113 protein-coding genes (2 of these 113 cut by a window edge) are annotated in these 111,077 nt (G+C 62.6%); 71 read left to right on the plus strand and 42 right to left on the minus strand.

The window, feature by feature from the left end:
* The 8 genes in view from gshB to CK501_RS16805 are tightly spaced (at most 41 nt apart) and all read left to right on the plus strand, a layout consistent with a single transcriptional unit that may run on beyond the window.
* Positions 1 to 152, plus strand: the 3' end of a protein-coding gene (gene gshB / locus CK501_RS02760; protein WP_095616185.1) for a glutathione synthase. It extends 808 nt beyond the left edge of the window; 152 of the gene's 960 nt are visible here — the last part of the coding sequence; its start codon lies off the left edge, out of view; its stop codon occupies positions 150 to 152.
* 8 nt (positions 153 to 160) lie between these two features.
* The gene (locus tag CK501_RS02765) at positions 161 to 1,030 is read left to right on the plus strand and encodes an energy transducer TonB (RefSeq protein ID WP_095616186.1); all 870 of its coding nucleotides are present in this window, start codon (positions 161 to 163) and stop codon (positions 1,028 to 1,030) included.
* 41 nt (positions 1,031 to 1,071) lie between these two features.
* Complete coding sequence (locus CK501_RS02770) at positions 1,072 to 1,629, plus strand: YqgE/AlgH family protein (protein WP_198949359.1); 558 nt, start codon at positions 1,072 to 1,074, stop codon at positions 1,627 to 1,629.
* The gene (gene ruvX / locus CK501_RS02775) at positions 1,622 to 2,047 is read left to right on the plus strand and encodes a Holliday junction resolvase RuvX (RefSeq protein ID WP_095616187.1); all 426 of its coding nucleotides are present in this window, start codon (positions 1,622 to 1,624) and stop codon (positions 2,045 to 2,047) included. The genes CK501_RS02770 and ruvX overlap by 8 nt, the downstream gene beginning before the upstream one ends.
* Before the next feature lie 14 nt (positions 2,048 to 2,061).
* A complete protein-coding gene (pyrR, locus tag CK501_RS02780; RefSeq protein ID WP_269844178.1) occupies positions 2,062 to 2,565 on the plus strand; it encodes a bifunctional pyr operon transcriptional regulator/uracil phosphoribosyltransferase PyrR in 504 nt (167 codons plus the stop codon).
* Positions 2,558 to 3,565, plus strand: a complete 1,008-nt coding sequence (locus CK501_RS02785; RefSeq protein WP_095616188.1) for an aspartate carbamoyltransferase catalytic subunit — start codon at positions 2,558 to 2,560, stop codon at positions 3,563 to 3,565. The genes pyrR and CK501_RS02785 overlap by 8 nt, the downstream gene beginning before the upstream one ends.
* Entirely contained in the window at positions 3,562 to 4,851 is a 1,290-nt protein-coding gene (locus tag CK501_RS02790) for a dihydroorotase (protein ID WP_095616189.1), read from the plus strand. The genes CK501_RS02785 and CK501_RS02790 overlap by 4 nt, the downstream gene beginning before the upstream one ends.
* Complete coding sequence (locus tag CK501_RS16805; protein WP_158223021.1) at positions 4,848 to 5,018, plus strand: hypothetical protein; 171 nt, start codon at positions 4,848 to 4,850, stop codon at positions 5,016 to 5,018. The genes CK501_RS02790 and CK501_RS16805 overlap by 4 nt, the downstream gene beginning before the upstream one ends.
* Before the next feature lie 18 nt (positions 5,019 to 5,036).
* On the opposite strand, the gene CK501_RS02795 is transcribed toward CK501_RS16805, so the two are convergent.
* On the minus strand, positions 5,037 to 5,309 hold the full coding sequence (locus tag CK501_RS02795) for an HU family DNA-binding protein (protein WP_077529998.1): 273 nt from the start codon (positions 5,307 to 5,309) through the stop codon (positions 5,037 to 5,039).
* A 250-nt stretch (positions 5,310 to 5,559) separates the two neighbouring features.
* Between CK501_RS02795 and CK501_RS02800 the strand changes: the two genes are divergently transcribed.
* From CK501_RS02800 to CK501_RS02810, 3 genes are read left to right on the plus strand one after another with little or no spacing between them, the layout of a single operon-like run.
* On the plus strand, positions 5,560 to 6,618 hold the full coding sequence (locus tag CK501_RS02800; RefSeq protein WP_095616190.1) for a hypothetical protein: 1,059 nt from the start codon (positions 5,560 to 5,562) through the stop codon (positions 6,616 to 6,618).
* 20 nt (positions 6,619 to 6,638) lie between these two features.
* Entirely contained in the window at positions 6,639 to 7,661 is a 1,023-nt protein-coding gene (locus CK501_RS02805) for a putative solute-binding protein (RefSeq protein WP_095616191.1), read from the plus strand.
* Positions 7,662 to 7,687: 26 nt separating this feature from the next.
* Complete coding sequence (locus CK501_RS02810) at positions 7,688 to 9,751, plus strand: TRAP transporter large permease subunit (protein ID WP_095616192.1); 2,064 nt, start codon at positions 7,688 to 7,690, stop codon at positions 9,749 to 9,751.
* 88 nt (positions 9,752 to 9,839) lie between these two features.
* Here CK501_RS02810 and CK501_RS02815 read toward each other — a convergent pair whose 3' ends face one another.
* Positions 9,840 to 11,378, minus strand: coding sequence for a phosphoenolpyruvate carboxykinase (locus CK501_RS02815; protein ID WP_095616193.1), 1,539 nt, complete (start codon positions 11,376 to 11,378; stop codon positions 9,840 to 9,842).
* Between the two features lie 602 nt (positions 11,379 to 11,980).
* On the opposite strand from CK501_RS02815, the gene CK501_RS02820 reads away from it, so the two are divergent.
* The 8 genes from CK501_RS02820 (at position 11,981) to CK501_RS02850 (ending at position 15,630) form a co-directional block, all read left to right on the plus strand.
* Complete coding sequence (locus tag CK501_RS02820) at positions 11,981 to 12,223, plus strand: type II toxin-antitoxin system Phd/YefM family antitoxin (protein ID WP_095616194.1); 243 nt, start codon at positions 11,981 to 11,983, stop codon at positions 12,221 to 12,223.
* Positions 12,220 to 12,483: a Txe/YoeB family addiction module toxin gene (locus CK501_RS02825; protein WP_095616195.1), complete on the plus strand. Its 264-nt coding sequence runs from the start codon at positions 12,220 to 12,222 to the stop codon at positions 12,481 to 12,483. Before CK501_RS02820 ends, CK501_RS02825 begins: the two co-directional genes overlap by 4 nt.
* A gap of 142 nt (positions 12,484 to 12,625) precedes the next feature.
* On the plus strand, positions 12,626 to 12,883 hold the full coding sequence (locus CK501_RS02830; protein ID WP_095616196.1) for a type II toxin-antitoxin system Phd/YefM family antitoxin: 258 nt from the start codon (positions 12,626 to 12,628) through the stop codon (positions 12,881 to 12,883).
* Positions 12,871 to 13,173 carry a type II toxin-antitoxin system RelE/ParE family toxin gene (locus CK501_RS02835; RefSeq protein WP_095616197.1) on the plus strand — a complete coding sequence of 101 codons (303 nt, stop codon included), beginning with the start codon at positions 12,871 to 12,873 and terminating at the stop codon, positions 13,171 to 13,173. The genes CK501_RS02830 and CK501_RS02835 overlap by 13 nt, the downstream gene beginning before the upstream one ends.
* Positions 13,174 to 13,250: 77 nt before the next feature.
* Positions 13,251 to 13,415, plus strand: coding sequence for a hypothetical protein (locus CK501_RS16810; RefSeq protein WP_158223022.1), 165 nt, complete (start codon positions 13,251 to 13,253; stop codon positions 13,413 to 13,415).
* A 69-nt stretch (positions 13,416 to 13,484) separates the two neighbouring features.
* Positions 13,485 to 14,492 (plus strand): NAD(P)H-dependent flavin oxidoreductase, encoded by a 1,008-nt coding sequence (locus tag CK501_RS02840; protein ID WP_143421372.1) that lies wholly within the window; start codon positions 13,485 to 13,487, stop codon positions 14,490 to 14,492.
* Positions 14,489 to 15,169, plus strand: a complete 681-nt coding sequence (locus CK501_RS02845; RefSeq protein WP_095616198.1) for an HAD family hydrolase — start codon at positions 14,489 to 14,491, stop codon at positions 15,167 to 15,169. Before CK501_RS02840 ends, CK501_RS02845 begins: the two co-directional genes overlap by 4 nt.
* Positions 15,166 to 15,630, plus strand: coding sequence for an HIT family protein (locus CK501_RS02850; RefSeq protein WP_095616199.1), 465 nt, complete (start codon positions 15,166 to 15,168; stop codon positions 15,628 to 15,630). Before CK501_RS02845 ends, CK501_RS02850 begins: the two co-directional genes overlap by 4 nt.
* A 27-nt stretch (positions 15,631 to 15,657) precedes the next feature.
* Here CK501_RS02850 and CK501_RS02855 read toward each other — a convergent pair whose 3' ends face one another.
* The gene (locus CK501_RS02855) at positions 15,658 to 16,587 is read right to left on the minus strand and encodes a LysR family transcriptional regulator (protein ID WP_095616200.1); all 930 of its coding nucleotides are present in this window, start codon (positions 16,585 to 16,587) and stop codon (positions 15,658 to 15,660) included.
* Between the two features lie 178 nt (positions 16,588 to 16,765).
* Here CK501_RS02855 and CK501_RS02860 point away from each other — a divergent pair, with 178 nt between their 5' ends.
* Both CK501_RS02860 and CK501_RS02865 read left to right on the plus strand, forming a co-directional pair.
* Complete coding sequence (locus CK501_RS02860) at positions 16,766 to 17,146, plus strand: carboxymuconolactone decarboxylase family protein (protein WP_095616201.1); 381 nt, start codon at positions 16,766 to 16,768, stop codon at positions 17,144 to 17,146.
* Between the two features lie 210 nt (positions 17,147 to 17,356).
* Positions 17,357 to 17,833, plus strand: a complete 477-nt coding sequence (locus CK501_RS02865; protein WP_143421373.1) for a DUF5615 family PIN-like protein — start codon at positions 17,357 to 17,359, stop codon at positions 17,831 to 17,833.
* A 120-nt stretch (positions 17,834 to 17,953) separates the two neighbouring features.
* Here CK501_RS02865 and CK501_RS02870 read toward each other — a convergent pair whose 3' ends face one another.
* Both CK501_RS02870 and CK501_RS02875 read right to left on the minus strand, forming a co-directional pair.
* Positions 17,954 to 18,382: an organic hydroperoxide resistance protein gene (locus CK501_RS02870; protein ID WP_095616203.1), complete on the minus strand. Its 429-nt coding sequence runs from the start codon at positions 18,380 to 18,382 to the stop codon at positions 17,954 to 17,956.
* 69 nt (positions 18,383 to 18,451) lie between these two features.
* Positions 18,452 to 18,901 carry a MarR family winged helix-turn-helix transcriptional regulator gene (locus CK501_RS02875; protein ID WP_095616204.1) on the minus strand — a complete coding sequence of 150 codons (450 nt, stop codon included), beginning with the start codon at positions 18,899 to 18,901 and terminating at the stop codon, positions 18,452 to 18,454.
* A gap of 120 nt (positions 18,902 to 19,021) precedes the next feature.
* Between CK501_RS02875 and CK501_RS02880 the strand changes: the two genes are divergently transcribed.
* A complete protein-coding gene (locus CK501_RS02880; protein ID WP_095616205.1) occupies positions 19,022 to 19,666 on the plus strand; it encodes a class I SAM-dependent DNA methyltransferase in 645 nt (214 codons plus the stop codon).
* Positions 19,667 to 19,735: 69 nt separating this feature from the next.
* Here the strand turns inward: CK501_RS02880 and exaC are convergent, their stop codons facing one another.
* The 4 genes from exaC to CK501_RS02900 all read right to left on the minus strand — a co-directional run bounded on the left by exaC (position 19,736) and on the right by CK501_RS02900 (position 25,087).
* Positions 19,736 to 21,256 (minus strand): acetaldehyde dehydrogenase ExaC, encoded by a 1,521-nt coding sequence (gene exaC / locus CK501_RS02885; protein ID WP_095616206.1) that lies wholly within the window; start codon positions 21,254 to 21,256, stop codon positions 19,736 to 19,738.
* Between the two features lie 134 nt (positions 21,257 to 21,390).
* Entirely contained in the window at positions 21,391 to 22,818 is a 1,428-nt protein-coding gene (eat, locus tag CK501_RS02890) for an ethanolamine permease (RefSeq protein ID WP_095616207.1), read from the minus strand.
* Between the two features lie 33 nt (positions 22,819 to 22,851).
* Positions 22,852 to 23,682, minus strand: a complete 831-nt coding sequence (gene eutC / locus CK501_RS02895) for an ethanolamine ammonia-lyase subunit EutC (protein WP_095616208.1) — start codon at positions 23,680 to 23,682, stop codon at positions 22,852 to 22,854.
* Positions 23,675 to 25,087, minus strand: a complete 1,413-nt coding sequence (locus CK501_RS02900) for an ethanolamine ammonia-lyase subunit EutB (protein WP_095616209.1) — start codon at positions 25,085 to 25,087, stop codon at positions 23,675 to 23,677. Before CK501_RS02900 ends, eutC begins: the two co-directional genes overlap by 8 nt.
* Before the next feature lie 204 nt (positions 25,088 to 25,291).
* On the opposite strand from CK501_RS02900, the gene CK501_RS02905 reads away from it, so the two are divergent.
* Positions 25,292 to 26,251, plus strand: coding sequence for a helix-turn-helix domain-containing protein (locus CK501_RS02905; protein ID WP_095616210.1), 960 nt, complete (start codon positions 25,292 to 25,294; stop codon positions 26,249 to 26,251).
* 12 nt (positions 26,252 to 26,263) lie between these two features.
* Here the strand turns inward: CK501_RS02905 and CK501_RS02910 are convergent, their stop codons facing one another.
* The 9 genes from CK501_RS02910 to rsmD all read right to left on the minus strand — a co-directional run bounded on the left by CK501_RS02910 (position 26,264) and on the right by rsmD (position 35,009).
* Positions 26,264 to 29,299: an efflux RND transporter permease subunit gene (locus CK501_RS02910; RefSeq protein WP_095616211.1), complete on the minus strand. Its 3,036-nt coding sequence runs from the start codon at positions 29,297 to 29,299 to the stop codon at positions 26,264 to 26,266.
* Positions 29,299 to 30,426, minus strand: a complete 1,128-nt coding sequence (locus CK501_RS02915) for an efflux RND transporter periplasmic adaptor subunit (RefSeq protein WP_095616212.1) — start codon at positions 30,424 to 30,426, stop codon at positions 29,299 to 29,301. The genes CK501_RS02910 and CK501_RS02915 overlap by 1 nt, the downstream gene beginning before the upstream one ends.
* A gap of 108 nt (positions 30,427 to 30,534) precedes the next feature.
* A complete protein-coding gene (locus CK501_RS02920) occupies positions 30,535 to 31,191 on the minus strand; it encodes an alpha/beta hydrolase (RefSeq protein ID WP_095616213.1) in 657 nt (218 codons plus the stop codon).
* Positions 31,192 to 31,253: 62 nt separating this feature from the next.
* Positions 31,254 to 32,102, minus strand: coding sequence for an Hsp33 family molecular chaperone HslO (gene hslO / locus CK501_RS02925; RefSeq protein ID WP_095616214.1), 849 nt, complete (start codon positions 32,100 to 32,102; stop codon positions 31,254 to 31,256).
* Positions 32,103 to 32,111: 9 nt separating this feature from the next.
* A complete protein-coding gene (locus tag CK501_RS02930; RefSeq protein ID WP_095616215.1) occupies positions 32,112 to 32,531 on the minus strand; it encodes an RNA-binding S4 domain-containing protein in 420 nt (139 codons plus the stop codon).
* A gap of 4 nt (positions 32,532 to 32,535) precedes the next feature.
* Positions 32,536 to 33,210 carry a GMP/IMP nucleotidase gene (gene yrfG / locus CK501_RS02935; RefSeq protein WP_095616216.1) on the minus strand — a complete coding sequence of 225 codons (675 nt, stop codon included), beginning with the start codon at positions 33,208 to 33,210 and terminating at the stop codon, positions 32,536 to 32,538.
* Complete coding sequence (locus tag CK501_RS02940) at positions 33,203 to 33,535, minus strand: hypothetical protein (RefSeq protein WP_095616217.1); 333 nt, start codon at positions 33,533 to 33,535, stop codon at positions 33,203 to 33,205. Before CK501_RS02940 ends, yrfG begins: the two co-directional genes overlap by 8 nt.
* Before the next feature lie 70 nt (positions 33,536 to 33,605).
* Positions 33,606 to 34,415 (minus strand): bifunctional DNA-formamidopyrimidine glycosylase/DNA-(apurinic or apyrimidinic site) lyase, encoded by an 810-nt coding sequence (mutM, locus tag CK501_RS02945; protein WP_095616218.1) that lies wholly within the window; start codon positions 34,413 to 34,415, stop codon positions 33,606 to 33,608.
* Between the two features lie 3 nt (positions 34,416 to 34,418).
* A complete protein-coding gene (gene rsmD, locus CK501_RS02950; protein ID WP_095616219.1) occupies positions 34,419 to 35,009 on the minus strand; it encodes a 16S rRNA (guanine(966)-N(2))-methyltransferase RsmD in 591 nt (196 codons plus the stop codon).
* A gap of 124 nt (positions 35,010 to 35,133) precedes the next feature.
* Between rsmD and ftsY the strand changes: the two genes are divergently transcribed.
* The 6 genes from ftsY (at position 35,134) to CK501_RS02980 (ending at position 41,205) form a co-directional block, all read left to right on the plus strand.
* On the plus strand, positions 35,134 to 36,291 hold the full coding sequence (ftsY, locus tag CK501_RS02955) for a signal recognition particle-docking protein FtsY (protein ID WP_095616220.1): 1,158 nt from the start codon (positions 35,134 to 35,136) through the stop codon (positions 36,289 to 36,291).
* A gap of 25 nt (positions 36,292 to 36,316) precedes the next feature.
* Complete coding sequence (gene ftsE, locus CK501_RS02960; RefSeq protein ID WP_095616221.1) at positions 36,317 to 37,006, plus strand: cell division ATP-binding protein FtsE; 690 nt, start codon at positions 36,317 to 36,319, stop codon at positions 37,004 to 37,006.
* The gene (gene ftsX, locus CK501_RS02965; protein WP_095616222.1) at positions 36,999 to 37,979 is read left to right on the plus strand and encodes a permease-like cell division protein FtsX; all 981 of its coding nucleotides are present in this window, start codon (positions 36,999 to 37,001) and stop codon (positions 37,977 to 37,979) included. Before ftsE ends, ftsX begins: the two co-directional genes overlap by 8 nt.
* Positions 37,980 to 38,090: 111 nt before the next feature.
* The gene (gene rpoH, locus CK501_RS02970) at positions 38,091 to 38,945 is read left to right on the plus strand and encodes an RNA polymerase sigma factor RpoH (RefSeq protein ID WP_095616223.1); all 855 of its coding nucleotides are present in this window, start codon (positions 38,091 to 38,093) and stop codon (positions 38,943 to 38,945) included.
* 174 nt (positions 38,946 to 39,119) lie between these two features.
* The gene (locus CK501_RS02975) at positions 39,120 to 39,800 is read left to right on the plus strand and encodes a response regulator (protein WP_095616224.1); all 681 of its coding nucleotides are present in this window, start codon (positions 39,120 to 39,122) and stop codon (positions 39,798 to 39,800) included.
* Positions 39,787 to 41,205: a HAMP domain-containing sensor histidine kinase gene (locus CK501_RS02980; RefSeq protein ID WP_095616225.1), complete on the plus strand. Its 1,419-nt coding sequence runs from the start codon at positions 39,787 to 39,789 to the stop codon at positions 41,203 to 41,205. The genes CK501_RS02975 and CK501_RS02980 overlap by 14 nt, the downstream gene beginning before the upstream one ends.
* Before the next feature lie 17 nt (positions 41,206 to 41,222).
* Here CK501_RS02980 and CK501_RS02985 read toward each other — a convergent pair whose 3' ends face one another.
* Positions 41,223 to 41,498 (minus strand): hypothetical protein, encoded by a 276-nt coding sequence (locus CK501_RS02985; protein ID WP_095616226.1) that lies wholly within the window; start codon positions 41,496 to 41,498, stop codon positions 41,223 to 41,225.
* Between the two features lie 113 nt (positions 41,499 to 41,611).
* Between CK501_RS02985 and greB the strand changes: the two genes are divergently transcribed.
* From greB to CK501_RS03000, 3 genes are all read left to right on the plus strand, one after another.
* The gene (greB, locus tag CK501_RS02990; RefSeq protein ID WP_095616227.1) at positions 41,612 to 42,112 is read left to right on the plus strand and encodes a transcription elongation factor GreB; all 501 of its coding nucleotides are present in this window, start codon (positions 41,612 to 41,614) and stop codon (positions 42,110 to 42,112) included.
* An 88-nt stretch (positions 42,113 to 42,200) separates the two neighbouring features.
* Positions 42,201 to 42,614, plus strand: a complete 414-nt coding sequence (locus CK501_RS02995; RefSeq protein ID WP_095616228.1) for a hypothetical protein — start codon at positions 42,201 to 42,203, stop codon at positions 42,612 to 42,614.
* A 68-nt stretch (positions 42,615 to 42,682) separates the two neighbouring features.
* Positions 42,683 to 42,955, plus strand: coding sequence for an acyl-CoA-binding protein (locus tag CK501_RS03000; RefSeq protein ID WP_095616229.1), 273 nt, complete (start codon positions 42,683 to 42,685; stop codon positions 42,953 to 42,955).
* A 10-nt stretch (positions 42,956 to 42,965) separates the two neighbouring features.
* Here CK501_RS03000 and CK501_RS03005 read toward each other — a convergent pair whose 3' ends face one another.
* On the minus strand, positions 42,966 to 44,870 hold the full coding sequence (locus tag CK501_RS03005; RefSeq protein WP_095616230.1) for a serine/threonine-protein kinase: 1,905 nt from the start codon (positions 44,868 to 44,870) through the stop codon (positions 42,966 to 42,968).
* A gap of 201 nt (positions 44,871 to 45,071) precedes the next feature.
* On the opposite strand from CK501_RS03005, the gene tagH reads away from it, so the two are divergent.
* From tagH to CK501_RS03125, 24 genes are all read left to right on the plus strand, one after another.
* Positions 45,072 to 46,202 carry a type VI secretion system-associated FHA domain protein TagH gene (gene tagH / locus CK501_RS03010; protein WP_095616231.1) on the plus strand — a complete coding sequence of 377 codons (1,131 nt, stop codon included), beginning with the start codon at positions 45,072 to 45,074 and terminating at the stop codon, positions 46,200 to 46,202.
* A complete protein-coding gene (tssJ, locus tag CK501_RS03015) occupies positions 46,199 to 46,645 on the plus strand; it encodes a type VI secretion system lipoprotein TssJ (RefSeq protein WP_095616232.1) in 447 nt (148 codons plus the stop codon). The genes tagH and tssJ overlap by 4 nt, the downstream gene beginning before the upstream one ends.
* 10 nt (positions 46,646 to 46,655) lie before the next feature.
* Positions 46,656 to 47,981, plus strand: a complete 1,326-nt coding sequence (tssK, locus tag CK501_RS03020; protein WP_158223023.1) for a type VI secretion system baseplate subunit TssK — start codon at positions 46,656 to 46,658, stop codon at positions 47,979 to 47,981.
* A 23-nt stretch (positions 47,982 to 48,004) separates the two neighbouring features.
* Positions 48,005 to 49,279, plus strand: a complete 1,275-nt coding sequence (gene icmH, locus CK501_RS03025) for a type IVB secretion system protein IcmH/DotU (protein ID WP_095616234.1) — start codon at positions 48,005 to 48,007, stop codon at positions 49,277 to 49,279.
* A gap of 15 nt (positions 49,280 to 49,294) precedes the next feature.
* Positions 49,295 to 52,792, plus strand: coding sequence for a type VI secretion system membrane subunit TssM (gene tssM, locus CK501_RS03030; RefSeq protein WP_158223024.1), 3,498 nt, complete (start codon positions 49,295 to 49,297; stop codon positions 52,790 to 52,792).
* Positions 52,793 to 52,804: 12 nt separating this feature from the next.
* Entirely contained in the window at positions 52,805 to 53,476 is a 672-nt protein-coding gene (gene tagF, locus CK501_RS03035; protein WP_095616236.1) for a type VI secretion system-associated protein TagF, read from the plus strand.
* A gap of 3 nt (positions 53,477 to 53,479) precedes the next feature.
* Entirely contained in the window at positions 53,480 to 54,286 is an 807-nt protein-coding gene (locus tag CK501_RS03040; protein ID WP_095616237.1) for a PP2C family protein-serine/threonine phosphatase, read from the plus strand.
* Positions 54,287 to 54,300: 14 nt separating this feature from the next.
* Positions 54,301 to 55,434: a type VI secretion system protein TssA gene (gene tssA, locus CK501_RS03045; RefSeq protein WP_095616238.1), complete on the plus strand. Its 1,134-nt coding sequence runs from the start codon at positions 54,301 to 54,303 to the stop codon at positions 55,432 to 55,434.
* Between the two features lie 66 nt (positions 55,435 to 55,500).
* Positions 55,501 to 56,013, plus strand: a complete 513-nt coding sequence (tssB, locus tag CK501_RS03050) for a type VI secretion system contractile sheath small subunit (protein ID WP_095616239.1) — start codon at positions 55,501 to 55,503, stop codon at positions 56,011 to 56,013.
* A complete protein-coding gene (gene tssC, locus CK501_RS03055; RefSeq protein ID WP_095616240.1) occupies positions 56,010 to 57,500 on the plus strand; it encodes a type VI secretion system contractile sheath large subunit in 1,491 nt (496 codons plus the stop codon). The genes tssB and tssC (CK501_RS03055) overlap by 4 nt, the downstream gene beginning before the upstream one ends.
* Positions 57,501 to 57,536: 36 nt before the next feature.
* On the plus strand, positions 57,537 to 58,991 hold the full coding sequence (gene tssC / locus CK501_RS03060) for a type VI secretion system contractile sheath large subunit (RefSeq protein WP_095616241.1): 1,455 nt from the start codon (positions 57,537 to 57,539) through the stop codon (positions 58,989 to 58,991).
* A 49-nt stretch (positions 58,992 to 59,040) separates the two neighbouring features.
* Positions 59,041 to 59,850 carry a type VI secretion system accessory protein TagJ gene (locus CK501_RS03065; protein WP_095616242.1) on the plus strand — a complete coding sequence of 270 codons (810 nt, stop codon included), beginning with the start codon at positions 59,041 to 59,043 and terminating at the stop codon, positions 59,848 to 59,850.
* On the plus strand, positions 59,837 to 60,301 hold the full coding sequence (tssE, locus tag CK501_RS03070) for a type VI secretion system baseplate subunit TssE (RefSeq protein ID WP_158223025.1): 465 nt from the start codon (positions 59,837 to 59,839) through the stop codon (positions 60,299 to 60,301). The genes CK501_RS03065 and tssE overlap by 14 nt, the downstream gene beginning before the upstream one ends.
* Positions 60,301 to 62,115: a type VI secretion system baseplate subunit TssF gene (gene tssF / locus CK501_RS03075; protein WP_095616243.1), complete on the plus strand. Its 1,815-nt coding sequence runs from the start codon at positions 60,301 to 60,303 to the stop codon at positions 62,113 to 62,115. The genes tssE and tssF overlap by 1 nt, the downstream gene beginning before the upstream one ends.
* The gene (gene tssG, locus CK501_RS03080) at positions 62,112 to 63,086 is read left to right on the plus strand and encodes a type VI secretion system baseplate subunit TssG (RefSeq protein WP_095616244.1); all 975 of its coding nucleotides are present in this window, start codon (positions 62,112 to 62,114) and stop codon (positions 63,084 to 63,086) included. Before tssF ends, tssG begins: the two co-directional genes overlap by 4 nt.
* A gap of 6 nt (positions 63,087 to 63,092) precedes the next feature.
* Complete coding sequence (gene tssH, locus CK501_RS03085; protein WP_095616245.1) at positions 63,093 to 65,732, plus strand: type VI secretion system ATPase TssH; 2,640 nt, start codon at positions 63,093 to 63,095, stop codon at positions 65,730 to 65,732.
* A 113-nt stretch (positions 65,733 to 65,845) separates the two neighbouring features.
* On the plus strand, positions 65,846 to 66,325 hold the full coding sequence (locus tag CK501_RS03090) for an Hcp family type VI secretion system effector (protein WP_095616246.1): 480 nt from the start codon (positions 65,846 to 65,848) through the stop codon (positions 66,323 to 66,325).
* Between the two features lie 81 nt (positions 66,326 to 66,406).
* Positions 66,407 to 68,257 (plus strand): type VI secretion system Vgr family protein, encoded by a 1,851-nt coding sequence (locus CK501_RS03095; protein WP_095616247.1) that lies wholly within the window; start codon positions 66,407 to 66,409, stop codon positions 68,255 to 68,257.
* A gap of 100 nt (positions 68,258 to 68,357) precedes the next feature.
* Positions 68,358 to 69,116 carry a hypothetical protein gene (locus CK501_RS03100; RefSeq protein WP_143421374.1) on the plus strand — a complete coding sequence of 253 codons (759 nt, stop codon included), beginning with the start codon at positions 68,358 to 68,360 and terminating at the stop codon, positions 69,114 to 69,116.
* 148 nt (positions 69,117 to 69,264) lie between these two features.
* Positions 69,265 to 69,798, plus strand: a complete 534-nt coding sequence (locus CK501_RS03105) for a hypothetical protein (RefSeq protein ID WP_095616249.1) — start codon at positions 69,265 to 69,267, stop codon at positions 69,796 to 69,798.
* Complete coding sequence (locus tag CK501_RS03110; RefSeq protein WP_143421375.1) at positions 69,799 to 70,494, plus strand: hypothetical protein; 696 nt, start codon at positions 69,799 to 69,801, stop codon at positions 70,492 to 70,494.
* 229 nt (positions 70,495 to 70,723) lie between these two features.
* Positions 70,724 to 71,002 (plus strand): hypothetical protein, encoded by a 279-nt coding sequence (locus CK501_RS03115; RefSeq protein ID WP_095616251.1) that lies wholly within the window; start codon positions 70,724 to 70,726, stop codon positions 71,000 to 71,002.
* Positions 71,003 to 71,020: 18 nt separating this feature from the next.
* Complete coding sequence (locus CK501_RS03120; RefSeq protein WP_095616252.1) at positions 71,021 to 71,923, plus strand: hypothetical protein; 903 nt, start codon at positions 71,021 to 71,023, stop codon at positions 71,921 to 71,923.
* Positions 71,908 to 72,699 (plus strand): hypothetical protein, encoded by a 792-nt coding sequence (locus CK501_RS03125; protein WP_095616253.1) that lies wholly within the window; start codon positions 71,908 to 71,910, stop codon positions 72,697 to 72,699. The genes CK501_RS03120 and CK501_RS03125 overlap by 16 nt, the downstream gene beginning before the upstream one ends.
* Position 72,700: 1 nt before the next feature.
* On the opposite strand, the gene CK501_RS03130 is transcribed toward CK501_RS03125, so the two are convergent.
* Together CK501_RS03130 and CK501_RS03135 are read right to left on the minus strand one after the other, a co-directional pair.
* A complete protein-coding gene (locus CK501_RS03130; protein WP_095616254.1) occupies positions 72,701 to 74,344 on the minus strand; it encodes an FMN-binding glutamate synthase family protein in 1,644 nt (547 codons plus the stop codon).
* Positions 74,345 to 74,395: 51 nt separating this feature from the next.
* Positions 74,396 to 75,406 carry a lipid A deacylase LpxR family protein gene (locus CK501_RS03135; RefSeq protein ID WP_095616255.1) on the minus strand — a complete coding sequence of 337 codons (1,011 nt, stop codon included), beginning with the start codon at positions 75,404 to 75,406 and terminating at the stop codon, positions 74,396 to 74,398.
* Between the two features lie 98 nt (positions 75,407 to 75,504).
* Between CK501_RS03135 and CK501_RS03140 the strand changes: the two genes are divergently transcribed.
* Positions 75,505 to 75,648, plus strand: coding sequence for a DUF3096 domain-containing protein (locus CK501_RS03140; protein ID WP_095616256.1), 144 nt, complete (start codon positions 75,505 to 75,507; stop codon positions 75,646 to 75,648).
* 19 nt (positions 75,649 to 75,667) lie between these two features.
* On the opposite strand, the gene CK501_RS03145 is transcribed toward CK501_RS03140, so the two are convergent.
* The 5 genes from CK501_RS03145 to cynS form a co-directional block, all read right to left on the minus strand.
* Positions 75,668 to 76,702: a DUF5924 family protein gene (locus tag CK501_RS03145; RefSeq protein ID WP_095616257.1), complete on the minus strand. Its 1,035-nt coding sequence runs from the start codon at positions 76,700 to 76,702 to the stop codon at positions 75,668 to 75,670.
* 44 nt (positions 76,703 to 76,746) lie between these two features.
* Positions 76,747 to 77,166, minus strand: a complete 420-nt coding sequence (locus tag CK501_RS03150; protein WP_095616258.1) for a DUF4399 domain-containing protein — start codon at positions 77,164 to 77,166, stop codon at positions 76,747 to 76,749.
* Between the two features lie 124 nt (positions 77,167 to 77,290).
* Entirely contained in the window at positions 77,291 to 78,103 is an 813-nt protein-coding gene (locus CK501_RS03155) for a formate/nitrite transporter family protein (protein ID WP_095616259.1), read from the minus strand.
* Positions 78,104 to 78,136: 33 nt separating this feature from the next.
* On the minus strand, positions 78,137 to 79,384 hold the full coding sequence (locus CK501_RS03160; protein WP_198949362.1) for an alginate export family protein: 1,248 nt from the start codon (positions 79,382 to 79,384) through the stop codon (positions 78,137 to 78,139).
* An 86-nt stretch (positions 79,385 to 79,470) separates the two neighbouring features.
* A complete protein-coding gene (gene cynS, locus CK501_RS03165; protein ID WP_198949401.1) occupies positions 79,471 to 79,911 on the minus strand; it encodes a cyanase in 441 nt (146 codons plus the stop codon).
* Between the two features lie 299 nt (positions 79,912 to 80,210).
* Between cynS and CK501_RS03170 the strand changes: the two genes are divergently transcribed.
* Genes CK501_RS03170 through CK501_RS03180 form a run of 3 tightly spaced genes read left to right on the plus strand, consistent with a single transcriptional unit; the run spans position 80,211 to position 84,168 of the window.
* Positions 80,211 to 82,157 (plus strand): sigma 54-interacting transcriptional regulator, encoded by a 1,947-nt coding sequence (locus CK501_RS03170; protein WP_198949363.1) that lies wholly within the window; start codon positions 80,211 to 80,213, stop codon positions 82,155 to 82,157.
* Between the two features lie 47 nt (positions 82,158 to 82,204).
* Positions 82,205 to 83,797: a BCCT family transporter gene (locus CK501_RS03175; protein ID WP_095616261.1), complete on the plus strand. Its 1,593-nt coding sequence runs from the start codon at positions 82,205 to 82,207 to the stop codon at positions 83,795 to 83,797.
* Complete coding sequence (locus tag CK501_RS03180; RefSeq protein ID WP_095616262.1) at positions 83,794 to 84,168, plus strand: gamma-glutamylcyclotransferase family protein; 375 nt, start codon at positions 83,794 to 83,796, stop codon at positions 84,166 to 84,168. Before CK501_RS03175 ends, CK501_RS03180 begins: the two co-directional genes overlap by 4 nt.
* Before the next feature lie 3 nt (positions 84,169 to 84,171).
* Here the strand turns inward: CK501_RS03180 and CK501_RS03185 are convergent, their stop codons facing one another.
* Entirely contained in the window at positions 84,172 to 84,576 is a 405-nt protein-coding gene (locus CK501_RS03185) for an HIT family protein (protein ID WP_095616263.1), read from the minus strand.
* Between the two features lie 49 nt (positions 84,577 to 84,625).
* On the opposite strand from CK501_RS03185, the gene trhP reads away from it, so the two are divergent.
* Positions 84,626 to 85,972, plus strand: coding sequence for a prephenate-dependent tRNA uridine(34) hydroxylase TrhP (gene trhP / locus CK501_RS03190; RefSeq protein ID WP_233128831.1), 1,347 nt, complete (start codon positions 84,626 to 84,628; stop codon positions 85,970 to 85,972).
* On the opposite strand, the gene CK501_RS03195 is transcribed toward trhP, so the two are convergent.
* Both CK501_RS03195 and gdhA read right to left on the minus strand, forming a co-directional pair.
* Positions 85,961 to 86,731, minus strand: a complete 771-nt coding sequence (locus tag CK501_RS03195) for a substrate-binding periplasmic protein (RefSeq protein ID WP_095616264.1) — start codon at positions 86,729 to 86,731, stop codon at positions 85,961 to 85,963. The genes trhP and CK501_RS03195 overlap by 12 nt on opposite strands.
* A 95-nt stretch (positions 86,732 to 86,826) precedes the next feature.
* Entirely contained in the window at positions 86,827 to 88,176 is a 1,350-nt protein-coding gene (gene gdhA / locus CK501_RS03200) for an NADP-specific glutamate dehydrogenase (RefSeq protein ID WP_095616265.1), read from the minus strand.
* Positions 88,177 to 88,499: 323 nt separating this feature from the next.
* Between gdhA and CK501_RS03205 the strand changes: the two genes are divergently transcribed.
* A complete protein-coding gene (locus tag CK501_RS03205; protein WP_095616266.1) occupies positions 88,500 to 89,018 on the plus strand; it encodes an SRPBCC family protein in 519 nt (172 codons plus the stop codon).
* Between the two features lie 146 nt (positions 89,019 to 89,164).
* Positions 89,165 to 90,007 (plus strand): iron-sulfur cluster assembly protein, encoded by an 843-nt coding sequence (locus CK501_RS03210; RefSeq protein WP_095616267.1) that lies wholly within the window; start codon positions 89,165 to 89,167, stop codon positions 90,005 to 90,007.
* A 52-nt stretch (positions 90,008 to 90,059) separates the two neighbouring features.
* Here the strand turns inward: CK501_RS03210 and CK501_RS03215 are convergent, their stop codons facing one another.
* Complete coding sequence (locus tag CK501_RS03215) at positions 90,060 to 91,226, minus strand: cytochrome P450 (RefSeq protein ID WP_095616268.1); 1,167 nt, start codon at positions 91,224 to 91,226, stop codon at positions 90,060 to 90,062.
* 245 nt (positions 91,227 to 91,471) lie between these two features.
* Between CK501_RS03215 and metE the strand changes: the two genes are divergently transcribed.
* On the plus strand, positions 91,472 to 93,748 hold the full coding sequence (metE, locus tag CK501_RS03220) for a 5-methyltetrahydropteroyltriglutamate--homocysteine S-methyltransferase (protein WP_095616269.1): 2,277 nt from the start codon (positions 91,472 to 91,474) through the stop codon (positions 93,746 to 93,748).
* Here metE and CK501_RS03225 read toward each other — a convergent pair.
* Genes CK501_RS03225 through CK501_RS03245 form a run of 5 tightly spaced genes read right to left on the minus strand, consistent with a single transcriptional unit; the run spans position 93,745 to position 98,821 of the window.
* On the minus strand, positions 93,745 to 94,230 hold the full coding sequence (locus CK501_RS03225; RefSeq protein WP_095616270.1) for a nitrous oxide reductase accessory protein NosL: 486 nt from the start codon (positions 94,228 to 94,230) through the stop codon (positions 93,745 to 93,747). The two genes, metE and CK501_RS03225, sit on opposite strands and share 4 nt — an antisense overlap.
* A gap of 2 nt (positions 94,231 to 94,232) precedes the next feature.
* Positions 94,233 to 96,170: a nitric oxide reductase activation protein NorD gene (locus tag CK501_RS03230; protein ID WP_095616271.1), complete on the minus strand. Its 1,938-nt coding sequence runs from the start codon at positions 96,168 to 96,170 to the stop codon at positions 94,233 to 94,235.
* Between the two features lie 12 nt (positions 96,171 to 96,182).
* Complete coding sequence (locus tag CK501_RS03235; protein ID WP_095616272.1) at positions 96,183 to 96,971, minus strand: CbbQ/NirQ/NorQ/GpvN family protein; 789 nt, start codon at positions 96,969 to 96,971, stop codon at positions 96,183 to 96,185.
* The gene (locus tag CK501_RS03240; RefSeq protein WP_095616273.1) at positions 96,968 to 98,323 is read right to left on the minus strand and encodes a cbb3-type cytochrome c oxidase subunit I; all 1,356 of its coding nucleotides are present in this window, start codon (positions 98,321 to 98,323) and stop codon (positions 96,968 to 96,970) included. The genes CK501_RS03235 and CK501_RS03240 overlap by 4 nt, the downstream gene beginning before the upstream one ends.
* A 45-nt stretch (positions 98,324 to 98,368) precedes the next feature.
* The gene (locus CK501_RS03245) at positions 98,369 to 98,821 is read right to left on the minus strand and encodes a c-type cytochrome (RefSeq protein WP_095616274.1); all 453 of its coding nucleotides are present in this window, start codon (positions 98,819 to 98,821) and stop codon (positions 98,369 to 98,371) included.
* 363 nt (positions 98,822 to 99,184) lie between these two features.
* Between CK501_RS03245 and CK501_RS03250 the strand changes: the two genes are divergently transcribed.
* Positions 99,185 to 99,937 carry a Crp/Fnr family transcriptional regulator gene (locus tag CK501_RS03250; RefSeq protein ID WP_158223026.1) on the plus strand — a complete coding sequence of 251 codons (753 nt, stop codon included), beginning with the start codon at positions 99,185 to 99,187 and terminating at the stop codon, positions 99,935 to 99,937.
* 39 nt (positions 99,938 to 99,976) lie between these two features.
* Positions 99,977 to 100,711 carry a Crp/Fnr family transcriptional regulator gene (locus tag CK501_RS03255; RefSeq protein ID WP_095616276.1) on the plus strand — a complete coding sequence of 245 codons (735 nt, stop codon included), beginning with the start codon at positions 99,977 to 99,979 and terminating at the stop codon, positions 100,709 to 100,711.
* Positions 100,712 to 100,724: 13 nt separating this feature from the next.
* Here the strand turns inward: CK501_RS03255 and CK501_RS03260 are convergent, their stop codons facing one another.
* Genes CK501_RS03260 through CK501_RS03270 form a run of 3 tightly spaced genes read right to left on the minus strand, consistent with a single transcriptional unit; the run spans position 100,725 to position 102,749 of the window.
* Positions 100,725 to 101,204, minus strand: a complete 480-nt coding sequence (locus tag CK501_RS03260) for an RrF2 family transcriptional regulator (protein WP_095616277.1) — start codon at positions 101,202 to 101,204, stop codon at positions 100,725 to 100,727.
* The gene (locus CK501_RS03265) at positions 101,204 to 102,382 is read right to left on the minus strand and encodes an NnrS family protein (protein WP_095616278.1); all 1,179 of its coding nucleotides are present in this window, start codon (positions 102,380 to 102,382) and stop codon (positions 101,204 to 101,206) included. The genes CK501_RS03260 and CK501_RS03265 overlap by 1 nt, the downstream gene beginning before the upstream one ends.
* Complete coding sequence (locus CK501_RS03270) at positions 102,375 to 102,749, minus strand: YbaN family protein (protein WP_233128832.1); 375 nt, start codon at positions 102,747 to 102,749, stop codon at positions 102,375 to 102,377. Before CK501_RS03270 ends, CK501_RS03265 begins: the two co-directional genes overlap by 8 nt.
* An 84-nt stretch (positions 102,750 to 102,833) precedes the next feature.
* Here CK501_RS03270 and CK501_RS03275 point away from each other — a divergent pair, with 84 nt between their 5' ends.
* The 5 genes from CK501_RS03275 (at position 102,834) to CK501_RS03295 (ending at position 109,012) form a co-directional block, all read left to right on the plus strand.
* Positions 102,834 to 103,205, plus strand: coding sequence for a SirB2 family protein (locus tag CK501_RS03275; RefSeq protein ID WP_095616279.1), 372 nt, complete (start codon positions 102,834 to 102,836; stop codon positions 103,203 to 103,205).
* Between the two features lie 149 nt (positions 103,206 to 103,354).
* On the plus strand, positions 103,355 to 104,695 hold the full coding sequence (locus tag CK501_RS03280; protein WP_095616280.1) for an MFS transporter: 1,341 nt from the start codon (positions 103,355 to 103,357) through the stop codon (positions 104,693 to 104,695).
* A 65-nt stretch (positions 104,696 to 104,760) separates the two neighbouring features.
* Positions 104,761 to 106,365, plus strand: coding sequence for an MFS transporter (locus tag CK501_RS03285; protein WP_095616281.1), 1,605 nt, complete (start codon positions 104,761 to 104,763; stop codon positions 106,363 to 106,365).
* Positions 106,366 to 106,489: 124 nt separating this feature from the next.
* Entirely contained in the window at positions 106,490 to 107,452 is a 963-nt protein-coding gene (locus CK501_RS03290) for an NAD(P)-dependent alcohol dehydrogenase (protein WP_095616282.1), read from the plus strand.
* Positions 107,453 to 107,458: 6 nt separating this feature from the next.
* A complete protein-coding gene (locus tag CK501_RS03295) occupies positions 107,459 to 109,012 on the plus strand; it encodes an MBL fold metallo-hydrolase (RefSeq protein ID WP_095616601.1) in 1,554 nt (517 codons plus the stop codon).
* A 4-nt stretch (positions 109,013 to 109,016) separates the two neighbouring features.
* Here the strand turns inward: CK501_RS03295 and CK501_RS03300 are convergent, their stop codons facing one another.
* The 3 genes in view from CK501_RS03300 to CK501_RS03310 are tightly spaced (at most 26 nt apart) and all read right to left on the minus strand, a layout consistent with a single transcriptional unit that may run on beyond the window.
* Complete coding sequence (locus tag CK501_RS03300; RefSeq protein WP_095616283.1) at positions 109,017 to 110,078, minus strand: GGDEF domain-containing protein; 1,062 nt, start codon at positions 110,076 to 110,078, stop codon at positions 109,017 to 109,019.
* 12 nt (positions 110,079 to 110,090) lie between these two features.
* Positions 110,091 to 110,705 carry a gamma-glutamylcyclotransferase gene (locus CK501_RS03305; protein ID WP_095616284.1) on the minus strand — a complete coding sequence of 205 codons (615 nt, stop codon included), beginning with the start codon at positions 110,703 to 110,705 and terminating at the stop codon, positions 110,091 to 110,093.
* Positions 110,706 to 110,731: 26 nt separating this feature from the next.
* Positions 110,732 to 111,077: the final stretch of a DUF2846 domain-containing protein gene (locus CK501_RS03310; protein ID WP_095616285.1), read on the minus strand. The gene runs 491 nt beyond the window's last position; only the last 346 of its 837 coding nucleotides appear in the window; its start codon lies beyond the right edge, outside the window; it ends in the stop codon at positions 110,732 to 110,734.

A 111,077-nucleotide genomic window follows, 5' to 3' on the forward strand; every position in this document is an offset into this window, starting at 1 on the left:
TCGTGGGCATCGATGTGATTGGCGACTACCTGACGGAAGTGAATGTGACCAGCCCCACCTGTGTGCGCGAGCTTGACCGGGCCTTTGACGACGACATCGGCGGACGCCTGATGGAGGCTATCGCGACCCGCCTGGACAATCGGGCCGGCTGAGGGCTGTTGTGGCGGAGGTAACGCATACGGATCGCCTGGGGCTGACGCTCTTTGCAGCCCTGGTGTTTCACGGTGTACTGATCCTGGGGGTGGGGTTCGCGCCGGAAGACCCCTCGACCACGGATCACAGCATGGACGTGACCCTGGCCACCCGGCCAAGCGCGGAGGCGCCCGAGGACGCGGACTTCCTGGCGGAGGCGGCCCAGAAGGGCAGTGGCGATGCGGACGCCGTCCAGGAGGTTACGGCCACCGAGCCGGCGCCGCTGTCCGCCCCTGAAACCCGGCAGGCCACGCCGCCGCGGCCCGAACCCCGCCCTGAGAGTGGCGGGGCCACCAGCCGTGTCACCACGCAGGCCGAATCCCGCCGCGAGGTGCCGGAGGACAGCGAGGAGGACCGGGAGGCCCCGGAACGGGACAATCCCCATGAAACCCTCCGGGAACGCAGCCGGGATATCGCCAGCCTGGAGGCCCGGCTCAGCCAGCAGCAGAACCAGTACGCCAAACGCCCCAGGGTGAACCGGGTAACCTCCGTCTCCACCATGCAGGATGCTGGCGCGGCCTATGTGCGGAACTGGCAGCAGACCATTGAGCGCACGGGCAACCTCAACTATCCCGAGGAGGCGCGCCGGCGGGGTCTGCATGGTGAGGTCCGGATGCTGGTTGCCATCAACAAAGACGGCAGTCTGCGCGAGCTGGAGGTCCTGCAGTCCTCGGGGTACGCGGTCCTGGACGACGCGGCCCGGCGCATCGTGCGCCAGGCCAGCCCGTTTGAGGCCTTCAGCGGACGCATGGCCGAAGAACAGGATGTGCTCGAGATCATCCGCACCTGGTCGTTCCAGCCCCGTGGTCTCAGCGGCAGCGCCCCGGATAGGGGATAACCCCTCTTGTACGTGCGCCGCAGGCAAGGAATACTGCGGCCATGAGCACGCAGCCCGAATTCCTGACCAACCAGTTCCTCATCGCCACCCCTTACCTGGCGGATCCGCGCTTCGAGGGGTCGCTCACCTACATCTGTGAGCACAGTGATGAGGGGGCCATGGGCCTGACCATCAACCACCCGCTGGATCTCGACCTGGGGGATCTTCTGTCGCAGCTGTCGATGGAAGGCGAGCCTCCCCATGCGCCCGTCTACCAGGGCGGACCGGTCCAGCCCGAGCGCGGCTTTGTCCTGCACCGGCCAGTGGGGCACTGGCAGAGCTCACTGGCGCTGACCGACACACTGGCGCTGTCTACCTCACGTGACATCCTCAGTGCCATCGCCGTAGGCGAAGGGCCGACAGACTTCCTGATGCTGCTGGGGTATGCCGGCTGGTCGCCGGGGCAGCTGGAGGAAGAACTGGCGGGGGATGCCTGGCTCACCTGCCCGGCGGACGAGACCATCCTGTTCGAGCGTGAACCGGCCCAGCGCCTCAACGCCGCCCTGGAGAAACTGGGCGTCAGTCCCGGCCACCTCAGCGGGGGCGTGGGGCATGCCTGAGAGCCGGAGCCTGATGGCCTTCGATTTCGGCGAGAAGTGGATCGGTGTGGCGGTGGGGCAGGAGATGCTCGGGTACGGTTCCGGCAAGGCGCGGCTGAAGGCGCGGGACGGGATCCCCGACTGGAACCAGGTGGCGGAGCTGGTCGAGGACTGGCAGCCGGACCTGTTCCTGGTGGGGCTGCCCCTGAACATGGACGGCACCGAGACCTGGCTGTGCCACCTGGCCCGCAAGTTCGCACGACGGCTCGAAGGGCGCTATCATCGCCCCGCAACCATGGTGGACGAACGCCTGACCACCCATGAGGCCAAGCAGGAATCGCTGGCACAGGGCCGGGTGCCGGATTACGCGGATGAGGGCGTGGACCGGCGCGCGGCGGAGCTGATCCTCGAGACCTGGTGCGCCTCGGCCAGTGACTGACTACAGGAGCCTCCGTGCAGGATATTGAACAGCTTCTGGACCGGATGACCGACGACCTGCGCGCGCACATCAATGCGCGGGGTCTTTCCAGCCTGTGTCCCGTGGGCATCCGCACCGGCGGTGTCTGGGTCGCGCAGGCGCTGCGCGAACGCCTTGGCATTCAGACCGAATGCGGCGAACTGGACATCACCTTCTACCGGGACGACTTCAGCCGCATCGGGCTCCACCCCCGGGTCAGCCCCTCGCGGCTGCCGTTCGAGACCGAAGGCCAGCACCTGCTGCTGGTGGACGACGTCATCATGAGCGGCCGCACCATCCGCGCCGCCATGAACGAACTCTTCGACTATGGGCGTCCCGAGTCCATTACCCTGGCGGCGCTGGTCGACCTGGGCCGGCGTGAGCTGCCGATCCAGCCCGACGTGACCGGCACCCATGAGACTCTGGGCCCGCGCCAGCGCATCAAGCTCCGCGGGCCGGAGACTCTGGAACTGGCGGTGGAGGAGGTGCCCGATGCCTGAGACCAGCCGCGACCTCCAGCTGACCGCCGACGGCGAGCTGCGCCACTTTCTCGCGATTGAAGGACTGGGCCAGGCCCTGCTCACACGCATCCTGGACACCGCCGACTCCTTCATCGAAGTGGGTGAGCGCACCATCAAGAAGGTACCGCTTCTGCGCGGTCGCACCGTGGTGAATCTCTTTTTCGAGCCCAGTACCCGCACCCGCAGCACTTTCGAACTGGCCGCCAAGCGTCTCTCGGCGGATGTGCTCAACCTGGACATCGGTACTTCCGCGACCTCCAAGGGCGAATCCCTCTCGGACACCCTGCTCAACCTGCGCGCCATGGCCAGCGACATGTTCGTGATGCGCCACTCCCAGAGCGGCGCACCGCATTTCGTGGCCCAGTCCGTGACGCCGGATGTGGCCATCATCAACGCTGGCGACGGGCGCCATGAACACCCCACCCAGGCCATGCTCGATATGCTGACCATCCGCCAGCACATGAAGACCTTCAGCGGCCTGCGGGTGGCCATCGTGGGCGACGTCCAGCACTCGCGGGTGGCGCGCTCCCAGATCCGGGCACTGAATACCCTGGGCGTGGACGAGGTCCGGCTGATCGCGCCGGACACACTGCTGCCCCATGAGCCCGAAGCGCTGGGTGCGCGGGTCTTCCACCGCATGGAGGAGGGGCTGCGCAACGTGGACGTGATCATCATGCTGCGGCTCCAGCACGAGCGCATGGAGGGGGCCCTGCTGCCGAGCGAGAGCGAGTTCTACCGCATGTACGGCCTGACCCGTGAGAAGCTGGCCTATGCCAACCCGGGCGCCCTGGTGATGCACCCGGGGCCGATCAACCGGGGCGTGGAGATTGAATCCGCCGTCGCGGACGGCCCCCAGTCCGTGATCCTGGGGCAGGTAACCAACGGCATCGCCGTACGCATGGCCGTGATGTCCATGTCCATGGGCGGCCAGCTCAATGAACGCCAGTCTGGAACCGGAGAGGGAGTGGCTTCAACGTGAAATGGCGCGTCGATAATGTTCATCCGGTCATTGATGGCGAGCCGGCGGCGGAGGCCACCTCGGTACTGGTGGTCGATGGCCGCATCACTGCACTCGGGGCGGATCTATCGGGCGAACGGGTGGAACGTGAGGTGGATGGGGCCGGCCAGTGGCTGCTGCCGGGGCTGATCGACCTCAACTGCCACCTGCCGGAGCCGGGCAGCGACCGTGGCGGCAGCATCGAGAGTGAAACCCGTGCCGCTGCCCGTGGCGGCTTCACCACCGTCTGCACCACGCCGGATACCAGCCCGGTCAACGATTCCGGCGCTGTGACCCACCTGATCCGGGACGTGGCCGCGCGCAACGGGCATACGCGGGTTCTGCCGGTGGGAGCGCTGACCCGGGGCCTGGAAGGCGAGCGGTTGAGCGACATGGTCGGGCTGACCCGGGCCGGCTGCGTGGCGCTGGGTAATGGCGGGCACGCCACCGCCAGCTCACGGGTGCTGCGGCGCTGCATGGCCTATGCCCATACCTTTGACATCCGGCTGTTCCTGCAGCCGGAGAACGCCTCGCTGGCCTCGGATGGCTGTGCCCATGATGGCCTTGTGGCCGCCCGCCTGGGGCTGCCGGGCATCCCCGAGGTGGCGGAGACCACCGCCGTGAATGAGCTGCTGATGCTGGCGGAGGAGACCGGGGCGAACCTGCATCTCGGGCCGCTCAGCTGTGCCCGCTCGGTGGCACTGGTGCGCGCCGCCAAGGAGGCCGGGCACAGTGTCACCGCCGAGGTGGGCATCGCCCACCTGGTGGCGACGGAGGCGGCCATTGAGGGTTACAACGGCACATTCCACAGCCGTCCGCCGCTGCGGACGGAGGCGGACCGGCGTGCGCTGCTCGAGGGCGTGGAAAGTGGCGTGATTGACGCCATCGTCAGCCAGCACCGTCCTTCGGACAAAGCCGCCAAACTCGCCCCCTTCCCGGAGACACAGCCCGGGCTCTCCACGGTGGAATCCACGCTCTCGCTGGGACTGGAGCGGGTGGCTGCCGGGGAACTCTCCCGCGGCGCCCTGCTGCGGTCGCTGACCAGTGGGCCGGCGCGGGTGCTGGGCCTGGAGGCGCCGGCCATTGCCGAGGATGCCGTTGCGGACCTGACCCTGGTGGCGCCGGAGCAGCACTGGACGCCGGCCGTCCGGAGTCTGTATTCCGCCGGCCCGCATCTGCCGGTCATGGAGCGGGAACTGCCCGGGGTGGTCATGCTGACCGCCGTGGATGGTCGCATCCGGCACGAGCATGGAGGGGACGGATCATGAGCTGGGTCGCAACACTGTTGCTTGCCGTTACCGTCTGGCTGCTGTGGCGGATTGCCCGTAATACCGGGGATGCGCTGGATCGCCAGGCTGCGATGCAGACGGAGCTGACGTCCATTGAGCGGCGGCTGGCACGGCTTGAGGCGGGGAAGGAGGAGAACCCCGGGTGAGACCCCGGGGTCCGCGTCTTACTTGATGGCCTCGCGCAGAGGCTTGCCCGCCTTGAAGCCCACCGACTTGCTCGCCGGAATCTGGATGGAAGCGCCCGTCTGCGGGTTGCGCCCGGTGCGCGCGCTGCGCTCTCGCACGTTGAAGCTGCCAAAGCCCGGCAGGGTCACGCCTTCGTTCTTCGCCAGGGCCGCACTGATCTGATCCGTGAAGGCATTCAGGACTTCCTGGGCCTTGCTTTTTGATAGGCCCGTTTCCTCGGCAACGGCTGCTGCCAGTTCCGGTTTGCGCATAGCTGGTTCTCCTTTGGATGGTCGCGGTCGACACTGTTCAGGTATAGCCCACCAGTCTCCACTGTCAAACCCCGTAATGAATCCGCTCCCCGCATCAGGCAGCCGCATCCCAGGCTTTGTGGTACTCATCTCACAAATTGGCCGAAGGGTCGCACATAATGCCGCCCTGGATTTGACACGCTTTCAGGGGGCGGCGAGGATTCGCTGCACACAACGGAACAACAACCACAACAAAGGTTGAGGACCAACCATGACCGTAATCCTCTCTGCCGTGGCCCGGCCCCGGTTCTGGGGGCGGGCCATTGTGCTTCTGGTACTGGTGGCCATGCTCGGCGGCTGCTCCATGATCCGCCATCACATGTACGCCACCAGCGGCAGCGTGATGAAGGGGCTTTCGAAGGAGCACACCACCCCCTACGTGCTGCAGCAGTCCGATGTGGGCATGTCCTGTGCCATGAGCGAGGCGACCACGCCGCTGATGATGTCCTTCGGGCGCGTGACGGATGATCCCAACCAGCTCGGCATCATGATGCACCTCTCCGCCGCCGGCTGCTCCGAAGCCCGGGCCCGCGAGCTTGACCTCGAGTACGAGCGCCTGATGCGCGATCGCGATCCGGATGCTGCACAGGATGCCCGCTATGCCGCAAGCCGCCACTATCGTGAAGCCGCAATGCGTTTTCACGAGGCCTGGAAGAACATGAATGAACACTACGGCCGGGTGGGCAATGGCGAATGCCCCACGGAGCGGCTGGAAACGGAAACCGACCAGTTCATGTTCCTCGCCGGGCTGGTCTCCGGCCTGCAGGCCATGCACACCCAGGTGCGTGCCGGGGAACAGCTGGGCATTCCCAACAATATCGGCTCGCGGGTAGCCCGTGCCTCCGAGTGCCTGGATGACGACCGCTGGTGGGGGGCACCGGGCGCTATGCAGGCGGCCGTCTGGGCCATGCTGCCCTCTGCCGCACCGGAAGATGCAGAACCGTTCAAACAGCTGAGGGAAGCCAGCCGGAAGGGTGAGGAAGCCGGTGTGCGGCTGGCCCATGTTTTCCATGCCGTGGCCGCCGAGAACGCGGACGACCAGGCCGTGGTGCGGGACGTCATCCGTCGCCATGCCGAGGCCAAAGACGCCAAACCCGCCGCCGAGGACTGGGTCATGATCGATGAAACGGCCACGCGGCACATCCAGGCCCTGTCGGACCGGCTCTGGACCCGGGCTGAAGGCCACCGTACCCCCACGGGGCGGTTGGGCGAGTTCTGGGATGACCCGGAACCCGAATCCGAGACCATTGACCTGAATGAACTGATGTAACGGGCGCCGGAGGAATGGACATGAAGACCCTGAAACGCACACTGATAAGCGCGCTGGCCGCCCTGACCCTTGGAACCGCGGCCAATGCCACGGCCCAGGAAGAAGAGGTGATCAAGCGCAGTTTCTGCGTGTTCGACCCCGTGGGCGCCAACGGCCCACTGTTCGAGCTGATGCAGTCAGCCCGCCCCATGGCGCTGAAGCGCGGTGTGGAGCTGGACATGCGCGCCTACACCAGCGAGAAGATCGCCGCCGAGGAATTCCGCAATGGTCAGTGCGACTCGGTGCTGCTGACCGGCACCATGGCCCGGGACTTCAACCGCTTCACCGGCTCGCTGGAGGCCATGGGCGCCATCCCCGGCGAGGAAGAGATGCGCATGCTGATGCAGGTGCTCAGCCAGGACAACGCGCGCCAGTACCTCCAGACCGAGAAGTATGAGGTGGTCGGCGTGCTGCCGGCGGGTGCGGTCTATCTCTTCCTGGATGACCGCTCGATCGACACCGTGGAGGATCTCCAGGGCAAGCGCATCGCCACCCTGGACCACGACAAGGCCTCCATCACCATGGTCCGGCACGTGGGAGCCTCCGTGGTGGGCTCCAGTACCTCCAACTTTTCCGGGCGCTTCAACAACGGCAGCGTGGACGCGGCCTACGCTCCCGCTGTGGCCTATGAGCCGCTGGAGCTCTACAAGGGCCTGGGCGAGGACGGCGCCATCCTTGACTACACCCTGGCGCAGATGAACTTCCAGATCATTGTGCGGCGCGATCGTTTTCCGGATGAGTACGTGAACCAGGTTCGCGACTACGCCTTCAGCCGCGTGGATCAGGCGTACGGGATCATCGAGGATGCCGAATCCAAGGTGAAGGAAAAGTACTGGATGCGGCCCACGGAACAGGAGCGCCAGGAATACAACGCGATGCTGCGCGAGGTGCGCCAGCAGCTGCGCGAGGAAGGCGAGTTCGACGAGACGGCCCTGAAGCTGATGCGCGGCATCCGCTGCCGGGTGGATCCCTCACGTGCGGAATGCGCCCGCGCTGAGGGCTGAAGCCACCATCTGACCAGGGTTGTTGTATGGGTCTGCCACGCCGTACCGGCATCGAATGGTTCTCCTCGCTGCCGGCCTGCCTGATTCTGCTGCTGTTCGTGTTCTTCGCCACGACCACGGACTTCCACAACAAGGCGCTCCAGCTCGGGGAGTACTTCTGGTCCGGCTACTACCAGCTGCGGGAGGACCCGGAGCGCCCGGACTGCAATCCCATGGTGGACATCGAGTCCGAAGTGGATCGCGTGGCAGAGCGCCGGATGGACGACGAGATCGCGGGCCTGCTCGGGGAGTCCGAGGTGGATCGCAAGGCCGTCCGCCGATCGGTGATCGCGGCCCAGCGGGCCTGTGAAGCGGCGCATCTCCAGTACCAGGCCACGAAGGAGCGGATCACGACCCCGGTGCGCCTGTACCGCAGCATGGAACAGGGCCTGGCGGAGCTGACGGCGGTCGGGCTCAACTGGCAGCGGCCGCTGCTGATCCTGCTGGTCGCCATCTGCGCGGCCACGGCCACCCTGGGCCGGCACCAGATCGCCATCCGGGGCATCGAGACCCGTACGGACTACCGGGTCTCCTACAGTGCCCAGACCATCGCCAACCTGATGCTGCTGGCCTCCAGCTGGATCTACCGCAACCACGTGCATCAGGCCATGGATGTGGTGCCGCCGGCGCGGGACATGCTCAACCTGCTCTGGGTGCTGTGTTTTGCGGTGCTGAGTGCGGCGAGTGTCTACCGGCTTCTGCGCGAACCGACGGACCTGCGCACCGGTGGCAGCATCCCGCAGGCGTTGACCACCATTCCGCTGTATTCGGTGATGTGTTTCATCTCCGGGGCCTACTTCCTGAGTTTCGGCTACATGCAGGGCATCGGTGTCTACCTGGGCGCACTGATGGAGCACGCTGAGATCTTCGTGAACGTGGCGCTCTACGTCTGGGCGGGTATGATGCTCAAGCAGACACGGGTGGCTACCCTGGTGTTCGACGTTTTCCGGCCCCTGCGCATGCCGCCGGAGCTGCTGGCGACTGTGGCCGTTGTGGTTGCCGCCATCCCAACCGCCTATACCGGTGCCTCCGGTATCTTCGTGATCGCCGCCGGTGCCGTGATCTACCACGAACTGCGTTCCGCTGGTGCCCGCCGTCAGCTGGCCCTGGCCGCCACCGCAATGTCCGGCTCCATGGGCGTTGTGCTGCGGCCCTGCCTGCTGGTTGTGGTCATCGCGATGCTCAACCGCGAAGTCACAACGGATGAACTCTTCAGCTGGGGGGCAATTGTCTTCGCGCTCTCAGCGGTGCTGTTCTTCCTGGTGACCATGCTGGTCAACCGCCAGAGCGAGATGAGGCTGGCGCCCATGGGTGAGGCCATCCCGGAGATGCTCCAGGCCCTGCGGCCGCTGATTCCCTATGCGCTGGTGGTCGCCGCGGTGGTTCTGGCCTACAGCTGGGGGCTGGGCGTGGGCCTGGATGAATTCTCCGCGCCACGGATCCTGCCCGTGATGCTGCTCAGTATCCTGGTGTTCGAGGCCATCCGCTTCCGAGGCCGGGCCCTACCGCAGACCGCCGGCGGCCAGGCGCACAGCGGTTTCGAACCAAGCCTGCGCCATGCCACCAGTGATACCACCGCCGAGATCGGGGCACTGCTGCTGCTGTTCGGGCTTTCCATCAGCCTGGGCGGCGTGATTGAGCGTGCCGAACTCATGGGGCTGTTCCCGGACAGCGTGGCGAGCCCGTGGCTGGCCATGGGCCTGATGGTGTTGCTGCTCGTGGGGCTGGGCATGATCATGGATGCTTTCGGCGCCGTCATCCTGGTGAGCGCCACTGTGGCGAGTTTCGCCTACCAGAGCGGAATCGACCCGGTGCACTTCTGGATGGTGACGCTGGTGGCGTTTGAGCTGGGCTACCTCACGCCGCCCGTTTCCCTCAACCACCTGTTGACACGGCAGGTGGTGGGCGACGAGGAGGTGCGCCTGGCGCGCACGGAGGCCAGTGGTGGCAGTTTCTACCAGCGTCATGAGCGCATCGTCATGCCCATGGTGGTCATGGGGACAGCGCTGGTGCTGGTGGCGTTCGTGCCCCTGCTTCTCTACGCCCTGTGACAGGTTCGCCTGAATGAAAAAGGCCCCGGCGTGATCAACACGACCGGGGCCTTTCTGTTTGAGCGCCCGACAGGGCGCGGAACCGGGCTTACTGGCGCAGCTTCGGGCCGGCGTTGACGATCGAATCCGGCACGTCGAACTTGCTGAAGTTCTCAACGAACTGGCTGATCAGCTCCTGGGCCTTTTTGTCGTACTCGGCCGGGTCATCCCAGGTGTTGCGCGGGTTGAGCAGCTTGGTCTCAACGCCCGGTACCGACGTCGGCACGTCCAGGTTCAGGTCTTCCAGATGCTCGGTCTCGACGTCGTCCAGCTCACCATCCTGGATGCCATTGATGATGGCCCGCGTGGTGGGAATGGAGAAGCGCTTGCCCACACCGTAGGGACCGCCGGTCCAGCCGGTGTTCACCAGGAATACCTTGCTGTCGAACGCGTCCATCCGCTTCATCAGCAGCTCGGCGTAGACGCCGGCCGGGCGCGGGAAGAAGGGCGCTCCGAAGCAGGTGGAGAAGGTGGACTTCAGCCCTTCGCCGGACCCCATTTCCGTGGAGCCCACCAGTGCGGTGTAGCCACTGAGGAAGTGGTAGGCCGCGGACTCGCGCGAAAGGATGGACACGGGCGGCAGCACGCCGGTCATGTCGCAGGTCAGGAAGATGATGTGCTTGGGCTCGCCGGCACGGTTCTCCACCACCCGTTTTTCAACATGATCCAGCGGGTAGGCGCAGCGGCCGTTCTCGGTGAGAGAAGTGTCCGTGTAGTCCGGCTCACGGGTCGCCTCATCCACCACCACGTTCTCGACCAGGGCACCGAACTTGATGGCGTCCCAGATGATGGGCTCGTTCTTGCGCGAGAGATCGATGGTCTTGGCGTAGCAGCCACCCTCCAGGTTGAAGACGGTGCCTTCACCCCAGCCGTGCTCGTCGTCACCGATCAGGTGGCGGCTCTGGTCGGCGGAGAGGGTGGTCTTGCCGGTACCGGAAAGACCGAAGAACAGGCAGACGTCGCCGTCATCGCCCACGTTGGCAGAGCAGTGCATGGGCAGCACGTCATGGTCCGGCAGCAGGAAGTTCTGCACCGAGAACATGGCCTTCTTCATCTCGCCGGCGTAGTGCATGCCCGCGATCAGCACGCGCTTGCGCGCGAAGTTGATGATGACCGTGGCGTTACTGTTGGTGCCGTCGCGCTCGGGTACGCACTCGAAGTTCGCCGCGTTCAGGATTTCCCATTCCGGGTTGTCGATGGGGTTGTACTGATCAGGGCGGATGAAGAGGTTCAGGCCGAACAGATTCTGCCAGGCCGTCTCGGTGGTCATCTTCACCGGCAGGTAGTAGTTCGGGTCCGAGCCCACGTGCACGTGCGAGGTGAAGTGCTCATGCTCACCCAGGTATGTCTTCACACGCTCCCAGAGCGCATCGAACCTGTCCGCGTCGAAGGGGTGATTGATCTTGCCCCAGTCGATCTGGTTAACGGTGCTGGGCTCTTCAACAATGAAGCGGTCCACCGGGGAGCGACCGGTGCGTTCGCCGGTGGTCACCACCAGTGAGCCATTGGAGGCGAGTTTGCCCTCATTCCTTTCCAGCGCCAGCTCAACAAGCCGGGCCGGGCACAGATCCGTGTAGGTTTTACTCACGATGACCTCACTTTCAGATGTTTCAAATCGGTTGCGGCGCGCGGCTGCCGGGATGAAAGGGCAGCGCGGCGGCCCGGGGGTGCGGATGGTTGTTCGGGGCGCACCCCTCTAAGCGGTAGCACCCCGCCACGCTTGCGGCGTGCCGGGGCGCGGGAAAGCATTCCTGTCGTCTACAGGCGCGACAGTATGCCAGAAGGTTTCGGTAATTACGACCATTGGGGCGGCTGTGGGGTGGTGTCGATCAGGTTTAGCGGGGCTTTACCGGGGCATGTGACCGGCCCGGGTTGCAGGGCGAGTGGCTGCTCACAGAAATGAGAGGAGGGACTTTTTTCCGTCCGAGGGAGGGGCTACCTTTGGGAGCATATGGGAGCGCTAAGGGTGAAGTCGTGCGATTCCGGAAGCGTAGAGGGCAGGCGGCTACGAGGTTGAATCGGCGGCTTTTATTGGGGGTGCAGCCGTGCCTGGCCTGAAGTTATTGACCTGGCAACGATATTGGATATCGGTGCCGGCACACTAATCTCTGTTATGCAGGACGTTCGTCTTGACGTACGTACCCAAAGGCGTACACTTGGTGGAAATTTGAACAACGCAAGAGGTGCGTCATGACCGGAATCACAGCAACTGAGGCGCGCAGCAACCTTTATCGGTTGATTGACGAGACTGCCGAGTCCCACCAACCAATCGTCATCACGGGTAAGCGGAACAAAGCCGTCCTGGTTTCCGAAGAAGACTGGTCTGCAATTCAGGAAACACTTTACCTTCTCTCCGTACCGGGTATGAGGGAGTCTATTCGTGAGGGGATGGATACCCCCGTGGATGAATGCGATGAGGAGCTGGACTGGTGACATGGAAGTTGGTTTACACCAAGCAGGCCCAGAAAGATGCAAAGAAACTAGCCTCCAGCGGCCTCAAACCAAAAGCCCAGGAATTGTTGGCGCTGATTTCAGAGGACCCTTACCGCAAGCCGCCTCCGTTCGAGAAACTCATTGGGGATCTCGCGGGGGCCTATTCGCGCCGCATCAATATTCAGCATCGTCTGGTCTACCAAGTACTGGAAGAGGAGCGGGTGGTGAAAGTTCTGAGGCTCTGGAGCCACTACGAATAATGCATAATCAGCCGCTGTTGCCGGACAATTTCTCCACCGCTGCGCGGCTCCGAAATTGCCGCAAAGCTCCGCGTTAGCAGTGATTGCCTCACATGAAAAGTGATACTATAGTATCATTATTGGTCTGATTCAGGGTGAGCCCATGAAAGTTGAGCTTGTTACAAACCTCAAGCGCCAAGCCACAAAGATTCTGGCAGATCTGCATCTGTCCAAAGAGCCGATACTGATCACGGAACATGGTCAGCCATCCGCATACCTTGTTGATGTGCAGGATTACGAGTTTATGCAGCGGCGACTTGAGCTGCTTGAGGGGCTCTCACGGGGAGAGCGTGCTGTACTTGAGGGAAAAACGTACAGCCAAAGTGAGGCCAGGGAGAACATGAGTAAATGGCTGAAGTAGTCCGGACGGAGCCCGCCCTTCAGGAACTGGATGCCATCGCTGAGTACATTGCTCTGGATAATCCTGCAGCCGCAAGTGATCTGGTTCAGGAAGTTTTCGATAAGACCGACCGCTTGGCAGATTTTCCCCAATCCGGACGTATTCCGCCAGAGCTCCCTAATTCGGTATACAGGGAGTTAGTGGTTACACCGTGCCGCATTTTTTATCGTGAGGATGAGCAACGGGTTCTCGTGCTCTATGTCATGCGAGAGGAGCGGCAGCTTCGTGCCTACATGCTTGGTCACAGCTAACCAGACGCGTTACTCGGATGTGGACTTCCCTCACTTTACTGGACACGCATCGATAACTCCGACGCAGGAGAAAACCGATGCCCGAGATGATCACGGGGAAGAAGACACAACGCTACAGCACTGAGTTCAAGGTCAAGGCGGTGGAGTGGAGTCACCAGGCCCAGCGAAGCGTTCAGGGAGTGGCCATGGTTAAGTCGCTAATGGGGGGGCATTGGTTCGAAGTTAACCGGCAGAATTTGTAATGGCGGCCCTTGCAGTGGTCCCGCTCTGGCAGAATACCGTGGTCGCCGCACGATTGGCTGAATCCACTGATGACTGATATGACCATGAATGAACAGCCTCTCGAAACACCGCTTACGCGCCTTCTGGGCATCCGCCACCCGGTCCTGTCCGCGCCGATGGCCTGGGTCGCCGGTGGGCACCTTGCTTCGGCCGTCTCGCAAGCCGGTGGATTGGGCCTGATCGGGGGTGGTTACGGTGATGCGGAATGGCTCGAACACGAGCTGGCCAAGGCGGGTGACAGCCCGGTTGGCGTGGGCTTCATTACCTGGAGCGCGCAGCAGAAGCCTGAACTCCTTGATCAGGTGCTGGCGCATCAGCCCCGGGCCATGATGCTGTCGTTCGGGGAGCTGGCCGGTTTTGCGCCGCGCATCCGGGAAGCCGGTTGCTGCCTGCTGGCCCAGGTCCAGACCGTCGAACAGGCAAGGAAGGCCGTGGACGAAGGGGCGGACGTTATTGTCGCCCAGGGCACCGAGGCCGGTGGGCATGGCGCGAATCGGGCTACGCTTCCTCTGGTTCCGGCCGTGGTGGATGCTGTTGGCTCCGTCCCCGTGGTTGCGGCCGGCGGTATCGCGGACGGGCGGGGAGCTGCCGCTGCCATGATGCTCGGGGCAAGCGGTGTCCTGATGGGGAGTCGCTTCTACGCCACCGAGGAGTCCCTGGCGCATCCAACTGCCAAGACGGGGGCAGCGAACGCCCACGGTGACGACACGGTTCGCAGCTCGGTGTTCGATCGGCTCCGGGGTTACGGTTGGCCGGAGCCTTACACCCTGCGCAGTCTGCGCAACCGCATGACCGACCAATGGCATGGCCATCTGCCGGATCTGGAGGAAAACCTTGCCGATGAGCGCGAACGGTTCCAGTCCGCGATCAGGGAGGGGGATTTCAGTCTCGCTCCGCTGATCGTGGGTGAGGCGGTGGACCTGATTGACCGCGTGCAGTCTGCGCGGGACGTGGTTGAGGGTGTGGTTGCTGAAACAGCCGCGTTGCTTGGGCAGGGAGCGCCCAATGTCTCACTGCGTTCCGGGCACCAGGAATGATCATTCTGGATATCGACGGAACCCTGATCGACCATGTCTCAGCAGAGGAACGGGCTGCCCAGCAATTCGGTAATGTCTATGCGGATGTGATCCCGAGATACTCGGCGGCTACATTTCCTGAGGTCTGGCGGGAGGCTTCGGAAAAACACATGGCTGAGTTCCTGGCCGGTGAGATCAGATTTGCCGAGCAAAGGGCACGACGGGTCCGGACGGTGCTTGGTGACCCCTCACTCTCAGATCACGATGTGGACGAGATCTTCAACCGGTATCTGGCCTTCTACGAGGAGGCGTGGGAATTGTTCCCGGACGTGTTGGCGTTTCTTGAACATTGGTCACCAAATGAATATTTCGTAGCTCTTTCGGATGGTTCTCAGGCCCAACAGGAGCGAAAGCTGGAGAAAACCGGTATCCGGCACTTCTTCCAGGCGGTGGTCACGGCGGAAACGGTTGGTGTCGGCAAACCGGATGCCCGTCTCTTCAACTCGGCGTGTGATCAGGTCGGAGTGTCTCCTTCGGAAGCTTGCTATATCGGTGACCGTTTGGATAAGGACGCACGCGGTGCTCAGTCAGCAGGCGTTCGTGGTATCTGGCTGAACCGGCAGAAAGCAAGGCCGGTGAACGATGTGGAGATGATCCATTCGTTATCCGAAACCCTGGAAAATCGGGGGTTGTTTTGACCTGTCCATTCTGCGAGATCGCAGCGGGCAAAGCCCCGTGCCACAAGATATGGGAAGACGCGGACCATTTGGCCTTCCTCTCGATTTTCCCAAATACGCCGGGCTTTTCCGTGGTCATTCCCAAGCGTCATGTGTCGAGTTACCTGTTCAGCCAGCAGGACGACGTCATTTCCGCATTGGTCCTGGCCTCGAAACGGGTGGGGCTTCTGTTGGATGAAGCTCTGGATGGGGTAGCGCGAACGGGCCTGATCTTCGAGGGGTATGGCGTTGACCACCTGCACGCAAAGCTGTTTCCCATGCATGGAACGGGCGATTCTGCTGGGTTTAAACCTATCGAATCCAACGTGGACAAGTACTTTGAACGCTACGAGGGTTATATCTCCTCGCATGATTACCAGAGAGCCGATGACAGGGCCCTGGAGAAACTGGCAGCAAGGATCAGGACACATCACCGCGGATAACAGGCTCTGATCACTGAGATCATGTAATCAAGTGCCTGCCGGGATTCCTAGGGCAATGAATCGATCAGCTGTCCTGAGGACTTCTGAACGCGTTTCGCTTGAGCGCCACATGAGCTTGAGCTCAACATTTAATCTGGCTTCAATCTCCGGAACAAACGGTCGATAAACCACCCCCAGCCGGCTTGCCGCACGCATAGAGGCAGGGAAAAAGGCCATTCCTTCACCAGCGGCGATCTTCGAGAGCAGCGTCATGTGTTCGGTGGGCTCCGGTTTACGGGGTGGCTCGTACCCAAAATCGACAAAGGTCTGCTCGCACTTATCGTAGAAATCGGGGTTCTCGTTCCTGGGAAACCAGAACAGGGTTGTGCCGGCCAGGTCCTTAAACGACACCTGCTCGTGCTGGCTTGCGTTATGGGATTCCGGGAGCGCAACCATCAACGGATCGCTCGCCAACGGTCGTACCTCAAACGCCTCGCCCTGGCCGGGAATATTCCCGACAATGGCAAGGTCGATCTCCCCACTCCGCAACCGCTTAATAAGTTGTTTGGAGTAGGCATACTCCGTGCGGATCTGAACGGGTCGTTTGTCGGATGTCAGTATGGCCTGAATACCCGGTATCTGGGAGAAGTCGATCACGCTGGTCAAACCCAACCGAACGTCTGCCTCATTACCACACTCTTTCTGGCGTAACGCACTGGTGGCGGTGTCGATTCTGGACAGTATCGCATGTGCCTCATGCTCAAAGGCCTCACCGGCTGAGGTCAGGCTTACTGTATGGGTGTCGCGTTCGATTAGTTTAATCCTGAGCAGACTCTCAAGGCGTTTTATTTGTCTCGAAAGCGGCGGCTGGGACATGTTCAGGCGTTCCGCCGCACGGCGAAAATTGAGCTCCTGGGCCACGGCAACAAAACACTGCAGTTGCTTAATCGTGGGCATCCGTTGGGAGAAAATACTCATAAAGAGGCGCCTCCCTGCTCAGTCACAACCCTGTGGACATCAATGAAGGAAATGATGCCTGTTTGGGGGTGGCATTTTGATTCAATAAAGGTATCGCAAAAAACGTCATTCCGCACCCTGGTGGCAAAAGCCATGATGGCGCTGTGATAAACATCAGGCAGGGGTAAGGAGAATTGCAATGACGGATAAGACTGTTCGGGGAAAGCAGATCATGGATCGCCTTGAAGCGGGAGCGGGGGACCGTGTCACCGGCCGGCTTGCGGAACTGGACCCGGACCTGCCCAGGCTGATCACCGACTATGCATTCGCGGATGTGGTGGGGCGGCCGGGGCTGGATCTCAGGACGCGCGAGATGCTCACGGTCGCAGCCCTTACAGCGATGGGAACAGCGCCGGGGCAGTTGGAGTTTCATATGCGTGGGGCGCTGAACGTGGGTGTGAGTGAAAAGGAGCTGCTTGAGGTTGTTATCCAGATGGCAGTTTATGCGGGTATTCCTGCCTGCATGAATGGAATAACAGCCTACCGCTCTGCGTTGGACGCTCGGGATGATCCCGCATAATCCGGTTTGAGCTGGGGCGGCTGGCTCAGTTTGGTTGGTTGAACCGGGCACCTGGTCGTCACCGGCGGAGGAGGTTCATAGCTGCAACAAGCTTTAAGGCTTGGGCACCCTGAAGGGGTTAATATCGAATGTCTGTCTCTCAGGGTCAGCATCCGGTCGCGCTGCGTTAGAGTGAGGCCTTTGGGGTTTACGCTAGTGGGGCCCACCATAGTGCGAATACTCTGCGACGAAATGCTCAATGGCATCGCCCAGTGGCTGCGCGTTGCAGGGTATGACACTGCGGTACCCACGCCGGGCCTTTCGGACGATCAGTTGATGGACCAGGCCTGCACGGAGGGGCGTTGGCTGGTGACGGCGGATTCCGACCTGCTGGCGTTCGCGGAGGCAAGCCGATACGTCATCTATCTGCAGGGTGGGGATGACGAGGCCCGCCTGCGGGAGCTCACACTGAGGCTGGACCTGGATTGGTGCCGGGCGCCGTTCACGCTCTGCAGGAACTGCAACACACCGCTGCACGAGGCCAGTGGGTGGGAAGTGGCCCATTACTACCCCGAGTCCGTCTGTCTGGATGGGCAGAGCGTGTGGGCCTGTTCCGTCTGTCGCCAGCTCTTCTGGGAAGGCAGTCATGTGCGTCGGATGCGGGCGCAGCTGGAAACCATGAACCGTTGGCGGCAACAAAGCCGGTGAAGGCATGATTGGCGCCACGAACATGACACGACGCCGGAGACGGATTCCTGAATCCCGGTATCGGTACGCGGAGCGAGCTTGGAGGCCGCCTTGCGACGGCCTCCGTTCACAACGCAGTGGTTAGACGGTAACCACCAACTCCACCGGCACGTTGTTCCGGGTGGCGTTGGAGTAGGGGCACACTTGGTGGGCCTTTTGCACCAGCTCCTCGGCCTGTTGCTGCTCAATGCCAGGAATGTGCACGTTCAGGGTCACGGCCAGGCCAAAACCTTCGCCTTCCGGCCCGATGCCGACCTGGCCGGTAATCGCGGTCTCTTCGGGCAGCTCGACTTTGGCCTTGCCGGCGACCAGTTTCAGCGCGCCCAGGAAGCAGGCGGAGTAGCCGGCGGCGAAGAGCTGCTCGGGGTTGGTGCCGTCACCGCCCGCGCCGCCGAGTTCCTTGGGCGTGGCCAGTTTCACGCTGAGCTGACCGTCGTCACTGTCGGCTTTGCCGTCGCGGCCGCCGCTGGCGGTTGCCTGGGCCTGATAAAGGATCTTTTCTGCACCCATGATGGTTTCTCCTCTCTCTTTGATTGTGCGCTATTAAATAGCGCACGATTTAAATGATCAAAAAATGCCTCAGGTGGCCAATCGTTCCCGCAGGTTGTGCAGGTCATCGCGCAGCCGCTCCAGTTCGTCCGGGCTGCACTGCGTGGCGCACATCACGGACTCCGGCACGGCCTCGGCCTGTTCCCGGAGCTTATGGCCCTGTTCCGTCAGTACAACAGCCACTTGTCGTTCATCCTCGCGGCTGCGCTGGCGTTGCAACAGACCTGCGCTTTCCAGCCGCTTGAGCAGGGGCGTGAGCGTGGCCGAGTCCAGAAACAGCCGATGCCCGATCCCGGAGACGGTCTGGCCGTCCTGCTCCCACAGCACGAGCATGACCAGGTACTGGGGGTAAGTCAGGCCCAGCTCCCGCAGCAGCTTCCGGTACACCTTGCTCATGGCCAGCTGCGCGGAATACAGGGCAAAGCATACCTGTCGGTCCAGAGCCAGCAGGCTTTGCTGTGAGTCATTGCCATCAGTCATGTGAGCTACATTAAATCGTGCGCTATTAAATAGCAAGCATGGTTTACGTCGGTACAGGTGGGCCCTGCTATAGTGGCTCGGTCAGTAACGTACCTGAACGAGAACAAGGAACCCCACCCGATGACGGACAAGACCATTACCAAGACCGAGATCCTCAACAAGGTCTACACGGCGGATGACCACGAACAACTGATGGACGCCTACAGGGATTGGGCGGCCGACTACGACAGCGACCTGGAAGAGCTGGGCTATGTGGCGCATATCACCAGCGCCAAGGCCCTGGATCAGGCGTTGGGAGGGAGTCACGACGCAGTGATTCTGGATGCCGGCAGCGGCACGGGCCTGGTGGGGGAGGAGCTTGCCAAGCTGGGCTACCGCACCATGGACGCGCTGGACTACTCCCAGGACATGCTGGACCAGGCGGACACCAAGAACGTCTACCGTAAGCTGATCCAGGCTGACATGAAGGAGCGCCTGCCGTTGGATGACAGCGCCTATGATGCGGTGGTCTGCACGGGCACCTTCACCTACGGCCACATCAGTGCTGAGGGCTTTGATGAGCTGATCCGCGTTAGCCGCCCGGGCGGCACGATCGTGTTCACCGTGCGCGAGGGCGCCTACGAGGAATACGGCTACCGGAAGAAGATGCTGGATCTCGAGGTGAAGGGTGAATGGGAGCTGATCAGCTTCTACGACACGCCCTACCAGATCGAGGAAGGCAATACCTGCAAGATGTGCACCTATCGGGTGTGTAATCCCTGCTGATGGGGTTGTTAAAGGGACAGAATTAACGGGCTCTTGGGTCAGCCAAGAGCCCTTTCAACGTCACTTGCCCTAGAAGAAACCCATGGGATCCGTATCGTAACTCACCAGCAGGTTTTTGGTCTGTTGGTAGTGGTCCAGGGTCATCTTATGGTTTTCTCGACCTACCCCGGATTTCTTGTAGCCACCAAAAGCGGCGTGAGCAGGGTACTGGTGATAACAGTTGGTCCAGACACGCCCAGCTTGAATGGTGCGGCCCATGCGGTAAGCCCGGTTGATATCCCGGGTCCAAAGGCCTGCGCCCAGGCCGAACTCGGTATCGTTGGCGATTGCCAGCGCTTCCTCCTCATCCTTGAAGGTTGTCACACCAACTACCGGGCCAAAGATTTCCTCCTGAAAGGTGCGCATGTGGTTACTACCCTTGAGCAGGGTTGGCTGAATATAGAAGCCATTGGCGTATTCGCCGCCCAATTCTTCATGCCAGCCACCGGTAAGAACCTCAGCGCCTTCCTGTTTGCCAATCTCGAGATAGGACATGATCTGGTCGAATTGTTCACGGCTTACCTGGGCGCCCACCTGAACGTCGGTATCCAACGGGTTACCCCGTTTGATGTTCTTCACACGCTCGATAACCATCGCCATGAATTCGTCATACATGTCTTCCTGGATAAGCGCCCGTGATGGGCAGGTGCAGACCTCTCCCTGGTTAAAGAAGGCCAGTGCAAGACCCTCCACACATTTATCGATGAATTCCGGCTCAGCCTTCATCACATCAGAGAAGTAGATGTTGGGGGACTTGCCGCCCAGCTCGACAGTGGACGGAATAATGTTGTTGGCGGCGGCTTTCATGATATGAGCGCCTACCGGTGTGGAGCCGGTAAAGGCAATTTTGGCGATGCGCGGGCTTGTGGCCAGGGCTTGGCCCGCCTCCGAACCGTAGCCGTTGACGATGTTGAGTACGCCCGGAGGCAGCAGGTCAGCAATCAATTCAATAAGAATCAGAATACTGGCTGGTGTTTGCTCTGCCGGTTTCATAACAGTGCAGTTGCCCGCAGCCAGGCAGGGCGCCAACTTCCAGGCTGCCATCAGTAGCGGGAAGTTCCAGGGGATGATCTGGCCCACAACTCCGAGCGGCTCATGGTAATGATACGCCACCGTATGAGCGTCGATCGCGCTGGAGGTGTCTTCCTGGGCACGGATGCAACCGGCGAAATAGCGAAAGTGATCAACAGCCAGAGGCACATCGGCGTTGAGGGTTTCGCGTACCGCCTTGCCGTTATCCCAGGTATCGGCCACGGCCAGCTTTTCGGTATTCTGCTCAATGCGGTCCGCAATCTTCAGCAGCAGGTTGGAGCGTTCGGTGGTCGAGGTTTTTCCCCATTGCGGCGCGGCCTTATGCGCGGCATCAAGGGCGAGTTCTATATCTTCCGCCGTTGAGCGTGGTATCTCACAGATCGTTTTGCCGGTAACTGGCGTGATGTTCTCAAAATAGGAGCCTTTGACGGGAGCTACCCATTCACCACCAATGAAGTTGCCATAGCGTGACTGAAAAGAGACGGCTGAACCCTGTTCGCCTGGATTTGTATAGATCATGTCTTGTCCTTATTGTTTGACCCCGCCATTCGCGGCGGGGGTTTGGGGAAGATGTCATTCCAGCCCTGCAATAAGTCGTGCCAGAATGACCGGTGCACGTAGTGTTTGGTCTGATCCGTTGGCGGCTCCGACTCCTAGGTAACCGTACCGCCTGTTAACTCGCTTGTTAGGTCATGCTCGGCATGCTCAAGGAGCTCGAACTCCTCCTGGGCTGTGTTGGCCACCAGGTGATTCCTGCTGTGGAGGAAGTAGTACAGCGCTCCAAGTGCGAACAGCACCATCGTGTAGTAGAACGCTTTCGGGTCGAAGGCATAGACGCCGGTAAATGCGACCAGCGACAGCGCCAGTGCTACCCCTGAGGTAAAGACACCGCCAGGTGTCCTGTAGGGCCGCTTCAGATCAGGTTGTTGGACGCGCAGCAGGATATGACTCAACGCCATAAGCCCGTAGGACATGGTTGCGCCCACTACGGCCATGGCCAGGATCAAATCGCCTTTGCCGCTCAGTGAGATCATAAAGCCCAGAACGCCGGGCACGATCAGAGCCCAGTAGGGAGTCTTGCGCTTGCCGGTCAATGAGAGGGATTTAGGCAGATACCCGGCGCGTGAGAGCGCAAAGATCATGCGGCTGTAGCCGAAAATGATCGAGAAAAAGGATGCGATCAGACCCGCCAGTCCGAGAACATTGACCACCATGGCCAGCGTCTCGTTGCCGGTCTCCTGGAGGGCGTGCACAAGCGGCACCCCGCTTTCGCCGATCATGTCGGCGCCGGCCGCACCGGCCAAAAGAAAGACGACCAACAGGGCCGTGAACACCAGGAATCCCATGGCTCCAATGATCCCCTTGGGGACGTCTTTGGCTGGGTTTTTGGCCTCTTCGGCGCCCAGGGGTACACCTTCCACCGCCAGGAACAGCCACATGGCAAAGGGCAGGGCGGCCCAGATGCCATACCAGCCAAATGGCAGGAACGTCGAGGCGCCAGCGGCATCGGTGACCGGGATGTTGAACAGGTTAGCGGTGTCAAAATCACCCACCAATGCGACAGCCGTGGCAAGGATCGCAACAACGGCCAGTCCACTTATGGCCATCATGACCTTTAGGGCTTCACCCACACCAATGATGTGGATGCCTATGAAAACACCGTAAAATGCCGCGTAAACCCAAGGGCCATTGATGCCGAGAAGTTCTTCAACAGCAGATCCGATAAAGGTCACTATTGCTGCCGGAGCAAGTGCGTATTCAATCAGCACAGCGAGACCTGTCAGATAGCCACCTGCAGGGCCCATAACTTGCCTCGCGAAGCTGTAACCGCCGCCAGCTGTGGGAATTGCTGCTGACATCTCAGCGAGGGATAAAACCAGGGTGAAGTACATTGTGCCCATAAGGGCTGCTGCGATGGCGTAACCGCCCCAACCCGCCTGGGCAATTCCAAAGTTCCAGCCAGCAAAGTCACCCGAGATAACGTACGAGACGCCCAAGCCGGCCAATAGAATCCATCCGGCGCTGCCGCGTTTCAATTGACGTTGGGCAAGGTATTCTTGGTCAGCTGTTTGTTCAGACATTGTTCATACCTCTTGTTGTTATTGGAAAAATAACTAGGAAACAAGGAAATTCTTGGACCCGGTCTTGTGCTCTATCACATCATCGTCAGTCCTCTCCTTCAGTTGGACGCCACTCAGTTGCCGCCGGAAAGCCTCACTAAGCAGGTGCACAACTCTGCTGCTTGCTTCCGGATATTTAAGGCCGGCCGGTCGAACATTGGAGACACAGTTCCGGTCGGCATCGGTCATCCCGCTGCAGGGCCCCCAGGTCAAATAAAGCCCGAGGCTGTCCGGGCTGCTCAGTCCCGGGCGTTCACCAATGAGCACCAGCACTGCCCTGGCATTCAGTAGCTCGCCCACATCATCTCCGATCGCTACCCGTCCCTGCTGGACCACGGTCAGGGGAGCCAATTGCCAGTCGCGGTGCTCATCCGCTTCAAGTTCGGCGAACAGCCCCTCCAGGAACGGTGGCGCATGGGTCTGTACTGCCAGCGCTGAAAGCCCATCTACCATGACAATGGCCAGGTCCGAGGCGGTTGTGGGGTGATTGGCTCGTTGCTGCAGCTGTTGCCGGGACTCGTTAGACAGCACTCGGCCCAGATCCGGGCGTTGAACATAGGTCATTCGATCGGAGGCTTGGGTGCGCAGCCGTAATGGCGGCTCTGTGGTGAAAGGCGATGCAATCGCCAGTACCTGTTCACAGAGTGCTTCTACGTCCAGGGGCCAGTGGACGGCATCACGTGCCTGGGCGTGGGCCATCTGGAACGTCAGCAGCTGGTGCGTTGGCAAGCTTACCCCGCTACAGCCGAGGCCAATGCGGGCATCTGTGAATGCCTTTAAACGGTCCCAGAGGCGGCCGTTACGGGGAGAAGTATCGTCAGTCATTGGAGGTTACTCCTGGAATAGTGCCCAATGAGCGCGCGAACTGTTCCGGGATCTGGTCGTTAAGGCGAGGGCTGTTGGCATCCGTGAAGATGCCCATTTCCGTGAGCCAGCGCTCGAACTCGGGTGCTGGGCGAAGCCCCAGAACCCGACGAGCGTAGAGCGCATCGTGGAATGACGTGGTCTGGTAATTGAGCATAATGTCGTCGGAGCCGGGAATCCCCATGATGAAGGTGCACCCAGCGACACCCAGCAGGGTCAGCAGGTTATCCATGTCGTCCTGGTCGGCTTCGGCATGATTGGTGTAGCAAACGTCGCATCCCATCGGGACACCCAGGAGTTTTCCGCAGAAGTGATCTTCAAGCCCTGCCCGGGTGATTTCCTTGCCGTCGAACAGGTATTCCGGCCCGATGAAGCCAACCACGGTATTGACGAGTAATGGATTGAATTTGCGGGCTACGGCGTAGGCGCGCGCTTCGCACGTTTGTTGGTCCAGTCCGTGATGGGCATTGGCGGAGAGGCAGCTTCCTTGGCCGGTTTCAAAGTACATGACGTTGTTGCCAACGGTGCCGCGGTTGAGCGACAGAGCGGCTTCTTCGGCTTCTGCCAATGTGTTCAGGTTGAAGCCAAAACTGCTGTTGATTGCTTCTGTTCCGCCGATGGATTGGAACACCAGGTCAACCGGTGCCCCCTGCTCTATCGCTTCGAGAGTGTTGGTGACGTGAGTCAGCACACAGGATTGGGTTGGTATCTGGTATTTGTGAATCACCTCGTCCATGAGTTTCATGAGCTTCGTGGCCTGGGGCACGTTATCCCGGGCCGGGTTGATCCCGATAACCGCGTCACCACTGCCATACAGCAGTCCATCCAGAATGCTGGCGGCTATGCCGGTGGTGTCATCAGTGGGGTGATTGGGTTGAAGTCGGGTTGAGAGATGGCCGGGCAAGCCGATGGTATTTCGGAATGCCGTTTGGATCTGGCATTTGCGGGCAACCATGATCAGGTCCTGGTTGCGCATAACCTTGCTGACTGCGGCTGCCATTTCTGGCGTGATGCCGGCGCGTATTGAGGCCAGCACATCAGGCGTTGCCTGGTCGCTGAGTAGCCAGTCGCGGAAGTCGCCCACCGTCAGGTGTGAAATGGGGGCAAAAGCCCGGGGGGAATGCCCGTCAATGATCAGGCGCGTTACCTCGTCGTCTTCGTAGGGGATCAGGGGCTCTTCAAGAAAGGTTTTGAGTGGTACTTCTGAAAGCGCCATCTGAGCTGCCACACGCTCCTCGGCTGTCAGAGCGATAACACCTGCCAAGCGATCCCCGGAGCGCCCGGGGGTTGCTTTCGCCATGAGTTCCGCAAGTCCGTGGAACTTGTAAGCTTTGCGTCCGAGCGTGTAGCTGTATGTCCCGCTCATTGTGCGATCACCTTTTGATGTCAATCTCGATGCCCTTAAAAGCAACCCTAAAGAGCTCGACATCCTGGGTGGTATCAAGATTTGGCAAATGAATAGCCCATTCTGGCGTGGGCTTTAGGATCGGCACCGAAAGGGGCGTTGACTCGGCTGAGACTCTGCTATGTTGGGTTGGGGTGTGGCCCTTGGGAAAAGGAAGCTGTTCTGATGCAACCCAATAATGAGGCGGCTGAAACGGGCCTTTGCACAATGAAAGCCCATGATGCGGATCGGCATGCCCGTAACCTGACCCACTGGCGCCAGGAGTATGACCAGATCAGTTGTGGCCATTTTTATGGGCGGCTGGATGAACTCGAGCTGTCACACGTTCAGGTTTTCAAGGAACATACCAGCCAAGCTTTGCGCCAACAGTGCAGCGTTTGGCCCAATGGGCTCTGGTTGGGAATTCCGGCCGTCCAGGGAAAGGAAAGTAGTCGGATCAACGGCCTTCTCATGGATACTAATGATATCTTCTGCCGCCCTGGGGGGTATGACTTTGAGTTGGTGACACCCGTTGAATTCGATATCTTCGGTATTGTTATTGACCAACAAGCACTAAACCGTACAGCTGAGATTCAGGGCATCAAACTCTGGGAGGCAGCGGAGCACCAATGCCCGCGTTTGGCTGTGCCAGCCAAGACGTTGCAAAGGGTTCGGTTACTACTGGACCAGACTTTGAATGCGAAAGAGTTGTCCGTCTCGCCAGAGCTTCAACAGGAAGCGATCATACTAGCGCTCATGGAGCTACTGCATGAGAAAACTCCTAATGTAAGAGCAGTCCCGAGTTTTCGTCACCGTCAGTTCGTGGTTAACCGGGTAAAGCAGTACATCAATGAGTATAACGATGCGCCAATCACCATGAGTGACCTGTGCAGGCTCACGAATGTAAGTCGCCGAACCCTACAATACAGTTTTGAGTCCATTGTTGGTGTCAGCCCGATGCAGTTTTTGCGGATGACTCGGCTGAACCGTGTTCGCCGCTCTCTTAGCGCTGGATCCGGAACCGCAATTGCCGATATAGCAGCTTATTGGGGATTCTGGCATGGAGGACAATTTGCCAAGGATTACAAGAAACTCTTTGGCGAAGCTCCATCCGAAACTCAAGGGAAAGCTCTGAGGGGCCGTTGAGGCCCCTCTATATTACTGGGAGCGGATGCCCAGAAGCCGCACATAGCCCGCTGGCAGCACTAGAATGGTCAGGATCGCCGCAAAGGCGAGCCCGAACATGATTGCCAGTGCCATGGGTGCCCAGAAGGGCCCGGACAGCGCCAGCGGCAGCATGCCGAGCATGGTCGTTGCGGCGGTCAGAAGGATGGGGCGCACGCGGCTTGTCGCCGCCTCGCCAATGGCTTCCAGCGTACCGCTCTCGGCCAGCGCCATATCCATTTTCTGCACCATGACCACGGCGTTGCGGATGATCATGCCGGACAGGCTCATGGTTCCCAGAAGCGCCATGAAGCCGAAGGGCTGCTGGAACAGCAGAAGCCCGACGCTGACGCCCACCAGCCCCAGCGGCACCATCAACATGACCAGCAGGGTACGCCGGAACGAGTTGAACTGGGCCATGAGCACGAGCACCATCAGCCCAAGGATGACCGGCACGGGTTTCAGGACACCCGCGCGGGCTTCAGTGGACTGGTGAACCTGGCCGTCCCACTGGGTGTCATACCCGGAGGGAAGCGTGACCTTCTGGATTTCGGCTGCCAGGGCGGCGCGCACCTCGGACGCGGTATACCCCTTTGCCAGGTCTGCTTGCAGTGTAATCGCCCGCTCCCGGTTGTGGCGCCAGATCACGGGGCGCTCCCAGTCGAGCTCGATATTGGCGACTTGTGTGAGCGGGACGGGCTTGCCGCCGTTTTCCGGCCAGATAACCATGGTTTCAAGCTCGGAGGGGTCGGTCCGTTCGGGCAGAGGAAAGCGCCAGACAATGGGAATACGCTCATCGCCCTCACGGAACACGCCGACCCCTTGCCCGGCAAAGGCGGTGTTCAGGGCCTGGTTGATGCTGTTGGTGGTGATCCCGGCGCGACGGGCCCGGTCCTGGTCCACGTTGATGGTGACCCGGGGCTGGGTCTGGCGCCAGTTGTGCCGCAGGTTCGTGACGCCCGGGTGCCCGGCTATGATGGCCTGCAGTTCTCCGGCCGTATCCACGAGCTCCTCCCGTTCCGGCCCGGTGATCCGCAGCTGGAGCGGGAAGCGAACGGGTTCGCCCAGCTGCATCGCTCGCACCCGGGGTTCGGCTTGCGGGTAACCATCTTCCAGATGCTCCCGGACTCTGGCCATCACAGGGTCAACGTCTTCCTTGGTCTCCACGTTAACCAGGATCTGCCCGAAGGCGGGGTTGGGAGTTCGCGGGATCATGGGCAGATAGAACCGTGGCGCGCCCTCACCGATGAAGGCGGTGACGTCCGTTACCGATTCCATCTCCATCAGCCGTTGCTCAATCCGGGCCATGTCCTCGCTCGTCTGCTCAATGCGGCTGCCTTCCGGGAGCCAGTAATCCACCATGAACTGGGAGCGTTCCGCCGGTGGGAAAAAGGTCTGTGGCACGAAGCTGAACGCCACAGCGCTGGCGGCAAAGATAATGATGGCACCGCTTGTCAGGATCCAGGGACGCCGGAGTGTGGCGGTTATCAAACGGTGTACCCACTGGTAGAAGGCGCGGTCCTCGGGGTTTCCAAGCCCGCTTTTGCTGTCCAGTAGCCAGTAGTTCATCAGTGGTGTGGCAAAAACCGCGAGCAACCAGGAAATGGCCAGGCTGATGGCCACCACCCAGAACAGCGAGCGGGTGAACTCGCCCGTGGCGGTGTTGGTCAGGGCGATCGGGGCGAATGCGAGGACCGCTATGGCGGTGGCTGCCAGCAGGGGCCAGGCGGTTTCCTGCACGGATTCCGCGGCTGCTTTCAGACGCTCCGTGCCGCGCTGCATTTTTACCTGCATCAGCTCGGAAATCACGATGGCATTGTCCACGATCATACCGAGCACGATCACCAGCGCCCCGAGTGATACCCGATGGAGTTCAAAGCCCATCAGGTACATGCCCACAAAGGTGCCCAGAATGGTCAGGGGCACTCCAAGTCCGACGACGAAGCCGGTGCGCAGGCCCAGCGAGACCATCAGGACCGCCAGGACAATGGCCACTGCCGTGACCAGGTTGATCAGGAATTCGCCGACGGCCTGCTCGACTTCCTCGGACTGCAGCGCGATGCCACCGAACTCAATGCCCACCGGCATCCTGGCCTCGATCCGGTCCAGCTCGGCCTGGACCCTTTCGGTGAGCTCGACCACATTGGCCCCCTCGGCCGGGACCACGCCCAGTGCGAGGGCGGATTCGCCCTGATGGCGCAGGCTGGCATCGGGCGGGTTGGCGTACCCACGCCTGACTTCCGCGAAGTCACGCAGCTGGACGAGTTCACCGGTCACGGGGCTGCGGATGTTCAGCCTGGCCAGTTCGTCCACGGACTCAAAGGTGCCGGTGGCATTGATCCGCAACCGGCGTGATCCCATCTCGGTGAAACCACTGGGGGCGACCACGTTCTGCTTGTTAAGGGCGTTCACAACCAGCGCTGGAGTCAGGCCCAGTTCGGCGATCTTGGAACGGCTGGTTTCAATGAAAACCCGCTCGCCCTGGTCGCCGAACAGGTCGACCTTGGCAACGTCATCAACCCGCAGCAGGCGTTGCTGGAGGTGGTCTGCAATGTCATTGAGTTCAGCGTAGCTGTAGTCGGCGCCTTCCACGGAAAGCAGCATGCTGTAGACGTCGCCGTAGTCGTCATTAACGCGCGGGCCACGCACGGAATCGGGCAGGCTGGCGCGGGCTGCTATAACCTTCTTGTTGAGTTGGTCCCAGATCTGGCGCAGTTGCTGGCCACCGTACTGGTCCTTAACCTCAACGTAGATGATGGAGGTGCCATTGCGGCTCAGTGACTCAATGCTCTCCAGCTCACCAAGCTGCTGGATCTGCTTCTCAAGCGGTTCGGTCACCTGCTGCTCCACCCGTTCCGCGTCCGCACCGGGGTAGCCGGTCATCACGATGGCGGTACGGATGGTGAACTCAGGGTCCTCGAGCTGCCCGAGCCGGGTGAAGGCGATGACCCCGAGCAGGGTGATCAGGAGAATCAGGAATCCCACAAAGCGATTGCGGCTGATCGCGCCGCGCACCAGTTGCGCCAGCATCACTGAATCACCCCGCCTTCAAGCCGCTTGACCCCCTGGCCTTCCTGCAGGTGTTGCGCGCCAGCCACCACGATCTGCTCACCGGATTCAATCTCACCGGTGATCCGCACGCTGTCGGTTTCCAGTGACTCGGTGGTGACCGGGCGTGACGCGACCTTCCCGGAGTCCGGATTCCAGACCCAGACATGGGGTTGGTTCTCTTTTTCGAAGATGGCTTCCACTGGGACCAGGAAGCTGTCATCCCAGGGGGTGTTCCTGAGGCTGGCCTTGAACGAGACTTCGGCGGTCATTCCCGGGAGCAGCTCTTGCTCCGGGTTCTCGACCGCAACCCGCACGGGATACGCCTGGGTGGCCGGCGAGACATCAAGGCGGACATTCTCCACCCGCGCATCGAAGCGCTTGTTGTCCATAACCGGCATGAATACATGAACGTCTTTAAGATGGTCGCGGAACTGCATCAGCCGTTCCGGAATGCTGACTTCGACTTCCACGGTTTCAATGTTGTCGATCGAGAACACTGGGCGTTGCGGGCTGACCTGCTCGAAAGGCTCCGCCATACGGCGGTTGATCACACCATCAAAAGGCGCCTCCAGAACGGTGTCATCAAGCGCCGAGCGGGCGGTTTCCAGAGCTTCACGGGTGGCGTTGCGCTTGGCGCGGGCCTGTTCATAAGCGCTTTCGAGGCGGTCGAACCTGGCGTCGCTGATCGCGTTGGAATCCACCAGTTTCTTGCCACGCTCCCAGTTCTTGCGCGCCTCGTTCAGGGTGGCCTGGATGGAGTCCAGCTTGCTCTCGGTTTCGTTCACCTTGAGGCGGAAATCCCGCTGGTCCAGTTTCCCAAGCACCTCGCCCTCGGTAACCTCATCACCGACATCGACGTTGAGTGTTTCGATCTTGCCGGGTACGCGGAAACTCAGGGTGGTGGTCTCGGCGGGTTCCACGCGCCCGCTGAAACGGCGTGAGGCCAGGCCAGTGGGGGTTTCAAGCGTCATCATCCGCGCGGGCCGCAAGGGCTGCTCTTCAGCGGCTTCGGAGCTTTCGCCGGGATCCCCGTCACAACCGCTCATCAACAGTGCGATGGCGGGGATCCAGAGGTGGCGGCCAAGGAATGAGAAAGAATGGATCATGAAACGGGTCCCTGTTGCAGAGGAGGTAATCAGGCAGTCGCTCTATTCTGAGCGCCGCCGTGGGCTTTCACAATCTGTCGGAAGTGATAGTGTCGGCATCCGTGCCGTTCAGAGCACGGACCGCAGCCAGGCGCCGATTGCCTGGATCTCTTCCAGGCATACTTCGTGCTCCATGGGGTAGGTACGGTACTCGGGCTCGTAACCCAGTTTCCGAAGATGCTCCAGGGCTTCCTGGCCGAGGAATTCGGGCAGCATGGGGTCGTTGGTGCCGTGGGCCATGAAGACCGGCAGCTGTCTGTTGGCCTCGGAGGGCGTGGTCAGCTTCATGGTGGCGAAATAGCTGGAGAGGACCATGAGCCCGGCCAGTGGCTGCTCGAAGGTGAGGGCCGTGTGGTAGGCCACAGCGCCGCCCTGGGAGAAGCCGGCGATCACAATGCGGTCACTGCTGACGCCGCGTTCCATTTCGCGCTTGATCAGGTCCCGGGTCCGCTCGGCGGAAGCCAGGATGCCCTGTTCGTCGGTATCGTTGTGGCGGTCCAGTGAACGGATGTCGTACCAGGCGGGCATGACCATGCCGCCGTTGAGGGTGACTGGGATCTGCGGGGCGTGCGGGAAGACGAAGCGTACGTGTGCGTCCTGGGGCAGCCCGAGGTGCGGGATTACGGGCTCGAAGTCATGCCCGCTGGCTCCCAGGCCGTGCAGCCAGATGACACTGGCGTCCGGGTTCTCGCCGGTGGTCTTTTCCACGCATTCCAGGTATTCCATGGTCCCCTCCGCTGTTCAGTGAGGGCGTTACTCTAGCGTGCCGGGCGGTGTCCGGGCCAGTGTCAGTGGCGCTGGTGGGGGCCGAAGAGGGCCTCGATGTCGTCCTGGCCGAAGCGGTACTGCTGGTTGCAGAACTGGCAGTCGACGCTGATCTCGCCCTGTTCCGCCAGCAGGTCGTAGCACTCCTGGGCGCCCAGTGTTTCCAGGGCGTTGGCGGTCCGCTCACGGCTGCAGTGGCAGTGGAAGAACACCGGTTCCTCGGGGTAGAGACTGATGGACTCCTCGTGGAAGAGCCGGTGCAGCAGGGTTTCAGGCGCCACGGAGAGCAGCTCCTGCTGGCCGGTGGTCTGGGCCAGGTGCGTCAGGCGGTTCCAGAGGTCGTCGTCCTCGGTGGTCTCGTAGCCGGGCATCTTCTGGAGCATCAGGCCGCCGGCGCGCTCATTGTCCGCGAACAGCAGGATCAGGGTGTCGAGCTGCTCCGAGCGGGTGAAGTAGTCCTGGAGGCATTCCTGGAGGGTGTCGGATTCCAGCGGCACGATGCCCTGGTAGCGCTGGCCCTGCTCAGGCTCGATGGTGATGACGAGCTGGCCATGGCCGAGCTGCTCCCCGATGGAGCCGTGCTGGATGCTGTCTTCGGTGTGGATGAGCCCGCGCGCGCCGCGCTCATTGCTGCAGTCCGCCATCAGCAGCGTGACCGGACCCTGGCCCTTGGCCTGGAGGCTGATGCGGCCCTTCATCTTGAGCACACCCCCGAGCAGCACCGCGGCGCTCAGGCTCTGTGCCAGCAGGTGCCGGGCGGGCTCGGGATAGTCACGGCCCTCAAGGGCGGTCTTGAGGGTGTCCTCGATCAGCACGAGCTCGCCACGGACCTCGCCCTCGTTGAAGACAAAACGCTGCAGGGTATCGGTCATGTTGGCTCGCTAGTGGGACATCTGGTTTTTCACGCGCTGCAGTTCGCGGCGCTGTTTCTTGTTCGGGCGGCGTGCGGGCGGATGCTCGGCGGCGATCATCATGCGGCGGCGCCAGGCGTTGTCCTCGCGCTTCTCCTTACTGGCCTCGGTCTCGGTGTAGAGCATCTCGGCCTGGGGGGCGCTGCCACGCTTCTCGCTGAGTTCGTCGATGATGACTTCGAAGGTGGTGGAGCCTTTGTGCACTTCCACCTTCGCGCCCTGGGTCACGAACTTGCCCGCCTTGGGGCGCTGCCCCTCGTAGCGGACCTTGCCGCCTTCAATGGCCTCGCGGGCCAGCGTGCGGGTCTTGAAGAAGCGCGCGGCCCAGAGCCATTTGTCGAGCCGAACGCGTGCGGAGCCGGAGTCGGATTGGTCGCCCTTTTTGCCCATGGGGCTATTGTACCGCCTCGGGCGGCGTGATCGGAAGGAGCGTCTCGAAGCGTTCCAGCGCGGGCCAGCGGCCTCCCGGAATGGGGTCACGCTGGCTGTCCGGCTGGTGGATGCTCAGCAGGTGGCTGATGCCAAAGGCTTCCGCGGCGCTCAGGGCGGCGTGGCTATCGTCGATCAGGACGGTGGTTGCCGGGTCAAAGGGCTCGCTGGCATGCAGGGCCGGCCAGAACGCCGGATCTTCCTTGGGGCGACCGAAGCTGTGGGTGGTGTGGATGGCGTCCACCCACTGGTCCAGGCCGGTGCGTTCGCGCTTGAGGTCCAGTCCGCCACGGTGGGCGTTGGTGACGATCACGGTGCGGCAGTGGGACGCTTTCAGCGCGCGCAGGAAGGCCGGCGCGTCCGCCCGGTAGCGGATACGGTCCCCCACCTCGTGCTTGAGCTGGCTCACGTCCATGCCCAGGCGGTTGCTCCAGAAATCCAGGCAGTACCAGTCCAGTGAGCCTTTCAGGCTCTGGATGGTCTCATGGATTTCCCGGCTGGCCTGCGCCGGCTCAACCCCCCGGGTCTCCGCGTATCGGGCCGGGAGGTGGGTGAGCCAGAAGTACGTGTCGTAATGGAGGTCCAGAAGGGTACCGTCCATGTCGAGCAGGACGGTCTGGACGCGCTCCCAGTCAATCATCGCCCTGGTTGACGACCTCGCTGGCATTGCGACCGGACTGGGTGCAGCCCAGGCAGCGTACGAAGGTAGCCTTGGCGGGGCCAACCACCAGGGTCTCGCCCACTTCATCGGCATTGCCGCCCAGTGCGGAGAACGGCAGCGTGACGGTATGCACGACACTGCCCACCACAGTAGCGCCCAGCAGCAGCGGGCGGGCGATGACGGCGTCACCAACCATGGCCAGGGCGGAGGGTTTCTCCTCAACGCGCTGGGCCTGGGCGGGACCGGCAAACGCCATGAAACCGCTCAGGAAGGCAACGGTGATCAGTGTGCTCAGCTTTTTCATCGGGAGTCTCCGGGACTGTGTGATACTGCCTCCACTATGGCCCAAATCCGCTTTTTTTCAAGCCCTGAAATCAGCGCTGGCAGCGGACACAGAAAACCGTGCCACGCTGACCAATGACCCGGTGGCGCAGCGGCTGCCCGCAGTGGTGGCAGGGTTCCCCCTCGCGACCGTAGACGGCCAGTGACTGGCGGAAGTAACCGGGGTTGCCCTGGCTGTCCGTAAAGTCGCGCAGGGTGGTGCCGCCCAGCTCAATGGCCTTCGCCAGAACCTCGCGGATGGCCTCCGCCAGCCTGCGGTAGCGCGCCCGACCCACGCGGCCGGCCGGGCGCTGGGGGTGGATGCCGGCCATGAACAGGGCTTCGGAGGCGTAGATATTGCCCACGCCCACCACGATCGCTGCATCCATGATGAACGCCTTGACCGACGCCCGGCGCCCCCGGCTCAGCCGGTACAGGTGGTCGCCGTCAAAGTCCGGCCCCAGTGGCTCCGGGCCGAGCTTGGCAAGCAATGGGTGCTGTTCCGGGTCCGTGCTCCAGAGCCAGGCCCCGAAGCGGCGTGGGTCGTTGAACCGCAGAATGCGTTCCGCCAGGGGTATCTCCACATGGTCATGGGGTCGACGGGGTTCCTCCGGTGGGCTCAGGCGCAGGCTGCCGGACATGCCCAGGTGTACCAGGGCGGTGCCGCGTGCGTTGCGCAGGAGCAGGTACTTGGCGCGCCGGCCCACCGCGGTGATGGGCGTGCCGGTCAGCTGATCCGGTAAGTCCGCCGGAATCGGCCAGCGCAGGGACGGGTTGTGGATACGCACCTCTGGGGGCGTCACACCCTCCAGCCAGGGAGCGACACCGCGCCGGGTGGTTTCGACTTCGGGCAGTTCCGGCATGGGTCAGGCCACCTCGAACAGGCTGTAGGCAACCTGGCCCGCCTGCTTGCGCCGGGCCAGAGTCCAGTCCGGCGGCACAGAGGGTTCGTGGTCGCTTTCGTGTTCCACATAGACGCGGGCATTGTCCGCGAGCAGGCCGGAGGCTGCCAGGGCCTGACAGACCGGTTCGACCAGGCCGGCCCGGAAGGGCGGGTCCATGAACACAATCCGGCAGGGCCTGGTTTGTTCCGGCGTCCTGAGCCAGTTCAGGACGTCCTGCCTGGTCACGGACCCTCCGCGTGCCTCGAGGGTGGCCAGGTTCTGATGGAGCGCACGGCTCAGGTCGGCGCTCTGCTCCACAAAGGTCACGCTCTCTGCCCCGCGTGACAGGGCCTCCAGCCCAAGGGCCCCGCTGCCGGCGAACAGGTCCAGGCAGTGGCTGCCCGGCAGGACCGGCATGAGCCAGTTGAACAGGGTCTCGCGCACCCGGTCCGGCGTGGGGCGGACGCCGTCCACGGCAGGGAAGGTGAGTGTGCGGCGGCGCCATTCACCGCCGATCAGGCGGACCTGGCCCTGGTCGTTACGCCGGCCCCGGCGCTGGTTGCGTGATGCCATGCTGTGTTCGCTTTTTGGACGGCCCTGTTGCGGGCCGGTAGAATAACCCGCCTTGACCGCGCCCGACCAGTTTCCCTGATGGTCGGCCAATGGCACCGATGAACCATGGGCAGGATTGAACGCCATGAACGCAGAACTGATTTTCAACGCCCTCTTCGTGCTTCTTGTCGCCTGGTTTGTGGTGGACCTGGTGCGAAGCCGGCAGCAGATCCCGAAGCCGCCCAGGCCGCCTGAACGCCAGCAACGGGAGTCAGCGGCAGAAGCGCCGGCTCAGGCCCCCGAGGCGGAAGCACCTGCGGAGCCGGCACCTGCTGAGGCTGAACCGGCCCCTGCTCCCGAACCGGAACCCGAGGAGCCGGTCAGCTTCTTCCAGCGCATGCGCGAGGGCCTGGGCCGTACCCGTGGCCAGCTGGCGGATGGCCTGGCCGGCCTGTTTGCCAGCAACAAGAAGATCGACCGGGACCTGCTCGAGGAGATCGAGAACCTGCTGCTCACCGCCGACGTGGGGATGACGGCGACCACCGAGATCATCGACAGCCTCACGGAAAAGCTTGAACGCAGCGAACTCAGGGATTCGGACGCGCTCTTCCAGGCCCTGCGCGAGGAACTGCACGGCATTCTGGAGCCCTGCACCACGCCGCTGGAGCCGGAGACGGAGAACAAGCCTTTCGTGATCCTGATGGTGGGCGTGAATGGTGTGGGCAAGACCACCACCATCGGCAAGCTGGCACAGCGCTACCAGAGGGATGGCAAGAGTGTGATGCTGGCGGCCGGTGACACCTTCCGTGCCGCCGCCGTGGAGCAGCTCCAGGTCTGGGGCGAGCGCAATAATGTGCCGGTGGTGGCCCAGCACACCGGCTCCGACAGCGCCTCTGTCATCTATGACGCCCTGGAGTCCGCCCAGTCCAAGGGGACGGATGTGCTGATCGCCGATACCGCCGGCCGGCTCCAGAACAAGGACAACCTGATGAACGAGCTGGCCAAGGTCGTTCGGGTGATGAAGAAACTCGACCCCGAGGCACCGCACGAGATCATGCTGGTGCTGGATGCGGGCACCGGCCAGAACGCGCTCAGCCAGGCCCAGACGTTCCAGGAGGCTGTGGGCGTGAGCGGTGTGACCCTGACCAAGCTCGACGGCACCGCCAAGGGTGGCATCATCTTCGCCATTGCGCGCCAGCTGGGACTGCCGATACGCTACATCGGCGTGGGTGAGACGGCCGACGACCTGCGCCCCTTCGCCGCGGACGAGTTTGTACAGGCCCTGTTTGACGGCCGGGAATGATCCGGCTCCCGGAAGATGAGGCGCGATGATTGAATTCCGCCAGGTAACCAAGCGCTATGAGCAGCAGTTCACGGCGCTGCGGGGTGTGAGCTTCGCGCTCGGGCGCGGTGAAATGGCGTTTCTCACCGGCCATTCCGGCGCCGGCAAGAGCACCCTGCTCAAGCTCATCATGCTGATGGAGCGCGCCACCGCCGGCCAGGTCCTGGTGGGCGGCCAGGCGCTGGAAAAGACCCCGCGCCGGCGCATTCCCTATATCCGCCGCCATATCGGGGTTGTCTTCCAGGATCACCAGCTGCTTTTTGACCGTACCGTCTTCGATAACGTGGCCATGCCCCTGCAGGTGACGGGCGTGCCGCCTAACGAGATTGGCCGGCGTGTGCGGGCGGCGTTGGATAAGGTTGGCCTGCTGAAAAAGGAACAGCTCAATCCCATCAGCCTCTCTGGCGGCGAGCAGCAGCGTGTGGGCATTGCCCGGGCGGTGGTGAACAAGCCGCCACTGCTGCTGGCGGACGAACCGACGGGGAACCTGGATCCGGCCCTTTCTTCCGAGATCATGGACCTGTTCCGGGAGTTCAGTCGGGTGGGCGTCTGCGTGATGGTGGCGACCCATGATATCGGTCTGATCGAGACCATGGCTCAGCGCACCCTGGAGCTCTCACAGGGGGAGCTGGTTCATGACGGTCTGCCGGCGGCACTGGAGACCGGGCATGGCTGAAGCACGCCAGCAGACCACCCGTGGCGCGGCCAGCGCCCAGACACCCTGGCGGGACCAGCTCCGCAGCTGGTTCAGCCACCACCGGCGCTCAGCGCACGACAGCGCCCTGCGCCTGCGTAATGCACCGCTTTCCAGCCTTATGACGGGGCTGGTCATGGGCATTGCGCTGGCTCTGCCCACGGCCCTGTTCCTGATCATGGCCAGCATCCAGCAGATTGGTGGCGGTTGGGAGCAGGCCGGTCGCCTGAGTGTCTATCTCACCCCGGACACCGGCATAGAGCGGGCGGAGGCGCTGGCCGACCGCTGGATTGAGAACGCTGCGGTGGGTGATGTGACGGTCATCCCGAGGGATGAGGCCATGGAGACCATGCGCTCCAGCGAAGGACTCAGCGGCACGCTGGACTTTCTGGATGGGAATCCGCTGCCGCACACCCTGGTGCTGACGCCGGACCCGGCCTACCGGGAAGCCGCTGCCCTGGAGGACCTGGCGGAACGCCTGCGCCAGGCGGACGGAGTGGACGAGGTGAAGCTGGACCTGGCCTGGTTGCAGCGTCTCAACGCCATGGCGAAGGTGCTCGGCCGGGCCACCCAGGCGCTGGCGCTGCTGCTCGTGGTGGGCGTGGTGCTGGTTATTGCCAATACCGTCCGCCTGGCGATCGAGAGCCGCCGTCGCGAGATCATCGTGGCACGCCTGGTGGGAGGCACGGACAGTTTCGTGCGCCGGCCCTTCCTCTACACCGGTCTCTGGTACGGCGCCCTGGGTGGGCTGCTGGCATGGTGGCTGGTGGAAGTGGCATTCTGGTGGCTGAGCGGCCCGGTTGGCCGCCTGGCGGAGCTCTACAACAGTGGGTTTGAACTCCAGAGGCCGGGCATTGATGAAGTGGTTCTTCTGCTCGGCTGCGCTGTTGTGTTGGGATGGCTCGGGGCCTGGTGGGCGGTGCATCGCCACCTTCGGGCCGTGGAGCCGGAATGATCCCCTGTCCGGGATAGTCCGTATGGACATACAGGGCTTGAAAACGCAATAAATGATCATATATTGGATTCAGACTCTTTGTCGGGAGACAATGAACAGAGGGGGAGCACCATGGGTACAGAACTTCAGCTCAGCCACAATCTGGTGCCAGGTGCCAATCTGGAGAGCTACATCCAGACTGTGAGCCAGATTCCGGTTCTGAGTGTGGATGAGGAACAGAACCTGGCCCAGCGTTTCCAGGAGCACGGGGATATCGAAGCCGCACGGCAGATGGTGCTGTCGCATCTGCGGTTTGTGGTTCACATTGCACGCAGCTATTCCGGGTATGGCCTGGCCCAGGCGGACCTGATCCAGGAGGGCAACGTTGGCCTGATGAAGGCGGTCAAGCGCTTTGATCCGGGCTATGGCGTGCGCCTGGTGTCCTTCGCCGTGCACTGGATCAAGGCTGAAATCCACGAGTTCATCCTGCGCAACTGGCGCATCGTGAAAGTGGCCACCACCAAGGCCCAGCGGAAGCTGTTCTTCAACCTGCGCAGCTCCAAGAAGCGCCTGGCCTGGCTCAACAACGACGAGACCGAGGCCGTGGCGAAGGATCTGGGCGTTGAGCCGAAGGTTGTCCGTGAGATGGAAGGCCGTATGGCCTCCCACGATATGGCTTTTGATGCGCCGACGGACGACGATGATGAAACTGGCTGGCAGGCGCCGGTGCACTATCTGGACGATAAGCGCCAGGACCCTGCCACTCAGCTGGAGCAGGCCGACTGGAGTCAGGACTCCAGTGAACGGCTTGGTCACGCTCTGTCGGCACTGGACGAGCGCAGCCAGGATATCCTGCGCCGGCGCTGGCTTGGTGAGAACAAGGCCACCCTGCATGAGCTGGCCGATGAGTATGGCGTTTCCGCCGAAAGGATCCGCCAGCTTGAGAAAAACGCCATGAAGAAGATCCGCACCAGCATGGTGGCCTGAACGCCGCCGTCAGTCGCGCATCTGTTGGGAAAAGCCGCTCCTCCGGGAGCGGCTTTTCTGTTTGGGGCCTATCAGCCTTAAAACATGGTAACTTTGCCGGAAAGGTGCCTCGCCCGTAACCTGCTGGCGATCTGTTAATGTTTTTCATGGCCTTTTGAAAAGGGGGATTTCGGGGTGCGTGTACTGGTGATTGAAGACGATCAGGATGTGGCGGACTATCTGAACAAGGGGCTCCGCGAGAGCGACTATGTGGTCGACCATGCCACCGACGGCAAGGAAGGCATGACCATGGCAGCGTCGGGGGACTACGACGTGATGATCATCGACCGGATGCTGCCGGGAATGGATGGGCTCAACATCATCAAGACCATCCGTGCCACCGGCAACCAGACCCCGGTGCTGATCCTGAGTGCACTGGGTGATGTGGACGCCCGGGTGGAAGGACTGCGTGGCGGCGGTGATGACTACCTCACCAAGCCGTTCTCCTTCACTGAGCTGCTGGCTCGGTTGGATGTACTCGCGCGGCGGGCCCGCAGCGGCGGTGAGACTGAAACGGTGCTGAAAGTGGCGGACCTGGAGATGGACCTGCTGGCGAGGACCGTCAAGCGCAACGGCATCAACATCGACGTCCAGCCCCGCGAGTTCCGGCTGCTGGAATACCTGATGCGCCATGCCGATCAGGTGGTGACCCGCACCATGCTGTTGGAGAAGGTCTGGGATTACCACTTCGATCCGCAGACCAACGTCATTGACGTGCACATCAGCCGCCTGCGTTCCAAGATCGACAAGGGGTTCGAGAAACCGTTGCTGCAGACCATCCGTGGCGCCGGGTACATGCTTCGTGACGATACTTAGCCAGCTCCGAACCTCCACGTTCCAGGTCGCGATGCTCTACATGGTGGTGTTCGCCACCTCCGTGTTCATACTGCTGGCGTTCATCTACTGGCGCACTGCCGGGTTCATGATGGAGCAGACCGACCAGACCATTGAGGCGGAGATCGCCGGTCTGGCGGAGCAGTACCGTTCACGGGGCATCAACGGCCTGATGAACGTGGTACGGGAACGGGTGGCCCGCGATCCGGACGGCCAGTCCCTGTACCTGTTCGCCACCGAGGACTATCTCAAGCTTGCCGGCAACCTGCCCAAGTGGCCGGAGAGCGCACGCACGGACAACGGCTGGATCGACTTCACCCTGGATGAGTCCATGGGCTATGAGGATGAGGAGCGACGGGCCCGGGCGCGGGTTTTCGAGGTCCAGGGGGGACTGCGCCTGCTCGTGGGGCAGGACATCAGCGAACTCAGCCGTGTTAAAAGCCTGATCGAGACGGCCATGAACTGGGGGATGGGGATCTCACTGGGGCTGGCACTGATCGGCGGTTTCCTCATGAGCCGGAGCACCACGCGGCGGATCGAGGTGATCAACCAGACCGCCTACCGGATCATGCACGGCGATCTTTCCCAGCGTGTGCCCACGCGCGGGACCCAGGACGACTTTGACCAGCTGGCGGACAATCTCAACCAGATGCTCGACCGCATCGAGTACCTGATGGAGGGCATCCGGCATGTATCAGACAGCATTGCCCATGACCTGCGGACACCACTGACCCGGCTCCGGAGCCAGCTCGAGAATACCCTGATCAATCTCAAGGATCCCGACGCCCAGGACCAGGTGGGCGAAGCCGTGGCCGAAGCGGACCAGCTGTTGGGGACCTTCAATGCCCTGCTGCGCATTGCACGGCTGGAAACCGGTGGCAAGACGCTGCAGAGCGAGCCGCTGGAGTTGAGCACCTTGGTGACGGACGCGGTTGAACTCTACGAGGCACTGGCCGAGGAAAAGGACCAGGTTCTTGATTACGAAGCCAGCGAGGAGGTGCCGCTGCTGGGCGACCGGGACCTTCTGTTCCAGGCGGTCAGCAACCTGATCGACAACGCCATCAAGTACACCGATGAAGGCGGACGTATCGGGGTGACCGTGCGGCGCGAAGGCGGCCAGGCGGTCCTGGAAGTGGCGGACAGCGGCGATGGGGTGCCGGACCACGAAAAGGAGAACATCTTCGGCCGCTTCTACCGGGTGGGCAAGAGCCGGTCACAGCCCGGTAACGGACTGGGGCTCAGTCTGGTGAGCGCCGTGGTGGAGCTGCATGAGGGCCACATCGGCCTCTCGGATGCCAAACCCGGCGCCGAGAGACCGGGGCTGAAGGTTACGCTCTATCTTCCGGCCCAGCCCCCGTCCGGAGACAGCGGCGAACGGGAGCAGTAACAGGAGGCCTGACGGGTTCAGGCGCTCTTGCCGCTGATCAGGCCACGGACTGTTTCGGTCGCGGCGCGAGCCGGACGGAAGGCCAGTTCCGCCGCATTCTCGGCGATCGCCCGGTAGCGTGCCGTGCGGGCGTTCAGGCTGTCCATTTCCCCCTCGAACCGGTTCTTTTCGGCCATCATCAGGGCCGCCAGGGTATGCCGGTTGACCCGGTTGGTGATGCCGAAGTTTTCGAGTTCATAGCCGACACGATCAAGGCCGTTCAGCGCCACTGCTGTCAGTTTCTTGGTATCCATGGGAATCACCTCTGATTGGGTTCCTGCTTCAGTCTGGCGGAAGACTACTGCGAATGATTAGAGTGCACAACCTAACAACCGCCGTTATGGGTTAGTGATCCAGGGGAGGAGTCATGGGGCGTTACCGGCCACCGCGCGAACGCGGTTCCCGCTACATCACACCGGAGGGCGAAAGGGCCCTGCGAGAGGAGCTGCGCTACCTCTGGAAAGAGAAACGTCCGGCGGTGACCCAGGCCGTCAAGGAGGCGGCAGCCCAGGGTGACCGTTCCGAGAATGCCGAGTACATCTACGGCAAGAAGCAGCTGCGCGAGATCGACAGCCGGGTGCGCTTTCTCAGCAAACGCCTGGACGAGCTGACGGTGGTGCGGGAGTCTCCCCATGACACCAGCCGTGTTTTCTTCGGTGCCTGGGTCACGCTGGAGGATGACGAAACCGGCGAGGAGGTACGCTACCGTCTGGTCGGGCCTGATGAGTTCGATGTGAGCCAGGGGCTGCTGAGTGTGGATGCCCCCTTCGCCAGGGCCATGCTGCGGAAACGCCTGGATGACGAAGTGGTGCAGAACACCAGCGACGGAGAACGGCTGTGGATCATCACGGCGATTGATTATCCCTGAATGCCGGGAATGCGAGCGTGTTGGCGATTTTCTGACCGCAGGCGCGGTACCATGGGGGTCTGAACCCGCTGGATAGGGAGTATCCGGTATGCCGGCCCAACACCGCAGTCATGCCTACTGGCTCAGTGCCCTCATGATGGCGTTCACGGGTCCGCTGTGTGCGCAGGAGACTGCTCCACGCGAACGCTCGACCCCTGAAAGCATCCAGTTCGCGCCGGTGGATGAGGAGCAGCTGGGGGAAACCTCCATTCAGGGCGCACTGGGGCCACCCTCCACGGGCCTGGTAGGCCCGGAGACGGAGGTCCTGGTGGAACCCGTGTACCTGAGTGATGACCTGCGCCGCGCCCTGAATCTGGAGCGGAGCCAACTGGAACGCCAGCGGGAGCAGTTGATCGGGCCCATCATGGACAGATCCCCAGCGCCGCCTCAGGTCCAGTACCCCGGATTCCAGAACCGTACCTATGATCCCGGTTCCACCACCAACACACAGGTACGGGAGTAACGGCCAGTGTCATGCATGGGTTTTTCTGGTAGTTTCCGGGAAAACGACCGATAACAAAGAGGTAGCGTATGAGTGACCTGAAACAGCAGTTCGACGAAGCCGTCAACTACGTCCAGACCGCGGAGGGTGACTTCAAACCTTCCAACGACCTCAAGCTCCAGTTCTATGCGCTGTACAAGCAGGCTACCGAAGGCGACGTGAAGGGCAAGAAGCCCGGCATGCTGGACCAGGTGGGCCGGGCCAAGTACAGCGCCTGGGAAAAGCTCAAGGGCACCAGCTCCGAGGATGCCATGCAGCAGTACGTGGATCTGCTGGAAAGCATGAAGCAGAAGCACGGCTGAAGCGCCAGCGTCAGGGCGATGCCTGGGCCCTGTGGGTCAGGTCCGTCGCCCGCTTGAGCAGTGGCCCTGCCGATTCCAGCCGCTGCTCGTCCAGCCTCTGCCGGGCCTGCTGCATATAGCGGTTGGCCAGGGTCTGGTGCAGGCTTTTCAGTCTTTTGGAGTGCCCCGATTCCGCTGCGGGGAGTTCCTGTACCGCTTCGAAAGCGGCATTCAGCTCCGCCACGCTTTCGGCGCCGGCCACCCTCTCTTCCAGTCGGTCCAGTTGCTTCCCGAAGGCGTCTCCGGATGGGTTTCCGGGTGAGAAGCCGGCCTGAACGCGGGCCCAGGCCAATGCCGCGCTGGTGTCGGCATCATGACCGAACGCCAGATCGCCAACGGCAACAAGGTTACTGAGAGCGCTCTCCCTGCTGGCGGTCATGGCTTCCTGGAGTTCGGCGCGGTAGGCGGCACGGGTGTCCTCCTGTGGTAGCGGGGGTTCTGCATCGAGCAGGGTCAGGCGGTCGTGGAGGTCGGCGAGCGCCTGCTTCCGGCTTGCCTGCGCAAACCCGCCCTGTGCCAGCTGCTGGTGCCACTGTTCGCGCAGGGCACTGACAAGGGAAGTCCGGCGCTGCTGGAACTGTTCCCGGGCCCGGGTGATGGCTGAGTGGTTGGGGTAAAGCGTTCGCGCCTGCTGGGCCAGTTCCAGGGCCTCGGGAACGAGCCTGAGTTCTCCCTGCTGGAGGCCACGGGTTGCCTGCGTGAGCACCCGGGTGTAGTAGTTGCTCAGCACGGGTTCGCGGTGTCGCAGGACCGCATCGCGTTCAAGGTCCGTCAGTGCTGGCAGCGCCGCGAGGATCCGCTGGGGGGCGGCGTCCTCTGCCAGCACGCCGAGGCTGGCCAGCCGTTCTTCAGGGGAGGAGGCGGTGTCAGAGCCCATCTCCAGTCCGGCCTGGGCTCCGGCCAGGGTCAGGCTGGCAAGCACGCCGCCCATGGCCGCGGCACCAGGGACCCGCCATGGGCGTGGTCTGATGGCGCTTTTCCAGCTCGCGGTGCTGCATTCGGGGGTGCTCTGGCGCAGAAGGGGGCGCATCACCCGCCAGACCCGCGCGGGGAGGTGCTTCGGACGTTTCAGGGGGTAGCTGGCCCTCTCGGCATCCGTGAGCTCCCGCCGTTCAAAGGGATGACGGCTGCTGACCAGCTCATGGGTGATGCACGCCAGGGCGTAGAGGTCATCATGGGGCCGGGGCTCGTTGCCCGCCATCAGTGAGGGAGAGGCATAGGCTGGCGTGTAGCCGAACATCCGTGTCTCATCCTTCTGGCGGGGTGCCAGATAGTCCTCCATCCGCTGCTGCGGTGCCAGGGCACGGGCCACCCCGAAATCGAGCAGTTTCACCTGGCCATCCCGGGTCAGGAATACGTTGGAGGGCTTGAGGTCGGCGTGTACGATCCCCTGGTTATGCGAGTACTCGAGGGCGTCCAGCACTTCCTGGATGATCCATCGGCAGCCCTTCCAGGGCAGCCCCCGGGGGCGGTGGCGCTGGATCAGGCGGGACAGGGGCTCCCCCTCGAGCAGCTCCATGACGATGAACCAGGTATCGCCGTCCTGCTCCAGGTCCCTGACGCGGATGATGCCGGGGTGAGCAAGGCGCATTGAGCGCGACGCTTCCCTTGCCAGCATCGAGACGGCATCCGCGTCGTGGGTCAGCGCCTGGCGCAGGATCTTGACCGCCACCTGGCAGTCAGGCGAGCCGGCGCGTTCAAGGTGCTCATCCACGGCCCGGTAGACGTCACTCATGCCGCCGGAGGCAATCAGGGCCTCAATGCGGTAACGTCCTGCAAGGTGCTGATCAAGCCTGGGATGGCGTGAAGGGCTCTGGTCGAGGGGAGGTGCATCCGCCCCGCTCTGCGGCCGGGGCTGAATCCGTGTTGCATCCATGCCGGAATTCCTTTTCCTGTCACTAGCGGTCCGGAGTCTAGCCAAGCGCCATTCTCCGGGTCAATGCGGGGGCGGGCGGGGTGTGACACAGTTCATTGACAGAGTCATGGCGACGCAATAGCATTCAAAGCCGTCGGGGTGGCACTTCCACACCGGCGCAGGGAAAGGAAAGATCAGGATATCCAGGGACAGGAGAGGCCAATGGAATTGGCGCTTGCCATCACGAGTTATCAGCGACTCTCGCCAACCGTTACCAGCCAGTACCGATTTGGCGCCGACCGGCGCTATACCTTCGGGCGTTCCGAGGAATGCGACTGGCATCTGCCTGATCCCGAACGCGTTGTCTCCTCCGTTCACGGTGAGGTTGTCTACCGCGATGGCGCCTTCCATCTGCTTGACCGCTCCACCAATGGCATCTTCCTGAACCGCGCGGAAACACCCCTGGGTCAGGGCGGTGAAACCGCGCTGGGCGACGGTGATCGCATCACACTGGGTGATTACGAGATCAGTGTGACTGTGAAACAGCCAGCCCCGGAGCCACGGGAGCACCCCGAGCAACCGGAAACCCCTTTGGGGCCGGGCGCTTCCGCCCCGCAGTCGGCTTCGGTGTCCAACCCCATGGCGGATCTTGAGGATGCCTCCGAGCCCATGGACAGCCACGTCACTCTCCCGGAGGTGGCGATTCCCCCGGACTGGCAGTGGCAGGATGGGCCAGAGCCCGCCGGGACGGAAGGCGAGTCATCGGCCACCGCAGAGCCCCTGTGCGGCATCCAGCCGTTCCTTGAGGCGCTGGGGGTGAATGCGGTGGCCCGTGAGTCGCTCTCCCAGGAGACCATGAGGGAACTGGGGGGGCTGACCCGGCTGCTTCTGGACCAGCTGATGACCCTGCTGCGCCAGCGGGCCCGCGAGAAGCAGTCCCTGCGGGTGGAACAGACCCTCTTTGAACGCCGTGGCAACAACCCGCTGAAGTTTTCCGCTACGCCCGAGGATGCTGTGGAAGCCCTGCTGCTGCGGCGCAATCCGGCGTTCATGCAGCCCCAGCAGGCCGTGGCGGATGCGTTCTCGGACATCCGCGGTCATGACCGGGCCATGCTGCGTGGCGTTGAGGCCGTGGTGAGTGAACTGCTTGCGGACGGGCCGGAAGGTGCTGCGGCAGCGCGCCCCCCGAAGTGGGATCTGGTCACTCGGGCCAGGGCGTATGCGGAACTGATGGAGCGGCGTGACTGGCAGCGGGAGGAGTGGGGTGACACCGAGCGCATGATGCGCAGCCCCGTGTTTGCGGAGGCCTATGAGGCCGCCATTCGGGAGAACGAAGTGGAGGGACAGGGATGATGCGCTGGCTGTGGGTGCTGGCAATGGGGGTCATGCTCGGGGGCTGCGCCTTCTTCCATCCGGTCGCGGATGTCCGGATGAAAGCCGGGGATTCGGTGAATCCGGATTCGGAAGACCGGGCCTCGCCGGTACTGGTCCGGCTGTATGAGCTCAGGGAGCCGGACGCTTTCCGGGATGCGGGCTTTGATGCCCTCCATGAGGACCCGGAAGCGGTACTGGGCGACGACCTCCTGGGAATGGAGGAGACGATGCTGCGCCCGGGCAGTGACTGGTACACGGAGCGGGCGCTGGCGGATGACACACGGTATCTCGGTGTGACAGCCGCCTTCCGCAACATCGATGACGCACGCTGGCGCCTGGTCCGGCCGGCGGATGGCATCTTCTTCGTGCCCGGTATTGATCTCCGGGTGGACGGTGTTGGGATCAGAAACAGGGACGACTGACGGAGTAACCATGACGGACGCGATGGCCAGGGTGGCCTGGTCGGAGGGGATGCTTCTCCGACCGCAGCATTTCCAGCAGCAGGACCGGTTTTTGTACCACGCAGCCCGGCTCCGCCATTTTCATCTGAACCCCCGTGGGTACGGGGTGAGCGAGCTCAGCCTGGATGACCAGCACCTTCACCTTGGTCAGTTCGGTGTGGTCAGTGCCAGTGGTGTCTTTCCGGACGGGATGCCGTTCAGCCTGGACGGTAATGCGGGCCTCGTCCTTGAGGTGCCCGCGGACGCCCGTGACGAGCTGGTGTATCTGGCGCTGCCCATTGAGCGCCAGGGCGGCACCAACATTGCCGGGGAAGACGATGGATCCGTGGCCCGGTTCGTGATCCGGGACGCGCCCCTGCCTGATGAATCCCTGGCGGGCCAGGAGCCGGAAACGGTAGGGCTGGCTCGCCTGAACCCCTGTCTGCGTCTGGGGCGCGAGGAGATGGCCGGCTATGTTGCGATCCCGGTGGCGCGCATCATTGAAGTGGCCAACGACAAGGAGGTCCGCCTGGACCGCCACTTCATACCGCCCTGCCTGGATGTGGGGCGTATTCCGGCACTGACCTCGCTTCTGAACGAGACGCTGGCGATGATCCGCCAGCGTGGGGAGGCGTTGGCAGGGCGTATGCAGAAGGGTAACCAGCAGTCCAAGACGCTTTTCGACATCATGATGCTGCAGACCCTCAACCGCTGGCAGCCCGCCCTGGAACACTGCACCCGGAGTTCCGGCGTCCATCCGGAGGAACTCTACCGTACCCTGGTGACGCTGGCGGGCGAGCTTGCAACCTTCACCCGGAACGAGAAGCGGCCTCCGGAACTGCCGTGCTACCGGCATGAATCCCTGACGGAAACCTTCGGGGATCTGGGGGCGGTACTGAGCCAGTCCCTGAGTACAGTGCTCGAGGAAACAGCGGTGGCGCTGAAGCTGGAAGAGGCGGACTACGGCATCCGGGTGGCGCCGCTGAACGACAAGTCGCTGCTCGAGAACGCCCAGCTGGTCCTGGCGGTGCGTACGGATCTCAGCACCGAGGAAGTCCGGCGCCGGTTGCCGGCGCAGATCAAGCTTGGGCCCGTGGAACACATCCGTGAACTGGTGAACAGTCACCTGCCCGGTATTCCGGTAAGCGCACTCCCGGTGGCACCACGCCAGATCCCGTATCATGCGGGCTACCACTACTTCATGCTGGAAAGCGGTGGTGAGCGCTGGCGTCAACTGCAGCACAGCGGTGGCCTGGCCGTGCACGTATCCGGCCACTATCCGGGCCTGGAACTGGAGCTCTGGGCCATCCGCCGCTAATCACGGACTGAGGAAACACGGTCATGACGGATCAGACCATTGTGAAACCCCGCCCGGGGAGCAGGAACCAGCCCCTGCCGGAAAGTGCGGATGAGGGCACCCGTGTGGCGGCGCAAAGGGCCGTGCCGGCAGCTTCCGACCTGCGTCTGCCCTCAACCCGGCTGGACCCGGTCTGCGATGAGGCCTCCCGGCTTCTCTCGCTGGCCGACCGGCTCGGGCAGGCCAACGGCGTGGCGGACGTTGCGGCGCTCAAACGCCAGTGTACCGGCCTTGTCGCCGAGTATCAGCGCGCGCTCGCGAAGCAGGAAGTCAGCCCGGATACGGTGGATACCGCTTCCTACTGCCTGTGTGCCCTGATCGACGAACTGGTTCTCCACAGTGAGTGGGGCCAGGCGAGTGACTGGGCTGCCAGTTCGCTGCTTTCCGAATTCCATTCCCAGACCTGGGCCGGCACCCATTTCTTCGAACGCGTGGATCAGGCCAGGCGAGAGGGTAATCGCCCCCTGATGCGGCTCCAGTACCTCTGCCTGGCTCTGGGCTTCCGGGGTCGGTTCCGTGTGGAGGAGCGTGGTTCGGAGCAGCTGGAAGTGCTGCGTAACGGCCTTTACCGGGAAATAGCCCAGGATGGTGAGGCCCAGGGGGAGCCCTTTGAGTCGGGGTGGGACAAGCGCGTTTTTACCGGCAACAGTCCGGTTCACCGCATTCCGCTGTGGTCACTGACGGCCATTGCCGGCGGTGTGCTTCTGGTGGTCTACCTGGGGCTGACCCATGCCCTGGGACAGTATGCCCAGCCGGTGGCCGAGCGGCTTGCCGCCGTTGGTGTTCCGCCTGCGACCACCACCGGGGAAGCCGGGGGGCAGGGCCCGGATACCGGCTATCTGGAGCAGGTGCTGGGAACCGAGATGGAACGTGGGCTGGTCACACTGAAATCGGATGATAACAGCGCCAGCCTGGTTCTCGGGAATGAGGGTCTGTTTGCGCCGGGGTCCGCCGCTATCCGTGAGGCCAGCAAGCCCCTGCTGGGCAAGATCGCGCGTGCCCTTGAAGGCACCGAAAGCCTGATCCAGGTCACGGGCCACACCGATGATGTCCCGATCAACAGCGAACAGTATCCCTCCAACTGGCACCTGTCGCTGGCGCGTGCCACCGCGGTGGCGGACTTCCTCGGGCAGCGGGGCGCGCTGGAGGGACGGCTCTGGCCCGAGGGGCGCGGTGCGGCGGAGCCCCGTTTCAGTAATGACTCGCCCGAGCACCGGGCAGGGAATCGACGGGTGGTCATCACCCTGACACCAAGGTAGGTGAATATGCGCCTGATGGCATGGATGCGTTCTCTCGGTAAGTGGATCACGTTGCGTGGCGTTCTGATCAGCCTCGCGGTGGTGGCGTTGCTGCTGCTCATATGGTTCGGTGGGCCGCTGGTGGCGATCGCCGGCTGGACGCCACTTGGGTCTGTTGCGTCCCGCCTGGTGTTCCTGTTGTGTCTGCTTGTGGTTGGTCTGGGGGTTGCCCTCTGGCGGGCCCGTCGTCAGCGGGCGGATAACGAGAAAGTGGTCAGTGAGATGATCGCTGACAATGACGGAGACGAGCTGCTGCAGGAGGAGGTCAGCGAGCAGCGTGAGCGTCTGCGGGAAGCGCTGGCCCTGGTGCGGCGCTGGCGGCCGGGGCGTTTCCGGTCAGTCTACGATCTTCCCTGGTACATCCTGATCGGGGCGCCGGGTTCCGGGAAGTCCACCGCTCTGCTCAATTCCGGGCTGGATTTCCCCCTGCGGGACCGGATGGGTGTGGAATCAGTGCGTGGCGTCGGTGGTACCCGCAACTGCGACTGGTGGTTCACCAACCGCGCCGTGGTGATTGATACGGCGGGACGCTATACCGCCCAGGAAAGCGCTGACCGGCGGGATGCCAGGGGCTGGGAGTCCTTCCTGGGGCTTCTGCGCCGTTATCGCCCGCGCCAGCCCATCAATGGCGCCATTCTGTCGATCAGTGTGGCCGATCTTCTGGAGCAGACCCCCACGGAAAGAGCCCTGCATGCACGTGCGCTCAAGCAGCGCGTGCAGGAGCTCAGAAACCGCCTGGGCGTTATCTTTCCGGTCTATGTCGTACTGACCAAGACGGATCTTCTCGAGGGGTTCACCGAAACCTTCGGCATGCTGACGGAGGCCGAACGCGACGAGGTTCTGGGCATGACCTTCGAGCTGGAGCCGGCTCCGGACAGCGAGGCGCTGGCTGCCCGGTTCAGCGAGGCGTTTGACGGGCTGATTGAACGCCTGAGCCATTTCTCGCTCCACCGGGTCCAGCAGGAACGTACCACCGGGGCCACCCGCCGGCTGTATCATTTCCCCAAACAGGTAGCGCTGCTGCGCGCGCCGGTGTGGAATCTGATCAGTGAGGTTTTCTGCCCGTCCGCCTACGAGGACACGGCACAGCTGCGGGGGATCTACCTGGTTTCCGCCGAACAGGCGCAACATGGTTATGACCGGGTGTCGCAGCTGGTGGACGACGAGTTCGGTATCACACCCGCGCGAGCGGAGCCGGAGACCGTGGGTATCTCGCCTAACGGGTTCTTTCTCCGTCGTCTTTTCGACAGCATTGTCTTTTCCGAGCACGGGCTGGTTCGTCCTGATGGCCAGCACCGCTGGCGTCTGCGCTGGCTGCAGCGCGGTGTGGTTGCGGTTCTCGCACTGGTCATGGCCGGCAGTGGCATGGCCTGGGCATTCAGCTATCAGTGGAACAGGGCGCTGATCGTCGACTACGAGCAGGACCTGGAGAAGGTGGAAAAGGCCGATGAGGCCGGTCCGGAGAACTGGGTCCGGTTGGAGCAGCTGCTTTCCCGGGCGGCTTCTCTGCCAGGCGTGGCCGATACCGGTTTTCCCGAAGGGGGCCCCCGCAACGTGGGGCTTGATCAGGGAGCACGGCTCAGCCAGCTGGGCGAGGGCGCCTATGGGCGGCTGCTTCAGCATCATTTCAGCAGCCACCTCCGGGAGGCCCTGGAGCAGGCACTTGCCGAGAACCCGGAAAACACGGAGTACCTTTACGAGACACTCAAGACCTACCTGATGCTGAACCAGCATCAGCATCTCGAGCCACAGCAGGTGCGTGACTGGTTTGAAGCCTGGCTGGAGCAGGAACTGGCCGGATCCGCGAATGAATCAACACGTACACGGTTGCAGGAGCATCTGGACCGCTATCTGGCCTTGGGGCACAGGATGGCGCTGGACAGTGAACGCGTCGGAAAGGCGCGGGAGCAGCTCGCACGCCTGCCCGTGGACGAGCGGGCCTATGAGCGGATCCGGCTCAGTGCGCGGGCCTCGGATTTTCCCGATTTCCGGCTGCCGCTGGTCCTCGGTTCGGTCGCGGACAGGGTGTTTGAGCGCCGTTCCGGCAAACCCCTGGATGAGCCCATACCCGCCCTCTATACCCGCAATGGGTTTGAGGGTCTGTTCCGGCCCGGGCTCGAGCAGGTTTCGCAGCGCCTTCTGGCGGAATCCTGGGTCTACGGCGAGGACAGCGCCCCGTTCCGGAACCTGGACGAAGCCGCACTGAAGCAGGGCGTACGCGACCGCTATTTCAGGGACTACGTCTATCGCTGGCGTGACCTCCTGATGGATCTGCGTATCCGTTCCTATGAGCAGCAGGCGGAAGGCGCCCGTATCGCCGCAGCCATTGCGGGTCCGGAAGCTCCTGTCGAGCGGCTGATGAAGGCGGTGACCCACAACACCCGGCTGGCCCCCGTACTGGAGTCCAAAGGTGGTGAGCTGGCCGACGCCGCTTCCGAGCAGGCAGGGCGCGTGGCGGACCGGGCCAGTGGCCGTGGTCCGCGCCTCAGCAGCCTGATGCCAGCGGACGAGGGGACGGATGAAGCGCCTTCCACACCCGTGGATGACGCCTTCAGTGAGCTCCATGAGGTCCCGTCAGAAACCTACCAGTCATTGCGCGACAATGCCGACACCATTGCGGACCATCTGGGAGAAGGCGAGGCCGGACTGGCACAGGGTGATTTCCGCAAGGCGGTGAACGGACTCCATGAAACCGTGGACGGGACGGAGTCCGACAGCCTCGGCGCTCTGTTCAGTGGTTTCCTGCAGGATGGACGCCGTCTTGATCAGGCCTCGCGAACCCGGAACCTCAATGAGCTGTGGCGGAGCCAGGTCTATGCTGAGTACCGCGAGGCCATTTCCGGTCATTACCCGGTGGACCTTGATGCCTCCGAGTCAATCGCGCTTCAGGATTTTGTGCGCTTCTTCGATTATGGCGGCACTCTGGACGCCTTCGTGGAGGAGCATCTGGCCGGGCGGATTGACCGCTCCAGTTCGCCCTGGAAGGTGACCGGGGGCCTCGACATCCAGCCCCGGACCCTGCGGCTGCTCGAGCATGCCGAACGCATCCGGAGCGCCTTTTTCAATCCGGATGGTGGCGGTCTGGCGGTTGGATTCAGCCTTCGTCCCACACAGCTGGATGCGGACGTGACCCGTCTGGACCTGGCTCTGGGTGACCAGACCCTGGTGTACCGGCATGGCCCGGAGCGTGAACAGGGCTTCCACTGGCCTCTGAAAGCGGACGCCGGCATTTCGACGCTGTCCCTGAAACCCGGCGCAGAGGGTGCGGCGCCATTGCGCCGACGCTATCAGGGCGAGTGGTCGGTTTTCCGTCTTCTTCAGTCCGCCGGCGCTCTCACGGGCAGCGGCCGGAGTCGCGACGTTACCGTGGAGATGGATGGCTACAGCGCCGCATTTGAGCTCACCGCTGACTCCGTCCGCCATCCATTCAGCCGGGATCTGTTCAAACCGTTCTGGCTGCCGCCAGACCTTTAAGGGAGAGTGATCATGGAATGGGGTTATATGGGTAAGGTTCCCAGTCGCGGTGATTTCATTGTGCAGGGGCTGCCCGGAGAGCTGCGCGAACGCTGGTTCGAGTGGTGCCAGGCTGCTCTGGCGGTCAGCCGTGAGCAGCTCGGCGAACAGTGGCTGGATGCCTACCTGACCTGCCCGATCTGGCATTTCGCGGCGGGTCCGGGTGCCCTGGGCGAAGGCGGCATGATCGGAACCCTGATCCCCTCGGTAGACCGGGTCGGGCGGCATTTTCCGTTCCTGGTGGCTGGCCCCCATGACGGTACCCTGCTGGATGCCTGGCGTCAGCCCGAATGGTTCAGTGCCATGGAGGAGCGGGTTCTGGCCGTGCTTGAGGACGACTGGAACGAGTCCCTCTGGTATCGGGGGTTGGATGGCATCACTGGCCCGACCGCCGAGGTGAACCGTCTCCAGTGGCCGGACGGGGAGGGGAACCTGATGCTCCCCGGCGAAGCCCGGGAAGAAGACTGGCTGACGGCTGTGTTCGGTGTCCGCCGTGGCCGGGTGCTCTGGTGGACACAGGGATCCGCTTTTGTGGAGCCCGCCACCCTGCTGACCGAGGGGCTGCCCCAGGTGGGCCAGTTCGCGGCCATGATTGCCGGACAGTGGCGGGAACATGGCTGGCGACAGGGCGTGATGGTGGAGTAGGTCATGGAACTGACGTCGGTGGGATTCACCCATCAGGGAGGAACCCGGGAGCACAACGAGGATGCCTGGCGGGCCTGGCCCGAGGCTGGCCTCTGGCTGGTGGTTGACGGTATGGGCGGACACAGTGCCGGAGACGTGGCCAGCCGCATCATCTGCGACACCGTTGCCCGCGATCTCGCGCGGACCGGTGCCGCCGCCTATGACGCTGACCACCTTGCGCATTCGCTTCAGACGGCCAATGAGGTGATCCGGGATTACGGCACCCGTTCCCTCAAGGGGGGCACACTGGGGGCGACACTGGTGGCGCTGCAGATCCGTGATGGTCGCTACCAGCTGTTGTGGGCCGGGGACAGCCGCTGTTACCGGCTGCGGTCGGAACGTCTGGAGCAGCTTTCGGAGGACCACAGCCAGGTCAATGACATGATCCGTGCCGGCATGCTCGCGCGTGAGAATGCCCGTGGGCATCCGCTGGCGCATGTGGTCACGCGCGCGCTCGGCGTGGAACCACGGATCGAACTGGAGCGGAGGCAGGGGGAGGCACAGCCGGGAGACCTGTTCATGCTGTGCAGTGATGGCATCAGTGACGAGTTCGCGGACGATCAGCTGCACCGGTTCCTGAGCAACAGCAGCCTTCAGGATGCGAACGATGCCATGCTCTATTCGGCACTGGTTAACAGATGCAGCGATAACATCACCTGCCTTCTGGTCAAAGCCGAAACGAGTGGTTATCATCATGACGCTATCAGGGAAGCGCGGGATCCGGATGCCACCATACCGGTACGGATGCCGCGAGGAACGACACAGGGATAAAGTGCGTGCGGGTTATGGACGATACTGCGACACCTCTCTTCGACTTCGAAGCACTCCTCAGACCGATTTCCGAGGCGCGGCCCTGCGGTGATGATACCCGCGAGGATGATGCCCCGGACGCCCCCTATTTCCATCTGAAAGACCTCCGCAGCCAGGCGCGCGCCCTTGAGCGTGAACGCCAGATCGATGGCGAGACAGGCGACCCGACCCAGTGGCGGGAGCTGGCAGAGCGGATTCCAGATCTTCTGGCCGAACGCAGCAAGGACCTTGAGCTGGTCGCCTGGTACATTGAGGCGCTGTGCCGCGAGCAGGGTTTCGAGGGGTTGGCCCAGGGCTTCGACCTTGCGCGTTCCATGCTCGAGCATCACTGGGAACAGCTGCACCCGTTGCCCGATGAAGAGGGCATGACCACCCGTATGGCCCCATTGGTCGGACTCAATGGGGGCGATGCCGAGGGAACCCTGATCCAGCCGATTCTGGAGCTCCCGGTGCTGGCGCACCCGGAATCCGGGTGGATTGCCGCCTGGCAGCTGGAGCAGGCAGCGGAGATGACGCGCCTGGATGAACAGAAGGCCCAACAGCGCATCGCGGCGGGCGTCCCCTTGGAGGAGGAGGTGTCACGGTCCGTGCGGGAAACGCCCCTGAGTGACCTGCAGGCGCTATCCGGAGCCATTGACCGGGCATTGAACGCGTTTGCCGCTCTGAGTGAGGCCATGGACCGGGCCATGGAGGGTGATCCCCAGCCCACCAGCCACATCCGCTCCGCACTGGAACGCTGCCGAAGCATTTTCACCCATTATGCCGGGGAGCGCCTCGAGCGCGCCCGTGCTGCTGCCGCTTCCGAAACGGGTGATGACGGCACGGCCCCCTCCGAGGGGGATGCCGATCAGGGTCATATCACACCGGTACAGGACCCCGTGCGGGTCGCCATCGACAGCCGCGCGCGGGCTCTGGAACAGCTGCGTGAACTGGCTGCTTTCTTCCGGCAGACCGAGCCACACTCGCCCGTATCCTACGCCATTGACCAGGCCGTGCGCTGGAGCGAGCTGCCGTTACCGGAACTGATGCAGGAGTTGATTGAGGATAAAAGTGTTCGTGACGGCTTTGCCCGTATGACCGGGGTGCCGTTGCAGGATGCCGAGGGCTGAACGCCGTACCGGGCCTGACAGAAACGTCGGGCTGCCATTCCAGGAGGACGACAAGGAGAAACCGACATGGAAAGCGTCCACGACAAGCTTTCAAGAGTCCGCAAGCCGCGGGTCCACATCACCTATGATGTTGAGACCGAGGGCGCCATGGTCAAGAAGGAGCTGCCCTTCGTGGTCGGCGTCATGGGTGACTTCTCGGGCAACAACAACACCGACCTGAAACCGCTCAAGGATCGCCGCTTCATCCAGATTGACCGGGACAATTTCGACGACGTCATGCGTCGCATGAGCCCGAAGCTGTCGATGAAGGTGGATAACAAGCTCTCCGATGATGACTCGCAGATGGCGGTGGAGCTTGAGTTCAACCGCATGGAAGACTTCGAGCCCGAGGCCATCGTGAACCAGGTGGAGCCGCTGCGCGAGCTCATGGAAACCCGTAACAAGCTGCGGGACCTGATGACCAAGGTGGATCGCTCTGAAGAGCTCGAGGAACTGCTGGAGCGGGTTCTCAGCAACTCCGAGGACCTGAACAGCCTGAACAGCGAACTGGGAACCAGGGAAGGGGAGGATTCGGAATGAGTGCTGAAGAGCAGACTCAGGAAGCTGTCACGGAGGAAGGCGAAAGCCTGAGCCTTCTGGACCAGGCCATCGGGGCCACCAAGCAGACGGAAAGCGACCGGGCACGGGAGCTGATCCGCACGCTCACCGATGAGGCCATGAAGGGCACGGTGACCTGGAACAAGAACCTCAACGTCACCTTCAACCAGGCCATTGCTGCCATCGATGAGGCGATCTCGAGCCAGCTCTCCGAGGTCATGCACAACGAGGAATTCCAGAAGCTGGAAGGCTCATGGCGTGGGCTCCAGCACCTGGTGATGAACTCGGAAACCAGCTCGAGTCTAAAGATCCGGGTGCTCAACGTGAGCAAGAAGGAGCTGCACAAGGATCTGTCCAAGGCGGTTGAGTTCGACCAGAGCCAGACCTTCAAGAAGATCTACGAGTCCGAGTTCGGCACGCCCGGCGGCGAACCCTATGGTGCGCTGATCGGCGACTACGAGTTCAGCAATCATCCCACGGACATGGAGACCCTGAGCCTGATGTCCAATGTGGCGGCATCCGGCTTCTGTCCCTTCATTGCCTCCTCCGGTCCGGGGCTCTTTGGGTTCGATGACTGGACCGAGCTGACCAAGCCCCGCGACCTCGAGAAGGTGTTCGAATCCGTGGAATACACCAAGTGGCGCTCCTTCCGCGAGAGTGACGATTCCCGGTTCGTGACCCTGACCATGCCCCGGGTGCTGGCGCGTCTGCCCTACGGTTCCGCGACCCAGCCGGTGGAGGCGTTCAACTTTGAGGAGTTCGAGATGGACGCGGATTCCGGCATGTCCGTGGCGGCCGACCACAATGACTACTGCTGGATGAACGCGGCCTACGTCATGGGCACCCGCCTGACCCAGGCGTTTGCCAAGTACGGCTTCTGTACCGCCATCCGGGGCGCGGAGGGCGGCGGTAAGGTCGAGGGCCTGCCGACCCACGTCTTCCAGAGCGATGACGGCGATCCGGATCTGAAGTGCCCGACCGAGATCGGCATCACCGACCGGCGCGAGGCGGAACTGAGTAAACTCGGCTTCCTGCCGCTGTGCCATTACAAGAACACGGACTACGCGGTGTTCTTCGGCGCCCAGACGTGCCAGAAGCCCAAGGTCTTCGATAACCCGGACGCCACCGCCAACGCGGCGATCTCCGCACGCCTGCCCTACCTGATGGCGACCTCGCGTTTTGCGCACTACCTGAAGGTCATGGCGCGGGACAAGATCGGTTCCTTCATGGAGGCCGAAGATGTGGAGAACTGGCTCAACCGCTGGATTCTCAACTACGTGAACGGTTCCGAGGGCGGCGGCCAGGACATCCGGGCACGGTATCCGCTGGCGGATGCGAAAGTGGAAGTCCGAGAGATTCCGGGGCGGCCCGGTTCCTACAACGCTGTCGCCTGGCTCCGGCCCTGGCTGCAGCTGGAGGAACTGTCCACCTCGCTGCGGATGGTGGCGAAGATTCCGGAGGCCGGCTGAGGCCACAGGGTAAAACCGTCGTGACAGGGACGTGTCATGGGTAGTGCAGAGTTCAAGGCAGGTATTACGGCAGTAGCGCTGGCCGAGGTGACCACGGTTGCTGAACTGGTGGAGCGCCTTGCCATCCGGGCGCCGGAAACCGACTGGGATCGGGATCAGGTGACGGCACTGCTGGTGGGAGCGCTGGAGGAACTGGATGCGCGCCTGAACGAGCAGGTTAACGCCATCCTGCACCAGCCGACGTTCCAGGCACTGGAGGCGAACTGGCGCGGCGTCCAGCTGCTGACCGAACAGGCGGCCCATGATGATACCGAGGGACTTGTCCGAATCCGGATGCTGGACCTGGAATGGAGTGAACTGAGTCGGGATCTGGCCCGTGCGATCGAGTTCGACCAGTCCCAGCTGTTCGCACGGCTCTATTCCGAGGAGTTCGGCAGCCCGGGCGGTGAACCCTTCGGGTTACTGCTCGGCGCCTACAGCGTGAGCCACAGGGTTCAGGGTGGCCAGGCGAACCTGGAGACCCTGGGCGAGCTGGCGCGGGTGGCAGCCGCAGCGTTTGCGCCGCTGATCCTGAACGCGGATCCGAGCTTCTTCGGGGTGGATCGGTTCGCCGAGCTGGCGAGCGTCATGGATCTGGAGAGTCATTTCGAGCAACCGGAACTGGTGCGTTGGCGCTCCCTGCGGCGCAGCGAGGACGCCCGATTCCTGGGGCTCGCCATGCCCCGCATGCTGATGCGGCGCCCCTATGCGGACGCGGGACCTGGGCCGGAAGCCTTCCGGTTCCGTGAGAAGGGGGATTCGCCGGACAGGGACTACCTGTGGGGGCCGGCCTGTTTCGCAGTGGGTACCGTCGCGATCCGGGCCTTCTGCCATTCAGGCTGGTTCGCGCAGATCCGTGGATACCGGGAAGGACGGGTAGCCCATGGCACGGTGGATAATCTGCCCGGGGTCCAGACGCTGTCCTCGGCGGGGCGGATCTTTCCGACCCGGAGCCCGGTGGAGTGGCAGATCAGTGACCGTATGGAGCGGGTCCTGGCGGACCAGGGCTTCATTCCGCTGCTGCCGCTGGTGAACACGGAGATGCTGGTGCTGCACTCGGTGCCCTCCATTCAGGAGCCCGCGCACTACGACCAGGGCGAGGCCCAGGTGAGCGCGCGGCTGGCAGCGATGCTGCACTACACACTCTGTGTCTCCCGCTTCGCGCATTACCTGAAGGTGATGGGCCGGGACCGGGTGGGCGGATACCGCTCACCGGAGGAATGCGAAACCCAGCTCCAGCGCTGGCTGCACCGCTACACCATGGCCACGGAAGGCGCTTCGGATGAGATGCGGGCCCGCTTCCCGCTGCGCAGCGCCAGTGTCTCGGTGCGGCCAAGGCCCGGGCAGCCAGGGCGTTACGATTCGGTGATCCGGCTGCAGCCGCATTTCCAGCTGGATCAGCTGGTGACCAGCATGCGCCTGATCACCGAGCTGACACCGATACACAACTGATCGCCGGGCAACAGGCCCGGGAAATGCACGGACGAACAGGACCAGGGATATGGAACCCATCAGGCAGTACCTGTCCGCCGGTGAACTGACACCGGCCATTGAAGTCATCCAGGACCACCTCCGGGAGGCGCCTTCCGCCAGTGACTGGCGGGCCTGCCTGGTGGAACTGCTGTGCATTGCCAACGACCTCCAGCGCGCCGACCAGGTACTGGAGCACCTGGCTCGCCATCATCCGGACTGGCTTGCCGGGGCGGCCAATCTGCGCCAGCTCCTCAGGGCCCAGCAGGCAAGGCTGGCCCTGCGTGAGGGGCAGCTCGCCGACGGTGTTGTGGCCACGCCGGGGGCTTCCCTGGAGGCGCTCCTCAAGCTCCATGCCGGGATTGGCAGTGGTGACATGGAAGCGGCCGGCGAAGCCGCCAGGGCGCTGGAGGAGACCCGGTCGACGGCCTGTTTCCAACGCGGCGATCAGGCGGGCCCGGTCCGCGACTGTGATGACACCCTCAACGGCTATCTTGAGGCACTGGGAACGGACGGCCATTTCTATCTCTGGCAGTGGGACGAGCTGGAGAGCATCCACTTCGAGGCGCCCGCCTCCCCGCTTGAATGGGTATGGCGACGCGCCCGCGTGGCTCTGAGCAGCGGCTCCCACGGCGAGGTACTGCTGCCGCTGACCTATGCAACCAGCGAAACGGATGCTCAGAAACTCGGCCGTGAGACGGACTGGGTGGAGCGCGCACCCGGGGTTGTCACGGGGGTCGGGCTCAAGCTGCTGTTGCTGGGCGATGAGGCGGTGCCACTGGATGGCCGGCTGGAGCTGGAACGCCAGACCCGGGCCGGGGCCGATCATGAAACCGTCTGATGCCCGTAACGGGCTGCAGCTTAGCCTGCTTGACCGACTCCTGGAGGACGGTGCGGTCCGGCCGAGTCTGGCCCGGATCCGTCAATCCGTGCGCCGGGACCTGGAGTGGCTTCTGAATGCCCGGCGCAGCTGGCTGCCGCTCCAAGCGTTCGGCTCGGAGCTGGACCAATCGGTACTGGGCTACGGGCTACCGGACTTCACGGTCATGGAGCTCAGCACCGAGGACGGCCGTCAATGGCTCTGCGAGGAAGTCCGGCGGACGATCCGGCGGTTCGAGCCGCGCCTGGCCCGGGTCGACGTGGTGATGCGGGATACGGATACCCCCATGGATCGCTACCTGCGACTGCGCATCGAGGGGATCCTGCTGGTCGAACCCGTACCGCAGCCCGTGGCATTTGATTCGGAACTGGAACCGGTGAACCTTTCGGTAACGCTCAGGGAGTGCGCGTGATGGGTGATGAACTGCTTCAGTACTACAACCGGGAACTGGCCTATCTCCGGCGTCAGGGCGCTGAATTCGCCGAGGCCTATCCGCGTGTCGCCGGGCATCTGCGGATGAGCGAGGAGTCGGTTGAGGATCCCCATGTTTCCCGGCTCCTGGAGGGTGTGGCTTTTCTGTCCGCCCAGGTCCGGCAGCGCCTGGACGGCCACTTCACCGAGCTGGCGGACGTGCTCATGGGCACACTGTATCCGGATTACCAGGCACCGATTCCGTCCATGAGTATCCTCCAGATGACACCGGCACCGGCGCTGAAATCCATTGCCCCGCTGGAACAGGGTGTGGCCTTCGAAACGGTTTCCAGGGAACACCCGAAATGCCGTTTCGAAGGCCGGGGCGAACAGGCCGTGGGGCCGATTGAGGTGACAGAGGGTGCGTTCGAGAACAGCCCCTTCCAGGCACCTCGTCATCCGCGGGTAACGGGTGCCCGCAGCATCATCCGCCTGCGCCTGCAGGCCCGGGCGTCGTTGCAGGACCTCAATACCCCCTGGCTGCGTTTCTACCTGCACGGTCAGTCGCACCAGAGCCACGAGCTTTACGACCTGATCCATCGTACTGGCCTGGGCTGTGCCATGGTGCCGGTGAACGATCAACGCCAGGTCCGTTTCTTTCCGGGTGACGTCCTGCGCCCCGTTGGCTTTGACGACGACGAGGCGCTGGTGCCCTGGGGGCAGCGTGGATTCACCGGCTACCGCCTGCTGACGGAATATTTTCTGTTCCCGGAAAAGTTCCTGTTTGTCCATCTGGAAGGACTTGAAGACCAGTGGCCGGACAGCCGGGAAGTGGATCTGTACCTCTACCTCGGCGAAGGGTCCGAGGAACAGGAAAAGCGGTTTGTTGCGGACCACATGCGTCTCTGGTGCACACCGGTGGTGAACCTGTTCAGTGACCGGCTTGAACCAGTGCGGGCTGATGAGGGTGAGTACCGCCACCGTCTGGCTCCCCGCTATGGCGATAGTGACGTGAGCGAGGTGGTGGATCTGGAGCGCGTGGAGCTGCTGCGCGATGGCAGGGCGCGCGAACTGGCGCCCTACTACGGTCGTGGCCACCCTAAATGGCAGAACACGATGAACGTCTACTGGCACCTGCACCGTGAGCAGGCGGAATGGGCCGGTGGCCGCAATGAACCGGGAACAGACGCCTGGCTGAGCCTGGTGGACCATCGTTGCGTGGAGCAGGATCGTGCGTCACTGCCGCGCGACGAGACGCTCGCCGTTCGGGCACGGTGCTGTAATCGCAACCTGCCCGCCAGTCTTCCGTTCGGCGGTGGTTCGACCCGGTTCCGGGCTGTGGATGAGTCCCGGGTGGAGCGGGCGGAGGCCATTGTGGCGCCGACGGAAACGGTTCGTCCCGAACTCGGGAATGCCGGTCGGTGGCAGTTCATCCAGCACCTGACACTGTCCCATTTCGACGGTCCGGATGCGCTGGATCGGCTACGGACCGTGCTCCAGCTTCATGACTTCCGCAAGACACCGGAAACCCGCACGTTGATCGACGGGATCGAAGACGTCGCCATCAAGCCCTCGGTGGCGCGGGTCGGAAGCGGCGTCCAGCGGGGCGTATGCCGTGGCAGTGACGTGGTGATCACTTTCTCGCGTCCGAGCTACGCCGGCACCAGCATCTACCTGTTCGCTGCCGTTCTGGACCGGTTCTTCGCCCACTTCGCCCAGCTGAACAGTTTCACCCGCCTGCGGGTACGGCTCAGTGGCCAGAACCAGGATTACCACGTCTGGCCTGCCCGGGCCGGGGAGCAGACGCTGCTATGAACGTGGAAGCAATGACCGGTGAGCAGGATTTCTTCCGCACGGTCTGGCGCCTCCAGCGCCAGATCCCGGAGCGTCGTTCCGCCTACCGGCGCGTGGGCCATGACGGTTGGCCAAGCCAGGAACTGGTCCGGTTCCGCACCAGCCAGCACATGGGCTTCGTGGGGTCAGACCTGGTGGCGACGCACGAGGAACAGCTGGAGGAGGGAGTCAGCCGGGGCGAACTGACCGTGGACAGTCTTGGCCTTACCGGTGCCCGGGGAGCGCTGCCCTCCCACTACACCGAGATGGTGCTGGCACAGGTCCGGTCCCGGTCGCCCGCGCTGCGGGACTTTCTGGACATGTTCAATCATCGGCTCCTGTCGCTGCTCTACCGCAGTTGGGAAAAGACCCAACCCGCGGTGCAGCAGGAAAGAACCGAAGCGGATGCATTCACCACGGTCCTGGGGGCGCTGACCGGGGCGGAGACGGAACTGGATATCCATTACGGCGCCGCCCTGGCGCGTGGCCCCCGATCCGCCAGCATGCTGCGCCACTGTCTCGAGGACCTGTGTGGTATGCCGGTGACGGTTACGCCGTTGCAGGGCGAGTGGGCGGATGTGGCCGAGGCGGACCAGACCCGTCTTCCTGATGCCTCGCGCCCGGGTGGCCAGCATGCCCGGCTAGGGGAAGCCATGCTCGGAAAGCGGGTATGGATCGCCGATCACGGGGTGCGGGTCACCTTTCATGCGGAGAAGGAAACCCAGCTTCGTTCCCTTCTGCCGGGTGGCGCCCTCAGCCCGGTGATGGAGCGGCTGAGCCGGAAACTGGTAGGAGGACAGACAGTTCTGCATTACCGGGTGCGGGCCCGTACCGCGATGGTGACCGGGGCACGGCTGGATGGCCACGCACGCGTGGGAAAAAACAGTTTCATCGGGGCGTTCCAGGAGCCGGAACAGCCCCTGGAGATCGGATTCAGGCCAGGGAAGGAGTAACCCGCCATGTCATCAATGACACTCAAGGCGCTCGTGGAGCGCATGAACCCGTCCACCCGCCAGGCCATGGAAGCGGCGGTGGGCCAGAGCCACCAGCGCACCCACGAATGCGTTGAGGTGGAACACCTCATGCGTGCGTTGCTCACACAACAGGACCCGGACATTACCGGCATCCTCAACCATTACGGGATGGATTGCGGCCGGCTGGAAGGCCAGTTGGACCAGGCCCTGGAAGGGTTCAGCACGGGCAATGGTGCCACGCCCAGCCTGTCGCCCCGGCTCGTGGACCTGCTGCGCCAGTGCTGGCTGGATACCTCCATCGAGTTCGGGGAAGCCGCCATCCGCGGCGCTACACTGCTCTACAGCCTGCTTCAGGATCCGGCCATGGCGGCGCTTGCCACCCGCTATGCCAAGGAGCTGGACCAGCTGGACGCGCAACGGCTTCTGGGCGACTGGCCCACACTCCGCGAGACGCTGGATGATTCTCCCGGGAACCAGACCCAGCCGAGTTCGGGGCGAGAGCAGCATCTGTCCCAATACACCGTGGATCTGACGGCACAGGCCCAGGCCGGGGAGATTGATCCTGTCCTGGGGCGCGATGACGAGATCCGCCAGATGATCGACATCCTGACCCGGCGGCGCCAGAACAACCCGATCCTCACCGGCGAGGCTGGTGTGGGCAAGACAGCCGTGGTCGAGGGGTTGGCGCGGCGTATTGCCGATGGTGAGGTCCCGGACGCACTGTCGCGGGCACGGCTTCTGACGCTGGATCTCGCGCTGCTCCAGGCGGGTGCGGGTGTGAAGGGCGAATTCGAGAATCGGCTGAAGGGCGTGATTGATGAGGTGAAGGCCGCCACCGAGCCGGTGATCCTCTTCATTGACGAAGCCCACAACATGATCGGCGCCGGCAACCAGGCGGGCCAGAATGACGCGGCCAATCTCCTGAAGCCGGCGTTGGCACGGGGCGAGCTGCGCACCATCGGGGCGACCACCTGGTCTGAATACAAGAAGTATTTTGAGAAAGATGCGGCCCTGAGCCGGCGCTTCCAGGTCGTGCCGGTGGACGAGCCGGACGAGGAGACCGCCACGCGGATCCTGCGTGGGCTGGCACCGACCTTGGAAGCTCACCACGACGTGGCCGTGACTGACGCGGCGCTGGGCGCTACCGTTCGGCTGTCGACCCGCTACCTCCCGGGCCGCCAGTTGCCGGACAAGGCAGTGGCACTTCTGGATACCGCCTGTGCCCGGGTGGCGATGAGCCAGGCCAGTTTGCCGGCGGCTCTTGAACAGGCTCGCGCCAGACACCGGGGTCTCCGTGAGGAAGCCGACCGGCTTGCCGCCGAGGCCCGTACCGGCGTCGAGCATGGGCAGCGCCAGGACGAGCTGGGCACCGAACTGCACCACCTGGAGCAGACCCTGGAAGAGCTGGAATCTGCCTGGAACCACGAATGCGAGCAGGTCAACGAAGCCCGGGAACTTGGCCGGCGTATTGCCGAGGACGGCGACGAAGAACCGGTCACAGAACTGAAAAGGCTCCGGCAGGCCCTCGGTGAACGGACCGCGCCCATGGTGCACTGGCAGGTCGACGAGCCGATTGTCGCTGAGGTGATTTCCGACTGGACCGGAATCCCGCTCGGGCGCCTGCAGGCGGATGAGGTTGCCAGTGTCCTGTCATTGGAAGACCACCTGCGGGAACGGGTGCGGGGTCAGGACCACGCCATCGACGACATTGCCCGGACCATCCGCATTGCTCGGGCGGACCTCGCCGATGAGCGCAAGCCACTCGGTGTTTTCCTGCTGGTGGGCCCCAGCGGCGTGGGCAAGACCGAGACCGCGCTGGCGCTGGCGGAGCAGGTCTACGGCAGCGAAGACAACATGACCGTGATCAACATGTCCGAGTTCAAGGAGGAGCACAAGGTCTCCCAGCTGGTCGGATCACCTCCCGGCTACGTGGGCTATGGCGAGGGTGGCGTCCTGACCGAGGCGGTCCGGCGCCGTCCCTACAGTGTCATTCTCCTGGATGAAATGGAGAAGGCGCACCCCGGCGTCCAGGACGTCTTCTACCAGGTTTTTGACAAGGGCATGCTCCGGGACGGGGAAGGTCGCGACGTGGACTTCCGCAACACGGTCATCCTGATGACCTCCAATGCAGGCTCGGAAATGATCAACGACCTGTACGCGGATGAGATGACGGCACCCAGGCCCCACGCCCTGAAGGATGCTATCTGGGATGAGCTGCTGAACACCTTCAAGCCAGCGTTCCTCGGGCGTACGACAGTGCTGCCCTATACCCCGCTGGGCCGGGAACAACTGGCCGAGATCGCGCGCCTGCAGCTGGGCCGTGTCGCCGACCGTATCCAGCGTCATCACGAGGCGCCATTGAGTTACAGCGACGACGTCATCGACGCCATTGTGGATCGCTGCACCGAGAGCACGTCCGGCGCACGCAATATCCCGCGCATCCTGCAGCAGGAAGTACTGCCCGAGATGTCGACACGGATTCTGGAAAGTCTCGGCCGGGAACAGAGTCCCCGCACCGTGACGCTGTCCATCGACAACGGGTCGTTCCGCATCGAGCTCTCGGTTGATGACGCAGATCCATCGAAAAGGAATTCAGCCTGGACGGATACGCCCGTTCAGGCCTGAGCCGGATTCCGGGGAGTTGGAACTCTCCGGATAACTGCTTCCCGTAAGGATGGGAAGCGAACCGCCATGTCCTGGTTACAGGACGTAACGCAAAATGCAAAAGGAGCAATTCAATGCAGACCAATACCTACCTGGATTTTGGTGGCCTGAAAGGCGAAGCAACCGCCGAGGAATACAAGGACCTGATCACCGTCGATACCCTGGATTTCAACGTCCACCGGGATATTGCGGCGCCCACGGGTACCGCCATGGATCGGGAAGCCTCGGCAACACGCCTGGGTGACATCACCATTACCAAGAAGCAGGACAAGGCCACACCGGATCTCTTCAAGGAAGCGACCATCGGCAAAGGCAAGCCTGCCACCTTCTATCTGACCAAGCAGGGCGACAAGATCGAGGAGATCATGAAAATCGAACTCTCGGACGCCATGATCTCCAACTACAGCGTTTCCGCTGAAGGCGATCGCCCGACTGAGTCCATCACCATCAGCTACACCGAAATGACCATGTCCGTCACGCCTACTGACGACACCAACGCGGCAACCGCGCCGCTGGTCTACGGCTACAGCGGTGTGAAGGGCCAGCAGCTCTAAGGGTGGCAGTGGCCACATGGAACGGGGAGGGTATGCCCTCCCCATTCTGAATTCCCACAGACCAGGACGGTGCGGAGTGTCATGGCAACGGAAGAGCAGCATCACCACCTGAAGATCCAGGGCCCCCAGGGAAAGGACGCGCTGGCGATTGAGCACCTGCGGGTCAGCGAGGGCCTGTCGCGTCTTTTCGAGATCCAGGTCCGGTTTATCGCCAATCAACGGCTGAGCGATCTGGAGGGCCAGGTCGGTCAGGCGGTCAGTATCAGCCTGACCCTGAGTGGCCAGTCGGAGAGTGAAACGCGTTACTTCCACGGTCATATCGCGAGCATCGGGGAACTTGGCAAACCCTTCCACAACAGTGAGGGCCAGCGTTATGAGGCTAGGGTGGTCCCGCGTGCCTGGAGTGCCCGGAACCGCAGCAACTGCCGTATCTTCCAGGAGGAAACGGCGCTGGACATTGCGGAAACCGTGCTGGGAGAGCACGAGGTTGAACTGGTCCGGAACATCGAAGGGGCACTTCGCAACTACCGTTACTGCGTTCAGTACAATGAAACCGACTGGGATTTCGTAACCCGGTTACTGGCCCATGAAGGCCTTTTCTTCTTTTTCGAACATTCCGAATCCGGCCACCGGATGGTGGTCGGTGATAACGTGAACGCCTATCAGCCGGCGCTTGAAGACAGTGTGGTCTACCGTTCGGGCACCACCGGCGACAGCCGCATCTACCAGTGGCGACAGGAGCACAATGCCGGGCCGGATGCCCTGGTGGAACAGGGTTTTGATTTCACGCGTCCCGGCGAGACCGTTGCCGACAACGGCAAGGTCGGCGTTCCCGGCGAGGCGTTCGGGGAGCAGGAGATCTTCCATTACATTGGCGAGGATCATCTGCTCATCAACGACACTGAACCCCTGGCGGCGACCCACCTCAAGGGACTGAACCGTGAGGCACAGATCTACCATGGGGCCTCGGATTATCTGTCTTTCGGGGCTGGCCTGACCTTCAGCTTCCACAAGCATGAGGACGGCGTGAACTCGGGGACCAGCTTTGTGATCACCCGGTTCGAGTGCACCGCCAGCGTCCCCGTGAACAGTGAGGACGGGGATTCAGGGGAATCCTCCCATTACACCAATACCTTTGAGTGCATCACGACCGACAAGCCGTTCGTGCCGGCGCGTCAACCGAAGCCCGTCATTCCCGGCGTGCAGACCGCTACGGTGACCACCGGGCCGGGCGAGGAACTGCACGTGGACGAATACGGTCGCGTCCGCGTCCAGTTCCACTGGGACCGGGAAGGAAAGAACAACCCGGACAGTTCCTGCTGGATCCGTGTTGCCCAGGGGTGGGCCGGCGCCGGTTTCGGTGCGCAGTTCCTGCCGCGCCAGGGTCAGGAGGTGGTGGTCGAGTTCATCAACGGTGACCCGGACCAGCCCCTGGTCACCGGTTCCGTCTACAACGACGACAACCCCTTGCCGTTCTCGACCGACGAGCAACTGAACTCCTCGGGCATCCGTTCGCGTTCCACACTGGAGGGCGGCGAGGAAAACTACAGCGAGATCCGCTTTGACGATGACAAGGGCAAGGAGCTGCTGGTTCTCCACGCGGAGAAGGATCACGAGCTGACCGTCGAGAATGACGAGACCGACTCCATCGGCAATAACCGCGAGACCGAGGTCGGAAACGACGACCAGCTCGAGGTGGGCAACAACCAGAATGCCTCCATTGGCGGCGACCGCACCAGCGAGACCAGCGGCAGCGATACCATCAAGGCCGGCAAGACCATCACGGTGGACGCCGGAACCAGCATCACGCTGCAGACCGGGGCCGCCAGCATCACACTTGAGAGTTCCGGCAACATCGCCATCGAGGGCACACAGATCAGTCTTGATGGCGCGACAATCAGCCTCAAGGGCGCCAACATCAGTCTCAACTGAGACCAGGGACGGAAAGGACAGGATTTCAGGGATGCTGAGACGCGACCACCATCTCAGGGCCGACCTCGGGCGCCTGTACTCGTTCAGCCTGGGACTGCGCATGAACGAAGACGGCACTTACCGGCGTCCGGATGTCATGGCCTGCCGGATCTACGCCCGCCAGACACTCGAGGACATCGCCCGGAGTCAGGACGACCCGTTCAACTACCGGCTTCTGGATCTTTGGCTGGACGTGTTCCAGCGGCCGTGGGATCAACCGACGAACCTCCACCAGCTGTTGGACGACCTTGCTCGCCAGGTTGGCAGCGGGGAGCTGAAGGTGTATCTGGAGTATGATCCGAACCTCGACCCGTCAAGAACACCTGCTTCCGGTGATAGCGGCTCTGGTCGTAAAAATGGGGCAGGGGACGAAGATCTGCCTTACACGCCTGACCCGGAATATACGGAACCCAAGGTTGGTAACCGTGTTCACCGGCGTAAACACCAGGACGGTCCTGAAGAGGACCCTTATACGATCCAGTCTGATGGAAAACCTCTGGGGGCAGAAGAGGGAGCGATGCCCCCACAATATGATGGTATGGAAGGACCACCAGCCGACCATGATGCTCTGGTTGATGAAGGGTGGCCAGACCTGACCTTTGAAGGAAACAGGACTTATGAAACGTTTACCGATGTAGAGCCTGTGGAACTACCACCTAAAACCAAGATATACCGCATTGTGGATGAGCGAGCGGGTAATGCAGGTGGGTTTTGGACTGATGAGCTACCGGAAAACAAAGAAGCGTGGCGCCGTGACTATGCTGTAAAAGATGATTGGAACGATAACGGGTACTACGTGGAACATGTTGTCGGGGATTAAGGGTTGAAAGCGTGGAAGGGCCCAGCGGCCGGACAGGAATATCAGGATGGTAGGTTCTATCTAAAAGGTGGTAAAAATCAGCTTTTCATCACTCCCGGAGAAACGGAACCCGGGGCTCCTAAACTGACCAATTGGCCGGAGCCATAAAATGGATCCACAAGTCAAAAGAAGGCTGCTTCTACGGAAATTCTCAAGCATTGAATACATGGAGGAATGTCAGAGCTATTTTCGCAACGCACTGGATGCCCTTGATGAAGCGCTAGCTTATTTTGAGAAGCACTATAGCCAGGATGATTGGAAAAATTGGCATCCATCAGAATGGCCTACTACGTGGCGTGATCGTGCTCAGAAGAATATGGAAAATCTCTATATTTCGTTGAAACAGGGGGTTCAGCAATATCAATCCGGTGATCCGGATCGGTTACGCGGAACCTGCAATGGCCTTACTGCTCTTAGCAAAGACATGGACGGTATGGGAGAAAAATGGTGGAGCTATGTCCCCTCCGAATATGAGGAAAGATTCATCAGAAACCGCAAGGAAGCCGTACAGCGTGCTTCCAATATTCGTCGTACAATTGGCGGTTATTGGAAAAATCCCGATTCTGTTCTGAAGGAAACGGTAACAGGCCCGATCAATGAACAGGACTTGCTGCGCTTCCTGAAACCGGGAGAGCAGGTGTAAGTGCCAGAAAAGCGTTACTGGATTCAGGATCATAGCGCATCAGGAATGATCAATAGTGATGAGCGTTACGCAGACATTATTGAAAACTGTGACCTGCTTCTTGAGAAACTGAGTTCCTATTCTCAAAAAGATTCCACACCCGAGGGAGCGATGATTTCCCAGCTGAAGTGGCTCAAGGAACAAACTAAGGCTTGGAGTCTGGAATTGCCACTGGATGGGCGGTATATCGCTACCCTGAGCTACGTCTTTACTGAGGGCTCATTACGCTGGCTTGCGACCTCTAGAGAGGAGTATGTTCGGACTGTGGAGGTTTATGAGAAACGTCTGATCAGTCTCACAAGACATGGCTGTTTCCTAGCAAAACGAGAATATTATCCCTATGCCGTACGTTGTATTAACAAGCTGATTGCGATACTTGAAAACGCGTCACGTCCATTGTCGGCTGAGGAAAAGGCTTGTATTCCAGAACTCAACGCACTTGGTGACAAGTTGGCCAGGGAGGAAATTGAACCTCCACTCATGATTGGCAACGACTATCCAAATTTTCGGGAAATTTACGCACCGTGGGAATGTACCATCGAGGATCTGCCGGAAGGGAGAGCGGTGAGTCGGGTGGTATCCGATTTTGTATTCAACGGCAGGCGGCCTCAAAGCTGGGCAACCACGCAAGCAGCTGATCAGGAAACGAATTTCTGATAATGGCGGGAAGCATTTTACGTCTTAAATGCTTCAATGAAATGGCAGCGAGCAGGGAAGAAGAGAACGCTGAGGAAGATATTTTTGGCTACGTCTTTATGCTCAAGGAAAACCGGAAGGCGGCTCATAATCTCTATGCCTTGTGGTCCAGAGACGCTGTGTCCTGAAGGTGAGTCGGTGTCGTGTCCGTGTCCTATTGCCCCGATACGGAAGGAATAGCAATGACTTCATGAGAGTTATCGGGACTAAACATGGCCCGAAGCTTTTCATTAATGACCATCAGTACTCATTCCGTGATTCCAGCTGGTCCGCTGACGTTCAGGAAGGTGATTCGGAGAACCAGTTCATCATTCGAGAGCACGGCCTAGAGGTGCTTAGGATTGCGTATCCGCCAGCGGCAGTGGACGAGCTGGACCCGTGGTCGGACGAAGAAACCGAAGATTTCTTCAAGTGGGTTGTTGCGAAGCAAAACGACGAGGAGTTCATTGAGATGTGGACTGTCGAGTAACCTGGATTGCGACTCGTTATGGAAGACGAACTCGAACATTTCCTGGATGTCCGCGACACGCTGCTTGCCAGTGACAGCGCCAGCCCTGATCAGCTGAAGGCGCACGATCGGCAGCTTCTGGGGCACCTCCTGAAGGAAGTTACCGAATCACCCGCGTTACTGTCGCCTGATACCCGTGCCTGCGAGCTGGCCGACCTGCTCGCGGAACAGCCGGAGCGGCGGCTCTGCGTGGTGGAAGCCCGTGACCGGGTATGGCCGGGCGAATTGGCGCAGGTTCAGTCCAGTTTCATCCATGAACGGGGTCAAGAGGCCATCGCCTGGTGGCTGGCCGCCCACTACCGCAGCCTGGCTTGCCCCACGGATTTCCCGGAGCCATTTACCACTCAAGTCTGGGCGGCCCGCGCCCTGATCCGGCGCGGCTATGTTCCGCCGGCCCCCTGGGGGGACTGGTATGCGGCGCTCAACCGTGAAGGCGATCCTGAGGCGGTCGCGCTGACGTTCTGGGAGGCAAGTGGCGGGGCCCTCTGGCGCGAATGGCTTCCCCCTGTTCTGGCTGCCACGGATGACACGCGTGTGGCGTTGCTGGTCAACGCCCTGGCGCCTCGGGTTACGGATGACGTCCTGGTCGCGATGCTTGGGGCCACCTGGCACAGTCGCTTCCTGCCCTGGCTGGCCAGCTTTCGTCATGATGAATCGCTGGCGGATTCCGCCCTGCGTGAGGTCCGCTGGCTGGTCGGTGACCGGGAAGAACGTCACCGCGGGCGGCAGCTGTGGGGCATGGCGCTGGACGGGGTGGATTGGAAGCGGTTGTTCCGGGTCCTGCCGCTCGGTTTCCGCGGACGACTATGGCCCGCGTGCGGTCACAGGATTGAAGGTACCCCTGTTTCGTTGCACGGAGGTCACTGGTGCCCTGGCAGCTGACCGGTATTCACGGAACGATAGGTTCCTGCCCGCCCGAGGACCTTCTGACGCCGGGGCTTGGAGCCCAGCCCCGGGTTCCGGACGATCAGGGCCAGTGCCGGATTCCGGGTGTTGAGGCTGGCGACGTTCATGATCGTCTGATCGAGGTCATTGAGCCGTTACTCCTGCCTGGCCAGCCCAATTGGGTGGTGTTGCCAGCCAGTGAACAGGACCAGCGACTGGGCTGGGAGCAACAGGTTGGGGACAGGGCCGAAATCGGTTTCGGGCGGGGCTGGAGCGCGTTGGCCATGAGTCAGCTTAACCGGCTGGGAACGACCGGGCGTGTAATCGCGGCCCGGATGATCGGAGCGGATGAAGAAGGGGTGGAAGCAGTTGTGGCCCTGGACTGGACACCCTCCGATCAAGGCCTCGAGCTGGTCTTCTCGCAGGTGGATGGCCGACCGGAAGGTGGGACCGACCCCGGCGCCCTGATTCGTAAGGGAGGGGAGGTGGTGACACAACCCGAGGCGGTGCTGTGCCCGGGTACCGGCAGTGATGGGTACCTGGACCAGCTTTACCCGGCCCTTGCGGCACTGGGCGATTGGGTTCAGTCAGAAGTCCGCTGGAGCTTTCCCGAAGCGTCATTGGGCGCTCTGGGCGTGGCCGGCTGCCTCTTCGGCTGGGCCTGGCTGGTGCAGGGGTACAACCTGGGTGAGTTCACGGAGACAACGGCGGTTCTGGCCATGGATGAGAGCGCCCTGGTCGGCCTTTCCCTCGTGCGCCCCGCCGGAGCCTGACTCAGCGCACGGGATTCCGGCGGAACCGGATGACGGAGCTGGGAACCCCGAACTCCCAGGCACTCGCTTCCTCCCAGTAATGGTCAAAGAGTTCGTACCCGGTGTCGCCATTGAGCAGCGCGCCGGGTTCCAGGAACGGATAGAGGTCGCGATAGGTGCGGAATTCGGTCTGGGAGGTCTGCTGGATGATGTGGTCCGGCCCCAGTTCCGAAGTGTCCTTCAGACCAGCGGCCCCGATCAGGTTGCCGAGCGCCTGCACTGTGTTCTGATGGTAGTGGTATACGCGCTCGCTCTTGAGCGGTACGTCCAGCTTGTTGCCCCGGCGTGGGTCCTGAGTGGCCACACCGCTGGGGCAGCGCCCGGTGTGGCAGTTCAGGGCCTGGATGCAGCCAAGGGCGAACATGTAGCCCCGGGCCGCGTTGCACCAGTCCGCTCCCAGCGCCAGCGTCTTCGCCAGATGGAAACCAGAGCTGATCTTACCGGCGGAGCCCACGGCAATGACATCCCGCAGGTTGGTACCCACAAGGGTGTTGTGGACCAACAGCAGGGCATCCAGAAGCGGCATGCCCAGGCGGTTGATGAACTCCAGGGGCGCCGCGCCGGTGCCGCCCTCGCCACCGTCGACCACGATGAAATCCGGGTGCCGCCCGGTCTCCAGCATGGCCTTGACGATGGAAAACCATTCCCAGGGATGGCCGATGGCCAGCTTGAAGCCCACGGGCTTGCCGCCGGAGAGCTCCCGCAGCCGATCCAGGAATTCGAGCAGTTCAATGGGCGTGCTGAAGGCCGAGTGGCTGGGCGGCGAGACCACATCCTCGCCGGCAGGGACGCCCCGTGCTTCGGCAATCTCCTGCGTCACCTTGGCGCCAGGCAGGATGCCGCCGTGCCCGGGCTTGGCGCCTTGGGAGAGTTTCACCTCGATCATCTTCACCGCGTCACGCGTGGCATTCTCAATAAACAGGTCCTCATTGAAGTACCCCTGCTCATCCCGACACCCGAAGTAGCCGGAGCCGATCTCCCAGACCAGGTCGCCACCGCCTTCCAGGTGATAGCGTGAGATCGAACCCTCCCCGGTATCGTGATAGAACCCGCCGCGTGCGCCGCCATGGTTCAGGGCCCGGATGGCATTGGCGGAGAGCGAACCGAAGCTCATGGCGGAGATGTTGAAGATACTGGCGCTGTAGGGCTGGGCGCAGCGGCTGCCGATGGTGATGCGGAAGTCCGCGTTGGCATGGTCCACGGGCGTCAGTGAATGGTTGATCCACTCGTATCCCGGATCGTCCATGTCCAGCAGGCTTCCAAAGGGCCGCTTGTCGAGGGTGTTCTTGGCGCGCTGGTAGACGATGCGCCGCTGCTCGCGGCTGAAGGGGCGACCCTCAGTGTCCGAAAAAATGAAGTACTGGCGGATTTCCGGCCCAATGGACTCAAAAAAGTAACGGAAGTGCGCCAGTACCGGGTAGTTGCGGCTGACCGTGCGTCTGGGCTGCAGAAGGTCCCAGGTGCCCAGCACGGTAAACGCAATGGCAGGCAGGGCAACGGCCAGCCACCATGCGGACAGGCTGCTAAGCGCCAGAGTGATCAGGCTGAGCAGGATGCAGGCCAGGTAGGCACTGTAACGTAAGGGGATCAGTGTCCGTTCTGTCATTCGGGATTGCCCCTTGTCGGTACGCGGATGGTTCCTGTCACTACGACGGCGTCAGAGCCGCCAGACCAGTGAAACCGTACCAAAAGAGAGGGGCTCTTTGTTGGTCGCGTCCTGCGAGGTGGTGGTCCGCAGTGAGACAGAGAAATGGATGTCCCGGGTGTGCAGGCTTGCGCCGATACCCGCATGGCCGACCAACGGTTCCTGATCGTACTGGTACCGGCCGGAGCGCTCGTCCAGATAGGAATAGGGAATCCACTCCCCCAGAACGCCGACGAAAACGGACCAGCCCGGCCCCGGCGCATCCAGGATGCCCGGCATGCCCACTGAGGATGACAGCCCGGCGTAGTCCGAAATGAAATTGTTGGGGAGATTAGTACCAAAGCGCCAGCCCGCACCAACCTGGGCGTTGGAGATGAAGTTGCTGGCCTCAGCGCTCACCAGCCAGTTCAGGTCCTGTTGCAAACCATCTGACTGACCGGTTTTCAGGGCCCGGCGCGCATGCATGGCCTGGATGCCGCCAACCCAGTCGGTCCCCAGTTGATTGTCCCAGCCTCTCGGGTTGGTACTGCCGGTAATGCCATGTACCCATTCCTGGGCCTCCTCCGCCAGGGAGTCCGGTCCGATGACACCGGCGGATACGCCATAACCCGTAATACTGCGGCCATTCCAGCTCCAGAGGGTGACGCTACCGGAAAGATACCCTGTGTAGGGGATGTCGTCGTACTGCGGCTCGCGGCGTTTGATGTTCTGGGGCGTGATCATCAGCTGGCGCAGGGACCAGGCCAGGGCGTGGTTGTTTTCAGTGGCGCCCACGCCGGGCAGCGGGGCAAGCGCATCCCGAGCCCGGCTGCTAAGGCACAGAGCGCATTCGGGGTTTGTCTCTGCGGCTTCGCCCAGATAGGAAATCCGCAGTCCGTTTGTGTAGCCCTTGTCCTCCCCGGTCAGGAGGTCGTTGTCCCAGGAAAGGCTCAGAGTGCCTGCTGAGGCAGGGCCGGCCAGCAGTAGTGCCGCCAGAAGGCGCAGTGCGTTTCCCGGAAGGGCGCGGATCTTTAACTCGGGCATGATGGGTTTTTACGTTTCCTTAACAGTGGGCCCATTCTACGCCCGAGCTGCTAGGATTGGATTCGGGGATTCCCGCATACCCCGTTAAAGGAGGTAATATGACGTTTCACATTGATCTTGCCCCGCTGATCTCGCTGGGCGCCGGCATCGGCATCCTGATCTTCCCGAAGCTTCTCAACTACATCGTGGCGGGCTACCTGATCGCCATGGGGGTTCTCGGCCTGATGGGGCATGGTTTCTGAGGTGTTCCCCGGGTCCGGCTCAGTCCCGGACCCGGAAACTGATCTGCCCGATCATCTGGTCCGATCCGGTCTTAACCCGCACATGCCAGATCCCTTCCGGGTTGGGTGGGAAACGGAGCTTGTGGCTCCAGGCCCGGTAACCCGCCTCACGGCCACCGGTAACCTCCAGTGGTATGCGGTCATAGACACGGCCGTTATGAACCCACTCGTGATAGACCGTCTCATGCAGCCCGCGTGGAGCCCGTATTGCCGTATAGGCGTAGAGTCCGCGCTCAAGGACCGCACTGGCAGTGGCGCCCTCCAGAGAGCGTCCCGGTTCCATGTCATCCTGATCCACAAGGTGGGATATGGTGCTTTCGGTCAGCCACAGGGTAGCGGGAGGCACGGCCACGCGGCCGTACCAGGCGGTAGCCGCCAGGACCGTGAGAACACCGGCCATACCGACCAGGCGCAGGGCGCCCCCAAGCGGCACAGCCTGGGCCAGACTTGGCAGCGCCAGCGTCAGGGTGAGCACGGCCGTGACGATGTAACTTTCCCAGGTGCTCAGGTGCAGGATGATGGGGAGTGCTGTCAGCAGAATGGTGGACAGCGCCAGGCAGTGATAGGCCAGATAGAGCCAGCGGTGGCGGGTCAGCCAGCCGTGGTAAACCGGGTCAATGATCGAGATCAGTCCGGCGGCGCCGATCATCACCGTGAACAGGGCCTGCACGCTTGTCCAGGTCGTGGTGATGGCAAAGAACGGCAGTGCGAAGAAGAAACTCTCCTGGTGGATCAGCTGGGTCGTGAAGCGCACCAGGGGTGGTGGCAGGTCCACGCCCGGAATCAGGCTGATCAGGCGGCGGATCGGATCTTCAAGCAGAAGCCAGAGCCAGCCTGCCAGCATCAGTACCGCGATCAGCCCGGCCGTATCCTGTTGGCGATCAACAAGCAGGAAGCTGGCGATGCCCGCTACGAAGCCCAGAAGCGCGAACAGCCAGGGGTGGCGACGTACGTGTACGGCGGCACGCAGGGCTTTCCATTTCCAGTTGACCGGGCCGGGCAGCGGTGTACTCATGGTGAAAGGAACATAGGCTGACCGACCCGGTTGCTCAGAGGTGGTTATTCAACGGTGATGGTGATGGTCTCGGATTTGACCGGCGGCTCGTGGGGCGTGTGGGTCTCATCACCGAGCAGCAGCGTCAGCTCGTGTTCGCCGGGTTCAAGATCCAGTGTGGTCTGGGTCTGGCCACCGCCGAAGTGCCGGTGCTGATCGTCGGAAGGAATGGGCTCATCCATCGCCGGCATCTCGTCCACATTCACCAGCAGGTGGTGGTGGCCGGTATTCTTCCGGTCAACGCCCGAGGGTGCCACGCCCATGCCCTCAAGGCCGAAGCGCACCGTTACGGGAGAGCTGACGGTCTCGCCATCCTGCGGGGAAATGAAGTAGGCGGATGCGTCTTCCGGTGCATCGCTGGCCATTGCGGCGGTTGTGCCCAGAGCCAGTGTAATGCCGGTCAGTGTGCGGGTCAGTGCGTTCATGCTGTAACTCCCTGTGTTGATGGGGTACCAGCATAAAAAGCCGGGGCGGGCGGCGGCAAGCCACCACGCCCCGGCTGGGAGGGTTATTACCGGATGGTCATCCGGACCAGGGGCCTCGCCCTGATCAGGAAAAGCTCTTCTTCGGCTGGGTGCGGACGTGGGTGGTGTAAAGCACCAGGCCAACCAGTGTCAGGCCACCCACCAGGTTGCCCAGCACGGTCGGGATCTCGTTCCACATGATGTACTGATACAGGGTGAATTCACCGCCCATCATCAGGCCGATCGGGAACAGGAACATGTTCACGACGGAATGCTCGAAACCGAGATAGAAGAAGATGATGATCGGCATCCACATGGCCATGATCTTGCCGGACACGTGAGTGGAAATGCTCGCGCCGACAACGCCCATGGAAACCATCCAGTTACAGAACATGCCGCGCATGAAGAGAACGATCCAGCCGGCAATACCGGCTTCCTGGTAACCCACGGTCCGGCTTTCGCCAACGGCCATGATCTTCTGGCCGACTTCATTGATGGCTTCGGAACCCCCCATGGAGAAGTTGAGGTAGCCGAAAACCGCGATGAAGAGCGCGCCCCCGAGGTTACCGAGCCCGACAAGGCCCCAGTTCTTCAGCATCCGCGGAAAGGTCACGCCCGGCCGCTTGTCCAGTAGCGCCATGGGCACAAGGGTGAAAACGCCCGTGAGCAGGTCGTAGCCCATGAGGTAGAGCATGCAGAAGCCCACGGGGAAGAGCAGTGAGCCGATCAGGAAGGAACCGGTCTGCACCGCGATGGTAACGGCAAAGATAACCGCCAGTGCCAGCGTCGCCCCTGCCATGAAGGCACGGATCAGGGTGTCCCGCGTGCCCATGTGGATCTTGGCTTCGCCAGCGTCCACCAGCTTGGTGACGAACTCGTTGGGTTGAAGGTAAGACATAGTGAGTCTCCTCTGGAATGTTGAGGTTGATGGTCAGAAACTGGCGTCCACCCAGAGCCAGGCCTTGTCGGTATCGGTCCGGTCGGGGTTGGGATCGTTGTTGTCAGCGCTGTAGAGTGCAGCTTTGGCGCCGAGGGTGTAGGTTTCGTCAGGTGACCACGAGGCAACGAATCCGGTTTCGGAGCCGAATTCCGCGCTGCCCTCATCACTGTCGAATCGGTGGTGGATGGCCTTTAGGGAGACGCCGCTCACTGTGGTTGCCAGTGAGGCATAGGTGTCCTCCAGCCCCTGGTCGGGAGTGCTCAGGAACTGGTCCGTCCAGCCATTCATCGCATGCAGGGTGGCCAGCGGGGTCTCAAAGGCAACGTTGCCGCCGTCCGAGCCCAGCAACTCTTGGCCCACTTTTGCGGTAACCCCGGCGGCGCGCACCCCACCTTCAACCCGGTAATAATCCACGTCGAAATCAGCGTTGTTATCGTCGTAGTCCGACTGGTGGGCGTATTCGAGCGTGTAGAGGGCGTCGAGTTCCTCGCCGGTTTCGGTTTCACCGCTGAAACGCAGACCATGGCTCCGTGTGGATCTGCCCGGGGCATTCTCGTACGAAAGCAGGTAGGTGTAGGCCGTCAGTGACCCTGCCCCAAGACCGTCGTAACGGGCATTGAGAACACCTGTATCCATGGGTGCGTTACCGTTCGGGCTCGCGTCCGAGAAGATGCGGTTGGCGTTGTACAGGTAGCCGGCTGTCAGCGTCGTGTCGGGCAGTGACTCGTTCACGACGGTCAGCCCGTCGAAGGTCTGCTCGTTCTGGCGCCAGCCTACCGTGCCGATGAACCGGTGGTTGTCCAGAAAGAACCGTTGGCGACCATAGGTCATCCGTGTATCCACGAGTCCCTCGTAGCGGACCCAGGCCTGGTTGATTTCGGCCACTTCGGGGTCGATTACCTTAGGGCGATTCTGTACCCCATTGATGGTGCTGTTGTAGGTCTCACCGCCGAGCCGCGTCACATGCTCGGCCTCAAGGAAGCCCGTGAATCCGCTGATCTCGCCGGTGCGATAGCCCAGGCGGGTTCTCAGCGTGGAGGCGCCGGCGTCCTTTTCGAAGCCATCCTGGTCCACGAATTCATAGCGGTAGCGCGCATCCAGGTTGGTTTCGCCGTTGCTGAGGGCTTCCGTGACCGGGTCCGCGGCAAGGGCTGGCGGTGTTACCAGTGTCAGGGCCAGGCCCATGGCCGGGATCGTATTAAGGCCATGCCTGGTGGTTGGTCTATCGGTGTGCAGCATATTCAGTCCCCTGGTTCACGAATGGGTGCAGAGCCGGAGCCATTCAGCTCCGGAACGCCGGTTGGTGGTTACAGGGCCACCATCGCTTACCACCGCTTGTAGGGGAGGAACTTGCCATCGAGCGTGATCACAACGCGGTCGCCTTTGGGGTCTTCGACGCGGTCCACGAACATCTTGTAATCGATGGCGCTCATGATGCCGTCACCGAATTTTTCGTGGACGATGTCCTTGACGCTCTGACCGTAGATCATGGTTGCCTCATACAGACGGTAGATCAGCGGATCAGTTGGGACCGCGTTGCCCCACTGCTTGTGGGGGCATGTTTGCAGCATCTGTGCCACTTCATCCCCGAGCGCAAGCGTCTTGCACAGCGTTTTGGCCTGGTCTTCCAGCATGGTGTTCATGCCGTAGCAGCAGGAAGCCGTCCACACGGGGGACATGCCGATGGATTCGGCCAGCTGCTCCCAGGTGTAGCCCTTCTCGTTCTTGGCCGTGAGGATGGTCGCGGTCATGGTTTCGTGGTTCATCATGGTGCTGCTCCTGTTTCAGTGTTGTGCAGATGCGTCTGGCGTGCCCCGGAAAAGGGCACTGCCGGAGTCGCCCGGCAGCCCCTGTGCCAGGGGGTCATCGGCGTTGTCGCAGTGATCGTGCCAATCTGACTTTGAGTCTGAATAAACTTTTCAGTCAGATACTTATTGCCCTAAAGGTGTGGCGGAAGGGGCTACGTTATTTCGTGATTCACGAGAACTCGTAGTCCCTGGCTACGGAAACTCGTGATCCGGCACGGCGTTTGATTGGGGAAGGAGGAGTATTAGCGGGAGGCCCCATGAACGCTGTCATCACACCGCAGACAAGTCTGGATTGGATTGAGGCACTGCCGGAGCCCGGCCTGCTGGTGGATCCGGTGCGCGATACCGTTGAGGCTGCCAACAGCCATCTTGCGCGGATGCTGGGTCGGTCGGTCGAGGATCTGGTGTCTCTGCGTGTCACCACGCTTTTCGGAGGCCAGATTCCCCAGCTGGTCAGTCTCACCGACGAGGCCATGACCCATGGTCAGGCCTGGAGCCGGGATCTGAGTCTGGTGGCCCGGGATGAACGGGTCATCGAACTCGAGATGTCGCTCTCCGTCATGACGGAAGCGGGGGAGCCCCGGGTGCTGATGCTGCTGCGGGATCTGACCCTGCTGCGCGAGCGCCGGGAGCGCCACGAGATCAACAGCTATCACCGCGGGGGGCTTCTGCACTGGAAGCGTGTGGAGACCCTGTTCCGGGAGATCGAGCGCGAGAACCACCTGATCCTGGAAGCTGTGGGCGAAGGCATCTACGGGGTGGATGCCGAGGGGCGCACCACCTTCATCAACTCCGCCGCCGAGCGCATGCTGGGCTGGCACCGGGATGAACTGCTCGGACGGGTCATGCACACGGCCATTCACCACAGCCACTCGGACGGTACCCCCCACCAGCGCGAGTGCTGCCCCATCTACCAGGCCTTCTGCGACGGGGCCGTCCATCGGGTCAGCGATGATTTCTTCTGGCGCCGGGACGGTTCCGGCTTTCCGGTGGAGTACACCAGCACGCCCATCGTGGACAACGGCCAGCTGGTGGGGGCGGTGGTGGTGTTCCGTGACATCACTGACCGTCGCCGTACCGAGGACAGCCTCAAGGAGGCGCTGGAAGAGGTGGAAAACCTCAAGCACCGGCTGGAGATGGAGAACGCCTACCTCCAGGAGGAGATCAGCGCCGAGCACAATGCGCATGAGATCGTCGGGCGCAGCGAGGCGGTGGCGGCCATGATCCAGCGCATCGACCTGGTCGCGCCCACCGGCGCCAATGTGCTGGTGACCGGCGAATCCGGCACCGGCAAGGAGCTGATCGCCCGGGCCATCCACAACGTCAGTGAGCGTTCCGAAAGGCCCATGATCCGGGTCAACTGCGCCGCCATTCCGGCGGAGCTGTTCGAGAGTGAGTTCTTCGGCCACGCCAAGGGGGCCTTCACGGGCGCTGTGAATGACCGTGTGGGTCGTTTCGAGCTGGCCGATGGCGGTACGCTGTTTCTGGATGAGGTGGGCGAGATCCCGCTGTCATTGCAGGGCAAGCTGCTGCGGGTCCTGCAGGAGCAGACTTTTGAGCGTATTGGCGAGACGCGCACCCGCAGTGTGGATGTGCGTGTGATCGCGGCGACCAACCGGGACCTGAAAGCGGAGGTGGATGCCGGGCGGTTCCGGGAGGATCTCTATTTCCGGCTCAATGTCTTCCCGATCGAGTCAGTCCCGCTACGCGAGCGCCCGGAGGACATTCCGCCGCTGGCGCAGCTGTTCCTGCGCAATGCCTGCCGCAGGTTCCACCGCGAGCCGCTGGAGCTCAGCCATGCCAATGTGGAGACCCTTCAGCGTTACAGCTGGCCGGGGAACGTGCGTGAGTTGGAGAATGTCATTGAACGGCAGGTGATCGTCACCCAGGGCGGTAAGCTGAGCTTTGATCTGCCAGCCGATCGGGAGGCCGCTGCCCCTCAACCGGTTGCTGGCAATGCGGAAACCGCCGGAACGGCACAGCGGCCACTGACCGAAGGCGAGAAACGGGAGCAGGAGCGTGAGAACATGATCAGTGCGCTGCGCCGGTGCCGGGGCAAGGTCTTCGGGCAGGGGGGGCGCGGCGGAGCTGCTCGAGGTCAAGCCCACGACCCTGGCTTCCAGGCTCAAGCGCCATGGCATCGATCCCCGCCAGTACCGCACTGGCCCGGCTGCGGGGGGCTGAGTCCGGTCTTTATCCCGTGAACAGGGGGAGCTAGAGTGGTCATTCCGCCAGCATTGGAAGCGTACTCATGAGCAATCACCGTCCAGGATGGGTCTTCTACACCTCACTGCTTCTGCTGCTTGCGTTCGTCGGGGCCGGCGTGGCGTGGCCGGCGCCGTTCGCGGCCTACAGTGACCAGGCACTCGAGTTCACCACCCAGCATTTCGGCTGGCTCTACCTGTTCGTCACCTCGGGGTTCCTGCTGTTCTGCCTGGGGGTGGCCTTCAGCGATTACGGGCATATCCGCCTGGGGGCGGACGGTGAGATGCCCGAGTTCTCCTTCCTTACTTGGCTGGGGATGATCTTCTCCGCCGGCATGGGGGTGGGGCTGGTCTTCTGGGGCGTGGCCGAGCCCATGAGCCATTACCTGCAGCCGCCGCTGGACAGTGCCCAGGGTGGAACGCCGGCGGCAGCCCGGCTGGCGATGCAGTATTCCCTGTTTCACTGGGGCTTCCACCAGTGGGCCAACTTTGCGGTTGTGGGGCTTGCCATTGCCTACGTGCGCTTCCGCCACCAGCGGGCGGGGCTGATCAGTGAGGCCTTCCGCAACAGTATCGGTGACCGTGTTGATGGCTTCGCCGGTCACGGCATCAACATCCTGGCCGTGGTTTCCACCGTATTCGGTGTGGCCACCACCCTCGGGCTCGGGGTCATACAGATCAACAGTGGCTTGGTCTCGGTGGCGGATACCGCCTTTGGCACCGAGCAGCAGCTCATGATCCTGGGCGGGGTCTCCGTGGTTTTCCTGCTGTGCTCCCTGGCGCCGCTGGAAAGCGGCGTACGCTACGTGAGCGATGCCAACATGATTCTGGCGGGGCTGCTTCTGGTGTTCGTCTTCTTTGCCGGCCCCACGGATTTCATCACCGCCGCCATGACCACCGCCATTGGCGACTACTTTGCCAATGTGATGGGCATGAGCCTGGTCATGACGCCCTACACCGGGGATGACTGGGTTGAGCGCTGGACCATCTTCTACTGGGCCTGGGGGCTCTCCTGGGCGCCGTTCGTGGGCAGCTTCATCGCCCGTATCTCGCGCGGGCGGACCATCCGTGAATTCGTGGTGGGCGTGATTGGCACCCCGGTGCTCCTGAGTACCTTCTGGTTCGCGACTTTCGGCGGCTCCGCGCTCTATTTTGAACTCTTTGAGGGGGCGGGTGTCGGCCAGGCGGTGGCCGATGAAGTCAGCGCCGGGCTCTTCGCCATGCTCTCGCTGCTGCCCGGCTCGGAGTGGCTCGGGATCCTGGTGCTGGTGCTGATCACGCTTTTCGTGATCACTTCCGCCAACTCCGCCACCTTCGTGCTCGGTATGTTCACCAGCAAGGGCGTTCTGACGCCGCCGCGCTGGTCCCGGCTGACCTGGGGCACGGTGCAGGTGCTGGTGGCTGGTGTGCTGCTGCTCAGCGGTGGGTTGGGGGCGCTGCAGACCGTCTCGATCCTGGCGGCCTTCCCCTTCATGATCCTGATGCTGTTCATGGCGGTCGCACTGCTGCGGTCGCTGCGCGATGAGAAGCGCCAGAGCGAGCTCCACGAGGCCATCCAGCGGGAACGGCTGCAGCGCATGTTGGATAACTGGTATTCGCAGGATGACGAGGTGAAAGAGGAGGAAAGGAGTCGGGAATGAGCGGGATAGGGGAGGACACGGTGTTCCGCATCGCAGTCTATGGCACCCTCAAGCGCGGCTACAGCAATCACCGGTTTCTGATGCGCGCCCGTTTTCTGGGCACGGATCATCTGAAGAGTATTGTTCTCTATGATCTGGGCCCGTATCCCGGTGCCGTTGAACAGTCTTCCCGGGGCGTGCTGGTGGAGGTATACGAAGTGGATGAGCGGACCTTCGCCCGGGTGGACGCCCTGGAGGGCTACAATGCGCAGGCACCTGAGCATGGCCAGTACACCCGCCAGCGGATGGAGACCCGCCATGGCCCGGCCTGGGTCTATTTCTACAACGGCAGCGTTAAGGGGTGCCGCCGCATTACGCGGGGGGCCTGGTAGGGATCAGGCCTCGACCGGTGCCTGTTGGCGGATGGCCTCAATCGCCGCCTCACTCCAGGCGGGGCCTTCGGGCAGGTGGCCCCAGACCGCATCCGGCCAGCAGGGGTCGCCCTCGCTGCGCCCGATCACGTGAATATGCAGCTGGGGCACACGGTTCCCGATGGCCCCCAGGTTGATGCGTTCACTGCCGTGATGGTGCTTGATGAAGCGGGCCATTGCGTCGAGCACCCAGTCCACATCGGCACGCTCGGCCATGCCCATTTCATGCAGCTCTCCCGCCGCGGTCTCCGGAACCACGATGTACCAGGGAACACCGGCATTGTGGTGGAGCAGGATCTGGCAGTTCTCCAGGCGGCCAACCCAGTGGCAGTCGGCCTCAAGCTGTGGGTGCAGGCTGAAATCGGTCATGGGGTCACCCTAAACTGGAGAGCGGTGGAGGGGGAAGGCCTCACGGCTGATGGAAATCAAGGAGCCGCTGCGCCCGTTGTCCTACCCTGCGCGCATGATGGAACAGGCTCCTGAACTGCTGGCCCCGGTGGGGAACCGGCGGCACCTTGAAATGGCGATTGCCTATGGCGCGGACGCGGTCTATGCCGGCCCGCCCCGCTATTCGCTGCGTGTGCGCAATAACAGCTTCCGCGATGCCGAGGCGCTGGCGGAGGCCATCCGGTATACCCATGCGCACGGCCGACGCTTCTATCTGGTGCTGAACATCGCGCCCCACAATGACAAGATCCGCTCTGCCCTGCGGGATCTGGAGCCGCTGATCGCCACGGGGCCAGACGCGCTCATCATGTCCGATCCGGGGCTGATCATGCTGGTTCGGGAGCACTGGCCGGACATGCCCATCCACCTGTCCGTACAGGCCAACGCGGTGAACTGGGCCACCCTTGAGTTCTGGCGTCGGCAGGGGCTTGAGCGGGTGATTCTCTCCCGGGAACTGTCCCTGGACGAGATTGAGGCAATGCGCGGGCAGGTGCCCGGTATGGAGCTGGAGGTGTTCGTGCACGGGGCGCTGTGCATGGCGTATTCCGGTCGATGCCTGCTGTCCGGCTACATGAACCATCGCGATGCCAACCAGGGGGCCTGCACCAATGCCTGCCGCTGGTCCTATACCCCGCAGGCCTCCACTCATGACAGCAGTGGCGACCTGATTCCCCTGCACCAGGAGGACGGTGAGCGCAGCATGCTGGTGGAGGAGGCCGGTCGCCCCGGCGAGAGCGTTCCCATGCACGAGGACGAGCACGGCACCTACATCATGAATTCGAAGGATTTGCGCGCGGTGCAGCACGTGGAGCGGCTGTGCCGGATGGGCGTGGATTCGCTGAAGATCGAGGGGCGCACGAAGAGCCCCTACTACGTTGCCCGTACGGTGCAGGTCTATCGGCGTGCCATTGATGACGCCATGGCGGGAAGGGCCTTTGACCGGACACTGATGGATGAGCTGGAGGCGCTCTCGAACCGGGGGTACACGGAGGGGTTCCTGCGCCGTCATCCACCGGCGGAATACCAGCGCTATGAAGCCGGAACCTCACTGCTCGGTACCCGCCAGTGGGTGGGGGAGGTGATTGCCCGCGAGGGGGACTGGCTGTGTATCGAGGCCAAGAACCGGTTTGAATGCGGGGACTGGCTGGAACTCATGACGCCCTCCGGGAATCACTGGTTCCAGCCCACGACGCTGTTGTCAGAGCGTGACCACCAGACGGTGCCATCGGCGCCGGGCAGTGGTCACCGGGTCTGGCTCCAGGCGCCGGTTGCCGACGTCTTACCGGCAACCGCACTGCTGATCCGGTCAGTGGTCTAGCATCCGGTAATCGGTCAGTATCTCCGCGATCATCCCCTTTTCGCGCAGCTTCATCAGGCCCCGGTCGAGGGCTTCGGCCAGTTCGCGGCCCTCGGGGCTGGCCGGGGTGAAGGCAATGTAGAGCTCCTCCTGGTAGGCCAGGCCGGCGTTACGGAGGGGGTTGATCCGATCCTGGCGCTGATAGTGGTGATTGAGAACCTTCTCCTCGGCGGCCAGCGCATCAATCCGGCCCATCTCCAGGAGCTGGACCAGACGGGGCAGTACCTGGTTGCCACTGAGCACCATGAGGCGCTCGGCACTGTGTTCATTGGGTGCGATATAGGCCTCGTGAAGCCCCCCGTAGGAATACTCCTGGATGACGCCGAGGCGGATGGCCGTCAGCGACTCCAGGCCGGTGTAGGTCCAGTCGCTGTCGGGGCGTGTGAACAGGCTGTGATGGGCCATGGCCAGCGGCTGCTCCGGGAAGTGGAAGTCCGGCGTTTCCGCCGGTCCCGCCCCGATGAGCCCATCGAAATGACCGTTGCGCACGTCGCGGATGGCGCGGCGCCAGGGCATGCTCTGGTATTTCACCCGGTAGCCTTCCAGAAGCAGGGCCTGTCGGGCGATGTCCACCAGGATGCCCTGGGAGTCGGCATCCGGAGAGCAGTTGTAGGGGCACCATTCGTCGGCCACCAGTGTGACCACGTCAGCCTCATCCGACCCCTGGACCGGTGCGGCAAGCAGAAGCAGTGTAAGGGCCAGAAAGGCGAGTGGGCGCATGGAGAATCCGTTTCAGCCCCAGGGGGCATCAGCAAGAATGTACTCTCCGCTGTATACGCCCGCAAGCCGGGTGGGGATTCAGCCGAAACCGATTTTCAGATCAGCCCCTGCGCTTCCATGGCACGCGCAACCCTGAGGAAGGCGGCGATATTGGCGCCGACCACGTAGTTGCCCGGGGAGCCGAAGGCTTCGGCCGTTTCGAAGCAGTCACGGTGGATGTTCGCCATGATCTGCTCAAGCCGGTTCTCGGTGTGCTCAAAGGACCAGGAGTCGCGGCTGGCGTTCTGCTGCATCTCCAGGGCACTGGTCGCGACGCCACCGGCATTGGCGGCCTTGCCGGGCCCATAGGCGATGCCTGCTTCCCGGAAGACCTGGGCGCCTTCGGGTGTGGTGGGCATGTTCGCGCCTTCCGCCACGGCACGGCAGCCGTTTTCCACCAGGTACTTCGCGTCCTGGCCATTGAGTTCGTTCTGGGTGGCGCAGGGCAGGGCCACATCACAGGGCACGCGCCAGACGTTGCCGTCCTGCACGTACCGGGCATGGGGTTTCTCATCGGCGTAATCGCTGATCCGGCGCCGTTCCACCTCCTTGATGCGCCGGATCCGGTCCAGATCGAGCCCCTCCTCATCGACGAGGATCCCCGAGGAATCGGAACAGGCGACCACATGGGCCCCCAGCTGCTGGGCCTTCTGGATGGCGTAGATGGCGACGTTGCCGGAGCCGGAAACCACCATTTTACGGCCATCCAGTGATTCGCCGCGGGCCTTCAGCATTTCCTGCACGAAAAAGACGGTGCCGTAGCCGGTGGCCTCGGTGCGGGCACAGCTTCCGCCCCAGCCCAGTCCCTTGCCGGTGAGAACGCCGGACTCGTAGCGATTGGTGATGCGCTTGTACTGACCGAACAGGTAGCCGATCTCGCGCTGGCTCACGCCGATGTCACCGGCGGGCACGTCCGTGTATTCGCCCAGGTGGCGGTAGAGCTCGGTCATCAGGCTCTGGCAGAAGCGCATGATCTCGGAGTCCGAGCGCCCCTTGGGGTCAAAGTCACTGCCGCCCTTGCCGCCACCAATGGGCAGGCCTGTAAGCGCGTTCTTGAAGATCTGCTCGAAGCCCAGGAACTTGATGATGCCGAGATAAACCGAGGGATGGAAACGCATGCCGCCCTTGTAGGGGCCGAGGGCGCTGTTGAATTCCACCCGGAAGGCGCGGTTGATCTGGATCTCGCCGTTGTCGTCCTGCCAGGGTACCCGGAAGATGATCTGGCGCTCCGGTTCACAGATGCGCTGGATGATGCGGGAGTCCACAAACTCCGGATGTTTCACCAGGACGGGGCCAAGGGTTTCCAGGACCTCGTGGACCGCCTGATGGAACTCTTGCTCACCGGGATTTCGGTGGAGAATGTCCTGGAAGATGGGCTCGAGTTTCTCATCAAGATACGCGCTCATGGTGGGCTCCTGTTATCGGGTCGATTCATGGGTCGGCATCAATGGAGTATTAATGCCCCTTTGAATTGACGCCTTCCTGGTTTCAAAATAAGATGTATTAAAAATACATAAAATAAAAAGGTCTGACCAGAGACCTTACACGAAACGGGAGGCGATCACGATGATGGCCATGGGGCGCACATCGGGCGACGCAGCCCGGGACGAAGGCGCTGGAAGCTCAGAGCCTGAATGCGTTTGACCGGGATCAACCGCTGTGAGGTGGGCCGAGCTTACACTGGCACAGGGTGGTTGGTCAGCAATAGACAGGATAAGGAAGCAGATTCATGAGTGATTCATCAGCGGTAATCCGTACCGAAAGGGCAGCGTTTGAACAGCAGACCGATGGCTGGAAGGTCATGCTGGAGAGGGAGCTCGCCACCGTCCCGGCACAGGTCTGGACCTGGCTGACAGACCCTGACCATCTTCGGCAGTGGCTGGCGCCCGGTGAAATGGATCTGAGTCCCGGTGGGCGGGTCCGCATCGAGTTCGAGATGAGTGGTGAACCCATTGACTCGCATATCATCGAACTCGAGCCGGAACGCCACCTCACCTACTCCTGGAGTAACGGTGACGCGCCGCGCAGACCCCTGCGCTGGGATCTCGCGCCAACCAACAGCGGCACACGGCTCACCCTTACCATCGGGCTCCTGCCCGAAGACCAGATCGCCATCAGCGCGGCGGGCTGGGATGCTCATCTCCAGATGCTGGAAGCGGCCGTGGCCGGTGTCCCCCTCAGCTTTCCGGTGGCGCGTTTCAAGGAATCCCGGAGCCGGTTTGAAGAGGCACTCAGCGCTTCTCCATAGGAACGTTGTCGTTCCAGGGTGGCGCGTACCATTCTGGTCAGGGGTGGCTGCCCTGGTGAAATACGAAGTCACGGTGGTTATGGCCGCGACTGGACTGCCTGTGCCATCGGGGTTCAGAAAATGTAAATTGTAAGGGGCTCTGTGGTATGAGCATCGATGCCGAGGTCAGTGACGCAGCGCGGGACTACCTCGCGGATATACTGGCGAAACAGGAAATTCCGGGCATGGCGGCACGCCTCTTTGTCCAGAATGGCGGCACGTCTAGAGCGGAGAGCTGTCTGGCCTTCTGTCCGCCTGGCGAGGAGCAGGCCAGTGATGTCCGGCTGGATTTCGGTGAGGTCACGCTCTACGTGGACGCGCCGAGTCTTCCCTATCTCCGGGAAATACGGCTCGACCTGGACACGGCAGCGGACGCCCAGACCCTGACCATCAAAGCGCCCTACGCCAAACAGCCGGCGGCACCGCCCAGGGAACTGGCCCTGCCCATGGCGTGCGTGGCCCGGCGTGTGCCGCATGGCAACGAGGTCACACTGCCCGAGGGGGCACAGGTCTCGGTTACCCAGGCGCTTGGTGGCAGCGTGACCGTCAACCATGGGGGTAACCTGTACCGGCTGTCTCCGGAGGAGGCCGGCAAGGTGGGCCTGCGCAGTGACGTGGCCATATTTGAACCGCCGGAAGACGGGAAAATCAGTGAGGATCAGTGCTGGCAGGCACTGGAGCAGGTCTATGACCCCGAGATTCCGGTGAACATCGTCAGTCTCGGGCTTGTCTACGGTCTCAGTGTGAGCGTGGAGCAGCGTTCCGTGTACCTCAGGATGACCCTGACCTCGCCGGGGTGTGGCATGGGCGATGTGATCGCCGGCGATGCCCGCAACCGCTTGAGGGAGGTTCCATTCGTGGAAAACGCGGAGGTGGACATCGTGTTTGATCCGCCCTGGACCTACGACATGCTCAGCGAGGAGGCCCGGCTGGAGCTGGGGCTTCTGTGACGGAGAATGGAGTGAAGGAGACTCTGGGCTGCTTCAGCAAACGCCCCGGGAATCACTCCGTCTCAGGGCCGGCGCTGAATCTCAGCGGAAGACGGGCAAAGCCGCCTGCCGGGTAGCGCGCCCGCTTTGCCGTGCCCTCCGGTTCAAACTGTGGCCGCCAGTACAACAGTTCCTCGAACAGCGTATTGAGCTCCAGCCGTGCCAAAGGCGCGCCGGGGCACACATGGATACCGGCTCCGTAGAGCAGGTTCTGGTCCGCGTTGGCGTCGGGATTGAGCGCCTCCGGATCACCGAAAACCGTCTCATCCCGGTTTGCGGAGGCCCATAGAAGGGTCAGCCGCTCGCCCGCCTCAATCCGGCGTCCGCCCAGTGTGACCGGGCATGTGGTGACGCGCCGGTTGGACATCAGGGGGGCGTCCCTGCGCAGGATCTCATCAATGGTCTTACCGAGGTTTTCCGGCGCTTCGGCCAGTCGATTCCTGAGCTGCGGATTCCGGGCAAGGGTGTTCAGCACAATACCCACGCTGGCGCTGATGGTACCCAGCTCCCCCACCGTCCAGTTACGCAGGATGCTGACCAGCTCCTCATCCGTCAGCGCCCGGCCGTTGACGGTCTCACGCATCAGCGCGGTGGTCGTGTCCTCGGGGGCGTCATTGCTGGTAGCTCGGCGCTCGGCCAGCAGCGACCGTATGGTGCTGTCGAAGTCCACCGCCACCTGGGCCATGGCGTCACGGTCGCCGGCGAGGGTGGCGGTCTGGTTGCGGTGCAGCCATTCACGCAACGGCTCGTGCAGGTCACACCGCCAGCCCATGAAGGCACACTGGATGCGCAGGGCGAAGTCCTCCGCGAACGCTGGAATCACGTCGATGCTCCCGGCCTGCGGCAGTGACTGGACCAGCTCGCGCGCAATTTCCCGGCACCGGGGCTCGAACCGCGCCATCGCATCCGGACTGAAATAGGGCTCGATGACGGCCCGGTACCGGCCGTGTTCCGGCGGATCCATGCCGTTGGGCACGGAAAGATGCTGGGAGACAGCGTTGGAGAATGTTTCCGGCTCGTGCAGTACCTGCATCACATCTGAATGACGGAACAGCGACCAGTGCTGGAACGGGCTCCAGGCCACGGGGCACTCCCGGCGCATCCGGTCATAGGTGGGCAGCGGATCGTCCAGGATCGAGTCGTCGCGTGGGTTCCAGTCGGGGGTCCGGTTGTCGCTCATGGGGGTCTCAGGTGCTGAAGGTAAAACGTTGGCCCATTATCGGACGATGGCCATTAAGGCGCTGCTGAATCGGTCAAGACGCGGCAGGTTTCATCCCGCGTGGTGCGGGACACAGCCCAGGTATGATGCCCTCGGAATCTTAAAACATGAAAATGGATCATCAATAAACGAAAAACCATCAATTTTATTACTGGTTTTGTGGTGTCACCATGCTCCTGGTTAACAATTGATCGGAGGAGACGACCATGGTGACCATGCACAATCTCGGATTCCCCCGCATCGGAGCCAAACGCGAACTCAAGTTCGCGCTGGAAGCATCCTGGCGGGGAGAAACCACTGAAGCGGAACTGATCCAGCGCAGCCGTGACCTGCGCCGCCAGCACTGGCAGAAGCAGTCCAGCCTTCACCGGGTACCGGTGGGCGATTTCTCCTGGTACGACCATGTACTGGACACCAGCATCATGCTCGGGCATCTCCCGCCCAGGGTGCTTGATCTCGGCGGCACTGCCACGGATCAGTATTTCCGCCTGGCCCGCGGCCGTTCCGCCGCCGATGACGATGAGAGCGTGGTGGCGGCCGGGGAGATGACCAAGTGGTTCGACACCAACTACCACTACATTGTTCCCGAGTTCACGCGGGAGAGCCGTTTCAGTCCGGATGCCGGTGCCCTGGTGGCGCAGGTCACCGAGGCACGGGAGCAGGGGCACAACCCGAAACCCGTGCTGGTGGGGCCCGTCACCTATCTGTGGCTTGGCAAGAGCAAGGACGGCAGTGAGCGCCTCGAACATCTCACAGCGCTTGCGGAGGCCTATGCCGGCCTGCTTGAACAGCTCGCCGATGCCGGCGTGGACTGGGTCCAGATCGACGAACCCATAATGGTCACGGACCTGGCCCCTGAATGGCGTAATGCCCTGGAGACGGCCTATCACCGGCTGGCGGATACCCGGGTCAGCCTGCTTCTGACCACCTATTTCGGCCACCTGGGGGATAACCTGGAACTGGCCTGTCGGCTGCCGGTGGCGGGGCTGCATCTGGACGCGGTGCGCGGCGGCGCGGACGTTCAGCGGGCCGTGGAGCAGCTTCCACAGGGGCGGGTTCTGTCACTGGGTGTGGTGGACGGGCGCAACGTCTGGAAGGCGGACCTGACGGCGTTGATGGACTGGCTCGAGCCCGTGCATGCGGCCCTGGGTGATCGGCTCTGGATTGCGCCCGCCTGCTCCCTTCTGCATGTGCCCATGGATCTGGACACGGAACCGGACCTGGATGAGGAGCTGCGCGGCTGGCTGGCCTTCGCCGTGCAGAAGCTGGAAGAGCTCGAAATCCTGGAGAAGGGCCTCAACAAGGGGCGCAACGCCATCATCGCGGAACTGGCGGCCAACCGTGCCTGTCATGCAAGTCGCAGCCACTCCCAGCGGGTGCGTAATCCGGCGGTGCGCGAGGCCGTGGCCGGGCTGAACGAGGTCATGGGTCAGCGCCAGTCCCCCTATGCGCGGCGGATTGAGGCGCAACAGCGCCATCTGGATCTGCCCCGTTTCCCGACCACCACCATCGGCTCCTTTCCGCAGACTGGGGAAATCCGGCGTACACGCCTGCAGTACCGGCGCGGGGATCTCTCGGAGGCCGCCTACCGGGAAGCCATGCAGGCCGAGATCCGGGACTGCATCCGTGAGCAGGAGGCGCTGGGCCTGGATGTGCTGGTCCACGGCGAGGCCGAACGCAACGACATGGTGGAATACTTCGGTGAGCTGATGGACGGCTTCGCCTTCACCCGCCATGGCTGGGTGCAGTCGTTCGGTTCGCGCTGCGTGAAACCGCCGATCATCTACGGCGACGTGGACCGGCCCGACCCCATGACGGTGGACTGGATCCGCTACGCCCAGTCACTGACCGAACGGCCGGTGAAGGGCATGCTCACCGGCCCGGTGACACTGCTCAACTGGTCCTTTGTCCGCGATGACCAGCCGGAGCGGGATACGGCCAACCAGCTGGCGCTTGCCGTCAGGAAGGAGGTCCAGGACCTGGAGGCCGCCGGCATCCGCATCATCCAGATTGATGAGGCGGCGCTGCGCGAGGGCCTGCCGCTGCGGCGTTCAGAGTGGGAGACGTATCTGGAATGGGCCATCAACGCCTTCCGCATCGCGGCCAATGGCGTCAGTGATGACACCCAGATCCACACACACATGTGCTATTCCGAGTTCAACGACATCATGGCTGCCATCGCCCGCATGGACGCGGACGTGATCACCATCGAGACCTCACGTTCGGACATGGAGCTGCTGGAAGCGTTCGAGCACTTCGAGTACCCCAATGGCATCGGGCCGGGCGTCTACGACATCCATTCGCCCAATATTCCCACCCAGGCATCCATGGTGGCGCTGCTCCGGAAGGCGGCCGAGCGCATTCCGCCGGAGCGTCTCTGGGTGAACCCGGACTGCGGGCTCAAGACCCGCAACTGGGGCGAAGTGCGGCCCGCGCTGGCGGCCATGGTGGGGGCGGCGCGCGGCCTGCGGCAATCCGGCTAGTCGCCGGGAGCAGGCAGGCCCTGGCGGCCGGTAATGCGGCCGCCATGCTTACTGGCGAAGATCTCCGCATCCCCCAGATCCGAGAACCCCACCGGTGGTGTCTGGTCCTGCCCGTTGTCGCGTTCATGGCCGACCACGAACCAGGCGGTATCCATGGTGACCCAGTCGCCGGTGTCCCTGGGGTTCCAGTCCACATCCGACAGATCGCGGGTGAAGGTGACGATCTCCCCTTCGTTATCGCCCAGTCCCTTCTGCCATTCCAGCAGGTCCGCTGTGCTGCAGAAGTAATGCTTCCGGCCACTGTCCGCGAGGCAGGCCTGGGCCTGGGGGCCGGCGCATTCGGGCATGGGCGTGCCGTTCATGGCGGTTTTTTTCGCGGCGCTGGCCTCGGGGCCGCAGCCCTCTGGAACCGGAGCCTCGCCGCAGCCGGCGAGTGCGGCGCCCAGGATCAGCAGGGCAAGGGGGCGGTGGACTCGGTGCATGGTCAGACTCCTGCGATCTGCTGGTAGATGCCGGGCAGCGCCGCGCTCAGCTGTTCCGGGCGCTGCACGATGTGGTAGGCCCCGCGCCCGAAGACCCAGGGGAAGTACTGGCGCGCCTGCTGGTCGATGGTGATGCCGAAGGTGCGCACGTCCTGCTGGCGGGCCTCCAGTACCGCCTTGCGGGTGTCCTCCAGGGCGTAACGTCCTTCGTAATAGTCCGTGTCGTTGGGCTTGCCGTCGGTGAGCACGAGCAGCAGGCGGTTGCGGTTGCCGCGTTGCGCCAGTTCCTGGCTCACGTGCCGTATGGCCGCGCCCATGCGGGTGTAATGGCCGGGTTTCAGGGCCTGGATGCGCCGGCGCACGGTTTCATCCGCGCGTTCGTGGAAGCCCTTGATGGTGTTCACTTCCACATTGTGGCGGCGCCGGGAGGTGAAGCCATGGATGCTGAAATCATCACCGCAGGCGGCCAGGCCGTGGCACAACACCAGCAGGGCCTCTTTCTCCACATCCAGGACACGGCGGTCCGCAAGCCAGGATTCGGTGGAAAGCGATGTATCCACCAGCAGGGTCACGGCCAGATCCCGGGTCTGGGTAAGCAGAGCCTGATGGATGCGCTCGGAGCCATTGCCGGTGGCGTGGATGTCGCAGCGGTTACGGATCAGCGCGTCCATATCGAATTCGTCGCCGTCCGGCTGTTCGCGCAGCCACTGACGCTGGGGCTGCAGGGCCTCGAACTGGCGCTGGACACGGCGGATGCGGTGGCGTGTGCCTTCATCCGGCGTCCAGTCCTCGCCTTCCAGAGACTGGATGGCCGGATGCACCCGGCACTGGTCACCGAGGTAGCGTTTTTTGCGATAGTGCCATTCCGGGTAGGTCACCGGTCCGCTGAGCGCGCCGACATCCGGCGCATCCGGGGTCAGGTCCAGTTCCACCTTCAGGCGCGAGGCGGTCTTCTCCCGGTGCGGGCTCAGGGTGATCTCCTCGATCTGCTCCGCCGCCTTGCGGGCATCCTCCTCATTCTCGTCCTCCACCGGGCGGTTCACATTGACCATCTCGGTCCAGGACAGCATCTTCTCGAAGATGTTCAGTGCCAGCGGGTCGTCGCGTTCGCTCTGGTCCTGCCGGCGGCGTACAGCCTGGCGTTTGCCGCCTTCGGCCTCGGGCGTGGCGCCCTGGCGTGGGTCCTCGCTGTCCTCCGGTTCCTTGGGGGTGCCCGCGTGCAGCCCCGGCCGGCGCTGGCCCCAGAAGGGCACCGGCAACGGTGGCCGGTAGCCCGCTGGGGTGGTTTCCGGCAAAGCGGTATCGGGCTGGTCAAGGACCCAGGCCAGGACCTGCTCCCGCTCTGCAGTGGCGGGATCCCGCTGCTCGCCCAGGAGCACCCGTATGCCATGGTCCACCGCGTCCTCCCAGGCTGGCAGGCGCTGGCATGGGCGAACTGAAAGCAGGTGCTCGCGGCAGGCCCTGCCGGTAGCCATCAGGCCGGGGAAGTCCCGTTCCAGGATGCCTTCGGCCTGGTGCACCGCCTGCAGCCAGGCAATGTCTGCCGCCAGCGCCGGCTGATCCGGCGTCGGCTCTGGCAGGAGGGTGAGCAGGGCGGTCAGCCAGTGGTAGGCGCCCCGGTTGAGTGCACGACTGGGAAAGTAGTCCATGCGTGGCGGCAGAAGCAGCTGGTCGTCGTCCAGGAACGCCATGTCCAGGCTTTCGCGGTCGAAGCCGAGCTTCTGGCGGAACGTCAGGCGGTGGCCGGAGGCACGGGGTTCCACGGCACTGACCGGGATGGCGCCGGGCCCGCCCATGGCCCGGAAGAACACACCCAGGCTGCCCTCGAGTTCCGCCAGGGCAACGCCGGCGTCCGGGTAGCGCGGGTAACTGACCGCGCGGGAGGCCCAGCGGTGCCAGAGTTCCCCGGCGATTTCCTCAACCTCGAAAAAGGATGCCAACCTGGCGTCTCCTCAGCCCCCGAAAGTGGCCCTTATGGTTTCCATCAGCCCTTCACGCACGTCGGCATCGTCACTCAGTGGCTCCACCAGCGTCGCGCGGCAGGCCTGCAGCACCGGCATGCCGGCCTGCATCAGCCGGGCGCAGTAGACCAGCAGCCGGGTGGAGACGGCCTCCTCCAGATCCTGCCCTTTGAGCTCCCGCAGGCGCACGGCAAGGTTCACCAGGGCCCTCGCCCGTTCCCGGGCCAGATCGCTCTCGTGCACCACGATGGCCAGCTCCTGCTCCGGCGGCGGGAAGTCCAGCTCCAGCGCCACGAAGCGCTGTCGGGTGCTGGGCTTGAGCGACTTGAGCACGTGCTGGTAACCGGGGTTGTAGGAGGCGACCATCATGAAGTCCTCCGGGGCCTCCAGGGTTTCGCCGGTGCGATCCAGGGGCAGCACCCGACGGTCGTCGGTCAGCGGGTGCATGACCACCGTCACGTCCTTGCGGGCCTCCACCACCTCATCCAGGTAGCACAGGCCGCCGTGGCGAACGGCCCGGGTCAGTGGCCCGTCTGTCCAGACGGTCTCACCGCCCTGCAGCAGGTAACGACCGGTCAGATCAGAGGCCGTGAGGTCGTCATGGCAGGCAACTGTCTGCAGGGGCAACCCCAGACGCGCCGCCATGTGGCTGACGAAGCGCGTCTTGCCGCAGCCGGTCGGGCCCTTGAGCAGGAGAGGGAGCTTGCGGTGGAACGCATACTCGAAGAGCTCACGCTCGTGGCCGACCGGTTCGTAGTAGGGCGCTTCGGCGGCGCTCATTGGCTGCTCCCGTTACCGTTGCCGCCTTTGACATGGGCGGGGAGCTGCTCACGGGCCGGTCCGAAGATGGCGATCAGGAACAGCACGACACCCAGCGCCACGGCGCTCCCCGAGCCAAGCCGCATGATGAAGAACAGATCAAGCTGGCCCTGAACCGTCATGAAATCCTCGCCCAGCACCCGCTGCATATGGGTCTGGACCACCCCGGCAAAGGTGAGGGTGAAGGTCATGAAACACATGCCACCGACCATGATCCAGAACGACCACATGTTCATGATCTGGTTGTAGGGCTGGAGCCGGCGGAGCTGGGGCATGGCATAGCTTATGATGGCCATGTTGAGCATCGCGTAGGCACCGAAGAAGGCCAGGTGCCCGTGCGCCGCCGTGATCTGGGTGCCATGGGTGTAGTAGTTCACCCAGGACAGGGTGTGCATGAAGCCCCAGACGCCGGCGCCGAAGAAGGAAACCACCGCGCAGCCGAGGGTCCAGAGCATGGCCGCCTTGTTCGGGTGTTCCCGGGAGCCCTTCCAGAACATGTAGAAGGCGAACATCACCATGGCGAAGAACGGAATGACCTCCATGGTGGAGAAGATGTTGCCGATGGGCTGCCAGTAGCCGGGGGTGCCCAGCCAGTAGTAGTGGTGGCCAGTGCCAAGCAGGCCGGAGAACAGCACCAGGCCCACGATCACGTACAGCCACTTTTCGATGATCTCGCGGTCCACACCGGTCATCTTGATCAGCAGGTAGGCGAGGATGGAGGCCATGATCAGCTCCCAGACGCCTTCAACCCAGACGTGCACGATCCACCACCACCAGAGCTTATCCTGGGCCAGGTTGTCCGGCTCGTAGAAAGCGAAGAGCCAGAAGATGGCGGCGAGCCAGAGCCCCAGCAGGAGCACAATGGACACGGAAGTGCGCCGGCCCTTCATGACGGTTCGGGTGTTGTTGTACAGGAACATCAGGAAGGAGATGGTCAACAGGATCTTCACGTAGACCGGCTGCTCCAGGTAGTGGCGGCCGCCGTGGATCCCGAACTGGTAGCCGATGAGCGCGGCGGCACCGGCACCGGCGAAAATGGCCAGCTGGATGTAGGCCATGGTTGGCGAGTGGAGCTCAGTCTCGGCCTCTTCCGGCAACAGGTAATAGGTGGCGCCGAAAAAGCCGATCAGCAGCCAGACCAGAAGCAGGTTGGTATGGCTCATGCGCATGATGTGGAAGGGCATGGCCTCGGAAAGGAATTCGGGCATGGCATAGACGGTAGCCGCCATCAGCCCGAAACAGATCTGCAGCGCGAACAGCGCCATGGCCACCGCGAAGAACGGCAGGGCCACTTTCTGGGTTTCATACTTCATCGGTTCTCTCCCTGGATGAACGGACGGAGTGGATTGTGGGCATGGTCAGCCGGACTTGTGGGGCGGCCAGTCGTGGGTGTCGATACCGTCCACCCACTTGAAGAAGTCCACCAGGTGGTCCAGTTCCTGCTCGCTCAGGTTGAACTGGGGCATCTGGCGCCGGTCCGGGGCACCGGTGGGCTGGGCCTTCATCCAGCCCTTGATCCCGGCCCGGGCGGCCTCCGGATTCTCGCGCCCTCCGTAGCGGTGCCAGACGTTGGACAGCTCGGGCCCGAAGTAGGCCCCTTCGCCCATGATGGTGTGGCAGTTGATGCAGGAGTGCTCCTCCCAGACCTCCTTGCCAGCAATAACGGCCTCGTCCAGCTCTTTGCTGTTGGTCGAGGTGGTACTCATGTAGATATGGGTATGGATGGTCAGGCCGGCGAAGATCAGGAAGAAGATCGTCGAGCCTCCATAGAAGATGTTGCGCGCGGCGTTTCGGGTCAGTCCCTCGGACATGGGCGTGTCCTCCCGGTCATGGCTTTGGGGTCTGCACGGCGGATCCGTGACTGGTATGATTATCCGGGCTGACTTTAAAGATGTAAATTAGATAAATCAATGATGGGGTTCTGGTGTCTGCTCATAACGATGCCGACGTGGATCCTCCGCATATTTTCCAGCCGTGAGTGGAGAACCCGACGATTGCGGTCAGTCTCTCTCTGCTTTAAGATTCATAATAAATGATTCTTTTAGGTGACCGTGCAGCATTGGGATGCCACAGGGAGTACCACCTAAGAGGCGCAGCCTGAACGGCCGGGAGCTTGTAATATGTCAAGGCATAACACCCCCACAGCGAACAACCGTCAAACCGAGGAGGCTGCCGTGACATCCTGTGACGCGATCAAACTGGCCGATGTAACCCACGCGAGGCTTGCAGAGCCCCTGCTGTGCCCGCGCCTGGAGCACTGCGCCATCCACCGGCACCCGTTCTTCCAGGATCTGAGCGATCAGGATCTGGCCAGCCTGTGCCAGCGCAGCCGCCTGCACACCCTGGAAGCTGGAGAGATGCTTTGCCGCGAGGGGGACAGAGCGGAGCGGTTCTTCATTGTGCTTTCCGGTTCCGCGAAGCTGTTCCGGGTCACTGATCAGGGCAGCGAGCGTGTTCTGGGCAGCGCTGGCGCGGATGATGTGCTTGCCGAGGTTGCAGCCTGCTCACCGGATGGGTGCTACCCCTGGTATGCCCAGAGCCTGGAGCCTACACGGGTCCGCTCGTTCAGTGGCGGCCTGCTGCGGGAGATGGTAGCCGGTCGTTCCGATTACATGATGAACGTGATGCGCTACGTGGCGGCTGCCATGTCCCAGACGGTGGAGGATCGCACCATTCTCACCGCGCAGAACGCACGGGAGCGGCTGGTCCAGTATCTGCTGAGCCTGGTCCCGGGCACGGACCGGCGCAACACCGGAGTCAAGGTGGAGCTGCCGCTGCCCAAGGGGCTTCTGGCCTCGCAGCTGGCCATGCAGCCCGAGACACTGTCCCGTGTGCTCAAGGAGCTGCGTAACCGCGGGTTGATCCAGGTTGCCCAGCGTCAGGTCACCCTCCTGGACAGGGCCGGACTGCAGGAATTCGTGGGATAGGCCCTGGCTTTCCCCGGGCAACAGAGCGAGTGGGAGTGAATGCAGGAGACACGGATCCAGAATGAGGAAGCGCAACGCCTGCGTGACTGGCTGCTCGCGTACAGCCCGTTCCGGAGCCTGTCGCGGCGTGAGCTGGATAACCTGATCGGAGCCACGGTGCGGCTGGAAACACGCGCTGGCGAACTGCTGTTCAGTGAGGGGCAGTCAGCCCATTACTGCGGGGTGGTCGACAGCGGCCAGGTGGCCGGTGTGCGCTACACCGAGAATGGTGACGAGAAGTTCTTCTGCACCCACGGCCCCGGGCGTCTGGTGGCGCTGACGGCCGCGTTTCTCAATGGCAGTGGCTACATCATGAGTTACCGCGCGACGCTGCGCAGTCGGGTTTTCGGGGTCCCGGCGCGCCAGCTGCGAGCCCTGGCCGAGGCCAACGGTCCCTTCGCTTCCCGCCTTCTGGAACAGACCAGTGAACGGCTTCAGTGCTCCTTCAACCAGGTGGATTTCTTCACGGCCAGTTCCGCGGAACAGCGGGTCGCCGCCTTCCTGCTGCAGCTCCACGAGGAGCAGGGCAGCTGTGAGATCCGCCTGCCGTGTCGCCAGAAGCAGGTGGCACTGATGCTGGGAGTGCGTGAGGAGACCGTCTCCAGGGTTCTCAATGATTTCCGGCGCGAGGGAATTCTCGCGCCGGAGCGCAGCCCCATCGGGCTGAGGGATCTGGACTTCCTGGAACAGCTGGTGGGCCAGCAGTACGATGGGCTGAGATTCGGCGCGCTGTGAAAAGGGCCGGGCTTCAGTTTCCTGGATGGCTGTTCAGGGCCGGGGTTGGCTCGCCTTCCAGTGTCAGCGCCAGATGCTGGCGCAGCTTCTGCGCCCTTGGTGACGTGACGTTCTCCAGGCTGTAACCGTCCAGAACCTTCAGGAAAGCTCCCAGAGCCTCATCCAGCACGAACTTCAGCTGGCAGCTGGGCGTGATCACGCACTGGTTATCACATCCGAAGCACTCCGCCATTTTCAGGTCCGGTTCCATGGTGCGGACCAGATCCCCCAGCATGATCCGTTCCGGCGGCAGCGCCAGGCGCAGGCCGCCGCCCTTGCCGCGGAGGGTTTCCAGGTAGCCGTTGCGCTGCAGTTCATGGGCCACCTTCATCAGGTGGTTGCGGGAGATGCCGTAGGCATTGGCAATCTCACGGATGGTGCCCAGCTGGCCCTCGCGCAGTGCCAGGAACATGAGCATGCGCACGGCGTAGTCGGTGTGGCGCGTCAGTCGCATCAGCCAGGACTCCCGTCAACGCGTGGCCGCATCAGGATGCCCGTGTAGCGGAACAGGAAGAGCCCGAAGGCGATCATCCACAGCAGGGCGCTGATACTGATGCCTGTCTGCCAGGCCATGCCGCCGGCGCCGGTGACGACCCGGATCAGGGCGCCCAGGTGGACCATGACGAACGCCGTGACCATGCCGCGCGGCAGGGTGAGCGTGCGGCCGGTGTGGCCCAGTACCACCCGGCTGATCACGCCCAGGATCAGGCCGCCCATGGCGCCCAGGCCGGTGGCGTGGACCCAGACCGTCTCGGGTATGGCGTTGAAGCGGCTGGCTGCCAGAAGCCAGAGCCCTGCAGGAATCCACAGAAGCGACAGGTGCAGGATCCACAGCAGTGGCTCCCGGGCGACCCGCCATCCGCGCCAGAGCAGGATGCGGACCAATGCCACGGTTCCCGCCACCAGTGCCAGTGTGCCCGTAACCGGGTCGGGCAGCACGAGCACGCCCAGGAAGGTCAGCGCCATCACAGCGAGCAGGAGTTTTTCCAGCCAGGGAATGACGGTGATGCCCTCGGTGGAGAGCCCGCGGGTGCGCAGCCAGCCCATGGAGAAGTTGGGTGTGATGCGGCCGCCGATGATCAGCATAAGCGTCATGGCCATGAGCAGGGCGCCGTCGAGGGCGGCGCCGCTGCCGTTGATGAGAAAGGTCGCCTGCATCAGCCACAGGCCCAGCAGGACCAGCAGTATCGGGATCTGGCGCGGCTGGCGTGCCCGCCATACACGCAGCCCCGCATCCAGCATGAGCAGCGGCAGGAACAGCAGGTTCACGCCGATCACCAGCCACTCGGGCAGCGATTCCCCGAGCGTGATCACCAGCCGCCCCATGAGCCAGACGCCCCAGAGTCCCGCCAGTGGCCAGCCATGGGTGCGCGTGGTGCCCGTCCAGACGCAGACCGCGGTCAGCAGGAAACCGGCAATGGCGGCCTGCAGCCAGGCAAAGACCATCTCGTGCTGGTGCCAGGCCAGCGCCGGGATCGCCAGCGGCAGGTCCAGCCGCCCTGTGACGGCGCCAACCCAGAGTGGGACAATCACCACAGCCTGTACGGCCAGTGACAGGAAGAAGATACGGAAGGGGTAGCTGAACAGCGTGACAGGGGACAGGCGGGGCGGCGTGTTGAGCGGTTCAGCCATCGGGTCGACTCCATAGCCAGATCATGACGCACAGCAGGAACGGTGGCAGCACCCAGCGCAGAAGCTCCGGCGCCGGCGAGACCACCAGCATGGTCAGGCTGATGGCGATCAGCACAGAGGCGGCCCACTTCGCCCTCCGGGGGACGGCCCGCTGTTCACGCCAGGCCCGGATGGAGGGGCCATAACGCGGATGCTCCAGCAGGCGCTGCTCCAGTTCCGGCCAGCCATGGCTCCCGGCCCAGGCGGCCACCAGCAGGAAAGGCACCGTGGGCAGGCCTGGAAGGGCTACCCCCAGGGCGCCCAGGAGCACCGCCAGGGACGCGAGCAGGCGCCAGAACGCTTTGATGAGCATCAGCCAGTCCGCCATTGTGCTGCTGCCATATCGCATGACAGCGTCAGTGTAACCCAGTTAAGATATATTTTAAATAAATCTTAATATCCGGAGTCGACCATGGAGTTCTATCATATCGTCAAAGGCGTGCACATGCTGGCTGCCTATACCACCGCAGCCCTGATGCTGCTGCGCCTGGGGCTGGATGCGGCGGGTCGGCCGGGCTGGCGGGCTACACCGCTGCGCTGGGTTCCCCACCTCAATGACACCGTCCTGCTGGCCGCCGCACTGGGGCTGCTGGCCCTCACCGGGTGGATGCCCTTCGTTCACCACTGGCTGACCGGCAAGGTGATTCTGCTGGTGGGCTATATCCTGGCCGGCAAGTGGGCACTGGACCAGACGCGGACGCCCGGGGTAAGGGGGGTGGCGGCGCTGGTGGCCCTGGGTCAGCTGGTGGCGATCTTCGCTCTGGCCATCCTGAGGCCACTTTGATCTACCTCAACTTTTCCGGCTCTACCCCTATGTGGGTAACCTTCTGATTATTTGGAAATAAACCTGTATGTAAAAAGCTCCTTTCTGGTTAGTCTGTGCCAGTAGGTCACAAAGCGCCGTGTGGCCGCTGACCGGAACAGGAGTTAATGATGCTGAGTGAACACGACTACGACCCACCGCGCGCCCATAGGGCGCTCGCTTTCTCCACCCTGGCGTTCACCGTATGTTTCGCGGTCTGGACGATCTTTTCCGTCATCGGAGTCAAGATCAAACAGGATCTTGGGCTTTCGGATACTCAGTTTGGGATTCTGGTGGCGACGCCGGTGCTGACCGGTTCCATCAGCCGGATCTTTCTCGGCATGTGGACCGAGCGGTATGGCGGACGGCTGGTTTTCACCATCCTGATGCTGGCCACATCGGTGGCAGTGTTCCTTCTTTCGACCGTTACCACCTATGAGCTGTTCCTGCTTGCAGCGCTGGGTATTGGCCTGGCCGGCGGCTCTTTCATTGTTGGCATCGCCTACACGTCTGAATGGTATGACAAAAAGCACCAGGGAACCGCCCTCGGGGTTTTCGGGGCGGGTAATGTCGGTGCTGCTGTCACCAACTTCGGGGCCCCCTTTCTTGTGGTCGGCCTTGGCTGGGAGATGACCGCCCAGGTCTATGCCGCAATTCTTGCTGGTATGGCTGTCGTCTTCTGGTTCATGACTGAAAATGATCCGCGTCTCAAGCGCCGCCGGGAAGAGGGGGCGGAGCCAACACCTGTTAAGGAACAGCTGGCGCCGCTGAAGAATCTTCAGGTCTGGCGTTTTTCGCTGTACTACTTCTTCGTGTTTGGCGCCTTTGTTGCGCTCGCCTCGTGGCTGCCCAACTACTATGTCAATGTCTATGAACTGAGCCTGGAGCAGGCGGGCATGCTCGCTGCCCTCTATGCGCTGCCCGCCTCGGTTTTCCGGGCGCTGGGGGGCTGGATGTCAGATCGGATAGGTGCGCGTGCGGTGATGTACTGGACCTATGGTGTGTCGCTGCTCTGCCTCTTTGTACTGAGTTATCCGCAGACGCGCTACATCATTGAAGGCATTGATGGCCCAATCGAGTTCGCTTTCGGTATACCGCTGACCCTGTTCGTCGTGCTGACTGTACTGCTTGGTTTTGTCATGTCACTCGGCAAGGCAGCGGTCTATAAGCATATCCCCGTCTACTACCCGGACCATGTGGGGTCTGTGGGTGGCCTTGTGGGCATGATCGGCGGCCTCGGTGGCTTCTTCCTGCCCATCCTGTTTGGTTCTCTGAACGATCTGCTCGGGGTCTGGACAAGCTGCTTCATGCTGCTTTTCCTGCTGGTGCTTGTCTCGCTGCTGTGGATGCATGGCGCCATCGTGCGTATGGAGCGTCGCCGCCATCCTGAACGTGGCGAAGAGCAGAGTGCCCGTGACCTTCCCGAAATCCAGCTGGATTATGGGAAGGAGGCGCAGGCTTCGAAAAACTGAAACAGGGTCGGGAGGCCCAGCCTCCCGACTGACTCAATCCATTCATTCTGACCCGGAGTTTTATTATGGGTGATCTCTATAAGTGGGATGTCGAAGACCCTGACTTCTGGGAGTCGAAGGGTAAGAAAATCGCCAACCGCAACCTCTGGATTTCCATCCCGAGTCTGCTGTGTGGGTTTGCGGTCTGGTTGTACTGGGGCATCATCACCGTCCAGATGGACAATCTGGGCTTTCCGATCCCCAAGGATGAACTGTTTACACTGACCGCGATTGCCGGTCTTACGGGCGCTACACTGCGTATTCCAAGCAGTTTCTTCATCCGCATCGCGGGCGGTCGCAATACCATTTTCTTCACTACGGCGCTGCTCATGATTCCCGCCTTCGGAACGGGACTGGCGCTGCAGAGCAAGGAAACGCCCCTCTGGATCTTCCAGTTGCTGGCGTTCCTCTCTGGTATCGGTGGGGGTAACTTTGCCTCATCCATGTCCAACATCAGCTTTTTCTTCCCCAAGAGTAAGCAGGGGCTGGCCTTGGGGCTGAATGCCGGTCTGGGCAATGCGGGTGTTACCACCATGCAGATTCTGGTGCCGCTGTTCATGACCATCGGTGTCTTTGGTGGGGCGCCCATGGTTCTGGAAAACGGCTCCGGAACACTGATCGGCAAGATCCCGGCAGGCAGTGAGACCTATATCCACAATGCGGGCTACCTCTGGCTTCTGTTCCTGATTCCGCTGGCTTTCGCCGGCTGGTTTGGCATGGACAATATCCGCACGGAAGGCGTTTCGCCCAATATCGGCAGTCCTCTCAGTGCCTTTGCCAAGATGACGGGCATGCTGTTGATCGGCTTCTTCACAGCGGCAGTCGGTCTTTACATCATCCTGCCGCAGCCGGTTGGGCTGGGTACGCCGGACTGGGTGAAATGGCCTGTCATCGCGGGCATCCTGTTCGCCACGGTTATGCTGCTGAAGCAGATCCCGGGTGAGATCAAGCCGAACCTGCAACGCCAGTTCAGGATCTTTTCGAACAAGCACACCTGGGTGATGAGCCTGATCTACACCATGACCTTTGGCAGTTTCATTGGTTTCTCCGCCGGCTTTGGTCTGGCCATCAAGGTCATCTTCGGCTATCAGCACATCATGGTGGATGGGGTCATGACCCACGACACGCCGAACCCGGCGGGTCCCTCAGCTCTGATGTGGGCCTGGATGGGGCCGTTCATCGGTGCCCTGATCCGTCCCGTTGGCGGCTGGATCGCGGACAAGGTCGGTGGTGCACTTGTTACGGGCATTGTGGCGGTAGTGATGATCGCCAGTTCCCTGGGGGTGGCCTATTACATGCAGCAGGCCTATGCCTCCCAGACGCCGCAGGAGTTCTTCGTGCCCTTCCTGCTGCTGTTCCTGGTGCTGTTCGCGGCTACGGGCATTGGTAATGGTTCCACCTTCCGTACCATCGCCAAGGTCTTCAACACCGAGCAGGCCGGGCCAGTACTGGGCTGGACCTCGGCAGTCGCCGCCTATGGTGCCTTCATTATCCCGAAGGTGTTCGGAGAACAGATCAAGGCTACCACTCCGGAAAATGCTCTCTATGCCTTTGCCGTCTTCTACGCGCTGTGCATGGTGGTGAACTGGTGGTATTACCTCGGACCGAAGGCCGAATACCGCAACCCTTAAAGCGCGGGGGGCTAACCGACAGGCCCGTGGAACGCGAAGCGGGCCTGTTATTCAACAGGAAAACTCCACGGCTGGTGACTACACTGACGCAAAGTTCGTGTCGCTGGTCAGGGAGCATCCCGCAATGAAAGCCATCATCTACCGGGCCTACGGCCAACCCAATGTGCTGGAATGGGTGGATGACTGGCCGGAACCCGCTGTTGGTCCCGGCCAGGTTCAGGTGCGTGTCCGGGCCGGTGGGCTGAACCCCAAGGATGTGCTGCTGCGCAAGGGGATGTTCCGTTCCTTTCTGCGTTTCCTGGATCGGGAACCCCTGCCGCGGGTCAGCGGTCTGGATATGGCCGGCGAGATCACCCGAATCGGGGACCGTGTCCGGGGCCTGGAAGTAGGGCAGCCGGTATTCGGTATGAGCAACCGTTTCCATGGTGGCGTCCATGCTGAGTACGCGGTGCTGGAGGCGGATGAGGTGGCGCCCTGTCCGGAGGGGCTGTCCTTTGTCGAGGCCTCGGCCATCCCTCTGGCCGGCCTCACCGCCCTGCAGGCGCTGCGTGACTGCGCCGGTGTCCAGCCGGGGCAGCGGGTTCTGATCAATGGCGCCAGCGGTGGTGTTGGCCACTTCGCGGTGCAGATTGCCCGCAATCTCGGTTGCCATGTCACCGCCGTGTGCAGTGAGCGCAACCTCAAGTTCGTGAGTGATCTGGGCGCGAACGAGGCTGTGGACTACCAGCAGACGCCAGCCCCCGCCATTCCCGGCCCCTTTGACGCGGTATTCGATGTCTTCGGTAATTACCGGGCCGGTGATTTCAGCGACACGCTGGTGCGGCGGGGGCGCTATGTGAACACCATTCCCAGCGGTCACAGCCTGCCCGCAGAGGGGCTGGCCAGGCTGGGTCTCCAGAAGCGCAACCGGCTTGTGATCGTGCATTCCAACCGCGCGGACCTGGATGTGCTGCGCCAGTGGGTGAATGAGGGTCGGCTCAGGGTTCACGTGGACGAGATTTATCCCTTCTATCATGCCGAGGACGCCCATCGTCACATTGAAACCCGGCACACCCGGGGCAAGGTAGCGATGGAGGCGACCTGCTGAGTGGCCATGACCGAGATCCGTGAAGCGGCGACCCTGGTGCTGGTGCGCGATGGTGCTGGTGGTCCGGAGGTACTGCTGCTGCGTCGTACCAGGGATGCCGTCTTCCTGCCGGGATTCGACGTCTTTCCCGGCGGGGCGGTTAGTGACGTGGATGAGGCGCCGGTGGATCGCACCACCGCGCTCAGGGAGTGCTTTGAGGAAGCCGGTGTGCTCGTGGTCCGGGACAGTGCCGGGGCACTGACCACGCACACGGTCCCCGAGCTCGAGGAACGGCGGCGTCTGGACGCCGGCGAGCAGGCGTTGGCGGAGTACTGCGAGCGCGCGGGGCTGACGCCCGCCACGGATGGACTCTTCTATCTGGGGCGCTGGATCACACCCCCTGGGCCACCGCGGCGCTTCGATACCCGTTTCTTCCTGGCGCCGGTGCCGGCCGGGCAGACCGCCTGGCCGGATGGTACCGAAACCATCGAGGCCTTCTGGCTGACCCCGGAACAGGCTCTGGCGGAGCATGGCCGTGGTGAACGTCTTCTGGTGCCGCCGACACTGGGCACCCTGAGGCAGATCCAGGGCTTCCGGAGCGTTACCGATCTGGTGGCATCACTGGCGGATCTAACCCCCTACGAGGCCCCGTCAGAGGACTGGCCGATCCGCAGCGGCACTCTGGCGGCAGGGGCAGCAGGATACGATGAGGCCCGTTTCCTGGATCCCGCAGCCGGCGGGCACACGACCGGGCGCATCGAGCCGGGCGAAGCGGTTGCAGTCACCCCGGCCGTCACCCGCCTGACCGCGCCCAACCCGGGTGTCATGACGGGACCGGGCACCAATACCTACATCCTGCGTACGGACAGGGAGATGCTGGTGGTCGATCCGGGGCCGGATGATGGCGCTCATGTGGAGGCGATCCTGGCGGCCACCGGCGGACGTATCGACCGCATCCTGCTCACCCACACGCATCTGGACCACACGCCGGCCAGCCATCGGCTGCGCGAGCGCACCGGTGCCCGGCTGGTGTTCCGGCGTCCTGCCGGAGGCCTGGCGCATCACGACTACGATCTTGAGCCGGACCATGAACCAGCGGACGGGGATCACCTCGTGCCGGGGCTGAGAGTGCTCGGCACACCCGGACATGCCGGCAATCACCTGGCGTTCCTGTGGGAGCCGGAAGGGCTGCTGCTGGCGGGGGACCTGGTGATGCAGTCCTCCACCGTGGTCATTGACCCGCCGGACGGGCATCTGGGGGATTATCTGGCCACCCTGCGGCGCCTTCTGGATGAGCCGGTGGCCTATCTGCTGCCCGGCCATGGGCAGTTGATGGCCGATCCCTGGGCGGTGTTCGACTACCTGATCACCCACCGCCATCGCCGCGAGCACAAGGTCCTGAGCTGCCTGGCCAGAGCACCAGAAGGTATTGAGACGGAAGCATTGCTGGCCCGGGTCTATGACGACGTGCCGGCGGCTATCCATCCGGTGGCCGCGCGCTCACTGGAAGCCCACCTGGAGAAACTGGTGGATGAGGGGCGGGTGCGGCGCTCCAGGAAACGGGTCCAGCTGGTGGGCTGAGGTCTCAGCCGCCGGTCCGTTCGTTGTTGCCGGCGATTACGACACAGTCCCGTCCGCTTTCCTTGGCCCGATAGAGTGCGTCATCCGCGCGCTTCAGCCAGTCCTCCCAGTTTTCATCCGCCCCCAGTTGCGCCGCGCCAAAGGAGGCGGTGACGGGGCCGTCGGGGCTTCTCAGGGTGGCCCGGATCTTCTGGCGCAGGCCCTGGACCACCGCGCTCATGCCATCAGGGTCCACTCCCGGCATGAGCAGCACGAATTCCTCGCCGCCGAAGCGGAACAGCTGGTCGCTCTGGCGGGTATTGCGTTCCACCATCCTGGCCAGGTTGACCAGGATCTCGTCACCAAGGCCATGACCGTGCTTGTCGTTGATGGCCTTGAAATGATCCAGATCCAGCATGACCAGGGCATAGGGGGTGTCGGTGCGGCTGGCGGTGGAGGCGGCCAGCTGCAGGGCATCGTCCATGGAACGGCGGTTGCGTATGCCGGTGAGCGGGTCACGGCGGGCCAGAACGGCCATTTCCTTGCGCTGCTGCTGGTTCCGGATCGCGAAGATGAAGGCACAGGCGCTGACCACCGTGGCCGTGGCAAAGTAGGCCCACAGGCTCTCTCCCGAGGGGAGGGAGGTGCCGTGGATGATGATGGCCACGACCATGGCGGTATTGAGGCCTATGGCGATGACCGGCCGTGTCAGGAAGAAGCTGGCCACCAGTATGGGGTAGCTCCACAGATGTCCCACATCCGGCAGGATGGAGCCGATGACCGCCCCTGCGACACAGCAGAAGACCGCCAGGGCGAAACCGGTCCTCTCCGTATCGCCGGACAGCCACGCATAGATCACGCTGCTGATGATGCCGAAGGAGATCAGTGAATCGGCCGCGCCGGCAAGATAGTTGGTTTCCAGGAACCGGTAGACGCCAAAGGGAACAATGCCGAACAGGGCGGCCGCGCCCAGCAGTGTGATAATCGAGAGCTGGAAATCAGTGCGCAGTCGCCTTGCGGCAACGGCAAGCGCGGGTTCGGCTAGGCTCGCGTCCCTGACGGGTCTGTTATTGTCGTTATCGGACACGTTTTTGACTCATCAGGTCTCAGGGGACTGGCTGTAACTATAGGCGGGTTTATTGTCCCCATCAAGAACAGCCCTGAGATGGCGTTCAATCGCATACACATGCGGATCATCCACTCCCATGGCGCGGAGTGCTTCCGCCAGCTCAAGTACGTATTCGCTGTTGGGCCCGCTTGGCCCTTCGGAAGCGGCTACGTGCCGTGCAATGGCGGCTTCTGAGGCCGGACCCAGCCAGGCGGCGTTGTCTTCGGTGGCGATGTAGACAAGGCCCTCCACGTCACTGCCATCGTCCAGCCTGAGGGACCGGATCAGGCGCAGGTAGCCATTCTTCTCGCGCACGTCCAGCTGTTCAAACACATCCGGTGTCACCCGGTATGCCAGGCCAGTGCAGCAGGCCCGGGCGTCCGCGATCAGGGTTGCGACGCGGCCGGGGCTGTCGGGGGTGCCGCGGTGGTCGTGGGAGCCCTGCCAGAAACGTCGCTTCCAGCCCTGGATGGTGGCCGGGCGCGTCTCGATATAGTCAAAGCCCGCCTTGTAGATCAGTGACCCGTACCCGAAAAGCCATACGGGGCGGCCGTCCTGCGGAAGCTGGTCTGTGTTGCGGTTGAGGGAGATCGTGTTGGCGCTCATAACCCAGCCATACTACTGTACGGCGCTCAGAACGGCCACCACCAGTGACCGTCGCCTTCCTGTGCGGCCAGCCTCTGCTCCCGGTCCCGTTCAAGCTGGCGGAGTTTGCGATCCGTCTCCAGTGGCCGGGAAGGCCCGCCACCCCAGGGCCAGTACCAGGGTGCGGGCTCGTAATGGCCCTGCTCCTTCATGCGCCCGATCTCCTCCTTACGTTTTTCCATAAGTGCCTGACGCTGGCGCTGGTAATCCGCCGCGCGGTTGTCCGCCACAATGGAAGTGCCGGCATGGTTGGTCGCGAGCAGCACGCTCTCCATGAAGCGGGTCTGGCGCAGTTCCTTCATGGCGGATTCCTGCGCGACAAGCCGCGCGGCA

Origin of the sequence: Halovibrio salipaludis, from assembly GCF_002286965.1 — a bacterium.
GTDB lineage: Bacteria > Pseudomonadota > Gammaproteobacteria > Pseudomonadales > Oleiphilaceae > Halospina > Halospina salipaludis.

Excerpts from the sequence above, each read along its gene's own strand:
- CK501_RS02770 (WP_198949359.1), top strand. The coding sequence starts at position 1,072 with ATGAGCACGCAGCCCGAATTCCTGACCAACCAGTTCCTCATCGCCACC.
- ruvX (WP_095616187.1), top strand. The coding sequence starts at position 1,622 with ATGCCTGAGAGCCGGAGCCTGATGGCCTTCGATTTCGGCGAGAAGTGG.
- CK501_RS02785 (WP_095616188.1), top strand. The coding sequence starts at position 2,558 with ATGCCTGAGACCAGCCGCGACCTCCAGCTGACCGCCGACGGCGAGCTG.
- CK501_RS16805 (WP_158223021.1), top strand. The coding sequence starts at position 4,848 with ATGAGCTGGGTCGCAACACTGTTGCTTGCCGTTACCGTCTGGCTGCTG.
- CK501_RS02795 (WP_077529998.1), bottom strand. The coding sequence starts at position 5,309 with ATGCGCAAACCGGAACTGGCAGCAGCCGTTGCCGAGGAAACGGGCCTA.
- CK501_RS02800 (WP_095616190.1), top strand. The coding sequence starts at position 5,560 with ATGACCGTAATCCTCTCTGCCGTGGCCCGGCCCCGGTTCTGGGGGCGG.
- CK501_RS02805 (WP_095616191.1), top strand. The coding sequence starts at position 6,639 with ATGAAGACCCTGAAACGCACACTGATAAGCGCGCTGGCCGCCCTGACC.
- CK501_RS02810 (WP_095616192.1), top strand. The coding sequence starts at position 7,688 with ATGGGTCTGCCACGCCGTACCGGCATCGAATGGTTCTCCTCGCTGCCG.
- CK501_RS02820 (WP_095616194.1), top strand. The coding sequence starts at position 11,981 with ATGACCGGAATCACAGCAACTGAGGCGCGCAGCAACCTTTATCGGTTG.
- CK501_RS02830 (WP_095616196.1), top strand. The coding sequence starts at position 12,626 with ATGAAAGTTGAGCTTGTTACAAACCTCAAGCGCCAAGCCACAAAGATT.
- CK501_RS02835 (WP_095616197.1), top strand. The coding sequence starts at position 12,871 with ATGGCTGAAGTAGTCCGGACGGAGCCCGCCCTTCAGGAACTGGATGCC.
- CK501_RS16810 (WP_158223022.1), top strand. The coding sequence starts at position 13,251 with ATGCCCGAGATGATCACGGGGAAGAAGACACAACGCTACAGCACTGAG.
- CK501_RS02840 (WP_143421372.1), top strand. The coding sequence starts at position 13,485 with ATGACTGATATGACCATGAATGAACAGCCTCTCGAAACACCGCTTACG.
- CK501_RS02845 (WP_095616198.1), top strand. The coding sequence starts at position 14,489 with ATGATCATTCTGGATATCGACGGAACCCTGATCGACCATGTCTCAGCA.
- CK501_RS02855 (WP_095616200.1), bottom strand. The coding sequence starts at position 16,587 with ATGAGTATTTTCTCCCAACGGATGCCCACGATTAAGCAACTGCAGTGT.
- CK501_RS02860 (WP_095616201.1), top strand. The coding sequence starts at position 16,766 with ATGACGGATAAGACTGTTCGGGGAAAGCAGATCATGGATCGCCTTGAA.
- CK501_RS02870 (WP_095616203.1), bottom strand. The coding sequence starts at position 18,382 with ATGGGTGCAGAAAAGATCCTTTATCAGGCCCAGGCAACCGCCAGCGGC.
- CK501_RS02875 (WP_095616204.1), bottom strand. The coding sequence starts at position 18,901 with ATGACTGATGGCAATGACTCACAGCAAAGCCTGCTGGCTCTGGACCGA.
- CK501_RS02880 (WP_095616205.1), top strand. The coding sequence starts at position 19,022 with ATGACGGACAAGACCATTACCAAGACCGAGATCCTCAACAAGGTCTAC.
- exaC (WP_095616206.1), bottom strand. The coding sequence starts at position 21,256 with ATGATCTATACAAATCCAGGCGAACAGGGTTCAGCCGTCTCTTTTCAG.
- eat (WP_095616207.1), bottom strand. The coding sequence starts at position 22,818 with ATGTCTGAACAAACAGCTGACCAAGAATACCTTGCCCAACGTCAATTG.
- eutC (WP_095616208.1), bottom strand. The coding sequence starts at position 23,682 with ATGACTGACGATACTTCTCCCCGTAACGGCCGCCTCTGGGACCGTTTA.
- CK501_RS02900 (WP_095616209.1), bottom strand. The coding sequence starts at position 25,087 with ATGAGCGGGACATACAGCTACACGCTCGGACGCAAAGCTTACAAGTTC.
- CK501_RS02905 (WP_095616210.1), top strand. The coding sequence starts at position 25,292 with ATGCAACCCAATAATGAGGCGGCTGAAACGGGCCTTTGCACAATGAAA.
- CK501_RS02910 (WP_095616211.1), bottom strand. The coding sequence starts at position 29,299 with ATGCTGGCGCAACTGGTGCGCGGCGCGATCAGCCGCAATCGCTTTGTG.
- CK501_RS02915 (WP_095616212.1), bottom strand. The coding sequence starts at position 30,426 with ATGATCCATTCTTTCTCATTCCTTGGCCGCCACCTCTGGATCCCCGCC.
- CK501_RS02920 (WP_095616213.1), bottom strand. The coding sequence starts at position 31,191 with ATGGAATACCTGGAATGCGTGGAAAAGACCACCGGCGAGAACCCGGAC.
- hslO (WP_095616214.1), bottom strand. The coding sequence starts at position 32,102 with ATGACCGATACCCTGCAGCGTTTTGTCTTCAACGAGGGCGAGGTCCGT.
- CK501_RS02930 (WP_095616215.1), bottom strand. The coding sequence starts at position 32,531 with ATGGGCAAAAAGGGCGACCAATCCGACTCCGGCTCCGCACGCGTTCGG.
- yrfG (WP_095616216.1), bottom strand. The coding sequence starts at position 33,210 with ATGATTGACTGGGAGCGCGTCCAGACCGTCCTGCTCGACATGGACGGT.
- CK501_RS02940 (WP_095616217.1), bottom strand. The coding sequence starts at position 33,535 with ATGAAAAAGCTGAGCACACTGATCACCGTTGCCTTCCTGAGCGGTTTC.
- mutM (WP_095616218.1), bottom strand. The coding sequence starts at position 34,415 with ATGCCGGAACTGCCCGAAGTCGAAACCACCCGGCGCGGTGTCGCTCCC.
- rsmD (WP_095616219.1), bottom strand. The coding sequence starts at position 35,009 with ATGGCATCACGCAACCAGCGCCGGGGCCGGCGTAACGACCAGGGCCAG.
- ftsY (WP_095616220.1), top strand. The coding sequence starts at position 35,134 with ATGAACGCAGAACTGATTTTCAACGCCCTCTTCGTGCTTCTTGTCGCC.
- ftsE (WP_095616221.1), top strand. The coding sequence starts at position 36,317 with ATGATTGAATTCCGCCAGGTAACCAAGCGCTATGAGCAGCAGTTCACG.
- ftsX (WP_095616222.1), top strand. The coding sequence starts at position 36,999 with ATGGCTGAAGCACGCCAGCAGACCACCCGTGGCGCGGCCAGCGCCCAG.
- rpoH (WP_095616223.1), top strand. The coding sequence starts at position 38,091 with ATGGGTACAGAACTTCAGCTCAGCCACAATCTGGTGCCAGGTGCCAAT.
- CK501_RS02985 (WP_095616226.1), bottom strand. The coding sequence starts at position 41,498 with ATGGATACCAAGAAACTGACAGCAGTGGCGCTGAACGGCCTTGATCGT.
- greB (WP_095616227.1), top strand. The coding sequence starts at position 41,612 with ATGGGGCGTTACCGGCCACCGCGCGAACGCGGTTCCCGCTACATCACA.
- CK501_RS02995 (WP_095616228.1), top strand. The coding sequence starts at position 42,201 with ATGCCGGCCCAACACCGCAGTCATGCCTACTGGCTCAGTGCCCTCATG.
- CK501_RS03000 (WP_095616229.1), top strand. The coding sequence starts at position 42,683 with ATGAGTGACCTGAAACAGCAGTTCGACGAAGCCGTCAACTACGTCCAG.
- CK501_RS03005 (WP_095616230.1), bottom strand. The coding sequence starts at position 44,870 with ATGGATGCAACACGGATTCAGCCCCGGCCGCAGAGCGGGGCGGATGCA.
- tagH (WP_095616231.1), top strand. The coding sequence starts at position 45,072 with ATGGAATTGGCGCTTGCCATCACGAGTTATCAGCGACTCTCGCCAACC.
- tssJ (WP_095616232.1), top strand. The coding sequence starts at position 46,199 with ATGATGCGCTGGCTGTGGGTGCTGGCAATGGGGGTCATGCTCGGGGGC.
- tssK (WP_158223023.1), top strand. The coding sequence starts at position 46,656 with ATGACGGACGCGATGGCCAGGGTGGCCTGGTCGGAGGGGATGCTTCTC.
- icmH (WP_095616234.1), top strand. The coding sequence starts at position 48,005 with ATGACGGATCAGACCATTGTGAAACCCCGCCCGGGGAGCAGGAACCAG.
- tssM (WP_158223024.1), top strand. The coding sequence starts at position 49,295 with ATGGCATGGATGCGTTCTCTCGGTAAGTGGATCACGTTGCGTGGCGTT.
- tagF (WP_095616236.1), top strand. The coding sequence starts at position 52,805 with ATGGAATGGGGTTATATGGGTAAGGTTCCCAGTCGCGGTGATTTCATT.
- CK501_RS03040 (WP_095616237.1), top strand. The coding sequence starts at position 53,480 with ATGGAACTGACGTCGGTGGGATTCACCCATCAGGGAGGAACCCGGGAG.
- tssA (WP_095616238.1), top strand. The coding sequence starts at position 54,301 with ATGGACGATACTGCGACACCTCTCTTCGACTTCGAAGCACTCCTCAGA.
- tssB (WP_095616239.1), top strand. The coding sequence starts at position 55,501 with ATGGAAAGCGTCCACGACAAGCTTTCAAGAGTCCGCAAGCCGCGGGTC.
- tssC (WP_095616240.1), top strand. The coding sequence starts at position 56,010 with ATGAGTGCTGAAGAGCAGACTCAGGAAGCTGTCACGGAGGAAGGCGAA.
- tssC (WP_095616241.1), top strand. The coding sequence starts at position 57,537 with ATGGGTAGTGCAGAGTTCAAGGCAGGTATTACGGCAGTAGCGCTGGCC.
- CK501_RS03065 (WP_095616242.1), top strand. The coding sequence starts at position 59,041 with ATGGAACCCATCAGGCAGTACCTGTCCGCCGGTGAACTGACACCGGCC.
- tssE (WP_158223025.1), top strand. The coding sequence starts at position 59,837 with ATGAAACCGTCTGATGCCCGTAACGGGCTGCAGCTTAGCCTGCTTGAC.
- tssF (WP_095616243.1), top strand. The coding sequence starts at position 60,301 with ATGGGTGATGAACTGCTTCAGTACTACAACCGGGAACTGGCCTATCTC.
- tssG (WP_095616244.1), top strand. The coding sequence starts at position 62,112 with ATGAACGTGGAAGCAATGACCGGTGAGCAGGATTTCTTCCGCACGGTC.
- tssH (WP_095616245.1), top strand. The coding sequence starts at position 63,093 with ATGTCATCAATGACACTCAAGGCGCTCGTGGAGCGCATGAACCCGTCC.
- CK501_RS03090 (WP_095616246.1), top strand. The coding sequence starts at position 65,846 with ATGCAGACCAATACCTACCTGGATTTTGGTGGCCTGAAAGGCGAAGCA.
- CK501_RS03095 (WP_095616247.1), top strand. The coding sequence starts at position 66,407 with ATGGCAACGGAAGAGCAGCATCACCACCTGAAGATCCAGGGCCCCCAG.
- CK501_RS03100 (WP_143421374.1), top strand. The coding sequence starts at position 68,358 with ATGAACGAAGACGGCACTTACCGGCGTCCGGATGTCATGGCCTGCCGG.
- CK501_RS03105 (WP_095616249.1), top strand. The coding sequence starts at position 69,265 with ATGGATCCACAAGTCAAAAGAAGGCTGCTTCTACGGAAATTCTCAAGC.
- CK501_RS03115 (WP_095616251.1), top strand. The coding sequence starts at position 70,724 with ATGAGAGTTATCGGGACTAAACATGGCCCGAAGCTTTTCATTAATGAC.
- CK501_RS03120 (WP_095616252.1), top strand. The coding sequence starts at position 71,021 with ATGGAAGACGAACTCGAACATTTCCTGGATGTCCGCGACACGCTGCTT.
- CK501_RS03130 (WP_095616254.1), bottom strand. The coding sequence starts at position 74,344 with ATGACAGAACGGACACTGATCCCCTTACGTTACAGTGCCTACCTGGCC.
- CK501_RS03135 (WP_095616255.1), bottom strand. The coding sequence starts at position 75,406 with ATGCCCGAGTTAAAGATCCGCGCCCTTCCGGGAAACGCACTGCGCCTT.
- CK501_RS03140 (WP_095616256.1), top strand. The coding sequence starts at position 75,505 with ATGACGTTTCACATTGATCTTGCCCCGCTGATCTCGCTGGGCGCCGGC.
- CK501_RS03145 (WP_095616257.1), bottom strand. The coding sequence starts at position 76,702 with ATGAGTACACCGCTGCCCGGCCCGGTCAACTGGAAATGGAAAGCCCTG.
- CK501_RS03150 (WP_095616258.1), bottom strand. The coding sequence starts at position 77,166 with ATGAACGCACTGACCCGCACACTGACCGGCATTACACTGGCTCTGGGC.
- CK501_RS03155 (WP_095616259.1), bottom strand. The coding sequence starts at position 78,103 with ATGTCTTACCTTCAACCCAACGAGTTCGTCACCAAGCTGGTGGACGCT.
- CK501_RS03160 (WP_198949362.1), bottom strand. The coding sequence starts at position 79,384 with ATGCTGCACACCGATAGACCAACCACCAGGCATGGCCTTAATACGATC.
- cynS (WP_198949401.1), bottom strand. The coding sequence starts at position 79,911 with ATGAACCACGAAACCATGACCGCGACCATCCTCACGGCCAAGAACGAG.
- CK501_RS03170 (WP_198949363.1), top strand. The coding sequence starts at position 80,211 with ATGAACGCTGTCATCACACCGCAGACAAGTCTGGATTGGATTGAGGCA.
- CK501_RS03175 (WP_095616261.1), top strand. The coding sequence starts at position 82,205 with ATGAGCAATCACCGTCCAGGATGGGTCTTCTACACCTCACTGCTTCTG.
- CK501_RS03180 (WP_095616262.1), top strand. The coding sequence starts at position 83,794 with ATGAGCGGGATAGGGGAGGACACGGTGTTCCGCATCGCAGTCTATGGC.
- CK501_RS03185 (WP_095616263.1), bottom strand. The coding sequence starts at position 84,576 with ATGACCGATTTCAGCCTGCACCCACAGCTTGAGGCCGACTGCCACTGG.
- trhP (WP_233128831.1), top strand. The coding sequence starts at position 84,626 with ATGGAAATCAAGGAGCCGCTGCGCCCGTTGTCCTACCCTGCGCGCATG.
- CK501_RS03195 (WP_095616264.1), bottom strand. The coding sequence starts at position 86,731 with ATGCGCCCACTCGCCTTTCTGGCCCTTACACTGCTTCTGCTTGCCGCA.
- gdhA (WP_095616265.1), bottom strand. The coding sequence starts at position 88,176 with ATGAGCGCGTATCTTGATGAGAAACTCGAGCCCATCTTCCAGGACATT.
- CK501_RS03205 (WP_095616266.1), top strand. The coding sequence starts at position 88,500 with ATGAGTGATTCATCAGCGGTAATCCGTACCGAAAGGGCAGCGTTTGAA.
- CK501_RS03210 (WP_095616267.1), top strand. The coding sequence starts at position 89,165 with ATGAGCATCGATGCCGAGGTCAGTGACGCAGCGCGGGACTACCTCGCG.
- CK501_RS03215 (WP_095616268.1), bottom strand. The coding sequence starts at position 91,226 with ATGAGCGACAACCGGACCCCCGACTGGAACCCACGCGACGACTCGATC.
- metE (WP_095616269.1), top strand. The coding sequence starts at position 91,472 with ATGGTGACCATGCACAATCTCGGATTCCCCCGCATCGGAGCCAAACGC.
- CK501_RS03225 (WP_095616270.1), bottom strand. The coding sequence starts at position 94,230 with ATGCACCGAGTCCACCGCCCCCTTGCCCTGCTGATCCTGGGCGCCGCA.
- CK501_RS03235 (WP_095616272.1), bottom strand. The coding sequence starts at position 96,971 with ATGAGCGCCGCCGAAGCGCCCTACTACGAACCGGTCGGCCACGAGCGT.
- CK501_RS03240 (WP_095616273.1), bottom strand. The coding sequence starts at position 98,323 with ATGAAGTATGAAACCCAGAAAGTGGCCCTGCCGTTCTTCGCGGTGGCC.
- CK501_RS03245 (WP_095616274.1), bottom strand. The coding sequence starts at position 98,821 with ATGTCCGAGGGACTGACCCGAAACGCCGCGCGCAACATCTTCTATGGA.
- CK501_RS03255 (WP_095616276.1), top strand. The coding sequence starts at position 99,977 with ATGCAGGAGACACGGATCCAGAATGAGGAAGCGCAACGCCTGCGTGAC.
- CK501_RS03260 (WP_095616277.1), bottom strand. The coding sequence starts at position 101,204 with ATGCGACTGACGCGCCACACCGACTACGCCGTGCGCATGCTCATGTTC.
- CK501_RS03265 (WP_095616278.1), bottom strand. The coding sequence starts at position 102,382 with ATGGCTGAACCGCTCAACACGCCGCCCCGCCTGTCCCCTGTCACGCTG.
- CK501_RS03270 (WP_233128832.1), bottom strand. The coding sequence starts at position 102,749 with ATGGCGGACTGGCTGATGCTCATCAAAGCGTTCTGGCGCCTGCTCGCG.
- CK501_RS03275 (WP_095616279.1), top strand. The coding sequence starts at position 102,834 with ATGGAGTTCTATCATATCGTCAAAGGCGTGCACATGCTGGCTGCCTAT.
- CK501_RS03280 (WP_095616280.1), top strand. The coding sequence starts at position 103,355 with ATGCTGAGTGAACACGACTACGACCCACCGCGCGCCCATAGGGCGCTC.
- CK501_RS03285 (WP_095616281.1), top strand. The coding sequence starts at position 104,761 with ATGGGTGATCTCTATAAGTGGGATGTCGAAGACCCTGACTTCTGGGAG.
- CK501_RS03290 (WP_095616282.1), top strand. The coding sequence starts at position 106,490 with ATGAAAGCCATCATCTACCGGGCCTACGGCCAACCCAATGTGCTGGAA.
- CK501_RS03295 (WP_095616601.1), top strand. The coding sequence starts at position 107,459 with ATGACCGAGATCCGTGAAGCGGCGACCCTGGTGCTGGTGCGCGATGGT.
- CK501_RS03305 (WP_095616284.1), bottom strand. The coding sequence starts at position 110,705 with ATGAGCGCCAACACGATCTCCCTCAACCGCAACACAGACCAGCTTCCG.